103 protein-coding genes, 2 pseudogenes and 1 riboswitch (2 of these 106 running past the window's edge) are annotated in these 113,521 nt (G+C 64.0%); of the genes and pseudogenes, 44 read left to right on the top strand and 61 right to left on the bottom strand.

All coding sequences use genetic code 11. The annotated features are described in order from the left end of the window. The 8 genes from MIC97_RS20070 to MIC97_RS20035 form a co-directional block, all read left to right on the top strand. Window positions 1-830, top strand: partial view of an ABC transporter substrate-binding protein gene (locus MIC97_RS20070; protein WP_239801747.1) — the 3' portion only. The gene continues 319 nt to the left of window position 1, outside the view; the window shows 830 of its 1,149 coding nt (coding positions 320-1,149); its start codon lies off the left edge, out of view; it ends in the stop codon at window positions 828-830. A 108-nt stretch (window positions 831-938) separates the two neighbouring features. Then, window positions 939-1,838 (top strand): branched-chain amino acid ABC transporter permease, encoded by a 900-nt coding sequence (locus tag MIC97_RS20065; protein WP_239801746.1) that lies wholly within the window; start codon window positions 939-941, stop codon window positions 1,836-1,838. Next, window positions 1,838-2,752 (top strand): branched-chain amino acid ABC transporter permease, encoded by a 915-nt coding sequence (locus MIC97_RS20060; RefSeq protein WP_239801745.1) that lies wholly within the window; start codon window positions 1,838-1,840, stop codon window positions 2,750-2,752. The genes MIC97_RS20065 and MIC97_RS20060 overlap by 1 nt, the downstream gene beginning before the upstream one ends. Then, the gene (locus MIC97_RS20055; protein ID WP_183832076.1) at window positions 2,727-3,509 is read left to right on the top strand and encodes an ABC transporter ATP-binding protein; all 783 of its coding nucleotides are present in this window, start codon (window positions 2,727-2,729) and stop codon (window positions 3,507-3,509) included. Before MIC97_RS20060 ends, MIC97_RS20055 begins: the two co-directional genes overlap by 26 nt. Further along, on the top strand, window positions 3,493-4,242 hold the full coding sequence (locus MIC97_RS20050; protein WP_239801744.1) for an ABC transporter ATP-binding protein: 750 nt from the start codon (window positions 3,493-3,495) through the stop codon (window positions 4,240-4,242). Before MIC97_RS20055 ends, MIC97_RS20050 begins: the two co-directional genes overlap by 17 nt. Next, window positions 4,229-4,609, top strand: a complete 381-nt coding sequence (locus MIC97_RS20045) for a Rid family hydrolase (RefSeq protein WP_239801743.1) — start codon at window positions 4,229-4,231, stop codon at window positions 4,607-4,609. Before MIC97_RS20050 ends, MIC97_RS20045 begins: the two co-directional genes overlap by 14 nt. Window positions 4,610-4,620: 11 nt before the next feature. Next, complete coding sequence (locus MIC97_RS20040; RefSeq protein ID WP_239801742.1) at window positions 4,621-5,340, top strand: GntR family transcriptional regulator; 720 nt, start codon at window positions 4,621-4,623, stop codon at window positions 5,338-5,340. A 204-nt stretch (window positions 5,341-5,544) separates the two neighbouring features. After that, window positions 5,545-7,416: a ChuX/HutX family heme-like substrate-binding protein gene (locus tag MIC97_RS20035; RefSeq protein WP_239801741.1), complete on the top strand. Its 1,872-nt coding sequence runs from the start codon at window positions 5,545-5,547 to the stop codon at window positions 7,414-7,416. A 38-nt stretch (window positions 7,417-7,454) separates the two neighbouring features. Here the strand turns inward: MIC97_RS20035 and MIC97_RS20030 are convergent, their stop codons facing one another. From MIC97_RS20030 to MIC97_RS19990, 9 genes are all read right to left on the bottom strand, one after another. Then, window positions 7,455-9,224, bottom strand: a complete 1,770-nt coding sequence (locus tag MIC97_RS20030; protein ID WP_239801740.1) for an ABC transporter ATP-binding protein/permease — start codon at window positions 9,222-9,224, stop codon at window positions 7,455-7,457. A gap of 79 nt (window positions 9,225-9,303) precedes the next feature. After that, complete coding sequence (locus MIC97_RS20025; RefSeq protein WP_239801739.1) at window positions 9,304-11,634, bottom strand: TonB-dependent receptor; 2,331 nt, start codon at window positions 11,632-11,634, stop codon at window positions 9,304-9,306. A 95-nt stretch (window positions 11,635-11,729) separates the two neighbouring features. Further along, window positions 11,730-11,926: riboswitch (cobalamin riboswitch) on the bottom strand. 330 nt (window positions 11,927-12,256) lie between these two features. Then, window positions 12,257-12,994, bottom strand: coding sequence for an enoyl-CoA hydratase-related protein (locus MIC97_RS20020; protein ID WP_239801738.1), 738 nt, complete (start codon window positions 12,992-12,994; stop codon window positions 12,257-12,259). A gap of 52 nt (window positions 12,995-13,046) precedes the next feature. Then, window positions 13,047-15,182 (bottom strand): acetate--CoA ligase family protein, encoded by a 2,136-nt coding sequence (locus MIC97_RS20015; protein ID WP_239801737.1) that lies wholly within the window; start codon window positions 15,180-15,182, stop codon window positions 13,047-13,049. A 28-nt stretch (window positions 15,183-15,210) separates the two neighbouring features. Beyond that, entirely contained in the window at window positions 15,211-15,948 is a 738-nt protein-coding gene (locus MIC97_RS20010) for an enoyl-CoA hydratase/isomerase family protein (protein WP_239801736.1), read from the bottom strand. A gap of 34 nt (window positions 15,949-15,982) precedes the next feature. Next, on the bottom strand, window positions 15,983-16,567 hold the full coding sequence (locus MIC97_RS20005) for a cysteine dioxygenase (protein WP_239801735.1): 585 nt from the start codon (window positions 16,565-16,567) through the stop codon (window positions 15,983-15,985). Between the two features lie 23 nt (window positions 16,568-16,590). Then, a complete protein-coding gene (locus MIC97_RS20000) occupies window positions 16,591-17,760 on the bottom strand; it encodes a CoA transferase (protein WP_183832065.1) in 1,170 nt (389 codons plus the stop codon). Between the two features lie 113 nt (window positions 17,761-17,873). Beyond that, window positions 17,874-19,301 carry an NAD-dependent succinate-semialdehyde dehydrogenase gene (locus MIC97_RS19995; protein WP_239801734.1) on the bottom strand — a complete coding sequence of 476 codons (1,428 nt, stop codon included), beginning with the start codon at window positions 19,299-19,301 and terminating at the stop codon, window positions 17,874-17,876. Between the two features lie 19 nt (window positions 19,302-19,320). Further along, window positions 19,321-20,694 carry an aspartate aminotransferase family protein gene (locus tag MIC97_RS19990; protein WP_239801733.1) on the bottom strand — a complete coding sequence of 458 codons (1,374 nt, stop codon included), beginning with the start codon at window positions 20,692-20,694 and terminating at the stop codon, window positions 19,321-19,323. Window positions 20,695-20,885: 191 nt separating this feature from the next. On the opposite strand from MIC97_RS19990, the gene MIC97_RS19985 reads away from it, so the two are divergent. From MIC97_RS19985 to MIC97_RS19950, 8 genes are all read left to right on the top strand, one after another. Beyond that, entirely contained in the window at window positions 20,886-21,668 is a 783-nt protein-coding gene (locus tag MIC97_RS19985) for an IclR family transcriptional regulator (protein WP_239801732.1), read from the top strand. 239 nt (window positions 21,669-21,907) lie between these two features. After that, a complete protein-coding gene (locus MIC97_RS19980; protein ID WP_239801731.1) occupies window positions 21,908-23,503 on the top strand; it encodes an ABC transporter substrate-binding protein in 1,596 nt (531 codons plus the stop codon). Then, a complete protein-coding gene (locus MIC97_RS19975; RefSeq protein WP_239801730.1) occupies window positions 23,500-24,564 on the top strand; it encodes an ABC transporter permease in 1,065 nt (354 codons plus the stop codon). The genes MIC97_RS19980 and MIC97_RS19975 overlap by 4 nt, the downstream gene beginning before the upstream one ends. Further along, entirely contained in the window at window positions 24,564-25,469 is a 906-nt protein-coding gene (gene nikC, locus MIC97_RS19970) for a nickel transporter permease (protein ID WP_239801729.1), read from the top strand. Before MIC97_RS19975 ends, nikC begins: the two co-directional genes overlap by 1 nt. Continuing rightward, window positions 25,469-26,329 (top strand): ABC transporter ATP-binding protein, encoded by an 861-nt coding sequence (locus tag MIC97_RS19965; protein ID WP_183832058.1) that lies wholly within the window; start codon window positions 25,469-25,471, stop codon window positions 26,327-26,329. The genes nikC and MIC97_RS19965 overlap by 1 nt, the downstream gene beginning before the upstream one ends. Next, a complete protein-coding gene (locus tag MIC97_RS19960) occupies window positions 26,326-27,123 on the top strand; it encodes an ABC transporter ATP-binding protein (RefSeq protein WP_239801728.1) in 798 nt (265 codons plus the stop codon). The genes MIC97_RS19965 and MIC97_RS19960 overlap by 4 nt, the downstream gene beginning before the upstream one ends. Before the next feature lie 316 nt (window positions 27,124-27,439). Next, window positions 27,440-28,354, top strand: a complete 915-nt coding sequence (ppk2, locus tag MIC97_RS19955) for a polyphosphate kinase 2 (protein WP_239801727.1) — start codon at window positions 27,440-27,442, stop codon at window positions 28,352-28,354. 146 nt (window positions 28,355-28,500) lie between these two features. Then, window positions 28,501-29,946: a CHAD domain-containing protein gene (locus MIC97_RS19950; protein WP_239801726.1), complete on the top strand. Its 1,446-nt coding sequence runs from the start codon at window positions 28,501-28,503 to the stop codon at window positions 29,944-29,946. Between the two features lie 34 nt (window positions 29,947-29,980). Here the strand turns inward: MIC97_RS19950 and opgC are convergent, their stop codons facing one another. Next, window positions 29,981-31,150 carry an OpgC domain-containing protein gene (gene opgC, locus MIC97_RS19945; RefSeq protein ID WP_239801725.1) on the bottom strand — a complete coding sequence of 390 codons (1,170 nt, stop codon included), beginning with the start codon at window positions 31,148-31,150 and terminating at the stop codon, window positions 29,981-29,983. A 173-nt stretch (window positions 31,151-31,323) separates the two neighbouring features. Between opgC and MIC97_RS19940 the strand changes: the two genes are divergently transcribed. The 9 genes from MIC97_RS19940 to MIC97_RS19900 all read left to right on the top strand — a co-directional run bounded on the left by MIC97_RS19940 (window position 31,324) and on the right by MIC97_RS19900 (window position 41,068). Beyond that, window positions 31,324-31,956 (top strand): alpha/beta hydrolase, encoded by a 633-nt coding sequence (locus MIC97_RS19940; RefSeq protein WP_239801724.1) that lies wholly within the window; start codon window positions 31,324-31,326, stop codon window positions 31,954-31,956. A gap of 167 nt (window positions 31,957-32,123) precedes the next feature. Further along, window positions 32,124-32,888 (top strand): enoyl-ACP reductase FabI, encoded by a 765-nt coding sequence (gene fabI, locus MIC97_RS19935; RefSeq protein ID WP_239801723.1) that lies wholly within the window; start codon window positions 32,124-32,126, stop codon window positions 32,886-32,888. A 13-nt stretch (window positions 32,889-32,901) separates the two neighbouring features. After that, window positions 32,902-35,403 carry a DUF3141 domain-containing protein gene (locus tag MIC97_RS19930; RefSeq protein ID WP_239801722.1) on the top strand — a complete coding sequence of 834 codons (2,502 nt, stop codon included), beginning with the start codon at window positions 32,902-32,904 and terminating at the stop codon, window positions 35,401-35,403. Between the two features lies 1 nt (window position 35,404). Continuing rightward, on the top strand, window positions 35,405-36,802 hold the full coding sequence (locus tag MIC97_RS19925; protein ID WP_239801721.1) for a bifunctional enoyl-CoA hydratase/phosphate acetyltransferase: 1,398 nt from the start codon (window positions 35,405-35,407) through the stop codon (window positions 36,800-36,802). Continuing rightward, window positions 36,799-38,001, top strand: coding sequence for an acetate/propionate family kinase (locus MIC97_RS19920; RefSeq protein WP_239801720.1), 1,203 nt, complete (start codon window positions 36,799-36,801; stop codon window positions 37,999-38,001). Before MIC97_RS19925 ends, MIC97_RS19920 begins: the two co-directional genes overlap by 4 nt. Further along, the gene (locus MIC97_RS19915; RefSeq protein ID WP_183832049.1) at window positions 37,998-38,648 is read left to right on the top strand and encodes a 3-oxoacid CoA-transferase subunit A; all 651 of its coding nucleotides are present in this window, start codon (window positions 37,998-38,000) and stop codon (window positions 38,646-38,648) included. Before MIC97_RS19920 ends, MIC97_RS19915 begins: the two co-directional genes overlap by 4 nt. Window positions 38,649-38,659: 11 nt before the next feature. Then, window positions 38,660-39,313, top strand: coding sequence for a 3-oxoacid CoA-transferase subunit B (locus tag MIC97_RS19910; RefSeq protein ID WP_239801719.1), 654 nt, complete (start codon window positions 38,660-38,662; stop codon window positions 39,311-39,313). Window positions 39,314-39,341: 28 nt separating this feature from the next. Further along, entirely contained in the window at window positions 39,342-40,196 is an 855-nt protein-coding gene (locus MIC97_RS19905; protein ID WP_239801718.1) for a 3-hydroxybutyryl-CoA dehydrogenase, read from the top strand. 17 nt (window positions 40,197-40,213) lie between these two features. Further along, a complete protein-coding gene (locus MIC97_RS19900) occupies window positions 40,214-41,068 on the top strand; it encodes an alpha/beta hydrolase (protein WP_239801717.1) in 855 nt (284 codons plus the stop codon). A 247-nt stretch (window positions 41,069-41,315) separates the two neighbouring features. On the opposite strand, the gene msuE is transcribed toward MIC97_RS19900, so the two are convergent. From msuE to MIC97_RS19885, 3 genes are read right to left on the bottom strand one after another with little or no spacing between them, the layout of a single operon-like run. Continuing rightward, complete coding sequence (gene msuE / locus MIC97_RS19895) at window positions 41,316-41,915, bottom strand: FMN reductase (RefSeq protein ID WP_239801716.1); 600 nt, start codon at window positions 41,913-41,915, stop codon at window positions 41,316-41,318. 21 nt (window positions 41,916-41,936) lie between these two features. Further along, a complete protein-coding gene (locus MIC97_RS19890) occupies window positions 41,937-42,731 on the bottom strand; it encodes an ABC transporter ATP-binding protein (protein ID WP_239801715.1) in 795 nt (264 codons plus the stop codon). Window positions 42,732-42,733: 2 nt separating this feature from the next. Beyond that, window positions 42,734-43,558 carry an ABC transporter permease gene (locus MIC97_RS19885; RefSeq protein WP_239801714.1) on the bottom strand — a complete coding sequence of 275 codons (825 nt, stop codon included), beginning with the start codon at window positions 43,556-43,558 and terminating at the stop codon, window positions 42,734-42,736. Between the two features lie 195 nt (window positions 43,559-43,753). Here MIC97_RS19885 and MIC97_RS19880 point away from each other — a divergent pair, with 195 nt between their 5' ends. Genes MIC97_RS19880 through MIC97_RS19865 form a run of 4 tightly spaced genes read left to right on the top strand, consistent with a single transcriptional unit; the run spans window position 43,754 to window position 48,117 of the window. After that, window positions 43,754-44,719, top strand: a complete 966-nt coding sequence (locus MIC97_RS19880) for an ABC transporter substrate-binding protein (RefSeq protein ID WP_239801713.1) — start codon at window positions 43,754-43,756, stop codon at window positions 44,717-44,719. 59 nt (window positions 44,720-44,778) lie between these two features. Then, window positions 44,779-45,900 carry an LLM class flavin-dependent oxidoreductase gene (locus MIC97_RS19875; RefSeq protein ID WP_239801712.1) on the top strand — a complete coding sequence of 374 codons (1,122 nt, stop codon included), beginning with the start codon at window positions 44,779-44,781 and terminating at the stop codon, window positions 45,898-45,900. 36 nt (window positions 45,901-45,936) lie between these two features. Further along, window positions 45,937-47,157, top strand: a complete 1,221-nt coding sequence (locus MIC97_RS19870; protein WP_239801711.1) for an SfnB family sulfur acquisition oxidoreductase — start codon at window positions 45,937-45,939, stop codon at window positions 47,155-47,157. 9 nt (window positions 47,158-47,166) lie between these two features. Beyond that, window positions 47,167-48,117 (top strand): amidohydrolase family protein, encoded by a 951-nt coding sequence (locus MIC97_RS19865; protein ID WP_239801710.1) that lies wholly within the window; start codon window positions 47,167-47,169, stop codon window positions 48,115-48,117. 122 nt (window positions 48,118-48,239) lie between these two features. Here the strand turns inward: MIC97_RS19865 and MIC97_RS19860 are convergent, their stop codons facing one another. From MIC97_RS19860 to MIC97_RS19800, 13 genes are all read right to left on the bottom strand, one after another. Beyond that, entirely contained in the window at window positions 48,240-48,839 is a 600-nt protein-coding gene (locus MIC97_RS19860; RefSeq protein WP_239801709.1) for a TetR/AcrR family transcriptional regulator, read from the bottom strand. A 52-nt stretch (window positions 48,840-48,891) separates the two neighbouring features. Beyond that, window positions 48,892-50,430 (bottom strand): AMP-binding protein, encoded by a 1,539-nt coding sequence (locus tag MIC97_RS19855; RefSeq protein WP_239801708.1) that lies wholly within the window; start codon window positions 50,428-50,430, stop codon window positions 48,892-48,894. An 18-nt stretch (window positions 50,431-50,448) separates the two neighbouring features. Beyond that, window positions 50,449-51,621: an acyl-CoA dehydrogenase family protein gene (locus tag MIC97_RS19850; protein ID WP_239801707.1), complete on the bottom strand. Its 1,173-nt coding sequence runs from the start codon at window positions 51,619-51,621 to the stop codon at window positions 50,449-50,451. Window positions 51,622-51,624: 3 nt separating this feature from the next. Continuing rightward, window positions 51,625-52,887: a dihydrolipoamide acetyltransferase family protein gene (locus tag MIC97_RS19845; RefSeq protein WP_239801706.1), complete on the bottom strand. Its 1,263-nt coding sequence runs from the start codon at window positions 52,885-52,887 to the stop codon at window positions 51,625-51,627. Window position 52,888: 1 nt separating this feature from the next. Next, window positions 52,889-53,683 (bottom strand): enoyl-CoA hydratase-related protein, encoded by a 795-nt coding sequence (locus MIC97_RS19840; protein WP_239801705.1) that lies wholly within the window; start codon window positions 53,681-53,683, stop codon window positions 52,889-52,891. An 11-nt stretch (window positions 53,684-53,694) separates the two neighbouring features. Beyond that, window positions 53,695-54,669 (bottom strand): alpha-ketoacid dehydrogenase subunit beta, encoded by a 975-nt coding sequence (locus MIC97_RS19835; RefSeq protein ID WP_239801704.1) that lies wholly within the window; start codon window positions 54,667-54,669, stop codon window positions 53,695-53,697. Then, window positions 54,662-55,654, bottom strand: coding sequence for a thiamine pyrophosphate-dependent dehydrogenase E1 component subunit alpha (locus MIC97_RS19830; protein ID WP_239801703.1), 993 nt, complete (start codon window positions 55,652-55,654; stop codon window positions 54,662-54,664). Before MIC97_RS19830 ends, MIC97_RS19835 begins: the two co-directional genes overlap by 8 nt. A gap of 41 nt (window positions 55,655-55,695) precedes the next feature. Further along, a complete protein-coding gene (locus MIC97_RS19825) occupies window positions 55,696-56,409 on the bottom strand; it encodes an ABC transporter ATP-binding protein (protein ID WP_239801702.1) in 714 nt (237 codons plus the stop codon). After that, window positions 56,406-57,161, bottom strand: a complete 756-nt coding sequence (locus tag MIC97_RS19820) for an ABC transporter ATP-binding protein (protein ID WP_239801701.1) — start codon at window positions 57,159-57,161, stop codon at window positions 56,406-56,408. The genes MIC97_RS19825 and MIC97_RS19820 overlap by 4 nt, the downstream gene beginning before the upstream one ends. Then, the gene (locus MIC97_RS19815; RefSeq protein ID WP_239801700.1) at window positions 57,148-58,173 is read right to left on the bottom strand and encodes a branched-chain amino acid ABC transporter permease; all 1,026 of its coding nucleotides are present in this window, start codon (window positions 58,171-58,173) and stop codon (window positions 57,148-57,150) included. Before MIC97_RS19815 ends, MIC97_RS19820 begins: the two co-directional genes overlap by 14 nt. Next, window positions 58,170-59,078, bottom strand: a complete 909-nt coding sequence (locus MIC97_RS19810) for a branched-chain amino acid ABC transporter permease (protein WP_239801699.1) — start codon at window positions 59,076-59,078, stop codon at window positions 58,170-58,172. The genes MIC97_RS19815 and MIC97_RS19810 overlap by 4 nt, the downstream gene beginning before the upstream one ends. Before the next feature lie 62 nt (window positions 59,079-59,140). Beyond that, the gene (locus MIC97_RS19805; protein WP_239801698.1) at window positions 59,141-60,400 is read right to left on the bottom strand and encodes an ABC transporter substrate-binding protein; all 1,260 of its coding nucleotides are present in this window, start codon (window positions 60,398-60,400) and stop codon (window positions 59,141-59,143) included. A 61-nt stretch (window positions 60,401-60,461) separates the two neighbouring features. Beyond that, window positions 60,462-61,247 carry an SDR family oxidoreductase gene (locus MIC97_RS19800; protein WP_239801697.1) on the bottom strand — a complete coding sequence of 262 codons (786 nt, stop codon included), beginning with the start codon at window positions 61,245-61,247 and terminating at the stop codon, window positions 60,462-60,464. Window positions 61,248-61,369: 122 nt separating this feature from the next. On the opposite strand from MIC97_RS19800, the gene MIC97_RS19795 reads away from it, so the two are divergent. Next, on the top strand, window positions 61,370-62,722 hold the full coding sequence (locus MIC97_RS19795; RefSeq protein ID WP_239801696.1) for an MmgE/PrpD family protein: 1,353 nt from the start codon (window positions 61,370-61,372) through the stop codon (window positions 62,720-62,722). A gap of 68 nt (window positions 62,723-62,790) precedes the next feature. Here the strand turns inward: MIC97_RS19795 and MIC97_RS19790 are convergent, their stop codons facing one another. The 10 genes from MIC97_RS19790 to MIC97_RS19745 all read right to left on the bottom strand — a co-directional run bounded on the left by MIC97_RS19790 (window position 62,791) and on the right by MIC97_RS19745 (window position 75,832). Then, on the bottom strand, window positions 62,791-64,284 hold the full coding sequence (locus tag MIC97_RS19790) for a sugar ABC transporter ATP-binding protein (protein ID WP_239801695.1): 1,494 nt from the start codon (window positions 64,282-64,284) through the stop codon (window positions 62,791-62,793). Then, window positions 64,281-65,387, bottom strand: a complete 1,107-nt coding sequence (locus tag MIC97_RS19785; RefSeq protein ID WP_239801694.1) for a strictosidine synthase family protein — start codon at window positions 65,385-65,387, stop codon at window positions 64,281-64,283. Before MIC97_RS19785 ends, MIC97_RS19790 begins: the two co-directional genes overlap by 4 nt. Continuing rightward, window positions 65,380-67,485, bottom strand: coding sequence for an SMP-30/gluconolactonase/LRE family protein (locus MIC97_RS19780; RefSeq protein ID WP_239801693.1), 2,106 nt, complete (start codon window positions 67,483-67,485; stop codon window positions 65,380-65,382). The genes MIC97_RS19785 and MIC97_RS19780 overlap by 8 nt, the downstream gene beginning before the upstream one ends. A gap of 94 nt (window positions 67,486-67,579) precedes the next feature. Beyond that, entirely contained in the window at window positions 67,580-68,596 is a 1,017-nt protein-coding gene (locus tag MIC97_RS19775) for a sugar ABC transporter substrate-binding protein (RefSeq protein ID WP_239801692.1), read from the bottom strand. 60 nt (window positions 68,597-68,656) lie between these two features. Beyond that, window positions 68,657-69,694, bottom strand: a complete 1,038-nt coding sequence (locus tag MIC97_RS19770) for an ABC transporter permease (protein WP_239801691.1) — start codon at window positions 69,692-69,694, stop codon at window positions 68,657-68,659. A 173-nt stretch (window positions 69,695-69,867) separates the two neighbouring features. After that, a complete protein-coding gene (locus tag MIC97_RS19765; protein ID WP_239801690.1) occupies window positions 69,868-71,055 on the bottom strand; it encodes a zinc-dependent alcohol dehydrogenase family protein in 1,188 nt (395 codons plus the stop codon). A gap of 55 nt (window positions 71,056-71,110) precedes the next feature. Continuing rightward, window positions 71,111-71,875, bottom strand: a complete 765-nt coding sequence (locus MIC97_RS19760; RefSeq protein ID WP_239801689.1) for an SDR family oxidoreductase — start codon at window positions 71,873-71,875, stop codon at window positions 71,111-71,113. Window positions 71,876-71,886: 11 nt separating this feature from the next. Further along, the gene (locus MIC97_RS19755) at window positions 71,887-73,362 is read right to left on the bottom strand and encodes an aldehyde dehydrogenase family protein (RefSeq protein WP_239801688.1); all 1,476 of its coding nucleotides are present in this window, start codon (window positions 73,360-73,362) and stop codon (window positions 71,887-71,889) included. Window positions 73,363-73,588: 226 nt separating this feature from the next. After that, the gene (locus MIC97_RS19750; protein ID WP_239801687.1) at window positions 73,589-74,566 is read right to left on the bottom strand and encodes a LysR substrate-binding domain-containing protein; all 978 of its coding nucleotides are present in this window, start codon (window positions 74,564-74,566) and stop codon (window positions 73,589-73,591) included. Between the two features lie 123 nt (window positions 74,567-74,689). After that, window positions 74,690-75,832 carry a CaiB/BaiF CoA-transferase family protein gene (locus tag MIC97_RS19745; protein WP_239801686.1) on the bottom strand — a complete coding sequence of 381 codons (1,143 nt, stop codon included), beginning with the start codon at window positions 75,830-75,832 and terminating at the stop codon, window positions 74,690-74,692. A gap of 249 nt (window positions 75,833-76,081) precedes the next feature. On the opposite strand from MIC97_RS19745, the gene MIC97_RS19740 reads away from it, so the two are divergent. Genes MIC97_RS19740 through MIC97_RS19725 form a run of 4 tightly spaced genes read left to right on the top strand, consistent with a single transcriptional unit; the run spans window position 76,082 to window position 80,362 of the window. After that, entirely contained in the window at window positions 76,082-76,915 is an 834-nt protein-coding gene (locus MIC97_RS19740; protein WP_239801685.1) for a CoA ester lyase, read from the top strand. Continuing rightward, entirely contained in the window at window positions 76,906-78,261 is a 1,356-nt protein-coding gene (locus MIC97_RS19735; protein WP_239801684.1) for an MmgE/PrpD family protein, read from the top strand. The genes MIC97_RS19740 and MIC97_RS19735 overlap by 10 nt, the downstream gene beginning before the upstream one ends. 46 nt (window positions 78,262-78,307) lie before the next feature. Continuing rightward, a complete protein-coding gene (locus tag MIC97_RS19730) occupies window positions 78,308-79,468 on the top strand; it encodes an acyl-CoA dehydrogenase family protein (protein WP_239801760.1) in 1,161 nt (386 codons plus the stop codon). Between the two features lie 45 nt (window positions 79,469-79,513). After that, window positions 79,514-80,362 carry a MaoC family dehydratase N-terminal domain-containing protein gene (locus tag MIC97_RS19725; protein ID WP_239801683.1) on the top strand — a complete coding sequence of 283 codons (849 nt, stop codon included), beginning with the start codon at window positions 79,514-79,516 and terminating at the stop codon, window positions 80,360-80,362. 83 nt (window positions 80,363-80,445) lie between these two features. Here MIC97_RS19725 and MIC97_RS19720 read toward each other — a convergent pair whose 3' ends face one another. The 5 genes from MIC97_RS19720 to MIC97_RS19700 are packed head-to-tail and all read right to left on the bottom strand — an operon-like array spanning window position 80,446 to window position 85,162. Further along, a complete protein-coding gene (locus MIC97_RS19720; protein WP_239801682.1) occupies window positions 80,446-81,285 on the bottom strand; it encodes a TIM barrel protein in 840 nt (279 codons plus the stop codon). Next, window positions 81,282-82,439, bottom strand: a complete 1,158-nt coding sequence (locus tag MIC97_RS19715; RefSeq protein ID WP_239801681.1) for a LacI family DNA-binding transcriptional regulator — start codon at window positions 82,437-82,439, stop codon at window positions 81,282-81,284. The genes MIC97_RS19720 and MIC97_RS19715 overlap by 4 nt, the downstream gene beginning before the upstream one ends. A 39-nt stretch (window positions 82,440-82,478) precedes the next feature. Next, window positions 82,479-83,414, bottom strand: a complete 936-nt coding sequence (locus tag MIC97_RS19710) for an ornithine cyclodeaminase (RefSeq protein WP_239801680.1) — start codon at window positions 83,412-83,414, stop codon at window positions 82,479-82,481. A gap of 31 nt (window positions 83,415-83,445) precedes the next feature. Further along, window positions 83,446-84,153, bottom strand: coding sequence for a GntR family transcriptional regulator (locus MIC97_RS19705; protein WP_239801679.1), 708 nt, complete (start codon window positions 84,151-84,153; stop codon window positions 83,446-83,448). 4 nt (window positions 84,154-84,157) lie between these two features. Continuing rightward, a complete protein-coding gene (locus MIC97_RS19700; RefSeq protein ID WP_239801678.1) occupies window positions 84,158-85,162 on the bottom strand; it encodes an SIS domain-containing protein in 1,005 nt (334 codons plus the stop codon). A gap of 126 nt (window positions 85,163-85,288) precedes the next feature. Between MIC97_RS19700 and MIC97_RS19695 the strand changes: the two genes are divergently transcribed. The 4 genes from MIC97_RS19695 to MIC97_RS19680 all read left to right on the top strand — a co-directional run bounded on the left by MIC97_RS19695 (window position 85,289) and on the right by MIC97_RS19680 (window position 89,072). Beyond that, complete coding sequence (locus MIC97_RS19695; protein ID WP_345773568.1) at window positions 85,289-86,200, top strand: PfkB family carbohydrate kinase; 912 nt, start codon at window positions 85,289-85,291, stop codon at window positions 86,198-86,200. A 63-nt stretch (window positions 86,201-86,263) separates the two neighbouring features. Further along, window positions 86,264-87,262: a TRAP transporter substrate-binding protein DctP gene (dctP, locus tag MIC97_RS19690; RefSeq protein WP_239801677.1), complete on the top strand. Its 999-nt coding sequence runs from the start codon at window positions 86,264-86,266 to the stop codon at window positions 87,260-87,262. Window positions 87,263-87,324: 62 nt separating this feature from the next. Continuing rightward, the gene (locus MIC97_RS19685; protein ID WP_239801676.1) at window positions 87,325-87,801 is read left to right on the top strand and encodes a TRAP transporter small permease subunit; all 477 of its coding nucleotides are present in this window, start codon (window positions 87,325-87,327) and stop codon (window positions 87,799-87,801) included. Then, window positions 87,798-89,072 carry a TRAP transporter large permease gene (locus MIC97_RS19680; RefSeq protein ID WP_239801675.1) on the top strand — a complete coding sequence of 425 codons (1,275 nt, stop codon included), beginning with the start codon at window positions 87,798-87,800 and terminating at the stop codon, window positions 89,070-89,072. The genes MIC97_RS19685 and MIC97_RS19680 overlap by 4 nt, the downstream gene beginning before the upstream one ends. A gap of 236 nt (window positions 89,073-89,308) precedes the next feature. Here MIC97_RS19680 and MIC97_RS19675 read toward each other — a convergent pair whose 3' ends face one another. Further along, on the bottom strand, window positions 89,309-90,460 hold the full coding sequence (locus MIC97_RS19675) for an LLM class flavin-dependent oxidoreductase (RefSeq protein WP_239801674.1): 1,152 nt from the start codon (window positions 90,458-90,460) through the stop codon (window positions 89,309-89,311). A 248-nt stretch (window positions 90,461-90,708) separates the two neighbouring features. Here MIC97_RS19675 and MIC97_RS19670 point away from each other — a divergent pair, with 248 nt between their 5' ends. From MIC97_RS19670 to tauC, 4 genes are all read left to right on the top strand, one after another. Beyond that, entirely contained in the window at window positions 90,709-91,824 is a 1,116-nt protein-coding gene (locus tag MIC97_RS19670; protein ID WP_239801673.1) for an alkene reductase, read from the top strand. Window positions 91,825-92,027: 203 nt separating this feature from the next. Further along, window positions 92,028-93,056 (top strand): taurine ABC transporter substrate-binding protein, encoded by a 1,029-nt coding sequence (tauA, locus tag MIC97_RS19665; protein WP_239801672.1) that lies wholly within the window; start codon window positions 92,028-92,030, stop codon window positions 93,054-93,056. A gap of 99 nt (window positions 93,057-93,155) precedes the next feature. Beyond that, the gene (locus MIC97_RS19660; RefSeq protein WP_239801671.1) at window positions 93,156-93,929 is read left to right on the top strand and encodes a taurine ABC transporter ATP-binding protein; all 774 of its coding nucleotides are present in this window, start codon (window positions 93,156-93,158) and stop codon (window positions 93,927-93,929) included. Continuing rightward, complete coding sequence (tauC, locus tag MIC97_RS19655; protein ID WP_239801670.1) at window positions 93,926-94,783, top strand: taurine ABC transporter permease TauC; 858 nt, start codon at window positions 93,926-93,928, stop codon at window positions 94,781-94,783. The genes MIC97_RS19660 and tauC overlap by 4 nt, the downstream gene beginning before the upstream one ends. 102 nt (window positions 94,784-94,885) lie before the next feature. Here tauC and MIC97_RS19650 read toward each other — a convergent pair whose 3' ends face one another. After that, window positions 94,886-95,326 (bottom strand): pseudoazurin, encoded by a 441-nt coding sequence (locus MIC97_RS19650; protein WP_239801669.1) that lies wholly within the window; start codon window positions 95,324-95,326, stop codon window positions 94,886-94,888. 207 nt (window positions 95,327-95,533) lie between these two features. On the opposite strand from MIC97_RS19650, the gene MIC97_RS19645 reads away from it, so the two are divergent. Continuing rightward, window positions 95,534-96,238: a Crp/Fnr family transcriptional regulator gene (locus MIC97_RS19645; protein WP_239801668.1), complete on the top strand. Its 705-nt coding sequence runs from the start codon at window positions 95,534-95,536 to the stop codon at window positions 96,236-96,238. A gap of 2 nt (window positions 96,239-96,240) precedes the next feature. Here the strand turns inward: MIC97_RS19645 and MIC97_RS19640 are convergent, their stop codons facing one another. The 10 genes and pseudogenes from MIC97_RS19640 to MIC97_RS19595 all read right to left on the bottom strand — a co-directional run bounded on the left by MIC97_RS19640 (window position 96,241) and on the right by MIC97_RS19595 (window position 103,529). Further along, the gene (locus MIC97_RS19640; RefSeq protein ID WP_239801667.1) at window positions 96,241-96,462 is read right to left on the bottom strand and encodes a DUF1858 domain-containing protein; all 222 of its coding nucleotides are present in this window, start codon (window positions 96,460-96,462) and stop codon (window positions 96,241-96,243) included. A gap of 189 nt (window positions 96,463-96,651) precedes the next feature. Then, the gene (gene nirK, locus MIC97_RS19635; RefSeq protein ID WP_239801666.1) at window positions 96,652-98,154 is read right to left on the bottom strand and encodes a copper-containing nitrite reductase; all 1,503 of its coding nucleotides are present in this window, start codon (window positions 98,152-98,154) and stop codon (window positions 96,652-96,654) included. 278 nt (window positions 98,155-98,432) lie between these two features. Next, window positions 98,433-98,576, bottom strand: a pseudogene (gene ccoS, locus MIC97_RS19630) (cbb3-type cytochrome oxidase assembly protein CcoS); the annotation flags it as partial. Window positions 98,577-98,610: 34 nt separating this feature from the next. Then, a complete protein-coding gene (locus MIC97_RS19625) occupies window positions 98,611-99,387 on the bottom strand; it encodes a DUF2189 domain-containing protein (protein ID WP_239801665.1) in 777 nt (258 codons plus the stop codon). Between the two features lie 11 nt (window positions 99,388-99,398). Next, window positions 99,399-99,605 carry a hypothetical protein gene (locus tag MIC97_RS19620; protein ID WP_239801664.1) on the bottom strand — a complete coding sequence of 69 codons (207 nt, stop codon included), beginning with the start codon at window positions 99,603-99,605 and terminating at the stop codon, window positions 99,399-99,401. Beyond that, window positions 99,602-100,486: a cytochrome-c oxidase, cbb3-type subunit III gene (ccoP, locus tag MIC97_RS19615; protein ID WP_239801663.1), complete on the bottom strand. Its 885-nt coding sequence runs from the start codon at window positions 100,484-100,486 to the stop codon at window positions 99,602-99,604. Before ccoP ends, MIC97_RS19620 begins: the two co-directional genes overlap by 4 nt. 4 nt (window positions 100,487-100,490) lie before the next feature. After that, window positions 100,491-100,661: a cbb3-type cytochrome c oxidase subunit 3 gene (locus tag MIC97_RS19610; protein ID WP_239801662.1), complete on the bottom strand. Its 171-nt coding sequence runs from the start codon at window positions 100,659-100,661 to the stop codon at window positions 100,491-100,493. Between the two features lie 4 nt (window positions 100,662-100,665). Further along, window positions 100,666-101,397, bottom strand: coding sequence for a cytochrome-c oxidase, cbb3-type subunit II (gene ccoO, locus MIC97_RS19605; RefSeq protein ID WP_239801661.1), 732 nt, complete (start codon window positions 101,395-101,397; stop codon window positions 100,666-100,668). 2 nt (window positions 101,398-101,399) lie between these two features. Beyond that, on the bottom strand, window positions 101,400-103,055 hold the full coding sequence (gene ccoN / locus MIC97_RS19600) for a cytochrome-c oxidase, cbb3-type subunit I (protein ID WP_239801660.1): 1,656 nt from the start codon (window positions 103,053-103,055) through the stop codon (window positions 101,400-101,402). Window positions 103,056-103,082: 27 nt separating this feature from the next. Then, window positions 103,083-103,529 carry an Rrf2 family transcriptional regulator gene (locus MIC97_RS19595; RefSeq protein ID WP_239801659.1) on the bottom strand — a complete coding sequence of 149 codons (447 nt, stop codon included), beginning with the start codon at window positions 103,527-103,529 and terminating at the stop codon, window positions 103,083-103,085. A 36-nt stretch (window positions 103,530-103,565) separates the two neighbouring features. On the opposite strand from MIC97_RS19595, the gene MIC97_RS19590 reads away from it, so the two are divergent. After that, window positions 103,566-103,913: a hypothetical protein gene (locus MIC97_RS19590; protein WP_239801658.1), complete on the top strand. Its 348-nt coding sequence runs from the start codon at window positions 103,566-103,568 to the stop codon at window positions 103,911-103,913. Here the strand turns inward: MIC97_RS19590 and MIC97_RS19585 are convergent. From MIC97_RS19585 to MIC97_RS19550, 8 genes and pseudogenes are all read right to left on the bottom strand, one after another. Next, window positions 103,903-104,019, bottom strand: a pseudogene (locus tag MIC97_RS19585) (5-formyltetrahydrofolate cyclo-ligase); the annotation flags it as partial. The gene MIC97_RS19590 and the pseudogene MIC97_RS19585 overlap by 11 nt on opposite strands. Before the next feature lie 133 nt (window positions 104,020-104,152). After that, window positions 104,153-104,605, bottom strand: coding sequence for a TetR/AcrR family transcriptional regulator (locus MIC97_RS19580; protein WP_239801657.1), 453 nt, complete (start codon window positions 104,603-104,605; stop codon window positions 104,153-104,155). Window positions 104,606-104,739: 134 nt separating this feature from the next. Further along, window positions 104,740-107,889 carry an efflux RND transporter permease subunit gene (locus tag MIC97_RS19575; protein ID WP_239801656.1) on the bottom strand — a complete coding sequence of 1,050 codons (3,150 nt, stop codon included), beginning with the start codon at window positions 107,887-107,889 and terminating at the stop codon, window positions 104,740-104,742. A 3-nt stretch (window positions 107,890-107,892) separates the two neighbouring features. Then, a complete protein-coding gene (locus MIC97_RS19570) occupies window positions 107,893-109,038 on the bottom strand; it encodes an efflux RND transporter periplasmic adaptor subunit (RefSeq protein WP_239801655.1) in 1,146 nt (381 codons plus the stop codon). Window positions 109,039-109,159: 121 nt separating this feature from the next. After that, window positions 109,160-109,765 carry a TetR family transcriptional regulator gene (locus tag MIC97_RS19565; protein WP_239801654.1) on the bottom strand — a complete coding sequence of 202 codons (606 nt, stop codon included), beginning with the start codon at window positions 109,763-109,765 and terminating at the stop codon, window positions 109,160-109,162. A 696-nt stretch (window positions 109,766-110,461) separates the two neighbouring features. After that, complete coding sequence (locus MIC97_RS19560; RefSeq protein WP_239801653.1) at window positions 110,462-110,854, bottom strand: zinc ribbon domain-containing protein; 393 nt, start codon at window positions 110,852-110,854, stop codon at window positions 110,462-110,464. Window positions 110,855-110,858: 4 nt separating this feature from the next. Then, window positions 110,859-112,010: a thiolase domain-containing protein gene (locus MIC97_RS19555; RefSeq protein WP_239801652.1), complete on the bottom strand. Its 1,152-nt coding sequence runs from the start codon at window positions 112,008-112,010 to the stop codon at window positions 110,859-110,861. 2 nt (window positions 112,011-112,012) lie between these two features. Then, window positions 112,013-113,521, bottom strand: the 3' portion of a protein-coding gene (locus tag MIC97_RS19550; RefSeq protein ID WP_239801651.1) for an ABC transporter permease subunit. Its footprint extends 246 nt past the window's final position; 1,509 of the gene's 1,755 nt are visible here — the last part of the coding sequence; its start codon lies beyond the right edge, outside the window — the gene reads right to left on this strand; its stop codon occupies window positions 112,013-112,015.

The raw sequence follows: 113,521 nt of genomic DNA, 5'->3' as shown, positions 1-113,521 counted from the left end.
TCGGCAGCGCCACCACCATTCCGACCGCGTCCTACTCGCTGTCGAAGAACATTCCGCATGTCGGCCTCACCGCCTCGTCGCCGGATGTGCGTTCGCTCGGCAAAGGCTACTTCTCGATCATCGCCACGGACGAGGTGATGGGCGCGGCCCTTGCCAAATTCGCCATGGAAGACACCGGCAAGAAAAAGGTCGGCATCATCGTGGCCAACGACGCCTATGGCGTCGGCCTTGCCAGGCGCATGCAGGAAGCGGTCGCCGCCAATGGCGGCGAGGTGGTCTCCGAAGTCCGCTACGAGGCGGGCCAGCCGGACTACCGCGCCGAGCTGCAGCGCCTGTTCTCGCCCAAGCCCGAGATCGTGCTTGCGGTGAGCTGGGGCGACAATGCCCGCCTGCTGACCAAGCAGGCCTATGAAATGGGCCTCATGCAGACCGTGCAGGGCGCATGGTATCAGCCCTATCCGGCCGAGATCGTGAACGCCTGCATCGCCGAGGCCTGCGAGGACGTGAAGGGGCTCGATATCGCGGCCGATCGCGGCGAGCGCTTCCAGCAGCTCAAGACCTCGCTTGAGACCCGTGTGGGCTCCGATGTGGTCATCGACTGGTTCATCGGCGTGGGCTACGATGCCGTATGGGTGACCGCGCTTGCCGTGGATCTGGCGAATTCCGCCGAACCCGCGGCCATTTCCGCCGCGCTGCCGAAGGCTTTCGAGATCTATCGCGGCGTCTCGGATGCGGACATGTCCGTCGATGCGGACGGTATCCAGCACAATCAGGAGTATGGCAGCTTCGTCATCAAGGCCGGCAAGCTCGAACCCTATACGGCCAACTGAACGGTTGCGGGCGGTCTTGCACGAAAGCCGCCCGCCCGGAACCTGCTGCACCTAACCTGCTGCACGGGGCCGGACGCAGGGAAGACGTAACGGGAAAATGACGTCGACATGAATCTCACCCAGATACTCATCAATTCGCTGGTGCGCGCCAGCGAACTCGGGCTGATCGCCATGGGCGTCACCCTGGTGTTCTCGCTGTTGCGGTTCGCCAATTTCGCGCATGGCGAGCTGGCCCTCATCGGCGCCTATCTCGCCTATGCGCTGTCCGCTGCGGGGCTCGACCTGTGGCTGGCCATTCCGCTCAGCGCGGTGGCCACCGGCTTCATCGCGGTCGCCATCGACAAGGCGCTGTTCGCCCGCGTGCGCACCGCGCCGGGCCTTGTGCTGCTGGTTGCATCCATGGGGCTTTCGCTGTTTCTCAAGAACATCGTCGGCGCGATCTGGGGCACGAAATCCTATTCTTTCGAGGGCTCGCTGGCGCGCAGCTTCTCCTTCGCCGGCGGCTTCATCACCTCCACGCAGGTCACCATCCTCGTCGTCAGCGTCATCGCCATGCTGTGCTTCCACCTGCTGCTTTCCCATACGCGGCTTGGCCGGGCGATGCGCGCGCTGGCCGACGACAGCGAGCTGGCGCGGGCGCGGGGCATCCGCGTCGAGGCGATCATCTCCAGGGTCTGGTTCATCGTCGGCAGCTATGCAGCCCTCGGCGGCGCGCTGATCGGGCTGGAAACGGTGATTTCGCTGGAGCTGGGCTACAGCGTCATCCTGCCCGCCTTCGCGGCCGCCGTTCTGGGCGGCATCGGCTCGGTGCATGGCGCGATGCTGGGCGCGCTGATCATCGGGCTGGCCGAGAACATCGTGCTGGCCATCGACTGGTCGTTCCTGCCCTTCGCATCCGGACCGCTCTACATCGATACCGGATACAAGCTGGCCGTCGCCTTCCTCGTGATGGTGGCGGTGCTCATCCTGCGGCCGCGCGGCCTCTTCCAGGGAACGAGTGGCGACTGATGACCGATATAGTTCTTTATTTCGCGACCATGATCGGCATCTACACGATTGCCGCCATCGGCCTCAATTTCCAGTACGGCATCGCCGGGCTGATAAATTTCGGCGTCGTCGGCTTCTTCGCCATCGGCGCCTACACGTCCGGCCTGCTCACCCTTGCCGGCGCGCCGGTCTGGGCGGGCCTGCTCGCCGGCGCACTGATGGCGGGGCTGGTTTCGGCGCTGATCGCGCTGCCGACGCAGCGGCTCAACGTCCACTACTGGGCGATCACCACCGTGGGGCTGGCCGAGGTCATCCGCCTCATCCTGCTTAACGAGGACTGGCTGACGCGCGGCTCGTTCGGGCTGGTCGGCATACCGCGTCCGCTCGATGCCATCGTGCCGGCCGGATATCAGACGGCGGCCTTCTGCGGACTGGTCTGGCTGCTGGCGATCGCATGCTATCTGGCGCTGCGCCTTCTCGTATCCTCGCCGTTCGGGCGCGTGCTCAAGGCGGTGCGCGAGGAGAACGATCTGGCCCTGTCCCTCGGCAAGCCCGTGTTCTCCATCAAGGTGCGGGCGCTCGCCATCGGCGGCCTGCTGATCGGGCTCGCAGGTGCGCTTTATGCGCATTACCTGACCTTCATTTCGCCGGCCGACTTCCTGCCCACCGTCACCATCATCATCTGGGCCATGGTCATGATCGGGGGTCGCGGCAACCTCGCGGCCTCGGTCGTCGGCGTCGCGGTCGTCACCGTGTTCCTCAACAGCACGCGCTTCCTCAAGGACGTCATCGCGCTCGACCCGCAGATGATCGCCAGCCTGCGCATGGTGGTGATCGGCCTGCTGATCATGGCGATCGTGGTCTACCGCCCCGACGGCCTGTTCCCCGAACGCAAGAAGGAGTTCGCAGATGGCGACACCCCTGCTGGCCGTTGAGCGCCTGTCCAAGAGCTTTTCCGGCTTCCACGCGCTCCAGGACGTTTCGCTGGAAGTGGCGGAGCGCAGCATCGTGGGGCTGGTCGGCCCCAATGGCTGCGGCAAGTCCACGCTGTTCAACTGCGTCAGCGGCTTCCTGCCGTTCGACAGCGGGCAGGTCCGTTTCAGGGGCGAGCAGATCGGCGGCATGGCTCCGCACCGGATCGCGCGGCTCGGGCTGGTGCGCACCTTCCAGAACGGCCATGCCACCAAACGCATGACGGTTCTGGAAAACATGCTGATGGCGGCGGCCGGCCAGACCGGCGAGCTGCCGTTGCAGGCGCTGTTGCGCCGCGCCGCGATCAGGACGCAGCAGACTGCTCAGCTTGGCCGGGCGCGCGAAATCCTCGAAACGCTGAAGCTGACGCGGGTCGCCAACGAATATGCCGGCAATCTGTCCGGCGGCCAGCAGAAGCTTCTGGCGCTCGGCCGCGCGGTGATGTGCGACGCGGATCTCATCATGCTGGACGAGCCGGCGGCCGGCGTGAACCCGACGCTGGTGCGCGAATTCGTCTCCATGGTGCGCGATCTGCGCGACCGGTCGGCCAAGACCTTCCTGATCATCGAGCACGACATGAAGTTCATCAGCGGGGCCTGCGATCATGTGTTCGTGCTGAGCGCCGGCCGCAATCTTTCCTCCGGCACGCCGGCGCAGATGCAGCGCGATCCGCGCGTGCTGGAGGTCTATCTGGGGAAGCGCCATGCAGCCGTTGCTTGAAGTCGCGAACCTGCGCGCCGGCTACGGTCCGGCACAGGTGCTGCACGGGGTGGATCTGTCGGTTTCTGCCGGCGAGATCGTGTCGATCATCGGGCCGAACGGCTGCGGCAAGTCCACCCTGCTCAAATCGATCATGGGCTACGTGCCGTGGTCGAAGGGGGAAATGCGCCTCGAAGGCCACAGCATCCTCGGCAGGCAGACGGAAGAACTGGTCGGGCTCGGGCTCGGGTTCGTTCCGCAGCTTGCCAACACGTTCAAAGGCATGACCGTTCGCGAGAATCTGGAGCTGGGCGGCTATACGCTCGACCGCGCGGCGGTGTCGCGGCGCATCGAGGAACTGGTCGGCATTTTCCCGATACTGGCTCCGCGCATGCGCCAGAAGGCCGGCACCATGAGCGGCGGCGAACGCCAGACCGTGGCGCTCGCTTCGGCGCTGATGGCCGGCCCCCGCCTGCTGCTGCTCGACGAGCCGTCCGCCGGGCTGTCGCCCTCCGCCACTGCCGACATGTTCGCCAGCGTGAAGGAACTGCCCGCGAAGCTCGGCATCACCGTGCTGATGGTGGAGCAGGATGTCTATGGCGCGCTCGAAATCTCCGATCGCGGCTATGTGCTGGCCATGGGCCAGAACGAATTTTCCGGCTCCGCGGCCGATATCCTCAACGACCGCCGCATAGGCATCGCCTATCTCGGCATGGATCCCGACGAACAGGAAGCTGGCCATGACGCGTCGTAACATCTCCTCCGGCTCGCACTTCGAGGCGGCCTATGGATATTCCAGAGCCGTGGTGACCGGGAGCCAGGCCTTCGTTTCCGGCACGGTGGGCATGAATTACGCCACCGGCACGATCGATCCCTACGCGGCCATGCAGGTGCGCCAGATCGTAATCAATATCGAGGCCGCCCTTGCACAGGCGGATTTCAGGCGGGCTGACATCGTCCAGCTCACCACCTATATTGCCGGCGCAGAGTTGATGCCGGCCGTGGGGAAGGCGCTCGGCGAGGCATTCGGGGACATCCGGCCGGCCAATACGGTTGTGGTCGTGGGTTTTCCGGTGCCCGGTGTTCTGGTTGAAATCAGCGCGGTCGCGGTGAGGGGCTGACGGAGAATGCAGTGTCCGGCTTGAAGGCTATCGATCCGATTGACCGGCAGGAAACGCTGGGCGGCATGGCGCATCGCAGCCTGCGCAGCGCGCTGATGGCCGGCAATTTCCGTCCCGGCGAGAAGATCACCATCCGGGCCGTCGCCGCCGTGCTTAATGTCAGCATGACCCCGGCGCGCGAGGCGCTCTTCAACCTCGTGGCCGAGGGCATCCTCGAACTCGACCAGAACCGCACGGTGCGCATTCCCGCCCTGACGCCGGAGCGCGTGGCAGAGATCACGGCTATCCGCCTGTCGCTGGAAAAGCTCGCCACCGAGGCCGCAACCGCGATCATCGATGACGAGACCGTCGATCGCATCGAGGCGTTCCATAACGAACTCGTCGTCCATTTCGCCGCCAAGGACTACACGGCCATGATCGAGGCGAACTGGAAGGTGCATTTCACCCTCTATGAAGCGGCGGGAATGCCGACGCTGCTGAAGATGATCGAGAGCCTGTGGCTCACGGTCGGCTCCTACCTCGTCACCATCTATCCGGACTTCGCCACGCCGGCCGACGGCCTGCCTCATCACGAGAAGCTGATCGGGGCCTTGCGGACACGCAATGCCTCGGTGGCCGCTGAGGCCATCGCAACCGATATCCAGTTCTCGGCAGAAGCGCTCACGCGCGCAGTCGCTCATCATGAGGAGCAGCGGCTGGACGGGACATTTCCCATATCCAGAAAGCCCTAGATAGCGGAGCCTGACACCTTTGGACGGTCTGCGCTTCCCTCATGACATGGGGGCTGCGCAGCGCCGCAAACCGAAGGCGAAGGCAGCTCCCGCAATCGCCCCGTATTACGACCCTTCATCCCGGGGGATTTTCACCGAGCTTTCAACTGCGGGCGGAATATTGTACTCGCCACAGGCAGGCTTCGGTGTTCGGGAGAGGACTGGATGGGGACCGCAGACGAGCGCCCGTTGCGCATCATGAAGGTATGCCGGTGGGTGGATCTGACGCCCACCATGCGGCGAGTGACGCTTGCCGGAACCGACGTCGGGCCGCTGGCAGGCAGCGGATTGCACGCAAGACTGCTGTTTCCCGAAGACGACCAGCCACAATGGCCGCATGTCAGCGCCGATGGCCGCCCGGTCTGGAACCGGGGACAGGCGCGGATGCCGATACGGGCTTACACCCTGCGCAACATTCGTGCCGATGCCGGTGAAGTCGACATCGACTTCTTCCTGCATGACGGGGACGGGGTCGCCGCTTCATGGGCGAAAAACGTGAAGGCGGACGCTCTTCTCGGCATCATCGGCCCCATTGGCCGCCCTGTCGATGAAGCCGACTGGTATCTGTTTGCCGGCGATGAATCCTCCCTGCCGCCGATCGCGCGCATGCTGGAAAACCTGCCTCATGATGCCCGCGGGCTTGTGCTGATCGAGGTCGCCGATGCGCAGGAGCGGCAGGTTCTGAAAGCGCCGGCCGGCGTGGAGATAAGATGGCTTCAGCGCGATGGCGAACCCGGACTGCCGCATGGCCGGCTGCTGGCGCAAGCGGTGGTGGAAACGCCCGTTCCCGAAACGGGCCGCGTCGCCTGCTGGCTCGGCGCTGAGCTCACCGCCTTCCAGATTGCGCGCGCTCACTGGCGCAAGCTCGGACACATCGATGAAAGTCGCATCCACGTAGCGCCCTACTGGAACGCCGCCAAACAGACGCGCACCGAAGTAAAGCTGCTCGCCCGCCCCGCTGCGGCTGAACTTTTCGAGCCGGTCGACACCGAACGTCTGGCCGCGCTGTGGCGACAGAACCTGGCGGATCAAAACCAGCCTGGCGTACCCGATTTCGCAGCCGCGCACGCTGTCACCGAAGCGCACCTGATGGCGGCTCTGGTCGGAGAAAGCGTCATACGGCTGGATACTGACTGGGAAGGCATTGTCCAGGCCCTGCCGGAAGCGGGGGAGGTTACCGTCGTGACCCGCAATCCTGCCGCAACCCATCGCAAGCATGGCGTCTTCGACCGGATCATGTGGAATGAGGAACGCCCGGTCGTTCTCGACCGCAACATCAATCTGCGCATCAGACTGGAAAGCTGGACGCATGGCTTCTTTGCCGGCGCACAGATAGCCGGATATGGCGCTGACGGCCTGCACATATTCGATTCCTGCGGGCGGTCTGTCCTGCATGTTCTGGCGCGCACGCCGGCCGGCGGTGAAAAGCTGCGCGAGCTTGCGCAGCTTTTCAGGGACAGCGATCAGAGCCCCCGGATCGGTGTGCACCGCCCTTCCCCGCCCCCGCCTGCACCCGACGACGCCGAAATCGATGTGGCGGCATTGGCGGCGCAGTGGCGCTCCATGCTTGATACGCATGATATTTTCGCGCTGGCCCGCCGCCACGGCGCGCAGCGCACCCAAAGCTACCGGCTGGTGCCGGACGATCTGGCCTCGCAGGTCGATACCGACCTGTTCTTCGAAGTGCTGAAGGAAGCAGCCAGACAGGGCGAAGGTGTCATGATCTTCGTCGGTTCGCCGGGCAACGTGCAGATCCATATCGGACAGGTGAACACTGTCAGCGTAACGGCGGAGCGTCTTTCGGTGGAAGACGAGACGTTCGGGCTTGAGATCGCCAGATCCCTGGCAGCAAGCTGCTGGCTCGTGTCCAAGCCGACCATCGATGGCGAAATCAGGTCCATCGAGCTGTTTGACGATCAGGGCGATCAGATCGCATGGGTGTTCGGAGAGCGCCGCCCCGGCAGCGCGCAGGCGCACTCCTGGCATGCCTTGCTGGACCGGATTTGCGGAAGAACGCCCGTGGCAGTCCCGGCCTGACCCGGTTCATCAGGACGACATTCCGCCGATAAAAAGCGCTATGCGTTTGCCTCCTGCAAGTGCGGGAGGCCGGACTGCGGGTCGGATTTCAGGCTGTGCAGGGAAAGGTCGACTTCGCTGACAGGCCTCAACCCCTCCGGCCGGCGATGCGAGATGACGATGAACCCGGTGTCTGCCAGCTTCCGGCTCAGGCGGAGGAAGATCTTTTCTTCCGCCGCCCGGTCCAGCGCGCTCGTCGCCTCGTCCATGATGACCCATTGCGGCCTGTGCAGGAAGAGCCGGGCCAGAACCAGCCTTTGAAGTTCGCCGCCTGAAAGCGTGGTCAGATCCTCGGGTCGCAGGGCCCGGATGATTTCAGGTTTCAGCCCGACATCCTCCAGTGCGGCGTCGATCTCCTGATCGCTGAAGGCCGAAACAGGCAGGGGATAGCAGACCGCTTCCACCGCATCGCCCAGCGGCAGATAGGGGTGCTGGGGAATGACGAAGAAGCCGGACGCCGGGAAGAGCACCTCACCGCGTCCATGTGGCCACAAACCGGCGATGGCCTTGCCCAGCGTTGTCTTTCCGACCCCGGAAGGCCCGCTCAGCCAGATGGATTCGCCCCGGTTGAGACGAAGTTCCGGCAGAGCCAGAAAGGGTTTCGTGCCGGGAGCGGCCAGTTCCAGCGCCTGCGCGCGAAAAGCTCCGTCGGGCGATGACCCTGCCGAAATGGCGGGTGCGACCGCTTGCGGAGGCCTGTCCAGAAATTCGATCAGCCCACCCAGACGCTTCGCGGCGGCGGCCAGTTCCGAAAGCGGACGATAGGAGAAGATGAACCATGACAGGGTCGTCACCACCTTCGCGAAGGCCGAGCTGATCTGCATCATGCCGCCGAAGGTGAGCGCCCCGGCGAAATAGGCCGGCATGGCAAGGAAGGTGGGGATGCGCAGCGCCGTGTAATAATAGGGATAGGTGAAGGAGCTCAGCCGCAGTTCCTGCCCGATGAGGCGCCGCCAGTTGGCCACGATCCTGCCAAACCGCCTGTCGAGTTCGCGACGTTCCGCAGCGGCGCCGTCGAGCTGCGCGATCTGATCGGCATTGCGGCGAACATGAACGAGCCCGAAGCGATAATCGGCTTCACGCTGCTGCTGCCTGAAATACAGCTCTTTGAGCGGCCGCCCGAGCAGATGGGTAATTGCGATGGCGATAATGACATAGGCAAAGGCGACCCAGACCATGTAGCGCGGCAGCGACCAGTCGATGCCGAGCACGCCAAGATCGAGCGCAAAACCGGAAAGCCCCCACAACACGCTCGCATAGGATATAAGCCCCACCATTCGGGTCACGATGTCGAGCGACAGGGGAACGAAGCCGGAAGCGGTGGTGCTGTCGGCGACATTTCCGGAGATGAAGATCCGGCTGTCTTCCGCGATACGCTGGTCGGGATTGTCCAGAAGGCCACCTTCGGTGAACTCCTGTATGCGGTGGTAGTGGCCCCCTTGCAGCCATTTGTCGAGCAGGCGCGCCGTCAGCGCCTCGCGCCAGCGTATTTCCAGCATCTTGCGGAAATAGATGGAACCGAGGTTCCTCGACGCCTCCGCCACCACGATGGCCGCGAAGATCCACGTCTGGTGCAGCGCTTCGGCCGCGTTCATCTGCTGGAGCGCGTCATAGAAATCCTTGGTCCAGTCGATGACCCGCAGGGCAACGACGATGGAAGCCAGTTCCAGAACAAGAACCAGACCATAGATCAGCAGCGTAATCCTGCCGCCCCTGCCGCTGGTACACAGCTTCAGGATCCGCGAGACATGGCGCAGTATCTCAATCATCGTCAGGTTCCGTTCTCGACACGACCATCGGACAGAGCAGACAAGCCGTCACGCGTGACGGCTTGTCTGCTGCTGTTTGCTAGAAACGCAGCGTGGCTCCCAGCTTGAAGGTGCGCCCCGGCGCAACCTGCGCTTCAAGCGGGCGCGCTCCCGCCGTGGCCGCGGAGGCAGGGGTGACATCGTAACCGTAGAGGCTGTTTCGGAAGTAGCGTGTGTCGAACATGTTCTGGATGCCCGCGTTGAGCTCCAGATTGTTGCGCGGCTTCCAGTTCAGATAGGCATCGAACACCGCATAGCCACCCGGCAGGAAGGCGTTCGGGCTGGCGCGGCGGGTCACCGCTGCGCCAAAGGTGCCCAGAACCTCCGCTTCCAGATTCCAGTCGGCGATGAAATGGCGCAGGCCAAGCACCGCCGTCAGCGGCACGGCTCCGTCGAAGGGCGTCTTCTTTCCGCCCGCCACTCTTTGCGTGCCATGCTGGTAGGAGATCGCCGCAGATGCCCACCAGTCGGCCTGGAACTCATATTCGCCGGCGATCTCGATGCCCCACAGTCTGACGTCCTCGACATTGTCATAGGTCCAGACATTGGGCCGCGTGGGATCGAGATTCATCGGCCCGCGAATGAAGTCCTGATAATCGGCATAGAAGATACCGGCGCTGAAGCTTCCGCGATCAAGCAGCCCTCTGAGGCCGATCTCGTAGTTCCTGACCGATTCCGGCTTCAGACCGGGATTGGGCAGAACGATGCCATTGATGAACGGGTCTCTGGCCGAAACGAACATCTGCTGCGACGTCGGCATCTTGAAGCCTTCGCCATAGGAGGCATAGGCTGAATAGCTGTCGTCCAGCTCGTAGATCAGGCCGAGCTTCTTGATGAGCCTGGTGTTGCTCGTCACCTCGGGCTCGTTGCCGGGAAGCGGCTTGTATCCCGTGTCCCCGGTGGGATCGATCCTGTAGGTCGCAAAGCGAACGCCGGGCGTGATCCTGAGCCGCCCGTCCAGCAATTCCATCTCATCCTGGATGTAGAAGTCCGCGCGGCGGGTCTTCACTTCGGGGAAGTTGTAGCCCTGATTGGTCTGGATCGTCGTCACGCCGGTGTCGGATCGGTGGACGATATTATAGCCGTCATAGGAGGAATCCGTCAGATCGCCGTCGAAACCGTAGATCAGCTTGTGGGCGATGCCGCCGGTGGCGAAACGGCTGGTCAGCTGCACATCCGCCTCAAGGAAGGTTTCGCCATAATTGCGCACCGGCGTGTAGGTGTCCGTACGCGTGGCGAAGATGCGTGTCTGCGTGCCCGACGTGTCGCGCTTCTGGGGTGAATAGGACAGCTGCCACTTGATTTCGTCGAGCAGCGGCGTGTTGAGCGTCCATTTGTGCTCCAGCGCCAGACGCGTCCTCTGCATGTCCAGCTCGCGCGGATAGCTGGCGCTGGCATAGCCGCTGGAGCCGGCAAAAGCGTCCCACACCTGATCCACTTCGGTATGGCGCCTGAAGAACTCCCCGGTCAACCTGAACTCGTGATCTTCGGGGGTCCAGACCAGCTTGCCGAGCGCGTTCCATGCGTAGGCGTCGGCATCGAACAGCTTGTCACAGCCGAAAGAGGCCGGACGCGGACATCCCCAGATGCCGCCGTCGGCGCGCGCATTCCTGAGCCGTGGCTCATGGGCGGACAGGTGGCCGAAACTCGCCAGCATCTGGAAATCGCCCTGCGAGGCCGCCGCCGTGAACTGCTTGCGGAAGCTGCCGTCGAAGCTGTCATAGGCGCTCTTGATTTCACCCGCCCATGGCTTGTCGGAACCATCCAGCAAATCCTGCGGATCGCGGGTGCGAAACGAAACGACGCCGCCCAGTGCATCCGCCCCCCAAAGCACGGAAGACGGACCGCGAACGATTTCGACCGCCTTCATGTTGAAGGGATCGGCGAAATCGCGGCTGCCGTAGATCGTCTGCTCCTGAACCCGCGCGCCATCGACAAGGATCTGCACCCGGTTGCCGCCGACGCCCCGGATGCTGAACGAACCGAGCTGGCCATAGGGATTGTTGAGAGAGGTTTCGCGGTCGACGCTCAGACCGGGAAGATAACGCACCATGTCGTCGATATCGCGAACGGCCCTGCTGTCGAGTTGTTCGCCGGTCAGGATGGTGACGTTCTGCGCGACATTGAACAGTTCGTTCGGGCCGCGCTGGGCAGTGACGGTTATGCGCTCCAGAAGAATGGTTTCTTCAGGCGTCAAAAGAGGAGCCCGCGCCCCTTCAATGTCCTCCGTGCTCTGCTCGGCTCTCGTTTGCCCGAAAGCATTTCCCGGACCTGCCAGAGCGATCGCCGCCACCCCAAGGCCAAGCCATGCGATAAAGCCCGGCCTGCGGCGACCCGTATTGTTTGTGGTAGAATATGTGAAGACAGCCATTGCTCCCCCTCTCTTTAACAACGGGGTTCGCAAGACGGATGCCGCGTCCGGTTTCCTCTACCGAATGCCGCACATTCCAGTGGTCCACCCCGCCCACCGAACTTCCATGGTCAGGCAGGTCTCCTGGCTCACAGGTCATCATGCACCGGCTGTCTTCCCGGCAAAGCCAGTGACAATGAGCGACGGCGCACTCTCTGCTTACAGTTGCGGGGCAGCCCCGGATTTTCACCGGATTCCCTCTTAGCTTTCGCTCTCCGGAGACAACGAAAGAACCATAACCGCGCTCCCGATAACATGGACGCCCGGCAAGTCAATTGCCGCCGGACAGTTAAAGCATGCCGCTCGAAAGAGGGAACCGGATTCGAGGCAATAACATTCGTGAAAACAATGACTTAAAGCGGAATGAGCAAATCCGAAAGATCGCGACACGCTTCAGGTCCGGTCGCCTGCGCCAAACCTCTCCGCAACGATGCGCCGGCGGCCGTGCGGGGAGGTTCAGATGGCTGCGGCAGCCGCCGGCAAGATGCCCTGTGACAGACACAGCAATTGCGTCGGCCGGCGCGGACACGGCCCCACAGGCAGTCCATGGGCCTGAAGGCGGTCGGCACATGGCGGATCGGTTCTATCTGCCGTTGAACACCGGCTTGCGCTTTTCCCGGAACGCTGCAACGCCTTCCTTCAGGTCTGCGCTGGTGCGGACGACGGCAAGGTCGCGCTGGGCACGCGCAAGCTTTTCCGAAGGTGTCTGGATAAGCGTATGATCGACGACGAAGCGCTTCAGCGTCTTCAGCACCAGCGGCGCCATATCTTCCATCTCGCGCGCCATCGCCAGCGCGGCCTCCAGATGCGTGCCGTCTTCCACCACTTCGTTGGCAAGCCCGATCTCGCAGGCGCGGCGGCCGGAAACGGTTCGGCCAAGCAGCATGATCTCCATGGCCATCTTATGCGGTATGCGCCCTGCCAGCGTGGCAATCATGCCGCCTGTCAGCCCGACCTTGCCTTCCGGATAGGAAAAACGGGTGTTCTCGGTCACCACGCACAGATCCGCCATTGCGGCCATCACCAGCGCCCCGCCGACGCACCAGCCATGGACAGCGCATATGACCGGCTTTTCCGTGACGATGCCGATCGTTGGTATGCAGCGCCAGAGTTCGGGAATGTCCGAGACATCGGCGCCGGAAGAAAACGCCTTTTCCCCTGCGCCCGTGATGATCGCGACGCGCTGATCTGAGCTGTCAAATTCGGCAAAGCGCCGCTGCATCTCATTCGCCACCTCGGCATTGATGGCATTCATCTTCTCCGGGCGATTGATGGTGAAGATGGTCGTCCTGCCATCCTGTCTTACGTCCAGTGCTGACATTAAGTCCTCCAGTGCTGTGCATGTCCGTCCGGGCCGCTCCGGCCGCCGGATATCAGTTGTCGTCGAGCAGAATGCGGGCGTCGACGGCCACGCAACCCTTTCCGGCCTCTGCAACAAGAAGCGGATTCACGTCGAGTTCGCAGAAGCGGGGGCCGATGTCCGATACGATCCAGCTGATCCGCGACACGGCCTGGGCAGCGGCATCGATGTCGAGTTTCGCGCTGCCCCTGAAGCCCTGCATCAGCTTTGCGATCTGCAGGCTTTCGATCATCGATCGTGCCTTCCTCTCGCAGACAGGGGCCATCGCCACCGCCACATCCCTGAGCAGCTCGACCAGAACGCCGCCGGCGCCGACGATGATCATCGGGCCAAACTGCGGATCGTTGCGGGCGCCCACCAGCAGTTCGACCTTGCCGGTGCGCATTTCCTGAACGAGAAAACCCTCGATACGCGCATCGGGAAGCTTCTGCGCGATGGATGCGCCCATCTGCGTTACGGCCCGCGCGACATCGTCCGGCGTTTCGAGGCCGAGCACGACACCGCCGACGTCCGATTTATGCACGATGTCAGGAGAGACCACTTTCACCACGAAGGGGCCGTCCAGCAGCGCCGCCGCTTCGCTCGCCTGCTCGCGAGTGCCGACGATCTGGCCGCGATTGACGGGCACGCCGTTTTCGCCGAGGAACGCTTTTGCCTCTGCCTCACCGACACTTCCGGACAAGCCTTCGGGCAGGCTTACCGGCCCCATGGCTGCCGGGCGCGCCGGCGCCGTGGCAGGCTTCGTATCCGCAAGCCGGCCCCAGGCTTCGGTCGCGCGGATCGCGTCATCGAGACTGTCCGTGTAGATGATCTTCTGCGAGCGAAGGAACGATCTGGCCGCATCGGCCGACTGCCCCTGCTGAAGCACGATGATATGCGGCTTCACATGGCCCTCGTCCCGGGCCGCGACGGTGGCCTCATCAAACCTGCGGCACAGAAGCTCGACATCCGGGGCCGTGGTGATCGCCGACAAGATGAGATCGCTGCCGGTGTCGGTAATGATCGGCTTGAGCGTCGATGCCCCGACAACCAGCGAGCCACCCTGCTTTGCGGAGCCGAGATCGACGGGATTGGAGCCCGCGACATTGGCGGGATAGATTTCGGACAGTTCACGGGCCGTCTCGGCGCTGAATTGCGCCAGCGCTATGCCGTGATCGGTGAGGCGGTCGGCCGTAACGGCACCACCGCCACCGGAAGTCGTGACAATGGCCACGCGCTTCGGCCGGGCCTGCGGGAAGCGTGCCAGCGATGCAGCCAGCAGCACCATTGCATCCGGGTCGTCCATCGTCAGCACGCCGCAATCACGGCAGGCGGCCTCGAAGGCCTGATAGCTGCCGGCCAGACTGGCGGTGTGCGAGAAGGCCGCGGCTGCGCCGAAGGCCGTGCGGCCGGCCTTGACGGCGAGCCATGGCTTGCCGGCGGCATGGGCGCGCCGGGCCGTCTCGATGAAGCGCGCCGGATCCCTGATGCCTTCGATATAGCTGCATATGACGCGCGTGCGCTCGTCCTCGATCAGATAGTCGACGAAATCGCACATATCCATGTCGGCCTGATTGCCGATGGAGAAACAGTGCGAAAAGCCCAGCCCACGGGCCATGGCCTTGTCGAATATGGTGGCCATCAAGGCACCGCTCTGGCTCACCAGACCGATGTCGCCCTTCGGCATTTCATCCACGAACAGGGCTGGCGAAGCGCACAGGACGAGATCGTTCGCCGGGCTGATGATGCCAAGGCAGTTGGGACCGATGATGCGCATGTTGTGGCGGTTGGCCGCCGCGACGACCTGACGCTCCAGTTCCGCGCCTTCCGGGCCCGCATCGGAAAACTTGGCGGTGATGACGATCGCCGCCCGCGTGCCGGCCGCACCACAGGCCTCCACCGCATCCTTGACGGCATCCCGCGGCACCGCCATCACGGCCATATCCGGCGGGGTTGGCGTATCCGCGATGGAGGGATAGCACCTGATGCCAAGCAACTGCTCCCGCTTCGGGTTTATCGGATAGATGGCGCCCGAAAAGCGATGGTGGACCAGATTCTTGTAGATGCGGCCACCGAATTTGGTCAGGTCTTCCGAGGCACCGATGACGGCGACTGATCGCGGCGCGAGTATTCCCCGTGGCTGCGCTGCGCCACCAGAAAGCGTAGTCATCCTGTTTGCTCCGTATGCTTGGCTTGTTTCAATGAGCGGACGAAGGCCGTGCGGACTTATCCTGCATGTGTCTGCGTTTCATGGCTGCGCGATAGTCGCGGATACGCTGCGCCAGACCGGGCCGCACCGCGGAGCGCACCAGCGCCGCCAGATCCCGGTCGAGAAGGGCCGGGTCATCGCCTGCCGCACAGCGAATTGCGGCGAAGGTTTGGGGATCGAGCCGGACAGCGGCGGCCGTGGCCTTCTCCACCATCATTTCCAGCCCGGTTTCCGTCACGTGGCCGGTCGCAAGCCCGGTTTCCAGCGCCTTCTCTGCATCGACAGTCTCACCGGAGGCAATGATTGAAAGTGCTTCGTCTTCCCCGATCCGCGCCGCCAGCCGGCGGGTTCCCAGAACGAGCCCGAAGGCAGCCCCCGGAAAGCTGAAGGACGCATCGGGAAGCGCAAGCCGCGTGGAACAGGCGGCGAAAAGATCCGCTCCGGCGCCAAAGCAGCGGCCTCCGGCGATTGCCAGCGTGGCGAAGGGCGCCGACCACAGGCGCGCCAGAAGCTGCTCGATCCTGATGAAGCGCATCAGCAGGTCAGCATCGGGCGCCTCCTCGATGCCGGCAAGATCAAAGCCGGTGCAGAAGTTGCGCCCTTCCCCTTCGATGACCAGCATTCTCGTTCCGTTGCCGAGGGCCTCATCAAGCCCGCGATGCAGAGCTTCGACAAGATCATGCGACAGGGCATTGCCCTGTTCCGGCCGCGAAAGCGTCAGCGTCATGCGGACATCTGCTTTGTGGATGGTCAGTGGCATTTCAGGCCTGAGTGCCCCAGATGTTTGGCATGACCGAGTTGGAATAGCCTGAGATGAACGACTTCATGCCGCCTTCGGGCGGAAACACATTGCGCTCGATCGCTCCGATATCGCCGCCATAGACATGAATGCTGATCGAGACGCGATCGTCGCACGCATTCCAGACCTTGTGGATGTCGCCGACATCGGGCGACACCATCACGACCTGACCGGGGTCAAGACGTTCGGTTTCACCAGCCACCGGCTTGCCATCCTGCATCTCGTAAGCTTCCGAGATTTCCGCTCCCCGCAGCATTCCCACCAGCCCCCAGGTCGTGTGGTTGTGGATGGGCGTCTGCTGCCCCGGTCCCCAGACAAAGCTGACCACGCAGAAGCGGTCCTGCGGATCGCAGTAAAGCAGGTGCTGCTGGTAGCGGTCCGGATTGGCCGCGGCCCATTCTTCCGGGAGCCAGTCATCATGCGCCACCAGCGCTTCCAGATAGGTCTTGCCCCTTTCCAGAAGGACAGGCTCGTTGCCATCGGCCTCTTCAACCAGCCTGCTCATCTGGGAGAGGAATGTCCGAAGCCTTTTGGTGTTGGTCGTCATCTTGTTCTCCTCACGAACTCGTTTCATATCGCCGGGGTCAGCAGGGACCGGCGAATGCTTTCCCCGTGCTCATCGAGAGCAGGAGGCGCCTTGTAAATGGGCGGCGACTGACCATCGATCCTCACCGGGCTTGCAAAGGTGCGTGTATGCACACCATTTGGCAGAGCCATTTCCCGGACCCATCCCATGTGCTCGACCTGAATGTCCGACAGGGCCTGGGAATAGCTGTTGATGGAACTGCACGGCACCCCTGCACGCCTCAGATCTTCCAGCAGTTCGGCAACTGTACGGCGCGCGAACTCGCCGTTCAAAATCCGGGCAAGTTCCTTCTGGTTCCGCGCGCGGTCGATCGTGGTCACAAAACGCTCGTCTTCAAACAGGTCCGGGCGGCCGACGACTTCGCACACGCTGCGCCACAGCCGGTCGTTGCCGGCCGCAAGAACGAAGCTGCCATCGGAAGCGGTGAAGGCTTCATAGGGCGCATTGCGGGGATGTGCAGCGCCCAGCGCGCGCGGGTCCCGGCCGCTGGCGAAATATTCGCTGGTTTGAAGAGCGGCTATGGCGAGGCTGGCCCCCAGCATGGACACGTCGATATAGCCCCCCTTGCAGCCCTGCCTGACCCGCGTCAGCAGTGAGGCGATGGAAAACGCTGCATAAAGCCCGGTTGCGAAGTCCGAGATCGGAATGCCGCATTTGACAGGTTCGCCTCCCTCATTGCCGGTCACGCTCATGATGCCCGACATCGCCTGCACGGTAAGATCGAAACCGCCTTCGCCAGCACGGGGCCCGTCCTGCCCGTAAGCTGACAGGGAGCAGTATATCAGGCTGGGCATCTCCTGCGCGAACCTGTCATAGCTGAGCCCCAGACGCTGCATCGCGCCCGGCCGGTTGTTTTCCACAACGACATCCGCCTCCCCGATCAGCCGCACGGCAATGGCATTGTCGGCAGGGTTCTTGAGATCGAGAGCGATCGAACGCTTGTTGCGGTTGAGGGAAGCGAAATTCTCGCTGAATCCGTCGCTGTGAGGTGGCCATTGACGCATTGTATCACCATCGGGCGATTCCACCTTGATGACGTCGGCCCCCATGTCGGCAAGCAGCATGGAGCAGAAAGGCCCGGCGGCGACATGGCAGAACTCGACGACCTTGACCCCGGCTAGCGGCGCTGTGGCGCTGGACTTGGTTTCCGACACTTGAACTCTCCCGAATTGGTTCTGCTTCGCACCTGATCGCCGTAAGGCCGTGGCAGCATGGTGGTTTGCGCATCCCGATTTCGCGGGCTGCGCGGAATGTGTGGTCGATCCGGTCAGGCCGACAGCTGGCTCACGAATTTCGTATCCAGATAGGCGTCCAGCCCTTCGCTGCCGCCTTCGCGGCCATGGCCGCTGTCGCCCACCCCGCCAAACGGTGTTTCGATAGGCCCCAGACCGAAATGATTGATCGACAGCATGCCGACCTTCACGCCCCTTGCAGCCAGTGCGGCACGCCGCGACGATTGCGTGAACGCGTAGCCGGCCAGCCCGTAAACGGTAGCATTGGCAAGCCCGATGGCCTCGTCATCATCCCCGAAACGATTGATCAGAGCGACCGGCCCGAACGGCTCTTCCTTCATGATGCGGCTCGTCTGCGGAACATCCCCGAGCACGGTGGGCGCGTAAAAATATCCGGCATTGCCCAGCTTGCGGCCGCCTGCATGAAGGGTCGCGCCATCGGCTACCGCCTCGTTCACCAGTGCAGATACCGCATCGGCGCGCCGGCTGGTCGCAAGCGGGCCCATATCCGCATTGTCCGCACCGGCGCCCACTTTCAGGGAATTCGCCTTGCGCACGAACGCATCGAGAAACGCCTCGTAAGACCCCGACTGGACGAAGAAGCGCGTCGGCGAAATACAGACCTGCCCCGCATTCCTGTACTTGAACGCAGCAAGCTGGGTGGCCGCGGCCACAGCATCCGCATCATCGAAAACGATCACCGGCGCATGGCCGCCAAGCTCCATGGTCGTGCGCTTCATGTGAGCGCCGGCCAGGGATGCCAGATGCTTGCCCACCGCCACCGAACCGGTGAACGAGATCTTGCGGATTTCCGGCGCTGCGATCAGGTGAGCCGAGATTGCCGGCGGATCTCCGAATACCAGATTGAGAACCCCGTCGGGCAAGCCGGCCTGCGCCAGGCAGCGTGCGACCTCGCACACGGCACCGGGCGCTTCCTCCGGACCTTTGATGATGATCGTACAGCCGGCAGCCAGTGCTGCCGCAATCTTGCGCACCGCCTGAGAGACGGGAAAATTCCACGGGCTGAAAGCGGCGACGGGACCGACGGGCTCCAACATGACCTGCTGGCTGACGCCCGGCAGCCGGGCAGGAATGATGCGGCCATAGGCCCTGCGCCCTTCTTCCGCATACCATTCCATGATGTCGGCCGCATTGTCGACTTCGGCAACGGCCTCCCGCAGCGGCTTGCCCTGTTCCCCCGTCAGCAGCAGCGCAATCGCATCGCGCCGCTCACGGATGAGGCGGGCGGCCTCGCGCAGCATTTTCCCGCGCTCGGGAGCCGGGCGGGCAGCCCACACCGGAAAGCTCCGCGAAGCAGCCTGCACAGCCTCTTCGAGGTCGGCAATTCCGGCAACCGGAACCGTCGCGACGACGGCTTCCGTCGCAGGGTCGACCACATCGATCAGATTACCGCCGCTGCCGGCGCGCCAGCGACCATCGATGAACAAACCATGTTCGATCATAGGCTGTACTCCCGGCCGTTCAGTTCGCCTGCATCGACGGTTCCATGGCGTCCAGCGCCTTCTCGACGCCGTCGAACATCATGTCGATCTGCTGACGGTCGATGATGAGCGGCGGACAGAACGCGATGACATCGCGCAGGGCACGCACGATAACGCCGTTTTCCATCGCCTTCGCCTGTATGCCGGGCCCGATGCCGAGAGCCGGCGCGAACGGCGTCCTGCTTGCCTTGTCAGTAACCAGCTCAACCGCGCCGATGAGGCCGACACCACGCGCCTCGCCGATATAGGGGCGCTCCGCCAAAGCATGCAGCCGTTCGAGGAAGCGCGTCGAAACCTCCTGCACATGGCCGATAATGTTGCGATCCTCGTAGATCTTCAGCGTTTCGACGGCCACGGCCGCGCAGACCGGATGTCCCGAATAGGTGACGCCATGGGCGAAGCCGCCATGCTTGCGGCTCTGCTCCATCATCGCCTCGTGAATATCATCGCTGACGATGGTCGCGGAAATGGGCAGGTATGACGCCGACAACGCCTTGGCCACCGTCATGATGTCCGGCTTCAGGTCATATGTATCGCAGCCGAACATATTGCCGGTGCGGCCAAAGCCGCAGATCACTTCGTCAGCGATGAAAAGGATGTCATATTTGCGGAGCACGGCCTGAATGCCGGCGAAATAGCCTTCCGGAGGAACGATGACGCCGCCGGATCCACACACGGGCTCGGCGATGAACGCGGCTATGGTGTCAGGCCCTTCCCTGAGAATGAGCTGTTCGAGATTGTCCACCATGCGCCGCGTGAAATCAGCCACGCTTTCACCCGGCTTCGCATTGTGGAAATGGCTCGGCATGTCGGTGTGCAGGATATTCGCGATCGGCAGGTCGAAATCCGCATGGTTGGCCGGAAGCCCGGTCAGACTTCCTGAAGCGATGGTCACGCCGTGGTAGCCCCGCCACCGCGAAATGATCTTCTTCTTTTCCGGCCGGCCGCGCGCATTGTTGTAATACCAGACGAGCTTGATCGCCTGGTCATTGGCCTCCGAACCGGAGTTCGCGAAGAGAACCTTGCCGAGCCCGGCCGGCGCGATGTCGAGGAGCCGTTCCGCCAGCTCGATCGACGGCTCCACCGAGCGGTGATTGAACAGGTGGTAGTAGGGCAGCGTTTCCAGCTGCCTTGTCGCAGCTTCCACCAGCCGCTTCTCGCTGAAGCCAAGCGAGGCGCACCACAAGCCGGACATGCCTTCGATGTAGCGCCGGCCATGCTCATCCTCGACATAGACGCCGTCGCCCCGGGTCATCACCACAGGCCCCGTCTCCGGGTGCCGCGCCAGATTGGTATAGGGATGGATCAGGCTGGCTACATCGTTGGCGGCGTTGGAATTGCTGCGCGCATTCATAGTGAAATCCTTGGGCACGGCATTTTCATGCAGGCGGTGGAAAAACCTCTTTCATTCGGTCGAGAAGCAATGTATTCTAATATTTAGAACTCTGTACCGAATAGTGATACGAATGTGATCACCAGCGGCACATCATGTCAAGTGTCGCCGTCAAGAATTCATGCGCATGCCGGGAGAGGGCCTGAAAACAAATGGACAAAACATTGCTCAAGGGGCTGCAGGTGCTGGAATTTGTGGCCGAAGCGGATGGGCCGTCACGGATCACGGACATCGCCGCCGCGCTCGGCATCACCAAAAGCAACGCGCATCGCGTGCTCAAGACCCTGGAATATGCCGGCTATCTGCGTCAGGATCCCAGGTCGCGGGAGTACGCCGCCAGCTTCAAGCTATGGGAACTCGGCTCCGGACTGGTCGGGCGCCTCGACATCCGCACGCATGCGGCAGACATCCTGCGCCGCCTTGCCAACGAGGCCCGGGAGGCCGTGCACCTTTCCCTGCTTGAAGGGGGGCAGGTCATCTACATCGACAAGATCGACAGTCCCGAGCCCGTGGGCGCCTACACGCGCATTGGCGGCAGGGCTCCTGCCTATTGCGTGGCCACGGGCAAGGCGCTTCTGTGCCATCTGAGCGAGGAGGAGCTTGCCCCGATACTCGCCCGGCTTGAACCTCATTCGCGCAACACCATCACCGATCCTCAGCAGATGCGCGAAGAGCTGGAACTGTCCCGTCAGCGCGGCTACACGATCAACAGGGGCGAATGGCGCGAAAGCGTCTGGGGCATAGCCACGGCAGTCTACGGGCCGTCCTCGCAGGTTGTTGCCGCCATCGGCGTTTCGGGACCGGAATATCATCTGAATCAACAGGGGCGCTGCGAGAGCCTTGCCGAAATGGTCATGCGCGCGGCCGATGAGATCTCCCGCAGCATAGGCTACCGCGGCGACGCCCGCAAAGCAGTCCCGAGCCGCCCTGCATGACGTGACTTTTTTGGACCGGTCGGGTTGACATCCGCCAGCCATGCTGATGTTATCGATATGTGGAACATAGTTTCATTATTTAGAACAATTAAGTACCCTGCCCTTTCATGGTGACGCCGGCGAAGGCAGGGATGAAGGACACGCCGCCGGGACGAGGCCCCGGCCCTGAGAGATGGGCCGAAATTCGCGGCCCGGCATGGAAGCGGCTTGTTCTGTCGACAATCAACGGGAGGAAAAACATGGGACTGAAATCGGTTCTGCGCATGACCACGGCAGTCGTCATGCTGAGTTTTGCAAGCATGGCCCCCTCATATGCCGACACACCCCCCGACACGCTTGTCATGGCGACGTCCATCGACGGCGTTACGAGCTTCGATCCGGCGGAGGTGTTTGAGTTTGTCGGCGGCGAGATCAGCAACAATGTGTATCTGCGCCTGCTTGTGCGCAACGAGGCGGATTTCTCCGAGGTCATCGGCGGGGCGGCCGAGAGCTGGGAGATTTCCGAAGACGGCCTGACCTATACGTTCAGGATGCGCGATGGCCTGACTTTCGCCTCGGGAGCCCCGGTCACGGCGCAGGATGCGGCTTTTTCGCTGCAGCGCGTCGTCAAGCTCGGCAAGAGCCCGGCCTTTATCCTCACCCAGTTCGGCTGGACCCCGGAGAATGTCGAGCAAAACGTGACGGCGCAGGATGACAGGACGCTCGTTCTGCGCATTTCCGAAGCTTTCGCCCCGACCCTCGTTCTCAACGCTCTGTCGTCGGGCGTCGGCTCCGTGGTGGAAAAGGCAGTGGCCTTGTCCCACGAAAAGGACGGCGATCTCGGATATGACTGGCTCCGCTCGAATTCGGCCGGCGCGGGCGCATTCGTGCTGCGGGCGTGGCAGCCAAACGAGGCGATCGTTCTGGAGGCCAACGAATCCTTCTATCTCGGGAAGCCGAAGCTCAACCGCGTCATCTACCGCCATGTCCCGGAAGCCACCGCCCAGCGCCTGATGCTTGAGCGCGGCGATGTCGACATGGCGCGATCGCTGGGAGCCGAGCAGATCGATTCCCTTGCGTCCAATTCGGACGTAAAGGTCGAGATCGATGAGAAAGCCACGGTTCTCTATATCGGCCTGAACGAAAAGAAGCCCGAGCTGCAGAACCCCAAGGTGCAGGAGGCGATACGCCTGCTTGTCGACTATGACGGGATCGGCGGAACGATGCTCAGGCATCAGTACCGGGTCCATCAGTCGGTTCTGGCCAAGGGTGGTTTCGCCGCGCTTGAGGAACTGCCCTACAAGCAGGATCTGGAAAAGGCGAAGGCGCTGCTGGCCGAGGCAGGTTATCCTGACGGCTTCACCCTTGAGCTCGACGTCTTCGCCGGTGCGCCATACCGCGATATCGGCGAGGCGCTGCAGGCCAACTTCGCGCAGGCCGGCATCAAAGTTTCGGTCGTAGCCTCCGATCGCCGGCAGGTTCTGACCAAGTATCGAGCGCGCAACCATCAGGCTGTTCTGATGGTGTGGTCGCCGGATTACGGCGATCCGCATTCGACCATGGATTTCTTCCTCAGCAATCCGGACAATTCGGATGCGGGCACCGCCAAAACGGCTGCCTGGCGCAATTCCTGGTTCGACCCGGAACTGAAGGAACTGGCAGACAAGGCCATTCATGAAAGCGACACGGAAAAGCGCAAGGCGATCTACGCCGATATCCAGCGTTCCCTGCAAACGGACAGCCCGTTCGTCGTCATGTTCCAGCAGACCGAGCCGGTTGCCATGCGCAGCAATGTCGAGAACTGGATTTCCGGCCCTGCCTTCGACACCTACGTCTTCCGTGGCATAACGAAATGAGTTCAGCCTCGCCCACCGGTGCGAACGGTCCTTTGCAAAACCAGGCGCTGGGAACGTTTGCGAAAAACACCTTCGGGTTTGCGGTCAGCCTTGCGCTGACCCTGCTCGGCCTTGTGCTCGTGACGTTCCTGATAGCGCGGGTCGTACCGATTGATCCCGTTCTGGTGATGGTGGGCGACCGCGCTTCTCCCGAAGCATATGAGCAGGCCCGCCGGGCCATGGGCCTCGATCAGCCCGTGTACCGGCAATTCCTCGACTATCTCGGACAAGTGATGGTCGGCGATCTCGGACGCTCAGTGATGACCGGACGCGACGTGCTTTCCGATACGCTGCGGGCCTTTCCCGCGACCCTTGAGCTGGCGCTGGCCGCTACGCTCATCGGGGCGGCGCTCGGCGTACCGGCCGGCGTGCTTGCCGCCGTGCGCCGGGGGCGCGCCAGCGATCACCTCGTGCGCATCATCTCCCTGATCGGCTATTCCCTGCCGGTGTTCTGGCTGGGCATGGTGGCACTGCTCGTCTTCTATGCGCGGCTCGGCTGGGTCGAGGGGCCGGGGCGGATCGGAATTGCCTATCAGTACAGCGTCCCCGGCAGAACCGGTTTCGTTCTGCTGGACGCCTTGCTGGCCGGCGAATGGGCTGCGGCCCGCAATGCATTTTCCCATCTCATCCTGCCGGCCTGCATTCTCGGATATGTCTCCATGGCGTTCATTGCCCGCATGACGCGGTCCCTGATGATCGAGCAGATGTCGCAGGAATATGTGCTGGCCGCGCGCGCCAAGGGCGTTCCGGCCTCCACGGTGATCTGGAGGCACGCTTTCGGCAATGTCATCGTTCAGGTGATCACCGTCATCACGCTGACCTTCGCCTATCTGCTGGAGGGTGCCGTGCTGACCGAAACGGTGTTCGCATGGCCCGGAATCGGCCTCTACATCACGCAGGCGCTCTTTTCCGCCGACCTGAATGCCGTCGTTGGAGGCACCATCGTCATCGGCATCAGCTTCGTGTTCCTGAACAGAGGCGCCGATCTTCTCTATCGTATCTTCGACCCGAGGATCCGTTGATGCGTATCGTTTCGACATGGCTGGACTGGCTGACCACCGATGCACCCGAAAGCCGACTGCAGGGAAGGCTCGCCCAGTCCTATCAGACGTTCTACCGCTTCGTGCGCAATCCTCTTGCCGTGTGCGGACTGGTTATCGTGGCCGTTCTTGTCGGCCTTGCGATCTTCGCGCCGCTGCTTGTGCCATACGATCCGCTGGCGACCGATCTGGGCAGCCGCCTCCTGCCGCCTTCGGCCAGTCACTGGTTCGGTACGGATCATCTTGGCAGGGACATCTTCTCGCGCGTCATTTCCGGCAGCCGGGTCACGCTGACCATCGTCCTGCTCGTGGCCATTCTGATCGGCCCCATTGGCATGGCCATCGGCATTGTGGCCGGCTACTTCGGCGGAACGACGGATCGCTTTCTCATGGGCGTCACCGATGTCGTCATGGCGTTCCCGCGTCTCATCCTTGCACTGGCTTTCGTTGCGGTGCTGGGGCCGGGGCTGGAAAACGCCGTCATCGCCATCGCCATCACCGGCTGGCCGGCCTATGCGCGGCTGGCGCGTGCGGAAACCCTTTCGCTGCGGCAGCGTGAATTCGTGGTGGCAGCAAGGTTGCAGGGTGCGTCGGTGGTGCGCATCCTGATCCGCTACATTGCCCCTTTCTGCATACCATCCGTCATCATCCGCCTGACCCTCGACATGGCCGGCATCATCCTGATTGCCGCCGGACTGGGCTTCCTCGGCCTTGGCGCCCAGCCGCCGGCGGCCGAATGGGGAGCCATGGTGGCGGCGGGCCGCGACTATCTCATCGACAAGTGGTGGGTCGCCACATTGCCGGGCGCCGCCATTTTCGTGGTCAGCCTCGGCTTCAACCTGCTCGGCGATGGTCTGCGCGATGTGTTCGACCGGAGGGTGAACTGATGAGCCACCGCGAAACACCTGCTGCCGCGGAACCTCTGGTCGCGGTCGAAAATCTCTGGATACGCTTTCCGGGCCGTCGCGGGCCGGTGGCCGCGGTGGCCGGCGTCAGCTTTTCCATGGGGCGCGAAAAGCTCGCCATCGTCGGCGAAAGCGGTTCGGGCAAGTCACTGACGGCGCGCACCATCATGGGCCTGCTGCCCGAAGCCGCAGAGGTGACGGCCGACCGGCTCAGCCTTCAGGGCGACGATCTGCGCGGCCTCAGGGAAAAGGATTTCGCCAGGCTGCGCGGCAAGCGCATGGCGATGATCCTTCAGGATCCCAAGCAATCCCTCAATCCGATCATGACCGCCGGCCAGCAGATCGTCGAAAGCTGCCGGCTGCATCTGGGAGATTCCCGCCGCGCCGCGCGCGAGCGGGCACTGGAACTCCTGCACAAGGTTCGCATCGATAATCCGCAGCGCGTCTTCGGTCTCTATCCGCACGAGGTTTCGGGCGGAATGGGCCAGCGCATCATGATCGCCATGATGCTCGCCGCCGAGCCCGACCTGCTGGTGGCCGACGAGCCGACTTCGGCGCTCGACGTTTCGGTGCGCGCCGAAGTGCTGGATCTGATCGAAAGCCTCGTCGTCGAACGGGGAATGGGGCTCATTCTGATCAGCCATGACCTCGATCTGGTCAGCGCCTACAGCGACAGGGTCGTCGTGATGTATTCCGGCCGGGTGATGGAAACCCTGCCGGCCTCCGAACTGGCAAAGGCTTCCCACCCCTATACGCGCGGCCTCATCGGCTGCCGGCCACCGCTCGACCACAGGGTGGAAACCCTGCCTGTCCTGAAACGCGATCCCGCATGGCTGTCATGAAACACGCAAGTCCAGTCCCTGTAAACGCGCCGGCGAACGCGCTCGACGTGAAGAACCTCTGCGTCACCTATGGCTCGGCACGCGTCGTGAACGATGTCAGCTTCTCGGTCGCACACGGAGAATGCCTGGGCCTCATCGGAGAATCCGGCTCCGGCAAGAGCACGATCCTGAAAGCCCTCACCGGAACCGCTCCGGCCGCCGGCATGATGGAAATCCTCGGCATGCCGGCCTCCGCAAGGGCCAGAGACAAGCGGCACACGCGCAGTGTGCAGATGGTCTTTCAGGACCCTTATGCGGCGCTGCATCCGCGCCATTCTGTCGAACGGATTCTGGAGGAGCCGCTGGCGATACAGGGCATCGGCGACCGCGAGGCGAAGATCCGCGCCAGCCTGGCCTCCGTCGGCCTGCCGCTCGGCTTCCGCTTCCGATATCCGCATCAGCTGTCAGGCGGGCAGCGTCAGCGCGTCGCCATTGCGCGCGCCCTCATTGTCGAACCCGAAGTGCTGCTGCTCGACGAGCCGACTTCGGCGCTTGACGTATCGGTGCAGGCCGAAGTTTTGAATCTGCTTGCAAAGCTCCACCGTGAACGCGGCCTGACGATGCTGTTTGTCGGACACGATCTCGGGGTCATCGCCCATATGTGCGCCCGCGTCATCGTGCTCAACAAGGGCGAGCTGGTGGAAACCCTGATGCGCGACCAGATCTATTCCGGTCAGGCCACCCAGCCCTACACGCAGCAACTGCTGCGCGCCACGAAGCTGGAGCAGCGTTCCGCAAACCGGAACATGGCGTAGAGCATCCTGCAGCCGGATGGAGACATCCGGCGTCGCATGAATGCATGCCCGAACAAAGAGACAGAGCATTTCTGAGAGAAGCAGAAACGCTTCACGCAGCCGCGAGGGCCTTTCTCTCCGCAATGCGGCCGCAGCGATGTTCGCCGCACCCCTCATCCAGAACCGTGCTCGCAGCGATGCGGGCGGCCGCAGCCGTCATATGCATGTAACCAGCTGATGATAGTCGGCCCGGAACGGTAGGTGCGAGATTCCGACATCCGGCGCAGGGTGGAGCTTCACGCACGGATCGCGTTCCAATCCGGACCTGGAGAGTTTCATGGATTTCGACAACAGCAGCGCGGCATCCTGGCTGAGAGCCGAGATGGAGGACGCCCTCGACGAGGATTACGAACTCGAACTGTCCGAACCGGCGCTTTCGGCCGAACTGGCGAAGATCTACAGGAAGGCGCACCCCGACTCCCTCAATCGCCAGACCTATTTCCTGGAGCTGATCCGGCTTCAGTCCGAGCTCATCAAGCTGCAGGACTGGGTATCGCACTCCGGGGAGAAGATCGTCGTGCTGTTCGAGGGGCGCGATTCCGCCGGAAAGGGCGGCGTCATCAAGCGCATCACCCAGCGGCTCAACCCGCGCATCGTGCGGGTGGCGGCCCTGCCGGCGCCGAGCGACCGCGAGAAGACGCAGTGGTATTTCCAGCGCTATGTGCCGCACCTCCCCGCCGGCGGCGAAATCGTGCTCTTCGACCGCTCCTGGTACAACAGGGCCGGCGTCGAGCGGGTGATGGGGTTTGCCACGCCGGAACAGGTCGAGGACTTCTTCAACGACGTTCCCGAATTCGAGCGCATGTTGCTGCGCTCGGGCATCCGGCTGGTCAAATACTGGTTCTCGATCACCGACGAAGAGCAGCAGATGCGTTTCATGATGCGCATCCACGATCCGATGAAGCAGTGGAAGCTGTCGCCGATGGATCTGCAGTCGCGCGTGCGCTGGGAACAGTACACCAAGGCCAAGGAAGAGATGTTCGAGCGCACCAGCATTCCCGAGGCGCCCTGGTACATCGTGGAAGGCAATGACAAGAAGCGGGCCCGGCTGAACTGCATCGATCATCTGCTCACCCAGATCCCCTATCAGCCGGTGCCGCACGAGGAGATCAGCCTGCCGGAGCGCGTGTTCAATCCCGAATATGAACGCGCCACGCTGCCGGGCGAACTCTACGTTCCGCAGAAGTACTGAACAGGGGGGCGGGGTCAGGGCCGGGAGGACGACGCCTGTTGACGCCCTGCCCCGGGCGCTGTCCATAATGCGGCAGCCCCGCCTGAAGGGTGCAAACAGTGCCTGTCGTCCGGGCGATATTGCAAGTCAAGCAAGGCGCAGCTCGCATGATGCCGGAAACTGAACTCAAGCTCGCACTGACGCCGGACGATGCCGACGCTTTACTGGCCTGCAATCCGTTCGCACAGGAGGCATCCCTGCTGCGGCAGCGGGCCATCTACTTCGACACGCCGCGCAACGACCTTGCAGTGGCCGGCTTCACGCTCAGGGTCAGGGAGGCGAACGGCACGCGTACCCAGACGGTGAAGGCCGGAGGCCCGGCGGCAGGCATGTTTGTTCGCCGGGAATGGGAGCGGCCTGTAACGGATGATCTGCCGGTCTTCGATGACACCCTGCCGTTCGTCTCCATGCTGGGCGCGAAGGTGCAGGACATTCGCCCGGTTTTCGAAGTCCATGTCGGGCGCATGATCTGGAACGTCGTTCAGGATGACGCGACGATCGAGGTCGCGCTGGATCGCGGCGAGGTCATGGCCGGGGACCGCCGTTCCTCGCTGTGCGAGATCGAGCTTGAGCTTAAAACGGGGAACCCGGCCGCGCTGTTTGCCCTTGCCCGGCGGCTGGGAGATCTGGTGCCACTGCGGCCGGGCGTCCTCAACAAGGCCGCGCGCGGCTACAGGCTGCTTGCCGAGGCGCCACGGGCGATAAAGGCCGAAGCCGTGACGCTGCACGCAGGGATGAGCGCCGAGGATGCCTTCCAGGAGATCGCCGCTTCCTGCCTGCGTCATTTCCTCCTGAACGAGCCGCTGTTGTCGCCCGGCAATCCCGAAGCGCTGCATCAGGCGCGCGTGGCCCTGCGCCGACTGCGCTCGGCATTGTCGATTTACAGGGAGATGCTGGAGGATAGCCGGTTCGCCCGTTTGCGGGACGAGTTGCGCTGGCAGGCAGGCAGTACGGGCGACGCCCGCGATCTCGACGTGCTGGCTGCACGCGGTGCCGAAGACGGGTTGCGCGCCCGGATCGAGGTGGCGCGGACCAGCGCTTATGAGCGGGCCATGGAGGCGCTGAACTCACCGCGCGCACGGCTGCTGATGCTTGATCTTGTCGAATGGCTGGCGTTCGGCGGATGGCGGACCGCGGAAGCCGCCGCGGCAATCCGCGCACAACCGGTGCGCGACTTCGCGGCCTCCGCGCTCGACCGGTTTCGCCGCAAGGTCAAAAAGGGCGGCAGGGACCTTGCCGAACTTGACGACGAGACGCGGCACGAAGTGCGCAAGGATGCCAAGAAGCTGCGCTATGCGGCCGGCTTCTTCGGCTCCCTGTTCGACACCCGCCGCCAGCAGCGCCGCTTTCGGCGTTTCGTCGACGCTCTGGAGGTGATGCAGGACCGGCTGGGCACCCTGAACGACCTTGCCGTCCTGCCCCGGCTGCTGGAACGGCTGGACCTCGCGCCGGACGAGGTGGCCGGCATGCTGGCCCCGGCCGGGAGGGAAGGCCTGACCGAAGCGGCGGAAGCCCACGATGCCTTCGTCGATGCAAAGCGCTTCTGGCGGTAGCTCTTCGGGATCGACGGGAAGAAAGAGCTAGTCCCTACGCGCCATGCCCCGCAAGCACCCGCCCTGCGCTCAGGGCCGGGGCTCTGTGGCGGACCGGGGAATCGCTTCTGGCAGCGGCTTTCACCCTGTCGACCCAGTCGAGATAATATGCCAGCCCGAACTGGGCCGCGATGCCGAGCACGAGCAGGCAAAGATCGTAGCCGACGCCACCGGCATGGACGATGCGCAGCATCTGCGCGGCCAGCGCCAGCACGGTCCCGGCGATGAAAACCGCCAGTGAACGGCGGCCAAGGACGGCCAGAGGATTGTCGGCCCGGAACCGCACGCGAACCGCCGAACACAGGGCAAGCACAAGATAGGTCACCGCCAGGATATGCAGCAGGCGCGCCAGCGACAGATAGGTCTTGTCGAAACCGCCGAGGACCGGCGAAAGGCCGAACCATGTCACCTGACCCCACAGGGGCGAGTGAACCCACGCCAGCGCCGCGATCACATAGGCGCCTGCCAGTGCAACGCCCCAGCGACTTACGGGAAATGCACCCGTCCTGCGCACATGGATCGCGCCGGTGATGCCGATCGCGAACAGAAACTGCCACGACAGCGGATTGAGAAACCACTGGCCGGCTTCCGGATAATTGCGCGGCGCGATCTGCCACAGGCCGGCGGCCAGCCACAGCACGCCGCAGGCACCGAGCGTCGTGCCCGGCCAGCGCAGCGCGCCATGGATGATCAGCGGCGCCGCCAGCAAAAGCAGCGCATAGACGGGCAGGATATTGTTGTAGCCGATCTGATGGCCGAGCGTGATGATGCCGATCATCGCCTCCGGCGTACGCTCCATCACCGGCCCGATATTGATCTGCGAAAGCAGTTCAGGGCGCTTTGCGTACACTGCGCCGAGGCAGAAAAGCGCGATGCCGGCCATGGTGACGACGATATGCGACACATAGAGCACGCCTGCCCGTCGCCACATTCTCAGCGTCAGAGTGGCGCGCTGCCCGGGCACGAATCGCGTTCCATAGGCAAGCGCGATCGAAATGCCGGACACCAGCATGAAGATCTCGGTCGCGTCCGAGAAACCGAAATTCTTGTAGGTAAAGCGCTCCAGAATGTTGCCGGGAACGTGGTTGATGAAGATGGTCAGCAAAGCCAGCGCCCGCACCATGTCTATGCGCGCATCCCTCTGCGCCGTCATGCCGGTCTTCATGAGCTGTCCTTCCGATATGTTCGACGGCGCTATGCCACACTGCTTGCAGGCATCCATGACAAACCGGAGAAATCGGACCTAAAACAGGACCGGCATCGTTCAACTTTGGACAGCCTTGAAAACATTTCGTTTTGAAGCCGGCAAACCCGCCGAAGCCCACGCAGGACCGTCACATGCCGAGAACCTCGGAACTTCATGAAGAGCTAGCCTTCGGCTACCGGCTGCATGAACCGGACGCGCCGGATGGTTCATGGGCCATTCTTCTCCACGGCTCCGGCACGGACGAGACCGTGCTTGTGCCCTTCGCCGCGCAGGTTTTTCGGCAGGCGCGGCTGATGGCTGTGCGCGGGCGCATCGTGCAGGAGGAAAGCCGGCGCTGGTTTGCCCGCCTCACGCCGGTCGCGTTCGATCAGCACAGCATCCGCAGCGAGGCGCAGGCTTTCGCACGCTTCCTTGCGCAGGCGGGCCGCGAACATGGGTTCGATCCTGCCGATGCGGTGTTTCTGGGCTATTCCAACGGCGCCAATCTGGTGTCCAGCGTGCTGTTCCTGCATCCGGGGCTGGTCCGCCGGGCCGTGCTGATGCGCGCCATGCCGGTGCTGGACGCACCGCCCCAGGCCGATCTTTCCGCCGTGTCGGCGCTGGTGCTTTCGGGCAAGAGGGACGCGACCTACGGCCCCTATGCCGCGCCGCTGGCGCAGCAGCTGCGCCGCGCCGGCGCGCGGGTCGAAGCTCATGCGGTCGACTGCGGCCATGAGTTTTCCGATCCGGACGCAGCGCTCATCCGCAGCTGGCTTGAGCCGTGACGGTGGCGGGGACGCGCGTCGCGCATGCAAGGCGCATCGCTCATGCCCCGTTCGCGCTGAGATCCCGCCCGCAGCCCCGGCGGCGAAAATGTCAGCAAACCATTATCGCTCCGTCATCAAAAGGAATCGCAAGAGTGCCTGAATAGCGATGAAACCGGAGGGGCATCGTGTTTTCACTCGAAGGCCGCAAGGCGCTCATCGTCGGCATAGCGAACCGTGAATCGATTGCGTGGGGCTGCGCCCGGGCCTTTCGCGCGCAGGGCGCCGATCTCGCCGTGACATGGCTGAACGAGAAGGCCGAAAGGTTCGTCCGGCCCCTCGCCGAAGAGCTGGAAGCCGAAATTCTCATGCCGCTCGACGTGACGGTGCCGGGCTCTGACGAGGCGGTCTTCGCGGAAATCGCCGGACGGTGGGGGCGGCTCGACATCCTGCTGCATTCCATCGCCTTCGCGCCGAAGGCCGATCTTCACGGGCGGGTGGTGGATTGCTCGGCCGAGGGTTTCAGTCTGGCGATGGACATTTCGGTCCATTCCTTCCTGCGCATGATCCGGCTGGCGGAACCTTTGATGGAGGGGGGCGGATGCTGCCTTTCCGTCTCCTTCCTCGGCTCGCGGCGGGTGGTGGAGCACTACAATGTCATGGGGCCCGTCAAGGCCGCACTGGAAAGCGCCGCCCGCTATGCCGCCGCCGAACTCGGCGGCAAAGGCATTCGCGTCCATGTCCTGTCGCCCGGACCGCTGGCAACCCGCGCCGCCTCCGGCATCGACCATTTCGACGCGCTCCTCGATCAGGCCGCCACCCGCGCACCGACACGCCGGCTGGCCACCGTCGACGATGTCGGCGCGATGGCCGTCTATCTCGCCTCGGACGAGGCCCGCAACCTGACCGGCGGTGTCCATGACATCGACGGCGGCTTCTCGATTGTCGCCTGAAGGATCAATCACCATGGCAAGCGTCTTCGAAATATTCGACCCGAAGCTTCAGCCCGGCGTTCCCCGCGCCCAGAGCGATGCGCTCCACATCATGGAGGCCGGCATGGCCAGCGCGCGCGCCGAGGTCGGCGCCGCCTCGCAAACCGGAGAAATCCAGACCATGGCGGCCGCCAGCCATGCGCACCGCATCCTTGAAAGCCACTCGGCCCGCACCCGCCGCCTGATGGACGCCGGCGCCGACCTGATCTCCGGGCTGCACAGGTCGCAGGCGCAGCACGGCCTGATCGGCAGCCTGCTCGAATATCAGCGGGATGCGGCTGAACGGGCCGTGCTGACCGCCGACACGCTGCGCAAGCGCGGCGACATCTTTCTGGAGCACGAGGCGGCCGATTGCCCGCCGGTGCTGATCTACGATTACGAAGTGGTGATGGACGGGCGCGACCTGCCCTATCCCAGCAACTACATGCTGCTGAAGATCCTGCCGCCCGAAGGCGTCGTCATCAACGATACCCGCCGCCCCTACATCATCATCGACCCGCGCGCCGGCCATGGCCCCGGCATCGGCGGTTTCAAGTCCGACAGCCAGGTCGGCGTCGCGCTGCGCGAGGGCCATCCGGTCTATTTCGTCGCCTTCCGCTCGCGCCCGGAGCCCGGCCAGTATCTGTCCTACGTCACCCGCGCCGAGGCCGCCTTCGTGCGCGAGGTGATGCGCCGCCATCCGCAGGCGTCGAACCCGGTCGTCACCGGCAACTGTCAGGGCGGCTGGGCCACCCTGCTGCTGGCCGCCACCAACACCGACCTGACCGGCCCCATCGTCGTCAACGGCGCGCCGGTCGCGCCATGGTCGGGCCGCGTGGGCGAGAACCCGATGCGCTACAATGCCGGCGTGCTCGGCGGAACGTGGATACCCATGATGCTGTCGGATCTCGGCGGCGGCATCTTCGACGGCGCGCATCTGGTGCTGAATTTCGAGCTGCTCAATCCGGGCCGCACCCTGTTCCGCAAATACACCGATCTCTATCGCGACATCGACAAGGGCGACCGGACCTTCCTCGAATTCGAGAAGTGGTGGGGCGGCTTCTTCATGCTGACCGAGCCGGAAATCCGCTGGATCGTCGAGCAGCTGTTCGTCGGCAACCGGCTGGCGAAGAACGAGGCCCGGCTGGAGCCCGGCCGCCCGGTCGACCTGAAGGCGATCCGCGCCCCGATCATCGTCTTCGCCAGCCATGGCGACAACATCACCCCGCCGCAGCAGGCGCTGAACTGGATCGCCGAGACCTATGCCGACGTGCAGGAAATCCGCATCCGCGGCCAGCGCATCGTCTACATGGTCCACGATCAGGTCGGGCATCTGGGAATCTTCGTGTCCTCGCAGATCGCGCGCAAGGAACATGCCGAGGTGACCTCGACGCTGAAGACCATCGAGGCGCTCGCCCCCGGCCTCTACGAGATGCGCATCGAGGACATCGAGGAGTGCGACGGCCGCAAGCATTTCACCGTCGGCTTCGCCGAACGCACGCTGGACGACATCCGCGCGCTGGACGACGGCTTTGCCGACGAGCAGCCCTTCGCGGCGGTGGCGCGTGCCTCCGAGGTGCAGGCGCAGGTCTATGACACGCTGCTGCGCCCCTTCGTGCGGGCGACGGTGACGGGAACCAGCGCCGAGCTGTCGCGCGCGCTGCATCCCAAGCGGCTGGAACGGGCGCTGGCTTCGTCGAAGAACCCGCTGATGGAGGCGGTTTCCGGCATGGCCGCCAATGTGCGGGAAAACCGCACCCGGGCGGCGGCGGACAATCCCTTCCTCGCCATGGAAGCGCTGTGGGTGGAGGGCGTCGAGCAGATGATCGACTTCACCCGCGACACCCGCGACATGCTCTACGAGCTGACCTTCTTCAACGTCTGGTCGAACCCGTGGATGCGCGTCTTCGGCCGCACGCATGAGGCGCGCCGCACGCTGAAGAACACCGACGAGCTGCGCGGCCTGCCGGAAGTCGCGGCGGCACTGCACAACATCGAGCGCGGCGGCTTTCCCGAGGCGGTGATCCGCATGCTGGTGCTGCTGGCCGAGAACCGCAAGGGCGTGCGCCGCGACCGGCTGGAGCGATCCTCGAAAGTCCTGACGCAGGACGAGCCGTTCCGCTCGCTGGGGGCGGAGCGCCGGGCGCTGATCATCCACGAGCAGACGCTGATCGCCACCTACGAGCCTGATCTGGCGATCCGCACCCTGCCGGCGCTGCTTCCCGATCCCGCCGAGCGCGAGCTGGCGCTGCGCGTGGTGCGCTACGTGCCCGGTTCCACGGAAGAGATGCTGCCCGAAACCATCCAGCTTCTGCAAAGGTTCCACGAGGTGCTCGAGCTGCCGCATTTCCTCGGCGACATGCCGGACGACCCGCTGGAGGAAGCACAGGTGCAGGAAGAGCAGGCCGCAGCGGCGGCCGCCAATGCCGAGATCGCCCATGCGGCGGCCGTGGCGCGGCGGCAAAGGGCAACCGCCCGGACGAAGTCGGAGAGCTGACATGCATCTCGTCAACCGCACCTTCGCCGAACTCAGCGTCGGCGAGACGGCAGAACTGCGCCGTCTCGTCACCCCGGACGACCTCTACGTCTTCGCCGCGGCTTCCGGCAATTACAATCCCATGCACCTGCCATCGGCCGATGTGGACGGCGATGGCCGGCCCGAAAACATCGCCCCCGGCATGTTCGTGGCCTCGCTGATCTCGGCCGTCCTCGGCACGCTGCTGCCCGGGCCGGGCACGCTCTATCTGCGGCAGGTGACCGATTTCCATGACCGCGCCCGCGCCGGCGACGAGCTTCTGTGCCGGGTGCGGATGGTGGAGAAATCCGAAGACGGCACGGTCACGCTGGATACCGAGGTGACGCGGCCCGCCGATGGCGCGCTGATCGTCTCGGGCACGGCGCGGGTGCTCGCCCCGCAAGAAAAATACGATCGCGACGACATCGAGATTCCGGGCCTGCTGGTGCAGCGCCATCGGCATTTCGAAGCGCTGGTCGAGCGGGCGAAGGCACTGGCCCCGCTGCCGGTGGCGGTCGTCTGCCCCGATGACGGCAATTCGCTGGGCGGCGCGCTGCGGGCGGCGAAGGAAGGGCTGATCGTTCCCCTGCTCGTCGGCGACGAGACGGCGATCCGCGCGGCAGGTGCCGCACTCGGTTCCGATCTTTCCGGCTTCGAGATCATCGGCATGCCCCGTGATCAGGGCGGCGATCAGGCTGCTGCCGCCGCGGCCTGCCGGCTCGTGCACGAAGGCCGCGCCGGGGCAGTGATGAAGGGCCACCTCCACACCGACGACCTGCTGAAGCCGATGCTCGACAAGGCGGGCGGGCTGCGGGTCGGGCGCCGCTTCACCCATATCTTCGTCATGGACGTGCCGGGCCGGCCGGAGCCGGTCATGGTGACGGATGCCGCGATCAACATCGCACCCGACCTCGCCACCAAGGTCGACATCACCCAGAACGCCATCGACCTCGCGCTTTCGCTGGGCATCGAGCCGCGCGTCGGCGTGCTGTCGGCGGTGGAGACGGTCAATCCCGCCATCCAGTCCTCCATCGATGCCGCGCTGCTGTCCAAGATGGCCGAGCGCGGGCAGATTTCGGGCGGGCTGGTCGACGGTCCGCTGGCCATGGACAATGCCGTCGATCTGTCGGCCGCGCGCACCAAGGGGCTGAAGGGCGGCGTCGCCGGCCATGCCAACATTCTGGTGGTGCCGGGCATCGATGCCGGCAACATGCTTGCCAAGCAACTGTCCTTCGTCAGCCATGCCGAGGGCGCGGGGCTGGTTCTGGGCGCAAGGGTTCCGGTCATCCTGAACTCACGCTCCGACAGTCCGATGTCGCGGCTGGCGTCCTGCGCGGTCGCCTCGCTGCATCACGCATTCGCAGGGGAACGCAACCGATGACGTCCGCAGACCGCAACACCGGCATTCTGGCGCTCAATGCGGGATCGTCCTCGCTTAAGGTCGCGCTGTTCCCCGCAGAGGGCGACGAGCCGCTGGTTACCGGGCAGGCCGACCGCATCGGGCCGGAAGGCACGCTGAAGCTGAAGGATGCATCGGGCGCCGAACTGACCGTGGCCGGGGGCGACCTCACCAGCCACGCGGGCGCGCTGGCGGCGATCATCGCCACCGTCAAGCAGGCCTTTCCCGGCCTGCGCATGGCCGCCGTCGGCCACCGCGTGGTGCATGGCGGGCTCGACTATGCCGAACCGGTCACGGTGACGGAGGCGGTGCTGGCGAAGCTCGCCGAACTGGAGCCCTTCGCGCCGCTTCACCAGCCCCACAACATAGCCGGCATCCGTGCGGCGATGGCGGCGTTTCCGGGCGTGCCGCAGGTCGCCTGCTTCGACACCGCCTTCCACCGCGGCCAGCCCTTCGTCAACGACACCTTCGCCATCCCGCACCGCTATTACGAGAAAGGCGTGCGCCGCTATGGCTTCCACGGGCTCAGCTACGATTACGTGACGAGCGAGCTGGAGCGCATCGCGCCGCATCTGATGGCGGGGCGCGTGGTGGTGGCGCATCTGGGCAACGGCGCTTCCATGTGCGCCATCTACAAGGGCCGCTCCGTTGCCTCTTCCATGGGCTTTTCGGCGCTGGACGGCCTGCCGATGGGCACGCGCTGCGGCCAGATCGATCCGGGCGTGCTGCTCTACATGCTCGACCGGGAACATCTCGATACGGCGCAGATCCGGCAGATCCTCTACAATGAATCGGGGCTTCTGGGCCTGTCCGGCGGGCTGTCCAACGACATGCGCACGCTGGAGGAGGCCGACAGCGCGCAGTCCCACCGGGCCATAGACTATTTCGTCTTCCGCGTGCAGCGCGAGCTTGGCGCGATGGCGGCGGTGATGGGCGGTATTGACGCGCTTGTCTTCTGCGGCGGCATAGGTGAAAACTCGCGTGTCATCCGTCGTCGCGTGTGCGAACGTCTCGGCTGGATGGGGATAGAGATCGACCACGGCCGAAACGCCGCCAACGCGACTGTTCTGTCTTCCGAGTTTTCGCGGACCACGGTGATGATCGTGACAACGCGTGAGGATCTGGTCATTGCCCGGGCAGCCCGTGCCGCCGCTGGCATCAATGAGGGGGTTGCGGCATGAAGAGCACATTGAGGGCGGAGGCTGCCGCCGCCCTGATACCCGACGGTGCGAGCCTGCTGATCGGCGGCTTCATGGGCGTCGGCACGCCGGAGCGTCTGGTCGACGCCCTCGTCGCCCGCAATGCCCGCGACCTCACCGTCATCGCCAATGACACCGCCCTGCCCGGACGCGGCATCGGCAAGCTGATCAGCGCCGGCGCGGTCAGCCGTGTGGTCGCCTCCCATATCGGGCTCAATCCCGAAACGCAGGCGAAGATGATCTCCGGCGAGATCGATTGCGAACTCGTGCCGCAGGGCACGCTGATCGAGCGCATCCGCGCGGGCGGCATGGGGCTCGGCGGCATCCTCACCCCGACCGGCCTCGGCACCGAGGTCGAGGACGGCAAGCAGACCATAGAGGTCGAAGGCAGGACCTTCCTCGTCGAAACGCCGATCAGGGCGGATTTCGCGCTGATCGGCGCCTGGCAGGCCGATTACGTGGGCAATCTGTTCTATCTGCTGACGGCGCGAAACTTCAATCCGGTGATGGCGCTGGCGGGGCGCACGGTGATTGCCGAGCCGGATTCGATCGTGCCTGTCGGCGTGATCGCGCCCGATGCGGTGCATACGCCCGGCGCGCTCGTCGATCATCTTCTGGTTCACCGCTGAGGGAGGCACTGATGGACGCCAAGGAACTGATTGCCCGGCGCGTGGCGCTGGAAATTAGGCCCGGCACGCTGGTCAATCTCGGCATCGGCCTGCCCAGCCTTGTGGCCAATTACGTGCCCGCCGATGCCGGCGTGTATTTTCAGGCGGAAAACGGCATCATCGGGCTCGGCGCCCGCCCGCCCGAAGGGATGGAACATGCCGACCTGACCGACGCCGGCGGCGGCTACGTCAGCGCCGTGCCGGGCGCGGCCACCATCGACAGCGCCATGAGCTTCGGCCTGATCCGGGGCGGCCATCTCGACGTCACGGTTCTGGGCGGCCTTCAGGTGGACGAAGCCGGCCACCTCGCCAACTGGAAGGTGCCGGGCAAGATGGTGCCGGGCATGGGCGGGGCGATGGATCTGGTGACGGGCGCTGCCCGCGTCGTCGTCGCCATGCAGCATGCGGCGAAAGGCGTCTCCAAGATCGTGCCGGAATGCACGCTGCCGCTGACATCGGCGCGCCGCGTCGACCTGGTCATCACCGAACTGGCCGTGATCGAGCCCACCGAAGACGGCCTGGTTCTGCGCGAGCATGCGCCGGGCGTATCGGTGGACGACATACGCGCGGCGACCGCCGCAACCCTGATCGTCGCCGACGATCTGGCCGAAATGCGCTTTGCCTGAGCGCTTCCATCCTGAAAGCGGAGAGATCATGAAAATAGAGAAGATCGGCGTGATCGGCGCCGGCACCATGGGCAACGGCATCGCGCAATGTTTTGCCGTGGCGGGTTTTGCGGTGGTGATGCAGGACCTGTCCGCAGCCGCGCTCGAACGCGGGCGTGCCGCCATCGAAACCAGCCTTGCCCGGCAGGTGAAGAAGGGCGCGCTGACGGAGGCGGAAGCCGCCGATGCGCTGTCGCGGATCACCACCGCGACGGAGCTCACCGCCATGGCCGACCGCGACCTCGTGGTCGAGGCGATCGTGGAGCGGCTGGAGGTCAAGACGCAGGTGCTGAAGCAGCTCGATGCGATCTGCGGTGCGCAGACCATTCTTGCTTCCAACACCTCCTCGATCTCGCTGACCCAGATCGCGGCGGCCTCGGCCCATCCGGGCCGCGTCATCGGCATGCACTTCTTCAATCCCGTCGCGATGATGCAGCTGATCGAGATCATCCGCGCGCTGCAGACCACCGACGAGGTGGCACAGGCCGTCACCGAAGTCGCCCGCGCCATCGGCAAGAGCCCGCACGCCTCCAGCGACAGCTATGGCTTCGTCGTCAACCGCCTGCTCGTCCCCTTCATCAACGAGGCGATCAACTGCGTCCATGAAGGCGTCGCCACGCCGCAGGATGTCGACGCCATGATGAAGCTCGGCGCCAATCACCCGATGGGACCGCTGGCGCTGGGCGACCTCATCGGGCTGGACGTGGTGCTGAACATCATGGAAACTCTCTGTCAGGGGTTCGACGATCCGAAATACCGGCCAAGCCCGCTGCTGAAGCAGATGGTCCACGCCGGCTGGCTGGGCCGCAAGACCGGCAAGGGGTTCTTCGACTATCCGGGCTGAAGAGGAGCGGCCGGACCATGACAAAGGGAAGCTTCCGCGCGGAAGACGGCACGCAGCTTGCCTATAGCGACGAGGGCAGCGGCCTGCCCGTGCTGTGCCTTGCCGGGCTGACGCGGGACGGGCGCGACTTCGACTATCTGGCACGCCATATCAGGGACAGCGTGCGCCTGATCCGGCTGGACAGCCGCGGGCGCGGCGCTTCCGGCCGGGCCGATCCCGAAACCTATACCGTCGCGCAGGAAGCGCAGGATGCGCTGGCGCTTCTCGATCATCTGGGCATCGTGCGGGCGGCCATCATCGGCTCGTCACGCGGCGGGCTGCTGGCCATGGTGATGGCCGCCATCGCGCCCACGCGCATAGCCGGCATCTGCTTCAACGATGTCGGGCCTGCTCTGGAAAAAGAGGGGCTGGCGCGGATCGGCACCTATCTGGGCGTGAAGCCTGCCGTTCGCACGCTGGAGGAGGTGGTCGACCGCAGCCCGGCCGCCAATCCCGGCTTCCGCAACGTTCCCGCCCTCAGATGGGAGGAAGAGACGGTCCGCCACTTCATCCAGACCGAAGACGGCCTCGACCTGCCCTACGATCCGGCCCTGCGCATCGGCTTCGACCGGGCGATGACCGGCCCGCTGGCCGATGCCTGGCCCCTGTTCGAGGGATGTGCGGGGATGTCGCTGGCACTGATCCGCGGCGCGAATTCGGACTTGCTGACGCTGGAGACCGCGCGCGAAATGCAGCGCCGCAGCCCCGGCCTGATCCGCGCCGAGGTGCCGGATCGCGGCCATATTCCATTTCTCGATGAGCCGGAAGCGCTGGAGGCCATCCACATGTGGCTGGCGAAATGCGCGGCAGCGCAGGAGAAAGACCCCGCCTGACAGGGCATCGGCAGGGTCTGGGAGCGCGCAAAGTGCAGCACAGGTATGATGCCGCTTTCCGTTCGCCACACCGGGCTGCCCCTGAAGCGTGTCGCGATCTTTCAGATGAGCTGCCTGCGCTTCAGGTCCTTGTTCTGACCGCATTCATGCGACGCCAGATGTTTCCATCCGGCTGCAAAATGCTCTATCTCTTTGTTTTAGCCGCATTTATGCGACGCCAAATGTTTCCATCTGGCTGCAAAATGCTCTAGGCAGCCGTGGCGCTTTTCGCGGTCACTTCCTCCGGCGCCGGCTCCTGCCTGCCGCTATAGGCGAAAAGCAGGTGGGCAAGCTGGTTGCCGGCCTGCTCGATACGTTCACGAACCGTCAGATCGATGACCTTGCCGTCGAGGAATTCATTGTCGCTGGCATAGACGGAGGTGGGCACCGTCAGGGCGGAGAAGAAACCGAAAAGCGGGCGCAGCTGGTGCTCCACGACAAGGCCATGCCTGTGACCGCCGCCCGTGGCCCCGACGACGACGGGCTTGTTGGCGAGCCCCTCCGGCGAAACGAAATCGAACAGGTGCTTGAACAGCCCCGCATAGGACCCCTTGTAGACCGGAGAGACGGCAATGAGGGCATCTGCACTTTCGACGGCTTCGATCACCGCCAGCGCCTCCTCCGAAAGCGCATCACGCGTGAAGGCCGCACCGAGGCCTGGGCCGGCATCGATCAGATCGTAGCTCGTGACAACGACGTCGAGCTTCTGGCTGGCAACCTGCGCCACCGCTTCACCGAGCGCCAGCGACCTTGAAGGGCGCCGGGTGCTGCCGGAGAGAACCACGATATGGGGAATTCTGTCACTCATGATGGAAACCTTCGTTCTGCGTTATTCTGCTGCGACGGCAACTTCGAGGGGGCGGGTCTGGCGGGGTTGTTCCGGAGGCTGTGCTGCGGCCGCGAAACCGTCTTCTTCGCTGACGCCCAGCCCTTCCAGCAGTTCACGCCTCAGACTGATGAAACCGGCATCCGCCCGGTTGCGGGGACGGTTCAGGCCAACATCGAAGGTTCTGGCGATCCGCCCCGCCTCCACCAGCAGGATGCGATCTGCCAGCAAAAGGGCCTCATCCACGTCATGCGTGACGAAAAGCGTCGTCAGCCGGTGCTGTTCGACCAGCGCCGCCACCTGCTGCTGCATCTTCAGGCGCGTCAGCGCATCAAGCGCGGCGAAGGGCTCGTCCAGCAGCAGCAGCTTCGGCGTTCGCACCAGAGCGCGCGCGATGGCGACACGCTGCGCCTCGCCGCCGGAAAGCGTCAGCGGCCAGGCATCGGCGCGGGCCAGCAGATTGACCTCATCCAGTGCCGCCAGGGCACGACGGCGCAGTTCCGCCCGGTTGCCGCGCAGGCCGAGCACGACATTTTCCCAGACAAGCTTCCATGGCAGCAGGCGCGGATCCTGAAACACGATCGAGCGGTTTTCCTCGATCCGGATTTCGCCCTCGGCGCCGCGATCGAGCCCGGCGATGATCTTGAGCAATGTGGATTTCCCGCAACCGCTGGCGCCCACGATGACGAGGAATTCACCTTCGCCGATCTCAAGATCGATGTCGGACAGAACCCTGCGGGTCCCGAAGGTGCGGCTGACACTTCTGAGCGCGACACCCGAAGAGGCGAGGTTTGGCATGATCAGGCTCCCTGGAACGACCGCTGCCAGCGCAGCGCCCGGGTTTCGATGAGACGAACGATGGCGTCGGCGAGAATGCCGATAAGGGCGTAGACGGCCAGCACCATCATGATGACGGAGGTCTGGGCCAGCTCGCTCGCCTTGATGATCAGCCAGCCGAGGCCCGAGGTGGCGTTGATCTGCTCGGCGATCACCAGCACCAGCCAGGCGATGCCGAGCGAATAGCGCAGGCCCACCAGCGCATTCGGCAGGGCCGCCGGCAGGATGATGTCGCGGATCAGTTCCCAGCGGTTGAGGCCATAGCTGCGGCCAAGCTCGATCAGCCGTTCCTCGACGCCGCGTATTCCCTTGAAGACGTTGAGATAGATCGGAAAGAAGGTGCCGAGCGCCACCAGCAATATGCGCGGCGTTTCCCCCAGCCCGAACCACAGGATGAACAAGGGCACCAGCCCCAGAAAGGGCAGCGTGCGTATAGCCTGAATGGTGGAATCCAGCGCATCCTCGCCAAGCCGGGACAGCCCAGCGACAAGGCCCGCCAGCAGGCCGAGCGAGCCGCCCAGCGCAAGGCCGAGAAAGGCGCGCACCAGGGAAATCCAGAGGCTGTCGAAGAGCTGCCCGTTGACGGCCAGCTTCCACAGGGCCACGAGGATATCGACCGGAGACGAGCTGAAGCGCCGGTTGATGATGCCGTAGCTGGCAAGAACCTGCCAGATCACCAGAAGAGACACCGGAACGATCAGGCGGCGCACGAAGCGCGGCACCTGCCATGTGCCGGCGGCACCTTGATCGGCGGCCGATGATGAGGTGGAAACAGTTGCGAGGGACATGCGGCTCACGTTCATTGAATGATGCCGGCAAGCCTAAGGGGGTCTGCGCCATGCCTGAAGGGCGGCTGGCCTTTCCTTTCACCGCTTTAGTAGAGTATTTTTATAGACATTAGGTTTTTTTGGAAAACCAGTGCCTCCCAAGCCCGCGCACTGCCATGGCTTAATCCGGCTCCAAATCACACGGAGCAGATTTCCATGAGACTTCCCAGGCTGCTGAGCAGCGCCACCGCCGCTGTCGTTCTTGCCCTGTCGCTTTCCCTTCCGGTGCCGGCATCCGCCGACGATGCGAAGACGCTTCGCGTCGGAACCATCAATCTTTTCGGCGTTGCATCCACCTTCGAGCAGGCGGGCCATGACAAGGCCGGCGACATAACGTTCCAGATCATTCCCTTCACGTCGGGGGTCGTGGGTCTCATTGCCGCAATCAATGCGGGCGAGATCGACGTTGCCGAAATGGGCGAGGTCGGCCCTGTGGTGGCGCAGTCGGCCGATGTCGAGGCGCAGATCATCGCGGCAACGGAACCATGGCGCATCGGAGAAGCGCTGGTTGTTGCCGGCGACTCCCCCATCCGCACGCTGGAGGATCTGAAGGGCAAGAAGATTTCCTATGCCCGCGCCACCAATGGCCAGTGGGTCGTCAACAAGGCGCTCCAGAAGGCCGGCCTCGACATCACCGATGTCGAATCCGTGTTCCTGCCCGCGGGAACCAACACGCTTTCCGTGCTTGAGGCCGGCCAGATCGATGTCGCGGTGGCGATCGATGCCACCTTGTCGGCCTATGAGGCGCAGGGCGCGCGCCGTCTCGTCAATGCCGGCGATGTCGATGTCGACAACGCCCTGTTCTTCATCGCCTCCAACAAGGCGATCACGGAGAAGAAGGACGCCATCGGCGCCTTCGTCAACCAGCTCGGCAAGCATCTGGCATGGGCCAGCGAGAACCAGGAAAAGCATGCCGGCTTCGTGGCGGAGCTGCTCGGGATCGAGCCGGAAGTCACGCTCTCCGTCGAGCGCAACCGGCCCAAGAAGCTTCAGGAGATCCGGCCGGAACTGATCCCCAGCAATCAGGCGATCGCCGATGAGCTGTTTCGCCAGAAGGTGATCGAAAAAGAGATCAGGGTCGATTCCAGCTTCAACTACGAATTCAACAAATACATCCCGTGACAGGCGCCGTCGCGGATGGGAGCCCCCGTCCGCGACCGCTGTCCCTATGGAGAATACAGATGTCCGATTCCAGTACATTTTCGCGGCGGCCTGTGCAGAGCGGCCATCCGCTGCGCTTCGGCATATGGGCCCCGTATCGCGGCCAGTGGGTTGTCGGCGAGAATGACCACCTCGTTGCCGACTTCGACTTCAATCGCGAGGTCATCCAGAGTGCGGAGCGGGTCGGCTTCGACACCGTCCTGATCGCCCAGCACACCATCAATCCGATCGATCAGGCCGAGGAAATACTCGAAGCGTGGACGGCAGCGGCGGCGGCGGCTGCCCTTACCGAGCGCATCGAGATCATCGCGGCGATCAAGCCAAGGCTCTACCATCCCGCTGTTCTCGCCAAGATGGCGCTCGGCATCGAGGACATCAGCCACGGCCGCTTTGCCATCAACTTCGTCAACGCATGGTTCAAACCCGAACTGGAACGCTCCGGCATCGGCTTTCCCGAGCATGACGAGCGCTATGCCTATGGCGGCGAATGGCTGCGCATCGTCCGGGCGCTGATCGCAGGCGAAGAGGTAACGGCCGACGGGCCCAACTTCAGGCTCGACCGCTTCCGGCTGTCGCCACGCTCGCGTTACCGCGACCGTCCCATCATCTATGCCGGCGGTGAATCCGAGCCCGGCCTGCAACTGGTCGACGAACTGGCCGATCACTGGCTGATCAACGGCCGCCCGCTGGAGGATGTGGTGCCGCTGGTCGACAACATCCTGTCGCGGCGCGCGCCCGGCCGGCCACCGCTCGGTATCGGCGTCACCGGCTTCGTTCTGGCGCGCGAGACCGATGCGGAGGCGGTGGCCGAGGTCCAGCGGCTGCTGGACATTCAGGAACCGTTCTTCGCCGCCCGGCGCGAAAAGATGAAAGGCAATATCGACGAGAAGGCCGAGGCGCTGAAGGTCGGTTTCAAATATCCCGACAAGCCGATGATCGGCGCCAATGGCGGGACGCTCCCCGGCTTCGTCGGCAGCTACGACACCGTGGCGAAGCGCCTCGCCGAATTCCACGGCATCGGCATCTCGACCTTCATGCTCTCCTTCTTCCCGCTGATCGCCGAGCAGGAACGCTTTGCCGAACACGTCATTCCAAGGGCCCGCGCGCTGGTGGCGAGCCAGGCGCTTGCCAAAGCCAGCTGAAGACCGCCAGCCCCTTTTCAGGAACAGGAGATTTCGTTGACATCCACAACAGCCGTGCGGGCCGCCGCGCCTGCCGACACATCCGTCCACATCGTCCGCTCCGATGCCGAGGCGCTGGAGATCGTAACCCGCCTTGCGGCAGAGTTCCGCAAGGGCGCGCAGGCGCGCGACCAGAACCGCATCCTGCCTGCCGACGAGATCGGGGAGCTTACCCGCAACGGCATCTTCGGGGTTGCCGTGCCGAAGGAATTCGGCGGCGCCGGGGTTTCCGCCCGCACCATCGCCGATATCTTCAGGATCCTGTCCGATGCCGATCCCAGCATCGGCCAGATCCCCCAGAACCATTTCTGCTGGCTGCCCCTGTTCTCCAACGGCACGCCGGAACAGGAAGCCTTCTTCTATGGCCGCATCCTTGCCGGCGACCGGATCGGCAATGCCCATTCGGAGGACACCCGCAAGCGGCCCGGCGATTACGAGCACCAGCTCACCCGCGTGCCCGGCGGATGGCGCATCACCGGGCGCAAATATTACTCGACCGGCGCGATATTCGCCCAGTGGATTCCCTTCATCGGTCAGGACGAGCAGAACAACCAGCTGATGTTCTTTGTCGATGCATCCAGCGACGGCGTGACCGTGGTGGACGACTGGCGCGGCATGGGCCAGCGCACCACGGCCAGCGGCACCACCATTTTCGACGACGTGTTCGTGCCCGACGCCAATGTCTTTCCCTTTGCCTCGGACAAGCCCGGCAATCGCGGGCGGATGCTGCTGGCCAGCCTCATCCATGCAGCCATCGATCAGGGCATCGCCGAAGCGACGCTGGCCGACGCCCGGCACTACATTCTCAACCACAACCGCCCGTGGATCGACAATCCGTATGACGAGCACGCGAAGGAGCCCTTCGTCATCAAGGAATTCGGCGAGCTGGCCGTCGCCATACGCACGGCCGGCCTGTCGTTGCGGCATGCGGCCGATCTGGTCGACATCGCGCATTCCACCCGCACGGAAAACGACGTGCTGGAAGCACGGCTGGCCATCGCCGATGCCCGGCTGAACTGCGGCGCCGCCGCCACGAAGGTTGCCGACGAGTTCTTCCTTTTGACCGGCGCGCGCGCAACCCTCGACAAATACGGTCTCGACCGCCACTGGCGCAACGCCCGCACCCATTCGCTGCACGACCCCTTCCGCTGGAAGCTCTACCACCTCGGAAACTATCACCTGAACGGCGTGGTGCCCGGCCCGCGCACTTACATCTGAGATCGTCACATGGCCCAACGTCATCCCGTCATCGACTTTCACACGCACTACCTGCCGCCGGGTTTCACCATCGGCGCCATCGGGCAGGGATCGCCGCAGAACCGGGCCCGCTGGGAAGCGATCGCCAGCCGTATTTCAGACCGGCAGGCATTGCTTGAAGACATTGAATCCGGGGATCTCGCCGGCCGGGTCGTCAACAGCCCGACGGCCCTTCTGGAAGGAGGAACGGCACCGCTTGCCGATGGCATTCACGAAAGGCTGAACGAGGGACTGGCCGAACTGGTCTCATCCCATCCGGGCAGGCTCTATGGTCTGGCCAGCGTCGACACCTTCGGCGGTGAAGCAGGCGCCCGCCAGCTCGAGCATGCCGTGCGCCAGCTCGGCCTGCAAGGCGTGTTCGTCGACAGCGCCAGGGGCGATCTGCTGCTCGACGCGCCACAGGTACGCCCCGTGCTGGAGGCGGCGGCAGAGCTGGGCGTTCCCGTGTTCGTCCATCCCGTCAATCCGCCCGGGCTGACGGCGCAGCTTGCCAGATATCCGCGTCTCGGCATCCTCCAGGCGCGCGGCACCATCAACGGCGCCAGCCTGATCGCCCTGATAGAAGGCGGCGTGCTGGAAGCGCTGCCGCGCCTCAATGTCGTGGTGACGGCGCTGGCGGTCGGCGGCATCCTGTTGTCCTCGACATTCGACAAGGGTGAAGAGGGACGCCCCAGGGCCCGCGAACTGCTGAAACGTCAGGTCTATGCCGAAACCATGGGGCTGGATGCGGTGCTGTTGCGCGCCCTTGCCGATACGCTGGGGCCCGACCACCTCGTTGCCGGCAGCGACTGGCCGATCGTCAGCACCGGCCCGATCGCAGGCCGCCTGTTCGCGGCGCTGGATGAAGCCGGCTTCACCGATGACGAGAGCGCAAAAATAGCCTCCCGAACCGTTCTGAAACTGCTGAAGGCGCAGGTCTGACTCCCGCCCCTCGTGCTTATCGAAGGATACAGGGAGAAGCGCGCGCGATCACATTGCCTGAAACGCGTCCTGAGAGCCCGGTCGCTCCCGGCGCCCTGAGGGCGGCCGGCATCAGAATCGGTTCAGGTTTGCAGAAGGCTTTGGCCGAAGAACAGGCTGTACATCTCGACGGAACAGTCCCGGATCCTGAGCTTCTCGGACTGGTCCGCCGCATAATGGATCTGCATGGCTGCATAGGCGCGCATGCCAAGGATCTGATAGATAAGACAGTGCAGCTGCTGATCGTCGAAGCGCCGTATCCGGTTTTCAGCCATGGCCCGCCGGAACGTGCCCAGATAGCCGTTGACGATATTGTCCATGTGCTCCCGGTGGGCTTCCGGGGCGAATATTTCCGCCTCGTAGAGAATGCGGTAGAAACCCTCGTTCTCGATCACGTAGTTGAGGAACGCCTCGAAGCGGACGATCTCACGCTGAACGCCCGGAGGGGCCGTGCGCGCTATCTGTTCGATCTTCTCGCGCATCCGCAGCCCTTCATACGGCAGAAGCGCGTTGAACAGAGCCTTCCGGTCTTCGAAATAATTGTAGAAAGTGCCATGGGCGACACCGGCCAGATCGGCGATCTTGGCCACTGAAGCATCCGAATATCCCTCAGCTGCAACGACCGCGCAGCCGGCATTGAGCAGACTGTCCAGCGTCGCGCGGGCCTTTTCTTCCCGGCTCATGCGCCGACGGGGTGCTCTGCGGATACCGGCTGAAGGACTTTCGACAGACACTCTAGTCCATCCTCTCTGGTGACGCCTGCAAACGGGCGGCGTCGATGTCACGAAGCGTGCGCTTGAGTACCTTCCCTGAAGGGTTGCGCGGCAGGCTTTCTACAACAACCATATCCTTCGGACATTTGAAACCTGCCAGTCTTGCGCGGCAATGGTCCAGAAGTTCCTGATAGGTCATCGTCTGGCCGTCCGCAAGCACGATAGCTGCGATCGCCACCTCCCCCCAGCGCGGATGCGGGCGGGCATAAACGGCCACTTCCCGCACGGCAGGATGATCGTAGATCACGCGCTCCACCTCTGAAGAGGCTATGTTCTCGCCGCCGGAAATGATCATGTCCTTCTGGCGGTCGGTGATGAACAGGAACCCGTCTTCATCGAGATAACCTGCATCTCCGGACCGCAAAAATCCATCGGGAAAGAAAGCTTCCGCCGTTTTCTGCGGATCACGCCAGTATTCCCGCATGACCTTGGGGCCACGCATGCAGATCTCGCCGACCTCGCCTGCGGCAAGGCGCTGGCCGCTGTCATCGCGTATCTCGATTTCGACAAAGCGCAGGGGCCGCCCCACGGAACCGATCTTGTCGAATTCGCGCCCCTCTTCCATCAGCGTGTCGCCCGAAACGGTTTCCGTCATGCCATATGCATCGACATAGCGCGCATTCGCAAAGCGGTCGAAAAAGGCGCGGATACGCGTTTCCGGGGTCCGCTCGCCACCGGCTATGCACCAGCGCAGCGAGGAGACGTCCGGCAATCCTTGCGCCGGAAGGTTGAGGATTTCATTGGCCATGACCGGAGCAAGCCATATCCCGTCTGTCTTCTCGCGTTCGATCGTTTCGAGCACGGCGCGCGGCTCGTAGTCGCGCAACAGCACCAGCGCGCCGCCGGCCAGATGCACGCCGAGACCAGGCAGGTCACAGGCGCCGACGTGATAGAGAGGGCCGACGACCAGAAGCCGGGTGTTTTCGTTCAGACCCAGCGAAAGGGCGTGATCGAAGCACTTCCAGTAAAAATTGTCATAGCTGTGCACCACGCCCTTGGGCCGGGACGTGGTTCCGGATGTGTACATCAGGCGAAAGATATCGTCGCCGCCGCGCGGCACGGCCGCTGCCTGCCGCCGCCCGCCGGATGCATCGAGAAGCGTCGCCCCGATGTCCATCTGGCCATCCGTGCCGAGCAGAACAGTCGGCAGGCCGGCGCCGGCCGCCTGCGCCTCGAACACATCGTCGGCGACGATCATGACGGCTCCGGCGTGGCCCGTGATATACGCCACTTCCTCGCCTGACAGGCGGAAGTTCAGCGGCAGGATCACCGCGCCCAGATGGCTGACCGCATAGATCAGCTCGATGAAAGCGGGACTGTTCTTCATCATCAGGGCGACGATGCTGCCTTCCCCTATGCCGCGCGCTGAAAGCGCGGCGGCAAGGTGATGCACGCGCATTTCGAGCGTGCGCCAATCGAGGCGCAGGTCTGCGTAGATCAGCGCCTCACCGGCTGGCTTGCGGCCTGCATTGACCGCCAGATATCGGGACAGATTGAACATCGGCTCTCCTCCCCGGTCTCAGTAGGATCTTGGCAGACCGAGATTCACCGTCGAGATGTAATTGAGGATCATTTCTTCAGAAACCGGGGCAAAGCGGAAAAGGCGGGCATCGCGCCACAATCTTTCGGCATGGAACTCCCTGGAATAACCCATGCCGCCCATCACCTGCATCGACTGCTCCGCCGCCGCGGAAGCTGCCTGCGACGCAATCAGCTTTGCTGCATTGCTTTCCGATCCGAAGGGCAGGTTGCGGTCGAAATTCGAGGCCGCCTTGAGGTTGAGCAGGCGCGCTGCCTCCAGTTCCGCCCATTGCTGCGCCAGAGGGAACTGCAGCCCCTGATAGCTGCCGATCGGCCGTCCGTTGAAGACCTTGCGCTCCCGCGCGTAGTCCACCGCCAGCCTGAGCGCCAGCGCACCGGCGCCGACCAGACCGGCAGTCGTGACGATCCGCTCGCAATTGAGGATGTCGAGCAATTCCGGCCAGCCGCCATCCACCGTGCCGATAACCTCGTCATCAGATGCGAACGCGCGATCGAGATAGACGACCGAGGACGGCAGGGTGTTGGTGCCCAGCTTGTCGATCTCGGTATGGCTGACCCCTTCGCGATCCGTGTCGATCATGAACAGGCTGATGCCGTGGGTTTTCTTCACACCATCCTGAAGCGGCGTGGTGCGCGCGACCACCAGCATCTTCTTCGAGGCCGCGACCCCGGTGATCCAGATCTTCTGGCCCGAGATCGACCAGCCGCCATCGACCCGTGTCGCCTGGGTTTTCATGCCGAGAGAGTTTGTGCCGGCATCCGGTTCCGTCAGCGCCATGCTGAACGTCATGCTGCCGTTGCAAAGGCCGGGCAGCAGCTCGCGCTTCATGGTGTCGCTTCCGTAGAGAGCCAGAGCGACACCGCCGAAGACCGGATTCAGCATGAACATCTGGGACAGCGTGGAGCCCGCCCCGCCCTTGCAGAGCTCTTCGATGCACAGCGCCAGGTCGATCAGCCCCAGACCAAGGCCGCCATGAACCTCGGGCACCATCATGCCCGCGATCCCCGCATCGCAGATCGCCTGCCACACCTCATGCGGATATTCCTTGGCTCCGTCCTTCTGCCGCCAGTATTCGAGACCGAACCGCTCGCCGATCTGGCGCGCGGTTTCCATCATCATCTTCTGTTCTTCGGTAATGTCGAAGTTCATCTGCTAATCCTCAGTATCAGTGGACGGCCGGGAGGGTGCGCGCAGCAGCGCCAGCGGTGCTTCGAGCAGGCTGGAAAGAGTGGCGATGAACCGCGCAGCCTCCGCGCCGTCGATCAGGCGGTGATCGGCGGCAAGGGTGAGGATGATCTCCTGCACGGCTTCCGGCCGCCCTTCGGCGTCAGGACGGAAAAGGGTCTGCTCGGCGCCAACGCCGAGGATCATGGCCTGCGGCGGGCTGATGATCGGAGTGAGTGAATCCGCTCCGAACATCCCGACATTGGAAATCGAAATGGCTCCTCCCGAGACATCCTGCGTGGTGAGCGACCCCGCCCGGGCGCGAGCAAACAGGCCGGCGCAGTGGTCGGCCAGTTCATCGAGCGGCAGCTGGTCGGCGCGATCGGCAACAGGAATGCGCAGGCCATGCGGCGTTTCGGTCACGATGCCGACACCGATGCTGCCCAGCTCCAGAATGCCGTCCGGCAACCATACGCGGTTGAGGTGTGGATGCGCGGCCAGCGCCAGGCCGGTTGCCTTGACCAGCAGATGGGTGACCGAAAGCCGTGCGTGTCCGGAAGCGGCTGCGTTGAGATCGGCGCGCAGGCGGCTGAGCGCGCGTATGTCGACCCGACGGGTCACGTAGAAATGGGGAATGTCACGCTTGGCCGCCTGCACGCGCCGGGCCGTCGCCGCGCGAACCGCATCCGGCTGGACCAGCCCGCTGGCGGGAAGCACCGGCATCGTGCCTGTGCCTGTCCCTGTGCCTTTGGCAGCCGCGACATCGGCCGCCTTGATCCTGCCGTTCGGACCTGATCCCGTCACGCCTGAAAGATCCACTCCGTCCTGACGCGCGATCCGGCGTGCCAGAGGGGTTGCCACGACGCGCAGCACATCCTCCTTCATCACCCGCCCGCCGCGGCCCGTTCCCGTCACGCTTTCGCGATCGAGGCCGTGCTCGGCCATGAGCTTGCGGGCTGAAGGGGCATCGGCACCGGCCGGAACCGAAGGGGCCGGCGAAACACCGGTTGCCCCGCCGCCCCCCGAAAGACGCGCGATCGGCTGGCCGACGGGCACCACGGAGCCTTCGGCAAACAGGATCTCCTCCAGAACGCCGTCAGCGGAAGCCGGCACCTCGTTGGTGACCTTTTCCGTCTCGACCTCGAACAGCAGTTCGCCGGCCTTCACCGCCTCGCCCACCTTGCGATGCCATACCGTGATCAGGCCTTCGGTCATCGTCAGCCCGAACTTGGGCATCACGATCTCGGACATCTCATTCTCCCCGGAAATCGGCCTGACGCTTCTCGATGAAAGCAGCGCAGCCCTCATGCGCGTCGTGGCTGTCGAGAACGAGCCCGATCACAGCCTGCTCATGGCGCAACGCAGCCGAAAGCGGCATATCGGCGCCGTCGATCAGCGTCCGCTTCAGAAGCTTCAGGATCAGCGGAGATTTCGCCGCCAGCTTCGCCGCCATGGCGCGCGCTTCCTCCATCAGGCGCTCGTGAGGCACGACGCGGTTGGCGAGGCCGATCCGCACGGCCTCATCCGGCGCAATCATCTCGCCGAGATACATGATCTCGCGCGCACGGCAGGAGGGAACCTGCCGAAGGATGCGCTGGGTGCCCCCGGCGCCGGGAAAAAGCCCCAGATTGATCTCGGGCAGACCGAGCCTGGCCTTGTCCGACAGGAGCCTGAGGTCGAATGTCAGAAGCAGTTCCGTGCCACCCCCCAGCGCAAAACCGTTGATCGCGCCGATGGTAGGCTTGTCCAGCATCTCGATGCGGCGCAGCGTGCGGTGGATCGTTTCGGCGAATTCATTGTAATGCGCCAGAGCATCCCGCGAACCGAGATCGGCGATATCGCCGCCGGCCACGAAGGCGCGGCCCTCGCCTGTAAAGATCACGGCGCGAATGGCCTTGTCGCTCTCGATCCGGTCGAGAATGCCGTCGAGTTCAGCCAGAACGCCCATGTCCAGAGCGTTCAGTTTCTCGGGACGATCGAAGGTCACGATCGCCACCGCGTCCTCGATTTCCAGACGCACGCAGGCGGTTTTCTGTTCGGTGCTCATGAAATGCTCCCTCAGGCCATCAGGCGACGCAACGCCGCCATAATCTTGGTTTCGTTCACCCGCCATTCGCCCTCCAGCGCCGGGCTGAACGGCACCGGCGAGAAGGGCGCCGCGACCCGCAGGATCGGCGCATCCAGCTCATCGAAACCGATGTCGGCCATGCGCGCTGCGATTTCGGCGCCAACGCCGAAGGCTTCGACAGCCTCGTGGGCGATGAGCAGACGGTGCGTCCGGCAAAGGCTTGCCAGCACCGCCGCCTCGTCCCACGGCTGGATCGATCGCAGGTCGATCACTTCGACCGAGATGCCTTCCGCCTGCGCGATTTCGGCAGCCTTCAGTGCCGTCCACAGCGTCGCGCCATAGGTGACCAGCGTCACGTCCGTCCCCTCGCGGCGCACCAGCGCCTCACCGATACGGGCTGGCGCCGGCGCATCCGGCAGCTCTCCCTTGAGTGCGTAGAGCGCCTTGTTTTCCACGATGATCACCGGATCGGGATCATCGATGGCGGCGCGCAGAAGACTGTAGGCGTCTTCCACGGTCGCCGGCACCACGACCTTCAGGCCGGGGATATGCGCAAACCAGGCTTCGAGGCATTGCGAATGCTGTGGCCCTGCGGAGAGCCCGCCGCCATGAGGCGTCCGCAACACCATGGGCACCGAGCCCTGCCCGCCAAACATGTAACGGGCCTTGGCCGCCTGATTGACCAGCATGTCCATGGACAGCGTGACAAAGTCCATGAACATGATTTCGGCGATGGGGCGCATGCCTGAAAGGGCGGCCCCCACCGCCATGCCCGCAATCGCGGCTTCAGCAATGGGCGCATCATAGACGCGCTGCGGCCCGAACTCTTCCAGCAACCCGCGCGTGGCCTTGAACGAACCGCCCGCGGCGGCGACGTCCTCCCCGATCAGGATGACGGAAGCGTCGGCGGCCATCGCATCCTGCATGGCGCGGGTGACGGCCCGGACATAGCGGCTTTCAGCCATGACGGAGACCCCCTTCGGTATAGACATCGGCAAGCAGGGTGGCGGCATCAGGCAACGGCGCTGCCAGCGCCGCCTCAAGCGCTGCCGCATTGGCGGCTTTCACTTCGGCGTCGGTGGTTTCTGTCCAGCCGTCCTCCACGCCGGCTTCGGCGAGGCGGCGGCGGCCGATGGCGACAGGATCGCGGGCCGACATTTCGTCTGCCTCGCCCTCCGGGCGATAGTCCTGCCTGTCGCCCTCATAATGACCGCGAACCCGGGTGGTGTGGCATTCCAGAATGTGGGGAATACACTCCACCCGCATACGCCCGATCGCATCGCGCGCCACATCATGCATGGCCAGCATGTCGTTGCCATCCGCTTCGGCATAGGCGATGCCAAAGGCCGCCGCCAGATCCTTCAGCTTCACCGCAAGCTGCTTTTCCGTCGGGCTGAATTCGGACCAGCCATTGTTCTCGCAGCAGAACAGAACCGGCAGCGACCAGAGGCTGGCGATGTTCAGGCATTCGTGCACCAGCCCCTCGGCCAGCGCGCCATCGCCGAAATAGACGACCGCGATTTCGCCTTTTCCGCGCCCTTTCAGGGCCAGCGCGGATCCGGTCGTGATCGGCAATCCGGCGGCCACGATGCCGTTGGCGCCGAGCATGCCCAGCCGCAGGTCGGCGACATGCATCGACCCGCCCCTGCCACCGCAGATGCCCGTGGCGCGGCCGAGGATTTCCGCGAAGAAGCCGGTCAGGTCCACGCCCTTGGCAAGCGTGTGCCCATGGCCACGGTGATTGGAGGAAACCGTGTCGCCGGGTGTCAGGAATTCCGAGATCGCGGAAGCGACCGCCTCCTGTCCGATGGACAGGTGCAGGAACCCCGGAACCTTGCCGTCGACGAACAGCTGCTGAAGCGTCTTTTCCGCCTCGCGAATGATCATGGCGCGGCGATAGATGCTCTTCAGCGCCTCCGCCGGGTTGTTGGGGGCGGTCTTGCGACTCATGGCACGGCCCTCTTCATGTTGGTGCTGGTCATGATTTGCGTTCAGATGGCCAGGTAGCGGCCGGTGATGTCCTTGTCGGCTTTCAAGGTTTCGATGGTGCCGCGATAGACGATCTGGCCCTTGTCGATGACGACGGCGTCGTCCGAGATGCCGAGGCAGAAATGCATGTTCTGCTCGGCCAGAACGATCGTCACGCCGGTGCTGCGCAGGCTCCGGATGAGACGGCCGATCTCCTGCACGATAATCGGCGCAAGCCCCTCCGACGGTTCATCGAGCAGGATGAGATCCGGGTTCCCCATCAGGCAGCGCGCCATGGACAGAAGCTGCTGCTCGCCGCCCGACATCATGCCCGCTGCACGGCCGCGCATTTTCGCCAGAATGGGGAATGCATCGTAGATGTTGTCCATCGTCCATCTGGTCTGGCCATCTGCACCCGGCTTGGCGGCGATGCGCAGATTGTCGTCGACCGAATGCCGGGAGAAGACCTGCCTGTCTTCCGGCACAAGTCCGATGCCGTGCCGGGCGATGGCGTGCGGCGCCTGTCCGTCGATGCGGCTTCCCGCATAGTGAATTTCGCCTGACCGGGCGGGCGCGACCCCCATGATCGTCTTCATGGTTGTCGACTTGCCGGCACCGTTGCGGCCAAGCAGAGCGAGCGTGCGTCCCCTGCGCGCCTGGAACCCCATGTCGAAGAGGATGTGGGAGGCGCCGTAGAAGACGTTGACCCCGCGAAGATCGAGCACCACGTCGCTCATGCCGTTTCCTCCCCGGTTTCGCTGCCGAGATAAGCTTCGATCACATCGGGATGCCCGCGGATCTCGTCCGGCGTGCCGGACGCGAGCACGGCTCCGTAGCGCAGGACGTGGATGACTTCGGCGGTGCGGAACACCAGTTCGATGTCGTGCTCGATGAAGATGAGCGTCATGTTGGCGCTCTTCCAGAGGCGCTGCACCGTCGCCATCATCTGCCAGCGCTCTTCAGGCCCCATGCCGGCGGCCGGTTCGTCCAGAAGAAGCACCTTCGGTTCAAGCGCCAGGGCAAGGCCGACGTCCAGCAGCTTCTGATCGCCGTGCGAAATCTGGCCGGATATGCGCTCCGCGACGTCTTCCATGCCCAGAAGGCCGAGAAGCTCGTCCGTACGATCTGCGACATCGCGACGGGGAAAGGCGCTTCCCAGACTGAAGGTGGCGCGGCGATGTGCCGTCACCGCGGCGGCAAGCGCCTCCCTGACGGTCATCGAAGGAAAGATGCTGGCGATCTGGAATGCGCGGCCTATCCCCTTGCGCACGATGGCTGCGGGTTTGAGGCCGGTGATATCCTCATTTTCAAGCCGGATCCTGCCGCTGGTCGGAACGAGGTGGCCGGTGATCTGGTTGAACAGCGTGGTCTTGCCCGCGCCATTCGGCCCGATGATGGCCGAGAGCGAACCGGCGGGGAAGTTCAGCGAAACGTCGTCCGTTGCCGTCAGCCCACCAAAGCGTTTCACGAGATGCTCAATGCGCAGCATGGTCTTGCTCCTTTGCGGAAGGGGCGGCGTGGCGCGCCTTTCGCCAGTCGGCCAGCCAGTCGAGAATGCCGCGCTTGAGAACCAGAACGACGAACAGGATCGCCAGCCCTTTCGCCATTTCGGTATGGGTCGTGTAGAGCAGCGTCAGGTCGTTGATGATCCGCATGGCCACCACACCCACCAGCGGCCCCCAGAAGCTGTGCAGGCCACCGAGCATGATCATGAAGATCGCTTCGCCCGAAACCGACCAGCTTGCCCATTCGGGATAGGCGGCCGAGGTGAAGACGGCGAGGACGACGCCACCCAGCGAGGCGATCGACCCGGCCGCCGTGAAAGCCAGAACCTTCACGAGATAGGTGTTCACGCCGAGGAAGGCGGCGCGGCGTTCATTGTCGCGCACCATGCGCAGGCTCGCGCCGAAAGATGACAGCGTGATCAGGCGCACGGCCAGCACGCCGGCGACGAACAGGAAGGCTGAGAACGCATAGCGATCCCGCGCCTGCACCAGATCGAGCCCGAGGAAAGCCGGGCGCGGAATGCCGCCCATCAGCCCCTGATCGCCTCCGGTATAGTGCACCAGACCCTGGATGATGGACACGAACAGCATCTGGAACGCGAGTGTCAGGAAGGCAAAGTAGATTTCCGACAGCCGCGCGCAGATTGATCCGACGACCAGCGCGAAGAGCCCCGTTCCGCAAAAGGCAAGCAGCGTGGCAAGAGGCACCGACCACGGACCGCAGGCGGCCACGAAGGCGGGTGTCTGCAGAACCATCCCGAAGATGTAGCCGCCGCTGGCATAGTAAGCCGCATGGCCGAACGATATCAGCCCGGTGTAGCCGATCAGCAGATGCAGCGACATGACAAGCAGCCCCGCCGCGAACAGGCCTGTCAGCGTATCGAGCAGCCATGTGCCGGGGCTGATCGCTCCGACGAGAAGGAAACCGCAAAAGGCGGCGAATGCCAGCAGCGCGGCGCGGGCGAATGGATGGGCGAATGGATGAAAGCGGGTCATCGGGGCGCCCTTTCACCCAGCAGCCCCTGCGGGCGGAAGACGAGAATGGCGACCATCATGATGAACATCACGCCGTCGACGAAGAGCGGAAAGCCGAGACTGCCGAACGACCGCGTGACCCCGAGCAGGATGGCTGCGAGCAATGCGCCGGGGATGGACCCCATGCCGCCGATGACGGTGACGATGAAGCTGTCGATGAGGATCGAAAGCCCCATTCCCGGCGTCATGGAGCGGACCGGCGCGGCCAGAGCGCCCGCCATGCCGGCAAGCGCGCAGCCAAGGCCGAACAGCGCCGCGAAATAGACCGGCACGCGAATGCCCAGCACCGAAACCATGGAGGCATTCTGGGCCGCCGCCCGCACGATCTTACCGAACCGGCTGTAACGGATCAGCAGCAGGCAGGCTATCGCCACCGCCAGCGATGTCGCGACGAGGAACACATAGAAGGGCGGCACCACGCCGCCGGCGAACCGGTATGGCGGCACTCGGAATTCCGCCGGAATCCCCATGGCGAGATATTCCGCGCCCCAGATCATCTTCACGGCGTCGTCCGCGACCAGCACGAAGGCGTAGCAGACCAGAAGCTGCATCAGCAGGTTTTCCTTGTAGACCCTGCTGATGGCCAGCCGCTCGAACACGATGCCGATCACCGCGGCGGAAAGCGCGCCGGCCAGAACCGCAAGATAGTAGCTGCCGGTCGCATTGTAGGCCGACCATGCGGTGTAGGCGCCAATCATGTAGAAGGCGCCGTGGGCGAAGTTCACGACATGCAGAACACCGAAGATCAGCGTCACACCTGAGGCGACGAGAAACAGCAGCATCCCGATGATGATGCCGGTGGAGGTCTGCGTGACCAGACAGGACGTCGCGCTGAAACAGTTCAGCAATGCATCGAGATCGAGCATCTGCGGCGGCTTTCCTTAGAGATGGGGCCGCGCGGGCACTGGCGCCGCGCGGCGGGTGAGGATCAGATGAAGCCCTTGCGCTTCTTCCACTCGGTCTCGTGTTCGACGATCACGTCCCAGGCCATGGGCTGGAAGTCCGTGAGATACGGCGCTTCGGAAATCGTCTTGCCATAGCCGAGCGCATAGTCGACCAGCGTGTTGTCGCTTTCGCGCATGGTGACGGTGCCGCTCACGCCAAGCGGGCTGTCGATGGTGCGGCCCCTGGTTGCCTCCGCCAGCTTGTCGCGGTCAATGTCGCCGCCGGTCGCCCTGAGGGCCTCGATGACGAAGCAGGCGCCGGTATAGGCCTGCCAGCCCCAGTTGGTCGGCAGCTTGCCGGATTTGCGGAACGCCTCATTCCAGTTCTCGTTCGCCTCGCTGTCGGGAATGTCCTTGTGGTAGCGGTTGCCGGAATGGATGCCCGCCGGCAGGTTCTTGATCGCTTCCAGAACCGGTGCGTCGCCCATGTTGACGGCCACGGTCTGGAACTGGTCGAAAAGACCGTAGAGGCTGGCCTGATCGAAGAACGCCACCAGATCGCCGCCCCACAGGCAGGTGTAGAGCGCTTCCGGAGCGAGGTTCAGGAGATTGGTGATGTTTTCGGTGTAGTCCGGCTGGAAGGATTTCGGCCACGTCTCGCCGACAAGCTTTACATCCGGCGCGAAGATGGTCAGGAACTCCATGAACTCCGCCGTGGTGTCGCGGCCATAGGCGTAATCCGGCGAGCAGGTCGCCCAGCGCCTGACGCCCCCCTTTGCCAGTTCCGAGGCATAAAGACCGCCGGCAATCGCGTCATGGATGCCCTGCCGGCCAGACCGGAAGATCCAGTGCGCCGCATTGGCGGGATCGGCGGTCAGGGACGAGGTTTCGGAGATGGAGTGGACGCAATAGGTGCCCGTATCGCGCACGACCTCATGCACCGCGAAGGCCCCTCCCGAGGCTTCCGCGTCGAGAATGATCTGACAGCCGTCGGTGCTGATCAGCTCGCGGGTGATGCGGGCGGCCTCGTCGGGTTTGCCCTTCGTGTCCCGGATGACCAGCTCGATCATGCGCCCGTCGATGCCGCCGGCGGCATTGACCGCATCGACCGCCATTTTCGCGCCGATGGAGGCGGTTTCACCGAGGATGGCGACGCGGCCGGACAGGATGGTCGGAACACCGACCCGGATGGTGGAACCCTGCGCCCGCAGGATGGACGGCGCGGCGAGCGTCGCCGCACCAAGGGCGCCTGCCGCTGACAAAAAGCTACGCCGGGACAATCCGGTCCGATGGGATACGGTCATTCATTCCTCCATTGTTGAAAGCCGCCCTCTCCCGGAGCGGCAGGCCGGCCGATGCCGGACGTCAGTATTCCCTGACGCCCCCATACGGCGCCCAGGAGCCCACCTGGTAAAAGCCCGCATCGACCGCCATCGAAACGCCGGTGACGGCCGAGGCGTCATCCGACAGCAGGAAGGCGGCGACCGTGCCGATTTCCGACGGCTCGACCATGCGGCCAAGCGTCGAATTCGCATTCATCAGGGATATGTCGCGATGGCCGAGATCGATCTGGGCCTGAAGTGCCGGCGTGCGCGTATAGCCCGGCTCGATGGCATTGATGCGGATGCCGGCCCGGCCCCACTCGCCCGAAAGCCCCTCCACCAGATTGGTGACGGCCGCCTTGCCGGGGCCATAGGCATGAAGCGGGGTGGAGCGGCGCGCGGTGATCGAGCTGAGCGCCACAAGGCTGCCGGAACGGCGCGGGATCATGTGGCGCGCCATCTCCCTGAGAGACAGGAAGGTGCCGCGGAAATTGATCTCATAGATGCGGTCGAAAACCTCCATGTCCAGCTCGGCCGGCGGCTTCGGGGTCTGGACGATGCCCGCGGACGTGATGCCGCCCGAGATGGCGCCCATCTCGCGCTCCACGGCGGAAACGGCATCGATGACGCTCTGCTCCTCAGCGACATCGAGCTCAAAAGCTTTTCCGCCGATCCGCTCCGCGACGCTGCGGGCCTGGTCCATGTTGCGATCCAGTATGGCCACCTGTGCGCCGCGTGAGGCTGCAACCTCCGCGCATGCTGCACCAATGCCGCTGGCGCCGCCGGTGATGGCAATGATGCGGTCTGCAAGCTGAGCCTGCTGCGACATGGTTTCCTCCCTTGAATATGGCGGCAACGTAACATAAATGAATTATGAGTCAATTATCATTTTGTTGACATGACAGGCGCGGCGGCTCTAGCCTGCGGGCAGCAATTCGGTGGAGGAAAGCCATGACGATCGCGCAGGAGCTCGCGCAATTCACTTCAGCGCTGACGCGGGAAAACATTCCCGAAGACGTCCGGGAGAAGGCCCATGCGTGCCTTCTCAACGGCTATGGCATCGCCATGGCCGGCCTCGCAACGCCCTACGAGCCCGTAGCCCGTCAGGCAGCCCTTGCCATGTATGGCGGGCCGGGAGAGGCGACGCTGCTTGGCAGCGGCGAAATGAGCAGCGTAACCGGGGCGGCCATGGCCAATGGCGCGCTTTTCCATGGCCGTGGGCAGGAAGATACCTGCGGTGCGGCGCATCTGGGAGCGGTGATGATCCCGCTTCTGATGGCCCTCATTGAAAGCGGGCGGGCCAGCATCACCGATCTGATACCGGCGATGGTCGCCGGTTACGAAGTGGGCGGGCTGTTCGAGGAACTGCTGGCCGGCGACACCACGCCAAAGGGTTTTCGCGCCACCACCCTTTACGGAACAGGTGCGGCGGCAGCGGCGGTCGCGCGGCTTTTGCGGATGGATGCCGAACGGACATGCGCGGCCCTTGGAAATGCCGTTTCCTTTTCTGGCGGGCTTCTCCAGACCTTTGCGGAGGGAACCGACGAATGGCGCTATCAGGTTGGCGTGACCGCGCAGGCCGGCTGGACCGCGGCGGAGCTTGCAAAGGCGGGCTCCGTCAGCCTGCGTGAGGCATATGAGGGAGCCAAGGGTCTGGCCCGGGCCTTCGCGGGGCGGCCGCTGGATACCGAAGATACGATCGCAAGGATCGGCCGCGACTGGCAGACCTTGCGCGTTGCCTTCAAGCCGTTCCCGGTCTGCGCGTTCAACCAGACGCCGGTAACAGCGGCCTTGTCCCTGCGTGAGAAACTGGCGGGGCAGTCCATCGAAAACGTCGTGGTGCGCATGAACCCCTATGAATGCGGCTATGCGGGAATGGACAGCAAGGGCCCCTTCTCGACGATCGGCGGCACGTTGATGAGCATCCCCTTCTGCATCGCCCAGACCCTTCTGCGCGGTGCGCCCTCGATGGCCATGATGACCAGATATGATGACGCCGAAATCAATGCGCTGGTCGAAAAAGTGCATCTGGTTGCGGACGCCGAAGTGCCCGTTCTTTGCTGCCGCATCGAATTGCAACTCGCAGGTGGCGCAATCCTGTCCGAGGTTTGCAACATGACCCCTGCCGACTACGCCTGGAGCTTCGGCGAATTGCAGGAACGCCTGACGCTGACCGCAGCGCAGGAAGGACTGCCAGCCTCATGCATCGCCGGTCTCAGCACTTTTTGCCGGGACCCGGAGGCTGCAGGCATTGCCTTCCTGAATGACGTTTTTGCGCGTGCGCGCCCACTGATCCGCCGCTGACGGTCGCCTGACAAGAAGCCCCCGCATCTTCCGATCCGGGGGCTTCTTGTTTCGTGGTGGCCCGAAATTCAGTGAACGGCTGCGTACATCAGATTTTCTTCCGTCGCGTCGAGCGGCGAAAACTCCTCGACCACCCTGCCCTGCCGGGCGACCAGCAGCCGGTCGGACAGCTGCATGACCTCCGGCAGGTAGGAGGAGATGACCACCACCGCCTTGCCTTCATCGGCCAGCCTGTTGATCATCTGATGGATCTCGGCGATCGCCCCCACATCGACGCCGCGGGTGGGTTCATCGAAGATGATGAGTTCGGGCTCCTGAATCAGCGACTTGGCTATCACCACTTTCTGCTGGTTGCCGCCTGAAAGCTCGATGACCTTTGCATCCTTGCTGACAGCGCGGATGTGCAGCGACTTGCCCCACTCTTCGCCGATGCGGTTCATTTCCGACCGGCGCAGCCAGAACTTTCGCCATCCCGCCTTGGCGAGCTTGCCCATGAAGATGTTGGCCTTGATCGACATGGTCTCGAAAAAACCTTCGATCTTGCGGTCCTCGGTGATGTAGGCGACCCTCTCGCGCAGGCTTTGCGCCGGCACGCGGTAGCGCACGCGCTTGCCGCGGATGAACACCTCACCGCCGTTGAGATAGTTGCGCTTGATCGCGCCGGACACGACCTTGAAGGTTTCCGTCCGGCCCGAGCCGACAAGGCCGAACACACCCGTCACCTGTCCCGCGAACACCGACAGCGAATTGTTGCGGACCATGTTGCCGACACGCAGGTTGGAGACCTGGAGAATTCGTTCGCCCGGCGGGCGGACGAAATCCTTGCGCTTGCCATAAAGCTCTTCCGACAGGCTTCGTCCCACCATCGACTGCACGATGCGCGCCCGGTCGAAACTGGCGGTGTCGTCGGTAACGACATGCTGCCCGTCCCGCAGGATGGTGATGCGGTCGGAGATCGCCAGAGCTTCTTCCAGCGCATGGCTGATGAAGATGATGGCGACGCCCCTGCTCCGCAGAGTGCGCACGAGGTCGAAAAAGTGCTTCTTTTCCTCCGGCGTCAGCGTTGCGGTCGGCTCGTCGAAGACGATGACCCTTGCATTCGACAGCATGGCGCGGGCGATTTCGATCATCTGCTTCTTCGCCGCGCCCAGCGTCTGGACCATGGCGGTCGGGTCAACCTGAAAGTTCAGAGCCTGCATGAATTGCTGCGCGGCGATATTGATGCCGCGCAGGCGATTGAAGAACTGCTCGTTGCCCATGAACAGGTTCTGCGCCACGGTCATCGAGGGAACGAGGCTCGTCTCCTGAAACACCATCGCAATGCCGGCTTCAAGGGCGGCCGCCGGGGTGCGCAGATGAACGGCCTTTCCGTCGAGCAGAATCTCTCCGGAGGTGGGATCGACAACCCCGGCGATCATCTTCGTGAGGGTCGATTTTCCGGCGCCGTTTTCGCCGAGAAGGGCATGGACCTCACCCGGCATCAGGGTGAAAGTGATGTTCTCCACCGCGGGCACGCGGGCATAGAGCTTGGTGAGGCCTCGCAGTTCCAGAACAGGGGTCATGCCACACCTCCGGTCACGCCGTTTGCCGCGCGGATTTCCTGAAGCTTCATGCGCAGCAGGCGCCCCGCTCCCTTCGAAAGGGCCAGAACTTCGTCGCCGCGTTCGAGCGTGGTCACGATGCCGTGGTTCATGCCGCCGACCCGGCTGTGAACGGACATCAGCGGATTGCGGCTGGCGTCGCAGCGCACGGCAAGGCCGTAGGAGCGCGGCGGCGCCCACGGCTTCAGTATGCCCATGTGCTTGACGCCACCGCTTTGCAGGGGCTCCAGAAAATCCTCTCCCGACGAAAGCGCCGGGGAAATCCAGTATTTCGGGTCGATGGTTTCCATCATCTCGCGGCGGAACGCGTTCTCCTGCAGCACGAATTCCACGATCTGCGCGCGCCCCGAAAACAGCGACAGCCAGAAGCCGCCATCGGCTGTCGGCGTGATGCGGGCGGGATAGCCGGGAAGCTCGCCGGTGGCATCGCCCTTGCCGGCACGGCGCAGGCGGTGGCGCCAGCTTTCGGAAATCAGGATGCCGTCGTCGCTCTCCATCGCGCCGAAGGCCCAGGCCAGATCGCTCTGGAGCAGTTCAGCCTTGCCGGTGGCCGGCTCAAGCGCCACGAGACGCCCGGACTTTCCGCGGGTCATCAGGTCATATTGCCACTTCGCGCCTTCGTAGCGCGCGGAAGCATCGCAAACCAGAATGCGCCCGTCGGTCATGACCGAAAGAGCGGTGATCGCCCTGAAGCGCCGCCCGCATGCTTCGGCGATCGGGGCAGCCCCGCCTCCGATCACGATGCGGTCTCCCAGTGCGACAACCCGGCGGCCATCGGCAAGGACGGTCAGGGCGGTGATCGTGCCGTCATGGCGCTCCGCCATTCGCAATCCGTCGCACCCAGCCCCCAGAATTCCGGCCACCAGAACTTCGCTGCCTGCCGCCAGCAGCAAGGTGCCGTCGGGGGCAACGGCCATGTCTTCGAGGCCGGGACGTTCAAACAGCACCTCGGCTTCTTCAAGAAGGTTGTTCGGCCTGAAGGCGCCGTCGAGGATCGGCACTGAAAGGCCTGAACCGCTGCGGCCGAAAAGACCGCCGATCATCTGTCCGACAAACTCAAGCATGAGACACCTTCAGGTCGACGAAATCGGGGGCGACATTGTCCAGCTTCAGCCGCCCGATGCGGTTGTTGTGGATGCCTCCGATGTAAAGATGGCCGCGATGTTCGCGCATGGAGGTGATCATCGGATGGTTCTCGCCCCCGAGGTCCCACATGACATCGAGAATCTCGCCGGTTTCACTGATCTTGACGATGCAGCCGGTGTTGAGATTGGGCGCCAGCCATTCGTCGCCCGGCAGCTTCTTGGACATGCGCCGGCGGAAGGCCGGCCGCTTCATCGCCAGATCGAAGACTGGACTGCGCACCCCCATGATGGCCAGCCAGTAATGGCCGTCGGAAGCCCGGTTGAGGTTGTCGGGATAGCCGGGAAGATCATCGATGATGACTTCGACCGTGCCCTTCTTCGGTCCATCGAACCAGTACCGGCTGATCCGGCAGGCCCAGCTTTCCGCGAAAAGCAGCGACTGCCCGTCCGAAGCCATGACGATGCCGTTCGGAAAGACGAGGTTGCGCAGCACCGTCGTCGTTTTCCCGGTTGCGGGGTCGTAGCAGATGATGCGGCCGTTGCCCCGCGCCTCAAGGCTGTCGGTGGGCCATTCATGCATCTCGTAGCGAACGGTGGCCTCGGAGAAGAAGATGCGGCCGTCAGGTGCGATGTCGAGATCGTCGGCAAGGCGCAGACGGCTGTCATCGATGATCGACAGCAGCGAGCGGTTCGTTTCGTCCGTTACCTTCGAGACGCTTCTGTCTGGCCCCACCTTGTAGAGCCCCATGCCGCCGACACACACAAACAGCGTCCCGTCCTCCGTCATCGCCATGCCGAGAGGCTGTCCGCCGATATGCGCATACACTTCCTGCCGCTTATAGTCGGGCGCGAAGAAGCGGATGATGTCGCCGTGGCGGTTGCCGCAGTAGAGATTGTTGTCGGTGTCCAGCACCACGTCCTCGGGCGCTTCGACTTCGCCCAGACCAATGGTCTCCACGCCGCGCAGCTTGTCGTTCAGCGCATAGGGGGAGCCGCTGTCGCGCCCGGTGGTTTGCGGCGGCGGCAGTTCCATGTAGCCCGGGCTCACATACAGTTCCTGCACAGCCTTGTGGCGGTTCTTGAACCAGCGGATGTCGAGCAGCGCGGCCAGAAGCAGAATGGAGGCAAGGATAACGCGCGACGTGCCTGCCGACATCGCCATCCGCAACATGCCATTGGTCAGCAGAAGGACGATCAGCGTGCCGAGGATCGCCTTCATCACCGAACCCTTGCCGCCGCCGAGGCGAATGCCGCCGAGGATCGCCGCCGTCAGCACGACGATTTCCAGGCCTTTGCCCGTATCGGCACCCGGCGAAGCCAGGCGCGAGGCATAGAAGATCGCGGCCAGTGCGGCGAAGGCGCCTGAAGCGACATAGGAAAGCGCCACCACCCGCTTCACGGGCAGGCCGGTATTGTAGGCGGAACGGCGATTGCCGCCGATCGCAAGCACATGCCAGCCGGCTCTGAGGCGTGTCAGGAAGATGTGTCCGGCAATGGCCACGACACCGAACACCCAGACGATGACGGGAATGTTGAGGAACGTGCCCGTGCCGAGATAATCCCAGGCCGGGGCATCGGGAAAATTAGCCGAGATTTCAACGCCGATTCTGGCGTTCAGCATATCGTTCGCTGCCTTGTAGACGATCAGCGTGACCATTGTGGTCAGGAAGGCGCGCATGCGGAAATAGCCGATCAGCACGCCGTTGACACCGCCCAGAAGCCCGCCCGCCACAAGGGTGATCGCAACCGTGGGCACCATGCCAAGGCCAAGCACGTTGACGCAGTAGAGCGCCAGGAGATTGCACAGCGCATAGATGGAGCCGACGCTCAGGTCGATGCCGCCGACGATCAGGACGATGGACATTCCAAGAACGACAAAGCCGAGTTCGCAGGCCTGCCGCAGCGTATCCGACATGCTGGCGACGGAAATGAAATTGTCGATCCGCGCGCTGAAGAAGGCAACGACGCCCAGCAGAACCAGAAGCGGCACCGCCGTTTCCATCCATGGCTTCTGCAGCAGTTCGCCAAAAATCTTGTCCGGCCAGAAGCGGTAGCGCAGTTTTACGAGTGTATTCATGATCCGTTGCCTCTGACGCTGACAGTTGCGCGACCTGGGCCGCGCTTCCCCCTCCCTGTGGCGGGAGGGGGAAGTCTTTCCCGGGAAGGTGGCTTTAACGCAGGGTATCCAGCGTCCAGCACCGCTCGTCCCCAAGCGTTTCGGGGGTATAGGTCACCAGCGGGGTGTAGATGACGGTTCGCGTCGAGCCGACCTCGTTCTTGTCCTGAAGCGCGGCGAGGATCAGCGCGTTGAGGTCGCGGCCCTGCCCGGGAACGTCGTAGCTGACGTAATACTGCCAGAGGCCTTCACGCAGTCCCCGGCAGGCCAGTTCGCCGCCACCGCCGGAGGTTGTCACGAGAATATCGCCGGGCTTCTTGCCGGCTTCCTGCAGCGCCGCTGCGGTGCCGACATCGGCATTGTCCCAGACACCGAGAATGGCGCAAAGATCGGGATGCTGCTGCAGCACCACCTGGGTGATCGACTTGGCCTTGGAGGATTCATAATCGCCGGTGGACTGCACCGAAACGATCTGGATCTTGGCATTGTCGTTCAGCACATTCTCGTAGCCCTTGAGCATATATGCCGAGAAGGGGCTGGTCGGAGGACCTGCCAGCACCAGAACCTTGCCGGGCTGATCGCCGCCGCCGCATTTGGCCACCGCGGCTTCTGCCTGCTTCTCACCGATCAGCTCGACATCGGCGCCGACAAACCCGGTGGTCTGGTAGTTGGTCTTCATGTTCAGCTGAATGACGTGAATGCCGGCCTTCTCGGCCTGCTGGAGAAGCTTGGCATAGGACTGAACGTCGGGGTTCTGCACGACGATGACGTCGGGCTTCTCGCTGATGAGCGAGGTGATGGTCTGCGCGCCGGCCGCCGTGTTGAAGTTCGAATTGCGCACTTCATAGCTGTAGCTAAGCTCACTGGCCTGGCGGGACATGATCTTGGACCAGCCCTCGGTCAGGTCCAGCCCCATGAACACGGGTACGAACACGACCTTCCGGTCCTTGAGGTTGGTGTAATAGCTTTCCCGCAAGGGATCGCCCATGCTGGTCTGGGCGACGGCGCCGGTTGCGCCGCCGAGCATGGCCGCCATGGCGAGGCCGCAGGCAAATCTGGAAAGTATGTTCATTCTAATCCTCCCGATGATTACGTTGTCCGTCATGCCGACCTGCCGCCGGCGGTGACGGGTTCAGATATCGCCCTGCTGTGAGGTCTCCTCGTTGCGGGGGTTGATGATGCTGTCGGCGAGAACCGCCAGCAACAGCACGAGACCGCGCACCAGATTCTGCATCTCGAAAGACACGTTCATGATGGTGAGCCCGTTCATGATGGTGCCGATCAGCAGGGTGCCGATGATGACGTTGACGACGCCGCCGCGTCCGCCCGAAAGGCCGATGCCGCCAAGCACGACGACCAGAATGACGTCGTAAATCCAGGTGAGATTGAAGATGCGCGTATCCATGCTGGCCGATGAGGCGGCGAGAACCATGCCGGCGAAAAAGGCCACACAGGAAGCGATGATGTATTGCATGACGAGCACCGGGCGGAGCGAAATTCCGGTCAGCCGCGTCGCGCCCGGATTGTCGCCCGAGGCATAAACGAACATTCCGGGCCGAGTGCGGTTCAGGAAAATCCCGACCAATATCGCGACCACGGCGAAAGCCAGCACGGAATATGGAATTCCCAATACGCTGCCCCGTCCGATCCAGGCGATCACATCAAGCTGGGCCGGCCATGAAACGATTTCATAGTCAAAGAGCCCGATCTGCCCGATACCGGCCACGCCAATGCCCACGGCAAGCGTCGTGAACAGCGAGGGGATTTCGGCGTAAGCCACCAGAACGCCGTTGAGAGCGCCGATGGCGACCGCCATCAACAGACCGGCAGCGAGTGCGGGAGCCACGCCATATCCCTTGGATGCCAGCATCAGAACCAGCGCCGAAGGCACGGCCAGCGAGGCGATCATCGACAGGTCGATTCCGCGCCCGATCACCACGATGGCCATGCCAAGGCCAAGAATGCCGAGCACGGCGACCGTGCGCATCAGCGTCAGCAGGTTGCCAAGGCTGAAGAAGCCGGGCAGCACCATCGAATAGATCACGAAGATGACGATGAACAGCAGGGTGACGATCTTCAGCTGGTCGAAACCGATCTTGCCCGATCCGCTGAGAAGAGCGGTAACCGAAGCCGGCCGGCCAGCTGTCTGACCCTCGACAGGGGTTTTCATGGACTTCCCTCCCTAAAGGCCTGGAGACCGCACTGGTGACACAGTCGCTTCTTTATGCGCTTTCACGCGCCCGGCCTGCTTGCATGTTACAGGTGCCACCAACTCCGCCCCGATGGTCGCGCACCGCAATCTCCCACGCAGAGAAGACACTTTAATGATTCTTGAGTCAATAATCATTTTATGACGCGTCCGCCCTTGTTGTTCCGCCACGCCGTGATCTCCTGCGGGTCGAACAGGACGACCTGACGGATGGCTTCTCCGCGATCCAGCCGGTCGAAACCTTCGTTGATGTCATCCAGGGAAAGCACGTCGGTCAGCAGGCGGTCGACGGGCAGCTTCTCGGCCCGGTAGAGGCTGATGAAGCGCGGAATATCGCGCTGCGGCACGCAGGAACCCATGTAGCTGCCTTTTACCGTGCGTTCGTCGGCCACGACATTCACGGCCGGAATCCTGAATTCGGCGGTCGGGGAGGCCAGTCCGGCAGAAACGGTCTGTCCGCCGCGGCGTGTGATGCGATAGGCGAGATCGAAGGCGGGCGCTGCTCCGGCAACCTCCACGGCGTGGTCGACGCCACCTCCTGTGTCCTTGCGCACCTGTTCGATCACGTTCTCGCCGGACGCGTTGTAGGTTCTTGTCGCGCCGAGGCTGCGCGCGATTGCCAGCTTTTCATGAGACAGATCGATGGCGATGATCTCGGTCGCTCCGGCCGCCACCGCGCCCAGCAGGGCCGCAAGGCCAACCCCGCCCAGCCCGACGATTGCAACGCTCTGGCCGGGCTGAACGCGACAGGTGTTGATGATCGCGCCGACGCCCGTCTGCACGGCACATCCAAAAAGCGCAAGCTCGGCGAACGGCACGTCCGGAGCATCGACCCTGACCACCGAATGGCGGGAAACCACCGCGTGATCGGCATATCCGGAGATGCCGCAATGATGGTGGATGTCATGGCGGTCGTGCTCATCATGCAGGCGGACCCCGCCAGCCATCATGACGCCTTTGCCGTTGGCCTCGGCACCGGGAATGCAGAGCGCCGGGCGCCCCTCCGCACAGGGCAGGCAATGGCCGCAGCTCGGCTGGAAGGTCATCACCACCCGGTCTCCGGGCGCCAGGTCGCGGATGGCAGCTCCCACCTCGACGACCGTGCCGGCAGCCTCATGGCCAAGCACCATCGGCGTCTGCCGGGGACGGTTGCCGTTGATCACCGACAGATCGGAGTGACACAGCCCGGCCGCGCCGATCCGCACCAGCAGCTCTTCCGGACCGGGCGGATCGAGTTCGATCTCCTCGATCGACAACGGCCGGCTTTGCGCAAAGGGCGCAGCAGCCGGCGATTGCTTCAGAATAGCAGCGCGAATCTTCATGGATACGGGTTCCGGAGAAAGAAAGGGGCCGCCCCGGAGAGGCGGCCGGGAGAATTCAGACGGTTCGCCCACCGTCTACGGGCAGCAGCACGCCCGTAATGAACTCGGCGTCGTCGGAGGCCAGATATAGCGTTGCCCGCGCAATATCTTCAGGGCGCGACATGCGTCCCATCGGAATCGTCGCCACGAAGCGGGCGCGGTTTTCCGGCGTGTCGGGAACGCCCATGAAGGCTTCCAGAAGCCCCGTCTCGCCCATGACCGGGCAGATGGCATTGACGCGGATCTTGTCGGGCGCAAGCTCCACGGCCATCGACTGCGACAGGATGTTCACGGCGCCCTTGGTGGAGTTATACCAGGTCAGGCCCGGCCGTGGCCGGATGCCGGCAACCGAGCCGATATTGACGATCGAGCCGCCGCCGATGCTGCGCATCAGGGGCACGATGATGTTGGTGATGTGATAGATCGACTTCACGTTGATCGCATAGACGCGGTCGAACTCCTCCTCGCTCACCTCCAGCATCGGCTTGTTGCGATGCGTCCAGCCGGCATTGTTCACGAAAACGCTGGGGATGCCGAACGTGTCGACCACCTTCTGCACTGCTTCTTCCATCTGCGTGCGGGAGGTGACGTCCGCGGTTAGCGCAATGGCGTTGGCGCCGATGTCGGCGGCCACTCTTTCCGCTGCCTCGCCTCTGAGATCGAGCACCCCGACCTTTGCGCCTTCGGCAGCGAAAAGCCTTGCGATTCCCTCACCGAAACCGCCTCCGGCTCCGGTTATGACGGCGATTTTCCCCGCCAGACGGCCCTGTTCTGCTGCCATGGCTTTCTCTCCTAGTCGTGTTTGATGACAATGGTCTTGAGCGCGGAGAACTCGTAGAGAGCCTCAAACCCTTTTTCGCGCCCATGGCCGGATTTCCGGGTGCCGCCGAAGGGCAGCTCTATGCCGCCGCCGGCGCCGTAGGCATTCACATAGACCTGACCGCCCCGCAGTTGCCGTGCAACGCGCAGCGCGCGGCTGCCGTCGCGGGTCCACACGCCGGCGATCAGCCCGTATTCCGTGCCATTGGCGAGCGCCACGGCATCGGCTTCATCCTCGAAGGGGATCGCCGCGAGAACCGGACCGAAGACTTCATCGAAAGCCAGCGCATTGTCACGCGGCACCGGTCCGAACACGACGGGGGGCACATAGAAGCCGCCGGCGGGCGCCTTCGGATCAATGCCGCCTTCCGCGATGACAGGAACGCCCTGTTCCTTCGCGCGGGCGATGAAGCCTTCGACACGCTCTTTCTGCCGGGCGCTGATGATCGACCCGAGATCGGGCTCGTCGTCCGGCAGGCCTGCCTTCAGCGCCGAGAATTTTGCGGCGATGAGCGAAACCGCCCTGTCCCAGATCGGGCGCTGGATGAGCACGCGCGCGCCGGCCGAGCAGGTTTGCCCGGCGTTCTGGATGATGGCCGCGACGACGACCGGGACAGCGGCATCGAGATCGGCATCATCGAAGAGGATCTGAGGGCTTTTTCCGCCCAGTTCGAGCACGCAGCCGATATGGTTACGTGCAGCAGCGGTCTGGATCAGCGTGCCGACCTGCGGCGAGCCGGTAAAGGAAATGAAATCGATGCCGGGATGCTCCGCCAGCGCCGCGCCCGCTTCGTGGCCGAGGCCCGGCACCACATTGACGGCCCCCTCCGGGAAGCCCGCCCCGGCGGCGAGTTCGGCAATGCGCAGCACCGTCAGGCAGGCGTCTTCGGCCGGCTTCAGCACCGTGGCATTGCCCATGGCAAGTGCGGGACCCAGCGTGCGCCCGGTCATCTGCGCCGGATAGTTCCAGGGAATGACATGGCCGGTAACGCCCAGCGGCTCGCGCTCGCCGGTCACGTAGTAGCCGTTCATGAACGGGATCTGCTCGCCGTGGAACTTGTCCGCAGCGCCGCCGTAGAACTCGAAGTAGCGGGCCGTCGCCTGAATATCGGCACGGGCGGCGCGCAAAGGCTTGCCGCAGTCCCGGGCTTCGATGGCGGCCAGTTCCTCAAGGTTGTCGGTGACAAGCTGCGAGAGCCGCATCAGCAGGCGTCCGCGCTCGGTGGCGGTCAGGCGCGACCACGGCCCCCCCTCGAAGGCAGCGCGGGCCGCAGCCACGGCACGGTTCACATCCTGTGCATTGCCGGCGGCGATTTCCGCGAAAATGACGCCCTCGGCAGGCGCGATGACGGGCAGGGCCGCACCCGAAGAGGACGGCTCCCAGCGATTGTTGATGAAGCAGCCCTGTGCGGGCCGCAGTCCGGCCTCACGCGGATAGTTTTCAGCCACGCGGCTGCCCTCCCTGACATGCCCGCCGCCATCCCGCCCAATGCGGCGGGACGGAAACCTGACAGGCCAAAACCTCCTCGGCGCCTTCGCGACGGTCTGCCGTAGCGGGGCGGTTGAGGCGATAGTGGCAGCTAAGCCGGCAGGAGGACAAATTCAGAAATTCGTCACCCCCCATATGTAAATGTTCTGACATCGGCGCGGGCGTGCCGCGTCAAATTATATGGGGCTACACGACGCGCTTGCTGTCGGAACGGCTTTCCCGAACGGCCGTGGCGCCGGCCCAACGGCCGTTTTCCGACAGTTCGTGCAGCAGTTCGCGCACCAGATCGCGTATGGCCGCGACGGCGTTCGTCATCGGCCGTTCGACCGACGAGGCCAGATGAACAGAGCGGCGGATCGGCGGGTCGGTGATGCTCCAGCTGCGCAGGCTGCCTGCCTGAACCTCCCGTGAAACGGCGTTCAGAGGCAGTACGGAGCAGCCGAAGCCCGCCGCCACCAGTTCCTTGATGTTCGAGTAGGAATCGACCTCGATGCTGACGTTCATCTGAACGCCGGCGGCCCGGGCATGCTGATCCAGAAGCGAGCGCAGACCGTGGTCCTCTCCCGGCAGGATCATCGGCAGCCCCGCCACATCGGCAAGGCGGAGAGGCTTGCCCGACGGCGGCAGAGCGATCTCTTCCCCAAGACCGCGGCGCGGCGCGAAAAATACAAGTTCCTCTTCGAGCAGTTCGACCGTCGCCAGTCCCGCATCCGACACCTTGCGGTAGATGACCGCCAGATCGATGCGCGCATCACGCATCCATTCCAGCACGAACCCACTCATGGCCTCGGCGATGCGAAGCTGGATTTTCGGATAGCGCCGCCGCGCTTCGGTGATCAGCGGCACGGAGAGGATTTCGCTGACGGTCCCCGGCAATCCCAGACGCACCACGCCGGAAGGATCGTTCTTATGGCCACGGATTTCTTCTTCGGCGACTACGAGCTGATCGAGAATGATGCGCGCATTCCGCAGCAGGATCTCGCCGGCCTCGGTCGGCACCACGCCCTGCGGGCTGCGAAACAGCAATTGCGTGCCGAGATCCGCCTCGATGTTGCGCACATGCAGCGACAGCGCCGGTTGCGCTATGTGCAGAATCTGTGCCGCCCGCGAAAACGAGCCCTGCTCAACGATGGCGATGAAGTATCGAAGCTGGCGAATGTCCATGCCGGATGACTACAACAACGGGTGCGGTTTCGCATCCTGATAGTGCGTTCTGCCCTCAGCCATGGATCATGTGGCCCGGCGCCCGATGTGCCTGTCAGCTCAGCCCGGTATCGGCAGCGCCCCTCATTCAGCAGCTTTGGCCTCCCCGAACTCGTCGAGTATTTCGGCCGTATGCGCGCCGAGCGCCGGGACCGGCCCCAGCTCGGTCGTCATGCCGTCGACCACCGTGCCCGGCGCCAGCATGCGTACCGGTCCGGTGGGGGTTTCGACCTGCACATAGCGGTTCTGCGGATGAGCGGCGAGATCCTGCAGCGTGGACACCCGTCCATAGGCAATCCGCGCCTTTTCCAGCCTTGCGACGATCTCGTCCCGGTCGAGCCTGCCGAACTCGCTTTCGATGATGGCATTGAGGGCCGGGCGGTTGGCCACCCGCGCGGAATTGTCGTGGAAACGCGGATCAGAGGCCAGATCGGGCAGAAGCAGGACTTCGGCGCAGAATTGCCCCCATTCCCGCTCGTTCTGAATGGAGAACAGCACTTCCCGCCCCGAGCGGTCGGCATAGGCGCCATAGGGAGCGATGGTGGGATGCGTCAGGCCGTTGCGTGGCAGAACCTGACCGCCATAGACATACTGCAGGTAGGGGACGTTCATCCAGTCGGTCAGCGCATGGAAAAGCGAAATGGCGATGTGCCGGCCCTCCCCCGTGCGCTCCCTTGCATAAAGCGCCTGAAGCACCGCCTGATGGGCCGTTGCCCCGGCAGCTATGTCGCAGATCGAGATGCCGACGCGGGTCATGCCCTCAGGTGTGCCGGTGATGGAGGAAAGACCGCTTTCAGCCTGCACCAGCAGATCATAGGCCTTGAGGTTCCTGTACGGACCGTCCTCGCCATAGCCGGAGATCGAAACCGTGATCAGGCGCGGATGGCGCTTGCGCAGCACTTCGGGCGCGAAGCCCAGCCTGTCGATCGCCCCCGGTGCGAGGTTCTGAATGAAGACATCCGCACGTGCGATCATCCTTTGCAGCGCTGCCCGCGCAGTTTCCTCGCGCAGGTCGAGGCAGACGGATTGCTTGCCCCGGTTCAGCCACACGAAATATGCGCTCTCACCATGCACCAGCCGGTCATAGTTGCGGGCGAAGTCGCCTTCCGGTCGCTCGACCTTGATGACGCGCGCGCCGGCCTCCGCCAGCCAGGAAGAAACCAGCGGAGCGGCAACGGCCTGTTCGACCGACACCACGAGCAGGCCGGCAAGGTCGGTTTTGGTCATGTCTGCTCCCGTCAGAAGTTTCGGATGCCCCCCCGGGTTGGGTTGGAGGCATCCTCGTACCGGCGGCAGAATTGACGAAAGCAGCCATCACATCAAATAACGGCTTTCTCCATCGGGCATAACGAAAACAGATGGCACCAGTGAGCGTCGAGATACATTTGCGTTATGGAATTGAGATAAAAAATATATTTCCCTTTATACCCCTCTGTCCCCATCATTCCCCGGGCCAGAGGGGAGCCGGAAAATCCGATGCCAGGGGAAATCGCCAGTCTGACATTGCCGCTTTTCGTGCCGGCCGACCGGCCGGAACGGTTCCTCAAGGCTGCCGCCGCCGGCGCCGACGCGGTGATCGTCGATCTGGAAGACGCCGTAGCGCCAGAGGCCAAAGCCGCGTCGCGCGACCTGCTCGTCAAAGGGCTGGCCGCCATGCCGCAGGCGATGCCCGTCCTGTTGCGCATCAATGGCACGGACACGGAATGGCACGAAGCGGACATCGAAGCTGCCCGTCGCCTGCCTCTTGCCGCAGTGATGGTGCCGAAAGCCGAAGAACCCGCCGATCTCCATCGGGTCGCAGATCGCTGCGGCTGTCCGGTGATCGCTCTGATCGAATCGGCTGCCGGCCTGCACCGCGCGGTGGGGATTGCGGGGGCCTCGGAACGCATGGCCTTCGGCTCCATCGATTTCGCCGCCGACCTTGCCATAGCCCATACGCGCCAGTCGCTGCTGATGGCCCGCTCAACCCTTGTCATGGCAGCGCGCATCGCCGGGAAGGCCGCCCCACTGGACGGCGTCACCACAGCCATCCAGGATGCCGGCCTCATCGCAGAGGATTGCGCGCATGCGGTGGAGCTGGGTTTTTCCGGGAAGCTGCTGATCCATCCCGCCCAGATCGCCCCCGCCCGACGAGGCTTTGAGCCATCGCAGGATGAGGTTGGCTGGGCAAAGCGCGTGCTTGCGGCCCAGGCGGACGGCGCTGCCGTTCGGGTCGACGGGGCGATGGTGGATGCGCCTGTGGTGCAACGGGCCCGGCAGATCATGGCCCGCCATGCGATGCCGGCTGGGAGGAGCGACCTATGTCAGTGACCAGAACCATAGCCGATTTCGCAGCGGGGTTCGCTGCGAACGAGATTCCAGCTGAAGTCACGGCGCGCGCGCTTGCACTAGTGACGGACCTGACAGGGTCGGTCTTGCGGGCGGCGCATGAAGCGGATTCAACGCCGGCGGTTCTTGCCATGCTTGGGCGGCTTGGCATGGACAGCGAAGGCCCCTGCACGGTTTTCGGCCTCAACCGCCATTATGGCGCGGCGGCTGCCGCCTTGCTCAACGGAACCCTCGGGCACAGTCTCGATTTCGACGACACCCACGCCGACAGTTCCCTGCACCCAAGCGCGCCGGTGGTCCCGGCAGCTCTGGCGGCGGCTGAGACGACGGGCGCATCGGGCGCGGAATTTCTTGCCGCGGTGGTCGTCGGTTTCGAGGTGTGCTGCCGGCTCGGAATGGCGCTGGATCCGACCGCGCATTACGCACGCGGCTTTCATCCCACCGCAACCGCCGGAACATTCGGCGCGGCAGCAGCCGCCGGGCGTCTGCTCGGCCTCGATGGAGACGCCATGGCCTCCGCCTTCGGGGTCGCCGCCAGCCAGGCCTCCGGATCGCTTCAGTTCCTCGTCAATGGCGCGTGGAACAAGCGATATCAGGTGGGTGAAGCGGCCATGAAGGGGCTGATGGCCGCCACCCTTGCGGATTCCGGGTTTGTCGGCGCCGAAGACGCGATTGACGGCAAGCACGGGTTTCTCGGTGGCTACAGCGACGGCGCGGAGCCGTCCCGCGTTGTTGCGGACCTTGGCAGCGTCTGGGAAACCATGCGGATCGGCGTCAAGCCTTACCCGGCCTGCCGCTATACCCACGCCGCCGTGGACGGCATTCTCGCCCTGAGGGCGGAACTGGGCCCTGCACCGGCGGATGTGCAGAAAATCACCGTGGGGCTGCACCGCAACGGCATTACCCTTGTCGGCGCTCCGCTTGAGGAAAAGCGGCGGGCCCGCAGCGTGGTCGAAGGCCAGTTCTCGATGCCGTTCGCCGCAGCCGTCGCCCTGTTGCGCGGGCGCTTTGGCTGGGATGATTACGACCTGCTCGGAAAACCGGAGGTCGAAGCGCTGGCCGATCGCGTCGATGTGGTGCGCGACGAAACGCTCGAAGGGCTGCGCCATCCATTCGGTGCGACCCTGACGCTGCGCACAGGCGATGTCGATCACCGTCTTCGCATTGCCGACCCATCCGGCGAGCCGGACAGTTTCCCGGACCACGAAGCGATGGCAACGAAGTTCAGGACACTTGCCGGCCCCGTGCTCAACCATGGCGCCGACGCCCTGCTGGCCCGCCTCGGCGAAGTGCCGCAAGCCCCTTCGCTGCGCGGCTGGTTTGGCTGATCGCACAAGCCGCCCGCATTTCCACCGGAGACCTGCCTTGAAAGACATAAACAGTCAGCACGAAACCCATGCCGAACTGCGTGAAGGCATCCGCGCGTTGTGCGCCAGTTTCCCGGCCGAGTATCACCGGAAGGTGGATGAGGCACGTGCCTACCCTGAAGAATTCGTCGACGCGCTCACGAAGGAAGGCTGGATGTCGGCGCTGATCCCCGAAGCCTATGGCGGCTCGGGTCTCGGCCTGACCGAAGCGGCGATCATCATGGAGGAGATCAACCGCGCCGGCGGCAATTCGGGCGCCTGCCATGGCCAGATGTACAATATGAACACGCTGGTCCGGCATGGTTCGGACGAGCAGCGGCGGAAATACCTGCCAAGGATCGCGAGCGGCGAGTTGCGCCTGCAAAGCATGGGCGTCACCGAACCGACCACCGGAACCGACACCACGCAACTGAAGACGGCGGCGGTCAGGAAGGGCGACCGCTGGGTCATCAACGGGCAGAAAACATGGATCAGCCGGGTACAGCATTCCGATCTGATGATCCTGCTTGCCCGCACCACGCCGCTGGATCAGGTGAAGAAGAAATCAGAGGGACTTTCGATCTTCCTGGTCGACGTGAAGGAGGCGATGAAGAAGGGGATGCAGGTGCGCCCCATCCTGAACATGGTCAATCACGAGACCAACGAGCTGTTCTTCGATGACCTTGAAATTCCCGCAGAAAACCTGATTGGCGAAGAGGGACAGGGCTTCAGATATATCCTGACCGGCCTCAATGCCGAGCGGGCGCTGATCGCCGCCGAATGCATCGGCGACGGCTACTGGTTTACCGACAGGATCGTCGCTTACGCATCGGATCGCGTGGTGTTCGGCCGCCCGATCGGCCAGAACCAGGGCGTGCAGTTCCCGATTGCCGAGGCCTATATCGAAATCGAGGCGGCCAACCTCATGCGCAACGAGGCCTGCCGCAAGTTCGACGCCGGCCTGCCCTGTGGAGCCGAAGCGAATATGGCCAAGTATCTGGCGGCAAAGGCAAGCTGGGAGGCCGCCAATGCCTGCCTGCAATTCCACGGCGGTTTTGGCTTCGCCTGCGAATATGATGTGGAGCGTAAATTCCGCGAGACCCGCCTTTATCAGGTGGCTCCGATTTCGACCAATCTCATTCTGTCCTATGTGGCAGAGCATATTCTTGGCCTTCCCCGCTCTTTCTGAAGCCGGCGCATTGTCACGGCTCAGGCGAAAAAAGAGGATCCTGCATTGCTCGATTTGGACCATCTGAAAAGCTGGATCGGCACCACCCGCGAAAGCCGGGACGTGATCTCGCCGCGTCTCGCAAACGGCCTCGCCGCCGTGCTGGACGAGGCGCCGCTTCTCGGGGAAGGTGATCCGGCGCCCGCCGGCATCCACTGGTGCCTGTCACCGGATATCGTGCCGATGTCGGGCCTCGGGCCGGACGGCCATCCTGCACGCGGCGATTTCCTGCCGCCGGTCGCCCTGCCCCGCCGCATGTGGGCGGGCGGGGAGCTGGTGTTTTCGGGGGAGTTCCGGGTCGGCGACGCCATGACCCGGCGCTCCCGCATAGCTGACGTGGTGCTGAAGACCGGCCGCACGGGCATGCTATGCTTCGTCACGGTCACTCACGACTATTCCGGTCCCCGTGGTCAGGTGCTGAGCGAGCGTCAGGATATCGTCTACCGGCCGGTCCGGACGGCATCGGCCGGAGCCACGCAGGACATTCCGCAGCCGTCGCCCGACGCCTCGCATGAGGTCGGGGCGAGCCCGGTTCTTCTGGCCCGCTATTCGGCGGTCACGTTCAACGGACACAGGATCCATTACGATCGTGACTATTGCCAGCGGGAGGAAGGGTATCCGGGCCTCGTGGTGCACGGCCCGCTTCAGGCAACCTATCTTCTGCGGCTTGTCTGCCGCATGAATGAAGGCCGCATGCCTGCCCGCTTCGCGTTTCGCAGCATTGCGCCCTTGTTTGACGGCGGCAGTTTCACCGTGAACGCCGCAGCCAGCGCACAGGATCACACGCTCTGGGTCCGCTCGCATACCGGAAGCGTCACCATGCAGGCTACAGCCAGCAAAGAACTGGCAGCGTAACCGCCCGGCCAGCCGGCCGGCATCTGTGAAGTACAGCCGCAAAAGCCCTGTCCTTACAGCTGGCCCGGAAACGCTCCGGCGTCTCAGCCTTCCGGCAGCACGCTGCGGAGCGCGGCCACGGAGCGCGCCATCGCGGTTTTCGGATCGAGATAATAGCGGGGACTGGTGATCTCGATCGACAGGGCGCCGCCATATCCGGCGCCCTGCAGTTCAGAGACGATCGCCTGTGCCGAAAGCACGCCATCGCCCCATGACAGATGGCTGCCGGCGGGATCGGAATCGATCATGTGCACATGCGCCAGCCTGTCACCCAGAGCGTTGACATAGTCGGTCACGGTTTCGCCGGTGCCGAGGGCTCCGGCCGTGTCCAGCATGCCGAAGAGTGCGTTCGAGCCCACGGCGTCCAGGAGGGTGCGAAGCTCCGTTGCGGTTACCGCAATGTTGGACCAGGCCGGCGGCAGCGCTTCGAGGAACAGCTTCTGGCCGAGCTTGCCGGCGCGACCGGCAAGAAGCTGAAGTCCCGCCACGCAACGCTCGAAGGCCTCGCCGCGGGACTGGTCAGCAAAGCCCGATCCCGGTGTGACGAGCAGCGCGGGGCTGCCCATTTCCACGGACATTTCAAGACTTTCGAGAAAATACCGGATCGATCGGTCGCGCAATTCGGCCTGCGGCGAGCCGAGGTTGATCGGATACACGCATTGCTCCGGGGTAAAGCAGCTGATCGCCATTCCCCGCGCCCGGATGTTTGCGCCCAGCACGCGGGCATCGGCAAGCGTCCTGTCGCCCAGATAGAAGTGAGGCGCCGCGCCCCAGATCTCCACCAGTGGCAGGCCAAGCGCTTCAGCGTCGTCCAGAAAGCGATCGAGGCCGTGCCGGAAGTAATGAAAGTTCATGCCGCAAATATGGGTCTGGGCGAGCGTCATGGCTTTTCCCCGCTGGTCTGGCCCCCGATGATCTGGCCGAGGGTGGAAATGGACCCTCGCGAGATGAACTCCGCCTGCATCTCGATCGCTCTGGCGGGGTGGTCCGAACCATCGATGCGTTCCAGCAGCATGATTGCAGCCGCCTCCCCCATCGCCAGCCTGGGCTGGGCCATGGTCGATATGCCGGGCGCGACGAAATCCATCCAGTCGAGATCATCAAAGCAAACGATGGAGAGGTCCCCGGGCACCCGAAGCGCGGACTGCGCGATTGCCCGCACGACCCCCTCCGACATCGTGCCGTCGGTGGCGAAAACCGCGGTCGGCCGATCGGCCCGGCTGATCAGCGGCAATGCCGCGGCGCCGGCCTGTGCTGCCGAATAGGCCCCCACACGGCATATGAGGGACAGATCGACATCGAGCCCCGCCCTTTGGTGGGCGCGCAAATATCCGAGCAGCCGCTGCCAGCTTGGATAGAGCGTGTCGGTTGAAAGGACATTGCCGGAAAGCGCGCGGCGGACGAATGCCTCAAGGTCGTCGCCGGCCCCTTCAAGCAGCTCTCCGACGAGGCCGATGCGTCTGTGACCGGCTCCAATCAGGGCGGCGACCGCACGCTCGGCAGCGTCGATATTGTTGATGGCGACCCGATCCACATCCAGCCCCGCCACGGTGCGGTCGAGAAGCACCAGCGGCAGGCCTTCTGCATGAAGATCGCGAAGATGGCGGGAATTGCGCGTGTCGCATGGCGAAACGATGATCCCGTCCACCTGCTTTTCCCTCAGCAGATCGACCGCGCGGATTTCCTTTTCGAGGCTCTCATCGGAGTTGATGATCAAAAGGCCGAATTCCCGGTTTTCGACGACATCGGCGATGCCGCGCAGGATCGAGGCGTAGAACGGGTTCTGGATGTCACCGGCAACGACGCCGATCGTGCGGGTCTTGCCGGTGATGAGACTGCGCGCCAGAGCGTTGGTGCGATAACCAAGCTTGCGTGCCGCCTCCAGCACATGGCTGCGGGTTTCTTCCTTTGTGTAGCCGTAACGGCCGAGCACGCGTCCGGCCGTGGCGGTCGAAACGCCGGCAAGCCGCGCCACATCGGCAATCGTCGCCTTCGGGTTCTTCGCCACTGTACGTCCCTCCACCAGATCCCTGTTCACCGCCGCGCCGCCGGCCGGTCTTCCCGGCCGGTCCGGATTTCAGCCGGCTTCAAAAAGCGCGATTGCCGTGAATACGTCGAGATGCGCACCGCCGACATTCTTGAAGATGGTGATTTCCTCAGAGGACTGGCGGGCCTGAACTCTGCCCTGCGCGAGATCGAAATGATCACCGGCGATTGCGTCGGGCGATATGAGCCCCGAGGCGAGCGCCTGTCCGAGATCGCCGGTGTTTTCCATGCCGCGACGCGTGTCGACGAAGATCCGGCTTCTGACCAGAGCGTCGTCGTCGGTCTCGCGCAACTCCGTCATATAGGCCCCAACGAGATCCAGATGCGTTCCGGGCTTCAGGAGCGCGCCCTTCACCAGCGGACGGTCGGACATGGTCACGCAGCTGATGACGTCGGCCTGGCGAACCGCCGCATCGAGGTCGCTCACCGCCCCGGCATCGATGCCGCCGGCGCGAAGCTGTGCGGCCACGGCCACGGCCTTGTGCGCGGTGCGGTTCCAGATCATGACGCGTCTGAGGGAGGGACGCGCAGCCATGTGCGCCTCGGCGAAATGCGGCGCCAGCGCGCCGGCACCGACGATCAGCAGCATTTCAGCATCGTCGCGCGCCAGAAGCGAAGCGCCAAGGGCGGAATCGCCGGCGGTCTTGCGTTCGGTCATGGCGGCCCCGTCAGCGACGAGAAGCGGTGCGCCGGTCGAGCCGTCGAACATCGCAACCAGCCCCTGAACATTGGGCTGGGGCGGTGTCAGCTTCTCGTTTGCGGGAAATACGCCCACCATCTTGACGGCAACCGGCCCGCCGGCAAGCCAGCCGGGCAGGGTGATGAACTGGTTACCGCTGCCGGCGGGATCGCCTTGCACCACGACGTTCGAGGCCGGAACTGGCCCGCGATGCGCCTCCGACAAGGCCCTGATGAGAACGGGCCACGGCAAAGCTGCACGAACCGCGGCAGCATCATAAACCTTCATCGCATTTCCTTATGACATCGCATCCGCCCGCTCAGTTCTTCACGGCAAGCGTGACGAAGCGGCAGGGCGTGATTGTATGGGACAGGGCTATCGGGGCACCGCCAGCGCCAAGAACCAGTTTCTCGATCTGGTAGACGGGTTCAGTGGTGGAGACCCCCAGCGACTGAGCCTCGGAAGCGCGGGCGAACCCGACATCGATGACACGTTCGGCATGTTCCGGCTCGACGCCATAACATGCGCGCAGGGTCGCGAAGAAGCTCTCGCCGGTTCCGACCGGCCCGACAGCATCGGCAAAACGTTCCTCGTCGAAGAACAGGGTCTCCAGCGTCATGGGCCGGTCATCGATTTCGAGAAGGCGCACAAACCGCACGACCCGCTCCGCGCGCAGACGGCTGGCAGCGGCAGGCGCATCGGCGCCATCCTCGCGCCCGAGAATGCGATGGCCGGCCTTGTGCCCCCTGCCTTCCACCACATCCGCGAATCCCGACAGCGAGATCGATTGCTGCAGCTTGCGGGGCGCGATCACCGTGCCCCGGCCCTGCTGGCGGATCAGCACGCCTTCGTCGCAAAGTTCACCAACAGCCCGCCGCAACGTTATGCGGCTGACGCCGTAGGTCGCGCACAGCTCGAACTCCGGCGGCAGGAAACTGCCTTCGGCAAGACGGCCCGTCTCGATCTCCGACAGGAGCCTGCGTCGCACCTGTTCGTAGAGGGGGAGCAAGCCGTCCTGCGTCATCATTGCCTCAATAGTCGGTGAGCTTCTTCATGTAGCGGCGTCCGTCCAGCATGACCTGCTGGCGGAAGTCGGCAACCTTATAAATGAAGCGCCAGAGCGTGTCGAAAAAGATCAGCGGCACGACATTGCCCCGGAAACGCTCGTCGATCCCCGACAGGTCGAGCTTTGCCGCGTCGAGAACGAGAATGTTCTCAGCCTTGCCGAAGCGATGCAGGAATTCATCGGCCCGCTCGTCGAGCGGACGGGTGGAGTCCAGACCCTTCATCAGCACGAAGCAGCGCGTCTCGTCCAGAACCTCGAACGGTCCGTGGAAGAACTCGTTGGAGTGGATTGCCTGGCTATTGATCCACTGCATCTCCATCAGCACGCAGATGGCGAAGGAATAGGCCGCGCCGTAACTGGCGCCGGAGGCCATGGTGTAGATCACATCCTGCGCGGCGAAGTGCCTTGCATAGCGGTCCCACAGCGGCGCATAGGTTTCCTGCGCCTTGCCGATCGCCGCCTGAAGGTTGCACAGGCTGTCAATCAGCGGTGCGGTGAGGTTTTCTCCGCCGGTTGCAGCCACAAGCCCCATGACGATCTGGTAGATGATCGAGTAGTTGCTGTCGCGCGCATCGATCGGCACGCCGGTAGTGTAAGGGGCCTCGAATTTCACAGCAAAATCAACCGCTTTGCCCAGCGGCGATTCCGGCTCCACGGTGAGGCCGATTGTGGTCGCCCCTTTTTCGCGCGCGAACTTCGCGGCGGCGGCGGTCTCCTTCGTCGTCCCGGTCATGGAGCAGAGAACGACAAGCGCGCCGGGACCGAGCCGCTTCGGCGCGCGCGCCACGAATTCGGCTGCGTTGTAGACATCGGAAGCCACCGTTCCATGCTGGTCGAGCATGAACTTGGCCGGATGCATGATCGACAGAGAGCCGCCGCAGGCTACGAAGAACACATGGCGCAGACCATCGGCATCGATGGCCGACAGGGCGGCCGAAACAGCCGGATGGAAGCGATCTGGGAGTGTCATCTGCTATCACCTTTCGATAAGATGACATAAGACATATTAATTTCATCGTGAGAGTGTCAAGCAGCCATTGACAAGCCGGACGATTTATTGCGAACGTTCTCACATTGATGAGGAGACGACATATCCGTGTCACGAAAGGCCCCCAGAATCATCGCCTTTGGCGACAATGTCGTGGACTGTTACCGCGACCAGCAGCGCATGTTTCCGGGTGGGAACTGCGTCAATCACGCCGTGTTTGCCCGGCGCTTTGGCGCAGAGGCCGCCTATGCCGGGGCGGTCTGCGACGATGCGGCGGGCCGGGCCATCCGCGATGCCTGCCTCGCCGAGGGGGTGGATGTATCGCTGCTGCGTTTCATGCCGGGGCAGACGGCCTATTGCGTCATCGCCAATGAGAATGGCGAGCGGGTTTTCCTGGGCGCAAATCTCGGCGTGTCGATCATTGCGCCTTCGCAGGGCGATCTCGACCGGATGAGCAGGGCGGACGCCGTGCATACGGGCCGCTCAAGCCACATCGATGCCTGGCTGCCCCGTTTCGCCTCACTGACCCGCGTGTCCTATGATTTCGCCACCATCCGCGATGAAGCACATATTGCCCGCCTCGCGCCACACTGCTTTCTCGCCGGGTTTTCCGGTGGCGGCCTGAGCCGTGAAGAAGCCCTCGCCCTTGGCGAAGCGGCGCTGCGCAACGGCGCTCAATGGGCGATCACGACACGTGGCGAGGATGGCGCCATGCTGGTCGGTCATGGCCGGATATATGAAGTGCCTGCGGCCCCCGTCGTGCCTGTCGACACGCTTGGCGCCGGCGACACGTTCATCGCCCGCACGCTGGTCGGGCTGCTGCGCGACGAAGCGCCGGATGTGCTGCTGAGCGAAGCCGCCACGGCCGCCGCGGAAACCTGCCTCTCGCCGGGCGCCTTCGGGCATGGCGCAGCGATGGACATCGATCTGACCACGATGCTCACGCTCGATGAAATTTACCGGAACACGAAGCCTGTCGCCGGGCCGGCAGACATGAAGGAAATCGTTCTCACAAAGTGATGCCCGTATGACGGTGCCGCTGCGTGCGAACGTGGGTTAGGCATAGATCTCAGGAGGAACTCAATGACACGCCACTATTCATCTCCCGGCATGTTCGCCGTTGTCGCATCCCTGTCTGTTCTGCTGGCCGGAACGGCGCTGGCGCAGGACGTGACCATCCGCATTGCATCGGTCAATTCGCCAACCAGCGAATCCTGGAAGGGCGTGATGGAAACCGCGAAGCGGGTTACGGAGCGCACCGACGGACGGGTGAAGTTTGAAGGGTTCCCTTCCGGCCAGCTCGGCACGACCACGGATTCCATCGAGCAGGCGAGCCAAGGCCTGCCCATGATGACCTTCACCTCGGCTTCGTTCCTGGCGTCCTTCGGCGTTCCCGAACTGTCGATTCTGGAAGGCCCGTTCATCGTCTCCGATACGGATGAAGCCGATAAGCTGGCCTTCTCGCCGCTGATGCAGGGCTATTACGACAAGCTCGCCGGGACGGCCGGCATTCGCGTCGTCGCCATCAACTGGTTCGACGGACCCCGCCACATGATCGGGACCGCCAGCTATTCATCGCCGGCGGACCTGAAGGGCGTGCGCATGCGGGTTCCGCCGGTGGAGACGTGGCTGAAAACCTTCCAGCCTCTCGGTGTCGTGGCCACCACGGTTGAAGCGGCTGAAGTTTACTCGGCCCTTTCGCAGGGCGTTGTTACGGCTGCCGAAAGCCCGCTGACCGGCTTGCGGGCCTCGGGCTGGCAGGAAGCCGCCAAGGAGATAACCCTGACCGGCCATTTCAATCTTTTCACCGGCTGGGTGATGAGTGAGGCCGTGTTTCGGCAGATGAGCGATGAGGATCGTGGCATTCTCCTTGAGGAATTCCGTCAGGGCGGCCGCGACCTGACGAAAGTGTCCGCCGACCTCGAAAAAGAAATCCGTGAGGAATTCGAGAAACAGGGCGTGACGTTCCACGAAGCCGATATCGAGGCTTATCGTCAGGCAACCGCAAGCTTCTACACCAGCTTCCCGAACTGGCCGGAGGGCCTTTATGACCAGGTGCGGGCGGCAGCCACAGGAAACTGATCAGCGCGAGGGACCGGGCTGACCCCTGATCAGCCCGGTCCTCCGCCCACAGGGAGGAGACGATGGCGATGAAGGCGCTGCGCTCAATTATCGAATTTCTGGGCGTGACCGTGCCCGCGCTGCTGCTTGCGGCGCTGGTCGTCATTGTCCTGTCCGACGTCATAGCACGCAACTTTTTTGCGACCTCGATCATGTGGGCGCAGGAACTCGCGGTCGTGCTGATGGCCGCCACGGTCTGGCTGGGTCTGGTCGGCGCTTCCATGAACGGGCAGCTGTTCGGCATTTCCCTGTTCGTCGACAGGTTGCCGGAGCGATATGCGCCTTTCGCGCGGCTGCTGGCGAACATCCTCGTGCTTCTCATCTGCGCGCAGGTGATCCGCGCCGCATTTGCGCAGATCGCCACGGCAAGGTTCACGACCTTTCTCACGCTCGGGTGGCCGAAATGGATCGTCGCGGCCTTTCTGGCCACAGGCATGATCCTGGTGATGGCCGGTCTTCTTCTCAACATGGCTGAGGATTTCAGGAAGGAACGTCCGTGACCGTCGTTGCCATTGTTTTCGTCCTCCTTCTTGTACTCGGGCTGCCGGTCGGCTTCGTCATGCTGGGCGCTTCCATGGCCTATTTCGCCATGAACCCCATGATGACCAGCCTCGTCGCTCAGCGCATGTCTTCCGGGCTGGAATCCTTTCCGCTGCTGGCGATACCGCTTTTCGTGGTTGCCGGCGGGGCCATGGCGCGGGGCGGCATCGCGGATCGCCTCTATGCCTTCTGCGAAACGCTGGTCGGCCACTGGCGCGGCGGACTTGCCCAGATCGCGGTGCTGAATTCCGTATTCATGGGCGCCATGTCGGGATCGGCCAATGCCGATGCAGCCATCGATGCCCGCACCATCGTGCCGGTCATGCGCAAGCGCGGCTATTCCAACGCCTATGGCTCGGCCGTCAGCGCGGCCTCGTCGCTGATCGCTCCGATCATGCCGCCAAGCATCGCGCTGATCATCTATGGCCTGCTGACCGACACCTCGATTGGAAAGCTGTTTCTTGGCGGCGTCATTCCCGCACTGGTCATCGCCGTTGCACTGATGCTCACGGTGCGCTGGACGGCAGTGCGCATGAACCTCGCACCGGCCCGTGAAAGCCGGGCGGGACCTGCCGAGATCCTGAGCAATGGCCGTGCGGCCCTGTGGGCTCTGGCCATGCCGGTGATGCTGTTGCTGGGATTGCGCAGCGGCTGGTTCACGCCCACCGAGCTTGGCGCGGTGGCGGCGGTCTATGCGTTTCTCGTCGGCATCATCGTCTATCGCGGCCTGACTGCCGGAGAAACCATGTCGCTGCTGACGGAGTCAGCGCTCACCGCCGCCGGCGTCATGTTCATTGTCGCGTCGGCCTCGGTGTTCTCGCTGATCCTGAGCCTTGAACAGGTTCCCCAGCACCTGATCACCACGCTGCTTTCCGTATCGGACAACAAGTATGTCGTGCTGCTGATCATCAACATCGCATTGCTGATCCTCGGAACGGTGTTCGAAGGGCTGGCGATCATCGTGATCCTCGGGCCGCTGCTCATGCAGGTTTCGCAGGGCCTGGGTGTCGATCCCGTCCATCTCGGAGTGGTGCTTGTGTTTAACACGGCCATTGGTTCGATGACCCCGCCTGTCGGTACGGTGATGTTCACCGTCTGCTCGATCACCCGGTGTTCGGTGGAGGATTTTACGAAGGCGTCCCTGCCCTTTCTGGTCGCGTCCTTTGGCGTGCTGATGCTTCTGACCTATGTGCCGGCGCTGGTGACGTTCCTTCCCGACCTGATGTTCTGACGAACCCGAAACCCGCAGCTTCGTGGCTGCGGGTTTCCCCGATGGCCATCGCGCCCTCTGATCATGCTTCTGGTATCCGGCCCGGTCGGGCAAAACCTGCCGTGCCGGCGGGTGTGGTTCGCGGCAACGATACCAGTCCCGCCGATTGCTCAGCGATCCCGGCCGCGCTTGTGTTGCGCCCGGAGCATTTCTGCATTTGTGCGACGCCAGATGTTTCCATCCGGCTGCAAAATGCACTAGCCGGGGGTCTGCGCGATCAGCTTGCGCGCGCGCAGTACGGCGGCGGCACCCTCGGCGAAATGATAGGCCTCCTCCACATGCGGCTGGCCGGACAGGATGAAGTGGTCGAAGCCGAGCTCATGATATTCGCCGATGAGATCGGCGACCTGCTCGTGGCTGCCGACAAGTGCTGTGCCGGCCCCGCCGCGCACCAGCCCGTATCCGGCCCACAGGCCGGGCGACACTTCCAGCGCCCGCGCATTGCGCGACGTCACGGCCGCGATGCCGGACCCCTCCTGCAATTGCGTCATGCGCTGCTGCCCGGTCGACTCCGTGCGCGCGAAGACGGCCTGCGCCTTTGCGACGCGCTCGGGCGTTATCCGCTCGATCAGCCTGTCGGCCTCGGCCCAGGCCTGCGCTTCCGTATCGCGGCTGATGACGTGGAGGCGGATGCCGAAGGAAACGGTGCGGCCATGCGAGGCGGCTAGGTCGCGCACGCGGCGCACCCGCTCTTCCACCACCGAGGGCGGCTCGCCCCATGTCAGGTAGGTGTCGACATGGCGGGCGGCGACCTGCTCGGCCGCCGCACTCGCCCCGCCAAAGAATATCTGCGGCAGCTCATAGCCGCCGAAATCGATGCGCGCCGCTTCGATGCGGTAGTGGCGGCCGGCATAGTCGAATTCGCCGGGCTCGTGCGCCGGCTTCGAGACGCCGCGCAGCACTTCCAGAAATTCGCCGGTGCGCGCATAGCGCTGGTCGTGATCGAGGAAATCGCCGAAGCGCCGCTGCTCCACCGGATCGCCGCCGGTCACGATGTTGAGAAGCAGGCGTCCGCCAGATATGCGCTGGAAGGTTGCGGCCTGATGGGCAGCGAGCGTCGGGGTCACGAGACCCGGCCGGAAAGCGACGAGGAACTTCAGCCGCGCGGTCGCCTGCGTCAGCGCCGCGGTGGTGATCCACGCATCCTCGCACCAAGTGCCGGTCGGCGTCAGCACCGCCTCATAGCCCAGCCGCTCCGCCGTGCGGGCGACGTCGGCGAGATAGCCGATGCTCGGCTCGCGAAAGCTCGGCCGGCTGACCCCTTCAATGACATGGGAATCGTCGCCCGAGCCCACGATCTCGCGGCTGTCGCCATTGGTGGGCAGATACCAGTGAATGTGAATGCTCATGGGGCTGTGCTGTCCGTGCCTTTTGCGGATGGGAATGGTCGCGCAAACATTGCCGGAAGCAGCGGCCGGCGCGAGAAAGAGCGTTCCAATAATGCGCACGATCCCGGAACAGGCTTGCGCGCCGCCGGTCCGCCGCGAAGGCGAAACCGCTTCGCGAACGCCTGCAAAAGTGGAATCATTTGCCTTGTTTCGCGAGCCGCGAGAGCCGATCTATCACCACGGTTCCACACTCGAGAAAGGCTTCCGCAATGACGACGCTCTTCGACCCGATCAAGGTCGGCGCCCTCGATCTTCCCAACCGCATCGTGATGGCCCCGCTGACGCGCAACCGCTCTCCGGGTGCGGTTCCCGGCGAACTGGCAGTGACCTATTACAGCCAGCGCGCCAGCGCCGGGCTGCTCATCACCGAGGCCACGGCGATCAGCCATCAGGGGCAGGGCTATGCCAATGTGCCCGGCCTCTACGCACCCGACCAGCTCGCCGGCTGGAAGAAGGTGACGGATGCCGTTCACGCCGCCGGCGGGCGCATCGTGGTGCAGCTGTGGCATGTGGGGCGCATCTCGCATGTGCGGCTCCAGCCGGGCGGCGGCAAGCCCGTGGCGCCGTCGGCCATCCGCGCGGCGGCCAAGACCTATCTGGTCAACGAGGACGGCAGCGGCGCCTTCGACGAGACGTCTGAGCCCCGCGCGCTCGACATCGACGAGATCCCCGCCATCGTGGAGGATTATCGCCGCGCCGCAAAGGCGGCGGTCGAGGAAGCCGGGTTCGACGGCGTCGAGATCCACGCCGCCAACGGCTATCTGATCGACCAGTTCCTGCGTGCCGGCTCCAACCATCGCACCGACGCCTATGGCGGCTCCATAGAAAACCGGGCGCGCTTCCTGTTCGAGGTGACGAAGGCCGTCACCGCTGCGGTGGGCGGCGAGCGCACCGGCATCCGGCTCTCGCCCGTGACCCCCGCCAACGACGCCTCCGATCCCGATCCGCAGCCGCTGTTCGAACATGTCGCCGCGCATCTGGCGCCCTACGGCCTTGCCTATGTGCATGTGATCGAAGGCGCGACCGGCGGCGACCGGGACTTCCGGCAGGGCGGCCAGCCCTTCGATTACGCTGCCTTCAAGACCGCTTATCGCGATGCCGGCGGCAAGGCCGCGTGGCTGGTCAACAATGGCTATGACGCAGAACTAGCCGAAAAGGCGGTGGCGAACGGCACCGCCGACCTCGTCGCCTTCGGACGGCTGTTCATCTCGAACCCCGATCTGGTCGAGAGGCTGAGGAAGGGCGCCGAGCTGGCGACGCCCGACAATGCGACCTTCTACGGCGGCGGGGCCAAAGGCTATATCGACTATCCGTCGGCTGCCTGATCATCGCCTGTCTGACTATATCGGCTGTCTGACGCACAGCCGGGTTGCCGCCGCCGGCCGAACGCGCACGACGGCGGCAACCGGAGAATGAAATGAAATTTCCCCTGCCTCCGGAAAACTTGGCATGGGTTGGCTCTACAGCAAAGGCGGGATTCTGCATCGTAAACGGGCACTCAGGTTCAACACGAACGGGAACGAGCCCCATGTCCAGGATTTTCCGGCCAACGATCACCCGCCGCGCCGTCATCGCGGCTTCGACCGCCCTGCTTGCCGCTTCGCTGGCATGGCCGGCCGCCGCGCAGGACCTCAAGCTGACCATCGGCTACCAGACCGTGGTGGAGCCCTCCAAGGTTCCGCAGGCGAATGGCGACTATGAAAAGGCGCTGGGCGCGACCATCGACTGGCGCAAGTTCGATTCCGGCGCCGACGTGATCGCCGCCATCGCCTCCGGCGCGATCGACATCGGCTATGTCGGGTCGAGCCCGCTGGCGGCCGCGGCAAGCCGCGAGCTGCCGATCGAGACCATCTTCGTGGTCGGCCTGATCGGCAAGTCGGAAGCGCTGGTGGCCCGCAACGGCTCCGGCATCGCCTCGGTCAAAGACCTTGCCGGCAAGAAGGTGGCGGTGCCCTTCGTCTCCACCACGCATTATTCCCTGCTCGCCGCACTCAAGCACGAGGGCGTCGACCCGAAGAGCGTGCAGATCCTGAACCTGCGTCCGCCGGAAATCGCGGCGGCATGGGAGCGCGGCGACATCGACGCCGCCTATGTGTGGGACCCCGCGCTCGGCCAGATCAGGACCTCGGGCGAGATCATCGTCGATTCCGCGAAGGTCGCGGAATGGGGCGCGCCCACCTTCGACGCGTGGATCGTGCGCACCGAATTCGCGGAGAAGAACCCGGACGCGGTGACCGGCTTCGCGCGGGTGACGGGAGCCGCCTACGACGATTTCCTGAAGAACCCCTCCGCCTGGAACAATGCTTCCGAGAACGCTGCCCGGATCAGCAGGCTGACCGGCGCGAAGCAGGAAGACACCGAGCTTCTCCTCGGCGGCTACGTATTTCCGTCGCTGGCGGATCAGGCCTCAGATAAGTTCCTTGGCGGCGCCATCACGCAGGCGCTCACCGCGACGTCGCAGTTCCTGAAAGAACAGGAGCGCATCGACGCGGTGCTGCCCGACTACGGCAAATACGTCTCCGCCAGATATGTCGAACAGGCTGCCCTGTCCAACTGACGCGTCATCCTCCCCTGACGCCCACACCGGACGCGATCACCGGCCCGCTCCACCGCCTCCGCGGCGTGGGGCGGGCTTCGTGGCAAAAGGATCTCCGACATGCCGCAACTGTCGCTCGACGACATCACCATCCATTATGACGGCCAGCCGCATGTGGCGGTGGCGCAAACCTCGCTCGCAGTGGCCACGGGCGAGTTCGTGGTGCTTACCGGCCGCTCCGGCTGCGGCAAGACCAGCCTGCTCAATGTCGCGGCCGGGCTGGTCGAGCCGCTGTCCGGCTCGGCGACCATCGACGGCCGGCCGATCACCGCGCCCGGCGCCGACAGGGCGGTGGTCTTCCAGAACGATGCCCTGTTTCCGTGGCTGAGCGTGCGCGAGAACGTCGCCTTCGCGCTGCGCATGCGCGGCGTGGCACCCGGGCGCAGGCAGGCGCAGGCCGATGCGCTGCTGCGGAAAGTGCGTCTCGACAACAGCGGCGACAAGCGCATCTGGGAGCTTTCCGGCGGCATGCGCCAGCGGGTCGGGCTGGCGCGCGCGCTGGCCGCTGAACCCGACTTCCTGCTGATGGACGAACCGCTCGGCGCGCTGGACGCGCTGACGCGCGAGCGCATGCAGAGCCTTTTGCTCGACATCTGGGCCTCGGCGGAGGCCGGGGTGCTGATGGTCACGCACGGCATCGAGGAAGCCCTGCTGCTCGGCACTCGCATCGTGGTGATGGCGCCGGGGCCCGGCCGCATCGTATGGAGCCGGGAGGCAGCATTCGGCCGGCGCTACGCCGATGGCGAGCCGATCGCCTCGATCAAGGCCGACCCTGAATTCATCGCCGCCCGGGCCGAGCTGTCGGCCGCGATCTTCGAGGGAGAAACAGCATGAGCACCGTATCCGGCACGCTTGCCAAACCGGCGCCCGCCGCGCCGCGAGCCGCCGCTGCACGACAGGCCCCGCCGACGCGCAGGAAGCGGTTCTGGACCTCGCAGCGCATCAGCCTCGCGACGCTTGCCGTGCTCATCGCGCTTTGGGCGCTGGCCGCGGAACTGCGGCTGGTGTCGCCGGTCTTCCTGCCCTCGCCCGCCGCGGTGGCAGGAAAATTCGTCACCGTATCCTCCAATGGTTTCGCCGACGCCTCGCTGTGGACCCATCTGGGCGCCAGCCTCGGGCGCGTCTTCGCCGCACTGGCGGCCGCGCTGGCCGTCGGCGTTCCGGTCGGCCTCGCCATCGGGCTGAGCACCGTCGGGCGCGGCATCTTCGATCCCCTGCTGGAGTTCCTGCGGCCGATCCCGCCCCTCGCCTATCTGCCGCTGATCATCATCTGGTTCGGCATCGGCGAACCGTCCAAGGTGCTGGTGATCGCCATCGCCATGCTGGCGCCGATCGCGCTGTCGACGGCTTCGGGGGTGAAGAGCGCCAGCCGCGACCGCGTCAACGCGGCGCGCACGCTCGGCGCCTCGCGCGCGCAGGTGATCCGCCATGTGGTGCTGCCGGACGCCCTGCCCTCGATCCTGACCGGCTTGCGCATCGCGCTCGGAACGGGATGGACCACGCTGGTCGCCGCCGAACTGATCGCCGCGACCGAGGGGCTTGGCTTCATGATCCAGTCGGCGGCGCAGTTTCTGGTCACCGACGTGGTGATCATGGGCATATTCGTCATCGCGGCCATCGCCTTCCTGCTGGAATTCGCCATCCGCAATCTTGAGCGCAGGCTGGTGCCATGGGCCGGGCGGGAATGAAACGCCGACGGCAGGTGACAGGCTGAAGGCTTGCCGTCAGCGCCGCGGGGGCCGGCTGCATCGCAGCTAGCCCCCGGTAAACCGCCTGACTTCGTTCCGATGTCAGTTCGCCGCAGCCTGTTCCAGAAGTTCGGCGAACACTTTCTTGGCCTTGCCGGGATGCTTGACGGCTTTGGCCTCTTCCAGATTGACCGGATTGCCCACGACGATCAGCGCCACCATGCCCATTCCGTAGTGAGGCGTGCATTTGATGCCGTAGACGCCCTCCTTGTCGAACGTAACGGTGATCTGCTCATTCACCTTTCCCTTGAAGGGCGTCGCCCCTTCCGGGAGCATGCCCTTGACGCTTTCGGCATCATGCGACTTGTCGGTCGGCAGGAAGGTCACCGTGTCTCCGGGAGCCGCCGCGATAAAGTCGGGCTGGAACACCATCGCGCCCTTGTCGCCCTTGTTGAGCATCTGCACCTGATGGTCCGCAGCCTGCGCGCCGCCACCCAGCAGCAAGCCTGCAAGTGCTGCCGCGATCGTGAGCGTCCATTTCATTTTTCTTGCCTTTCACTCTGTTTCCAACGTCTGACGTTGTGCTGTTTCTAGGCGCGCGCGCTCAGCGTGACTTTGCAAAAACGCAAACAGAACAGGAAAAGCAGAGATCATCATGCCGCGGGACAAGCTTGCCCGACATATCGCGTTCATGTGAAAGTCGCTAAGGATGAATCCGCCCGTACGCATACAATCCAGGGACCGATGAATGTGAGCAGACTTGACCGTTCCCTGATTTCAGGTCTGCCTCCGTTCGAGGGTCTGGATGCCGCCGATCTGGACGCCGTTCTCCGAAGCGCCCGGTCGCTGCGGGTGGAGAAGGATGCCGCGATCTTCGGGCAGGATGGCGAGGCACATTCCTTCTTCGTGCTGCTCGATGGAAAAGTGCGGGTGGTGAAATCCACCGTCGACGGCCAGCAGATCATCGTGCGCTACATCGTTCCCGGCGAGCTGCTGGGCATCGCGCAGGCTCTGGCGCGCAGCACCTATCCGGCCAGCGCGATAGCCGTCGTCGATTGCGTGCTGCTGAGCTGGCCGGGCAAGCTCTGGTCCGAGTTCGCCGCCGCTTTTCCCACCTTCGGCACGACCACGTACAGGACGGTGGGCGCCCGCCTCAGTGACATGCAGACGCAGGTCATGGAACTGGCCACAGAGCAGGTGGAGCGCCGCGTCGCCCATGCCCTGTTGCGGCTCGCCCATCAGTCGGGGCGCAAGACGGACAAGGGCATTCTGATCGACTTTCCGCTGTCGCGGCAGGATATCGCCGAAATGACCGGCACCACGCTGCACACGGTAAGCAGGCTGCTGACCGCATGGGAGGAAAAGGGGCTGGTCGGCTCCGGCCGCATGCAGGTGTGCATCACCGATCCGCACGGATTGCTTCTGCTGGCCGATGGCAGGACCGGCCGGCCCTGAACTCAGCCCTGCCGGCTGCCGCCTATGGCCTTCATCAGGGCGTTGCGGAAATCGTCGCCGTCGATCTTGTGGGCGCGTATCGCGTCCTCCACGGTATGAAAGGGTGCAATCGGACAGCCGACGCACAGCAGGCGATGGTCGAGCACGACGCGGATGGTCGCCGGCCACAGCCGCATGATCTCATCCATGCTCATGTCGTCCCGATACTGCCTGTTGGTGGGCATGGCGCAGCGCTGGCCCTTCCAGCCAGAGAACTTAAAGCGTGCCGCAATCTTTCAGATGCGCTCCTTACGCCTTAAGCCGTTGTTTTTACGCATGTCGTAGTCCCGAAACCGGTCCTCACCTTCGGGCGGCATGCTTTAATGGAAAGAAGAACGGGCGCATCGCAGACGCGCCCGTTCCTGCCCCCCGGTTTATTTGCCGAGGCTTCCGGCCGGGCCGGAATGCATGATCTCGTCATCCACCGGGCCGTCCACGATCAGGTAGCCGGCCAGCCCGCGCTCGGCGCGCGACAGGGCGTGATCGACCAGCACATAGTGTCCGCCACGATCGATCCTGAAGTCGACGATGGTGGCGCCGCCGGGCGGCACGGTGACCGTCTGGACCCCGGTGACGGGCGGCGAGGTCACGCTGCCCAGCGTGTAGACATGGTCGAAGATCTCGCCGATGACATGGAAGGACGAGGTGTAGTTCGGCCCGCCGACGCCGAAGAATATCCGCACCGTCTCGCCGGCCGTCGCATAGAGCGGATGCGATTTGGTGAGCGCCCCGACGGAGCCGTTGAACAGGAAGTATTCCGCCCGCTCGGAGATCAGCTTGTCATAGTCCATCTCCATCTCGCCCTGCGTGCCGAACGGCTCGACGGTGTAGAGTTCCCCCTGCATCACGTAGAATTCGCGATCGACCTGGGGCAATCCGCCTTCCGGCTCCACGAGGATGAGGCCGTACATGCCGCTGGTGATGTGGTGGGCGACGCTCGGCGTGGCGCAATGATAGACATAGATCCCCGGCTTGAGGGCCTTGAATGTCACCACCGCCTCCTCGCCCGGCGCGATCTGGGTGAAGTCGGCGCCGCCGCCGGGACCCGTCGCGGCATGGAAATCGACCGAATGCGGCATCACGCTGTCGGACGCGTTTTTGAGGTGAACCTCCACGGTATCGCCCACGCGCACGCGGATGAACGGCCCCGGAACCTTCCGGTTGAAGGTCCAGTAGACATAGCTCGTTCCGTCGTCGAGCTTGCCCTTCAGCTCCACCGTCTCCATCTCGACCTTGACCACCTGAGGGGCGCGCTGGCCGATGGGGCCGGGCAGATCCGCCGGATCATGCACGATGTCCGCCGCGTCCGTGTCCATGGCCTCGCGCGGTCCGGGCATGACCTGGATCAGCCCTTCCATGCCGGCTTCGCGATGCCCGGCGATCGAGCAGAAATAGGTAAATTCGCCGACCTTGTTGGCGATGAAGGAGAAGGTCGAGGATGCGTTGATGCCCACGACGATGGAGGAGCGGGCGGGATACTGATCGATGACCACATCATGCTCGGCGCCCTCGCCGTTGATGAGGTTGATCTGCACGAGTTCGCCCTCATGCACCATCAGCGTCGGATTGGTCTGGCCGTCTATATCGCCGCCGACGCCGATATAGACCATGCGCCCGCCTGCGATGCCCGTCTTCAGGGTGAAGATGGTGGCGTTGTGGTAGCTGACGGCCGGCGAGGCGGCCGTGCTGGTGCCGTCGGCGGGCGTTGCCACAGGCTGCGCAGTGGTCGCCTGCGACGAATCAGTGCCCGTGGCGTGATTGTGCTCCTGCGCCACCGCGGGAGCCATGGCCAGCATCAATGCACCCGTCATCGCCGCCAGCCACCGCGCCGGGTGCCTGCGAACCATGTCCGGCCCGGCCCTGCTTCCTCTGTTCATCGGGAAAACTCCTTTGTCGATGATTTCAGACGGAATCTATCCGGCCCGCGCGGAACGGACTTTGCGCAATCACAAACAGTTGCGATGCGGATGTCCCAGAGCAATTCCAGCAAAGGCGCGTCGCGATCTTTGCGTCCGGAAATGCTCCATCGCTTTGTTTCAGCCGCATTTATGCGCCGCCCGATGTTTCCATCTGGCTGCAAAATGCTCTAGCCGCGCTTCTCGTGCGGTTGGGTGGCCTCGCCGGACGAAGGTTCCGGATCGCCGTCGATACGGTCGCTTTCGGCATCGATGAGGATGCGCTGCGCGGCCCCGTCGAGGTCCTCATACTGGCCGCTCTTCAGCGACCACAGGAAAGCGCCGAGCGCGACTGCGCCGAGCATCAGCGCCAGCGGAACGAGATAGAGCAGGCTGCCCGTCATCCGCAGGCCCGATGCCGCCATGGGGTGCGGCACCTCATCTGATCGCCCTGTAGCTGTGCCACGTCGCATGGCCGAGCAGCGGGAAGATGACGACGAGACCGACAAGGCCGGTGACGATGCAGATCAGGAACAGCGCAAGCACGATGGCGCCCCAGAGCAGCATCACCGGCAGGTTCCTGAACACCATGGAGATGGAGGTGCCCATGGCGGTGAAGGCATCGACCTTCTCGGCCAGCAGCATGGGTATGGAGAAGGTGCTGATGGCGAAGGAGAAGGCGGCGAACAGCCCGCCCACCGCGGTGCCCACCACCAGCATGGCCCAGCCTTCGGGCGTGGTGAACAGCATGGCGACGATGTGGTCGAGGCCGGGGAAAGGCCGAAGGCCGAAGAACAGCGCATAGATGATGACGGCGGCGCGCATCCACACCAGCATCAGCAGGCACAGGATGGCGCCGGTGAACCACACCTGCGCGCCCGATTCCGCCCGGACGAAGATCATGCGGGCAAGGCTCAACGGCCTGCCCTCCTCCAGATCGCGGCTTTTCTGGTAGAGGCCGATGGCGACCAGTGGCCCGACCACCATGAAGCCGGCCAGCGCCGGGAACAATATGTAGTCGAGCTCCAGCCTGAACAGGCAGATCACCACCGCCAGCGACAGCACGAACACCACCAGCCCATAGGCGAGACTGGGCAGGGGATTGCGCCACAGGTCGCGCCAGCCGGCCGCCAGCCAGCCGAAGGCGGCGCTTGCCGGCAGATTGCGCCGGCGCTGCCCGGCCAGCGGAAGAGGCGTGCTTTCGGTGCGTCCCATGAACTTCCTCCTCAGCAGGACGATCTGGCGGCGCGGTAGGTTCCCGCGCCCTCGGCCGTCTTTTCATGCGGCACGCAATCGGGCTGCGAGCCGATTGCGACATAGACGAGATGGGCATTGGCGCCGGCAAACAGCAGCACGCCGCCGGCGACGATCAGCGCCGAGATGAGGCGCCAGTTGAGCCGGCCGGGGCGCGTGGCGGGAGGCGCGGCGCTCATTGCGTGCCTCCGTCGGTCGCGAGCGTACCGACATAAAGGGCGAGGATCCTGATATCGACCGGCGACAGCCGGTCCTGCCAGTGCGGCATGTGTCCCTGCCGGCCCGAATAGATGGTGGTGAACACCGACTGGGCGTCGCCGCCATAGATCCAGTTCTCGTCGGTGAGATCTGGCGCGCCGGCCTCGACCATGCCTTTGCCCTCCTCGCCATGACAGGCGGCGCAGTTCGCGGCGAACACCTCCTGCCCTTCCGGCAGCCGGGCCTGATCGGTTTCGCCCAGCTGCTGGCCGGACAGCGAGCGCACATAGGCCGCCACCGCCCTGACCTGCCCGATTTCGAGCACGCCGTCGCGGCCGAAGGCCATCATCTGCGAGATGCGCGTATCGTCATCGGTGGAATTGATGCCGACGCTGATGGTTTCGGCGATGGTCTCGGGGTCGCCGCCCCACAGCCATGCGCCAGCCGCCAGATTGGGGAAACCCGGACCGCCGGTGCCGCGCACGCCATGGCACACGGCGCAATTGTCGACGAACAGCGTGCGGCCGGTGTCGCGCACATGGCGCATCAGCTCCTCGTCGGCGGCAATGGTGGCAAAGTCCTCGCTGGCGATGCGGTCGGCCCAGACGGCGCGTGAGACGGCGGCCTGCTCCACCTGCCGCGTCACCACGGTGCGCTGGTCGATGCCGAGCAGGCCCTTCGTGTAGGTCCAGCCGAGCGGCCATGCCGGCATCAGCAGCCAGTAGCCGATCGCAAACAGCGTGCCGGCGATCAGGAAGAAGAACACCACGCGCGGGACCGGCGTTTCCAGTTCCTCGATGCCGTTCCATTCGTGGCCGGTGGTCGGGCGCCCGGTGATGGGGTCGTGTCGTTCGGTTGCCATGCGCCTACTCCCCCTCCCCCGGCCGGTCGTCATCGTCGAGAATGCTTTTCTTGGCCCGGTCGAACCGCTTCCTGTTGGCCGGCCAGAAGGCGTAGACCAGCACCCCGATGGCGAAGATGATCAGGTAGAAGAGGCCCCAGCTCTTGGAGAAGGCGACGAGCGTCTCGTGGTCCATGGCCTCACTCCTCCACGGCCGCGCTCTGGTGCGCGGCATCCGTCAGCCTGCCGAGGATCTGCAGATAGGCGACCAGCGCGTCCATCTCGGTGATGCGGGCGGGATCGCCGTCGAACACCCTTATGATGGTGGCCTCGCCATAGCGCTCGGCCACGCCCTGCGCCTGATTGCTGTCAGGGTTGGCCTGCCCGTAGGCGTCCCATTGCGCATTGGCGATCATCTCGTCGGTATAGGGCACGCCCACCTTGCGCTGGGCCGCCAGATGCAGCCCAAGATCGTCGTATTTCAGCTCGTTGCGCATCAGCCAGCCATATTTGGGCATCACCGATTCCGGCACCACGTCACGCGGGTTGATGAGGTGGGCGACATGCCAGGCGTCGGAATATTTTTCGCCGAGGCGGGCGAGGTCCGGCCCGGTGCGCTTCGACCCCCACAGCATGGGGTGGTCGTATTGTGACTCCACCGCCAGCGAGAACGGCCCGTAGCGCTCGACCTCGTCGCGCAAAGTGCGGATCATCTGCGAGTGGCAGGCATAGCAGCCCTCGCGGATGTAGATGTTGCGCCCCGCCAGTTCGAGCGGCGTGTAGAGGCGCATGTCGGGCGCGTCCTCGACCGTCTCGCTGATGGTGAACAGCGGTGCGATCTCCACGATGCCGCCGATGGAGGCGACGCCGACGATCGCCAGGACGAAGCCGATGGCGTTGCGTTCGATCTTGCGGTGGAAGAATTCCTTCATCGCTATTCTCCTGCCTGCACGGCGTCGGCCCTGCCGTAAAGCGGCACGTCGGCGCCGCTCTCCTGATGCTGGCCGGTGCGGGCCATGCGGATCGTCATCCACACGTTCCAGGAGGCCACGATGGCGCCGGCAAGGAAGAACAGGCCGCCGACGGTGCGCGCGATATAGTAGGGATGCATGGCGACGAGGCTGTCGATGAAGGAATAGGCCAGCGTGCCGCTGTCATTGTAGGTGCGCCACATCAGGCCCTGAATGATGCCCGAGTTCCACATGGCGAAGACGTAGATGATGGTGCCTGTGAGCGCGAGCCAGAAGTGCACCTCGACCAGCTTCGGCGAATACATGCGCTGCTGCTTCCACATCCACGGCACCAGCGCGTAGAGCGAGCCGAAGGTGATCATCGCCACCCAGCCGAGCGCGCCCGCATGGACATGGCCGACGGTCCAGTCGGTATAGTGCGACAGCGAGTTGACGGCGCGGATGGCCATGAACGAGCCCTCGAAGGTGGACAGGCCATAGAACACGGCCGCCACCATCATGAAGCGCAGCGTTGCGTCGGTGCGCACCTTGTCCCATGCGCCGTTCAGCGTCGCCAGCGCATTGCCGGCGGAGGCCCATGACGGCACCAGCAGCACCAGCGAGAAGGTCATGCCCAGCGTCTGCACCCATTGCGGCAGCGCCGTATAGTGCAGGTGATGCGAGCCCGCCCACATATACATGAAGGTGATGCCCCAGAAGCTGATGATGGAAAGCCGGTAGGAGAAGATCGGCCGTTCGGCGCGCTTGGGCAGATAGTAATACATCATGCCGAGGAAGCCGGAGGTGAGGAAGAAGGCGACCGCGTTGTGGCCGTACCACCATTGCGTCATCGCATCCTGCACGCCGGAGAACAGCGAGTAGCTCTTGGCATGGCCGAAGGAGACCGGCACGGCGAGATTGTTGACGATGTGCAGCACCGCCACGACCAGGATGAAGGCCATGTAGTACCAGTTGGCGACGTAGATATGCGGTTCCTTCCGCCGCTGGAGCGTGCGGATGTAGATGAGGAAATACACCACCCACACGATCACCAGCCAGATGTCGGCATACCATTCGGGCTCGGCATATTCCTTCGACTGGGTCAGCCCCATCAGATAGCCGCTGGCAGCCAGCACGCAGAACAGATTGTAGCCGATCAGCACGAACCACGGGCTGAACTGGTCGGGCAGGCGCGCCCGCGACGTGCGCTGGAGAACGTGGAAGGAGGTGGCGATCAGCGCATTGCCGCCGAAGCCGAAGATCACGCCGGAGGTATGCACCGGCCGCAGGCGGCCGAAGCTTGCCCAGCCGGCGTCGAAGGTCAGGTCAGGCCACGCCAGCAGCGCGGCCACCCACACGCCGAAGAACATGCCGACCACGGCCCAGATCATGGTCAGCACGATGCCGACCCTCGTCGGGTCGTCGTAATAGTGCGCCAGCCGCTCCGCCGGCGGTTCGGGGTCGTTGTAGCGCGAGATCACCAGGAAGATCAGCCCAAGGCTGAAGGCAAGCACGATGAAGCCGTGAATGCCCAGCGCATCGGCCCGGCCGGCAGCGGCCATGGCAAGCCCGCACAGTGACAGCAGCGTGAGCACGGCCAGCGAAAGCTGGCGTTCGGAGACCGTCAATCCTGAAACCATCTGGCTTTCCCCTTGCTTGTTTGCCGGCTATGCCGCGATGCCTTCGATGCCGAGCAGGATGCCGAGCTGCCTCCTGTTGCGCACGATATCGGCGAGCGTGTACTTATCGAGGACGGCAAGCCAGGCGGCGAGCGCCTCGGAAAACATGTTCCGGAGCTCACAGCAGGGCGAGATCACGCAGTGCCCGCCACGCTTCTGCATGCATTCCACGAGAGAAAGATCTTCCTCGATCGTGCGCACCAGCGCGCCGATGCCGATGCTCGCGGGTTCCCGCTTCAGCCTTATGCCGCCGGAACGCCCCCGCACCGTCTCGATGAAGTCATGCTCGCGCAGCGTCTGCGCCACCTTCAGCAGGTGATTGCGCGACAACCCGTAGGCTTCGGCCACATCGCTCACCGTGCACGCCCGGTCGGGCCGTGTCGCGGCGTAGATCAGCATGCGCAGCGCATAGTCGGTATGCAGCGTCAGGCGCATGGCAGCGCCCATGCAATACGGAAACGGGAGACTGTGGTGAAAACGGGCCTGACAAGGGCTGTCAGGCGCAAACCGGAAACGGATGGCATCGGGCTCTCCTGCACGAAATTCGTGCTCCTCCTAAAAGAGGTATCTCAGATAATCTTTTTGCGCAAACTTCCCCGACAACAAATGTGCGATATGGTCGCAGCAGGCGCCGGCTCATTCTCCGACACCCCGGCAAGCCCCCATTTCAGGGGCGCCGTTCATGAAACTCGTGCGGAAATGCATCCGAAGGTGACGGCAAGCACCTCTGCCTATGCGCGCAAGCAGCAGTCACGGAAGGGTCGGCGTCACGCGGTCGCGGTCGGGATCAAGGCCCATGTCTCCGCGGTCAGTCGGTGACGATGACGTCCATCGGGATGTCGTGCGGCTGCGGATATATGGTCCTTACCCGGCTCAGGGCATAACCGACGCCGATCGTCAGGGGCTTGCGCGGCATGGCAGGAAGGCAAACGGAATTGAATGCGGTCAGCGATCCCTTTGCCCGTGCAGCGTCACGAAACCAGCCTGCATCACGGCCACGCTCGGCCAGCAGCCATTTGCTCAATAATGGCCGTCACTCAAAGCACTCGGTCCCGACCCTAAAGCCGGTTGGCGAGGAGATGGCAGAAAAGACGCCATCTTGCCGCAAATGCAGCCTTGTCGTCGCCGGTGGCCTCCTGGCCGGGGCAATCGGCAGCACAGGCGAGCAAGGAGGGATCTTCGGCGGCGGCGACCAGAACGGCAACGGCGAAAGGGTCGATGCCGCCTGCGCTGCCGCCCTTGTCCGGATTGCATTGCGGGGTGTTTTCCCAGCCTGAATATCTGGCGAGCATCGCCTGGATCAGTTCAGCCTTGTTGGGAAAGTAGTAGAGCAGGCCACCCTTGCTCAGCTTTGCCTGCCTTGCCACCGCATCCATGGTGACATGGCCAAACCCCTGATCGAGCGCAACCGCGACGACGGCACAAAAAACGCGGTCGCGCTGCCGCTTCTGCGCCGCGGGAATGACGGAAACGCCTTCCTTCGGGCGTTTCGGATTTTCCGTCTTGCTCATCGCTTCGGTGTCCCTTCCAACCGTTCCTGATGATCAGGAATGCGCAAGCCCTGCTTCAAAAAAGCCCTGCCGCCGGTTTTGACACGGGCGGCAGGGCCGTTACGCGGTACGAGTTTACTCAGCTACGCACGCAATCAGGCGGTGACCGCCCGATCTTCTGTCCGGCGGCGGGAAAACAGCCGGTTGATGACGACGAAGAACACCGGCACGAACACCAGAGCCAGAAGCGTTCCGGTGATGGTTCCGAAGAAGGTGGCGAAGCCGATGGCCTGCCGCGCGCCCGCGCCGGCGCCCGACGACACCACCAGCGGCAGAACGCCGAGGCCGAAGGCCAGCGAGGTCATCAGGATCGGGCGGAAGCGCAGTTTCGATGCTTCGCGCGCCGCTTCGACCGCGCTCTCGCCGAGCTTGGCCATGCGGTCGCGGGCGAATTCCACGATCATGATGCCGTTCTTGCCGGTCAGGCCGACGACGGTCAGCAGGCCCACCTGAAAATAGACGCCGTTGGACTGGCCGCCGATCCAGGCGCCGATCAGCGCGCCCAGAATGCCGACGGGCATCGCCAGCAGCACGGCGATCGGAATGGTCCAGCTTTCGTAGAGGGCTGCAAGACACAGGAACATGGTGGCCAGCGCCAGACCATACAGGATCATGGCACCCGCACCGGCTTCCTTTTCTTCAAGCGACATGCCCGTCCAGCGCAGATTGTAGCCGGGGGGCAGCTTTTCGGCGAGCTGCTCCATGGCGGAAATTGCCTCGCCCGAGGTGAAGCCTTCGCGGGCCGAACCTTCAAGCTCCATGGCCGGCAGCGCGTTGTAGCGCGTCACCTGCTGCGGCCCGAACACCCATTGCTGCTCGGAGAAGGTCGTCAGGTCCACGAAATCGCCATTGACGTTGGGAATGCGCCACAGCGCCATGTCTTCAGGCTTGGTCCGTGCCGAAGGCTCTCCCTGCACATAGACGCGCTTGACGCGGCCTTCGTAGAGGAAGTCGTTGACATAGGCGCCCGACCAGATGGTGTTCAGGAAGGTGCCGACATCCGCCGCCGTCACCCCCACGGCGCCGGCCTTCTTCCAGTCGATGTTCAGGCGGAACTGGGTGGCGTCCTCCACCCCGTTCGGCCGCACCGCCGTCAGCATCGGATCGTCGGACGCCATGCCGATCAGCATGTTGCGGGCGTTCAGCAGTTCCTCATGGCTCTGGCCCGCCGAGGCCTGAAGGAAGGCGGTGAAACCGTTCGACGTGCCAAGCTCCATGACAGCAGGCGGCACGAAAGGCACCACAATGGCCTCGCGGATGCCGCCGAACAGCGGGCCGAAGGCGCGTCCGGCAATGGCCGATGCCGAGGCATCGGGAGAGGTGCGCTGTGACCAGTCCTTCAGCTTGACGAACATCATGCCCATGTTCTGGCCCTGACCGGAAAACGAGAAGCCGCGAACGGAAAACACCGACGCCACATTCTCCGGTTCGGCGCTGATGAAGTACTGTTCCACCTTGTGCAGCACCTCTTCCGTCTGTCCGGCGGTGGCCCCGGAAGGAAGCTGGACGATGGCCATCAGCACGCCCTGATCCTCATCGGGAAGGAAGGAAGGAGGCGTGCGCTGGTAGAGCATGACCATGCCGCCGACGATCAGGGCATAGACCACCAGCATGCGCAGCGGCCCGCGGGTCGCGAAGCGGACGATGCCGGAATAGCCCGACGTCACCTGCGAGAAGCGCCGCTCGAAACCATCGCTGAACGCGCCACCCATGCGGGCCAGCATTCCCTTGCGCGGCGCATGCGAATGCGGCTTGAGCATCGTGGCGCACAGGGCCGGCGTGAACACGATCGCCACCAGCACCGACAATCCCATGGCCGAGACGATGGTGACGGCGAACTGCTTGTACATCTCGCCGGTGGAACCGCCGAAGAATGCCATCGGCACGAACACCGCGGACACGACCATGGCGATACCGACCAGGGCGCCGGTGATTTCGTCCATGGATTTCCGCGTGGCTTCGACCGGCCCCAGATGTTCGTCGCGCATGATGCGCTCGACGTTCTCCACCACCACGATGGCATCGTCCACCAGAAGGCCGATGGCGAGCACCATGGCCAGCATGGTCAGCGTGTTGATGGTGAAGCCCAGCGCCGCCATGATGCCGAAGGTTCCCAGCAGCACAACCGGAACGGCGAGCGTTGGAATGAGCGTGGCCCTGAAATTGTGCAGGAACAGCAGCATCACGAAGAAGACGAGAATGATCGCCTCACCCAGCGTGTGCAGCACCGCCTCGATCGAGATCAGAACGAAGGGCGTCGTGTCGTAGGGAATGACGTAGCTGACGCCCGCCGGCAGCGAAGCGGCAAGCTCCTCCATCCTGGCCTTGACCAGTTCGGCCGTATCCAGCGCGTTCGCGCCGGAAGCGAGCTGGATCGCCATGCCGGAGGAAGGCTTGCCGTTATAGAAACCGGTGATCTCGTAATTCTCGGTGCCCAGCTCGGCGCGCGCCACGTCGCGCAGCAGCACGAGGCCGCCATCGGCATCGGCACGCAGCACGATGCCCTCGAAATCCTCGGGCGTTTTCAGGAGCGACTGGGCGGTGATGGTGGCGTTGAGCAGCTGGCCTTCCGGCGCCGGCATGGCGCCGAAGGAGCCCGCCGAAATCTGCGCGTTCTGGGCGTTGATGGCCGCAACCACCGTCGAAGGCGCCAGATTGTAATATTTGAGCTTCTGCGGATCGAGCCAGATGCGCATTGCATATTCGGAGCCGAACACCTGCACCTTGCCGACGCCGGTGAGACGGGCGATCGGCTCGACCATGTAGGAGTTCAGATAGTCGGCGAGATCAACGTCGCGGCGCGCGCCGTCGTCGGAGATCAGGGCAATCACCATCAGGAAGCCGGTCGCCGACTTCTCCACCGTAACACCCTGGCGCACCACGGCTTCGGGCAGGTTGGCTTGCGCCTGGGCGAGCTTGTTCTGCACCTGAACCTGCGCGATGTCGGGATCGGTGCCGATGTTGAAGGTCAGCGTGATCGAGGCGGTGCCGGTCGAGGTGGTGCTCGATTTGATGTAGCGCAGCCCGTCGAGGCCGGTCATTTCCTTTTCGACGATCTGGACGACCGTATCGGCGACGGTCTCCGCCGAGGCGCCGGGATAGACCGCGCTGATGACGATCGAGGGGCCGGCAATCGATGGATATTGCGACACCGCAAGCCGCGATACCGACAGCAGGCCAAGGCCCATGATGATGATGGCTATGACCCATGCAAAGATGGGCCGGTCGATGAAGAAGCGGGCCATGGATCAGTTTCCTTTGGCCGGCTGCACGGCCGCTTCAATCTTCTCGCGCACGATTTCCACGGGCGCGCCGGGGCCAATCTTCTGGAAGCCGGAAGTTATGATCTCATCGCCCTCCTTCAGGCCGCCGGTGATGACCCAGCGGTTTTCTGAAGCCGTCAGCACCGTGAGATTGCGCACGGCGACCTTTCCGTCCTCGACCACCCAGGCATGGGCGGCGCCGGTCGTGTCGCGCATCACGGCGTTCTGGGGCACCAGATAGGCACCTTCGGCGACAGCCTGCGGCAGCTCCACCTCCACATAGAGGCCGGGCAGCAGCGTGTGTTCGGGATTGTCGAAGGTGACGCGCAGGGTGATCATGCCCGTCATCGGCTCCACCTGCGGTTCGGCCGCCCTGAGCTTTCCCTGGTGCTGGAACGCGCCGCCGGTCGGCAGGATCAAGGTTGCGGCATCCGCGCCGGGCTCTTCAGACTTGCGCGACCCCTGCCAGCGCATGAGGTCGTTGGCCGACTGGGTGACGTCGACATAGATCGGGTCGAGCGTGCGGATGGTGGCCAGCGCAGTCGCCTGCTGGGCGCCGACAAGTGCGCCGGTGGTCGTCTGCGAAAGCCCGATAACGCCGGAAACCGGCGCGCGCACATTGGTGCGTTCGAGTTCGATCTCGGCGCTCATCAGCTGCGCCTTCGCGAGCTGCAGCGCGGCGTCGGCGGCATCGCGCGCAGCATTGGCGCTGTCGCGGCGCTGTTCCGAGCCGGTCTTTGCCTGAAACAGTTCGTCGGCGCGGCGGGCTTCACGCACGGCCAGATCATAATTAGCCTGGGCCTGCGCGACAGTCGCCTTCGCCGCGGCTACGGCGGCAACATAGGTGTCGTCCTCGATCTTGTAGAGCTGCTGGCCAGCCTCGACCCGCGCACCTTCGTCGAACAGCCGCTCGCGGATGATGCCTGACACCTGCGGGCGCACCTCCGCGACCGTGGATGCCTTGACGCGGCCGGGCAGCCGCGCGGTCACCGTGAAATCCTGCGGTTCGGCTTTCATGACCGTTACCGTCGCCGGCGGTTGCTCCTGCGCCATGGATGCAAGCGGGGCAAGCCCGCTCAGAACCAAGGCGAAGACACCCGTTGCAGCGCTTCCTGTGAGCCTGTTTCGCATGGGAACTCTCTGATGAAACCGTTTTTGGGAGAATGTATTTGCGCTGGCGACAGCGCCTTTTGTTCCGGCTAGCCGGGCAGATCCGGCGTCGGCGGAGGAGGCAGCGAAAAGATCAGCGCGATCATTCGGATGCCCTCAGCATGGCCAGCTGCCCGCGCAACAGCTTGGAGCCAAGCTCCTTCAGCGGGAAGACTTTCTTGGCCCGCAGCCATTCGCCCAGAAGCCCGTTCATGCTGGCCATGAGCACGCCTGCCGCCTCGTCCGGCGTGAAATGGGGCCCGAGCTTGCCCTGATCCGCTGCGATGCGCGTCAGGCGCGAAATCAGCCTGAACAGGCGGCAGTTGGCATCGTCCAGCCAGTCGGCGCTCTGCCCCCGGCCGGTATGGCTGGAGAGAATGCTGAACAGGCGCTGGCAGCTTTCATCTTCTTCGAAGACGGTCAGGGCCTTGATGCCGGCAGCTTCCAGAAACTCGAACGGATCGTCGGTGCTGTTGGTCTCGTCATAAGCAAGCAGTTCTTCCTGCGGCAGCGAACTGCGCGCCTGCAACGCGCTCAGAAGATCGGTCTTGTCCTTGAAATGCCAGTAGAAGGCGCCACGCGTGACGCCGGCAGCGCGCGAGATGCCGTCCAGCGTCGCGGCATCTATGCCGCGCTCCATGAAGACGCGCTCGGCCGCATCGAGGATGGCCGTTCGGGTCTGTTCCGCGTCTTCCTTGGTCCTGCGCATGACGACACCTTTCGGGCGCTCTTATATACAAACAAGAATGTATGTAAAGTTTCATTTTTTAAAAGGCGTGATTTTGCTCCTGTTTCCGATGATCGGCCGCAACACGGATCACCGTCGCGCGATGCCCGCGCGGCGCTGGTGTCCCGCCCGTTGCGAGTAACGATCGCCAGCTCCGCCAGCCGCTGCATGGACTGCACATCTCGTGTGTGCCGGTCCTCATGCGGAGCGCTTCCGTCCCGGCCCACCCTTTCAGCTGGCGGCGGGGTTGCGGCGCTGAGACAAAAAAGTGCTGCATAGAAAGCACCGCCTCCCGGCAACAGATGCCGGGTCCCTCAGCCATGAACGACAGCCTCCGGAAACGGCCGTCCGGCACGCTGGCGATGGCCCGGCTTCGGCTGCCGGTCATCCCTTCGCTGGCGATGAAGGTATCACCAATACAGGGGAGGCTCACTGCAACCGGACACCGGCGGCGTGCCGCCCGGATGGCGCGTGGCACAGTCGGGAACGGCCCGGCAGGATCACTGAAGGGTCAGACCCGCGGCCCTTTTCCTCCGGACCATCACCGGATCTCCCTGCCACGGCGCCGGCATTCCAAACGGTGCGACAGAGCGGCTTCGACACCATTGCGTGTGGGCCACGGAAAGGCTGGTTCAAACCGGTCTTTCGCCAGGAAGTGGAGCGATGCTGCGTTCAGGGTCACGTCGGGAGCCTGAAGACAAGCGCGCTGGAGGCAGATGAAACCGGCTCGAAGCTGGCCAGAACCCTGTCGCCAATGGCTGCTGTTTCATCTTCGCCGAGCCTGATCTGCGTGTAGATGCAGATGCCTTCATCGAGCTGCACGATGGCTGTGGCCTCAGGCGGAGAAGCCCGGTGCATAACCGCGATGCTGTGGATGGTCCCATGGCCGGCGGACTGTTTCCAGCGCAAATTCCGCCCATGACAGTGCGGGCAGATGGCGCGGGGATACCAATGGTGCCGGCCGCAATCCTCGCAAAAGGGCAGGACCAGCCGGTTTTCGGCAGCCGCTTTCCAGAACGGCAGGGTTTCGGGCGTGCGCGCAATGAGCGCGGAATGTTCGGTCTTGCTCATCGGATCACCTCCGCTCCAGTATGGCAACGCTGCTGGCATGGCGCGAGCCGAGATAGCCGCCAATGCCGCTCACCAGCGCGAGTTTGCAGTCCGACACCTGCACCTGCGGTGCCGCCTCTCCGCGCAATTGCCTGACGGCCTCGATCACCTTGGTCATGCCGCCCCGGAACGCGGGATGGTTGCTGCACAGCCCGCCGCCGTCGGTATTGACCGGCAGCCTGCCGGACCCTGCTATCAGCCCGCCATCCGCAACCATGCGCCCTCCCTGCCCTTTCGGGCAAAAGCCGAGGTCTTCCAGCTGCAGCAGCACGGTGATGGTGAAGCTGTCATAGATGGAGGCATAATCGATGTCGGCGGATGTGACGGCTGCCGTCGCGAACGCCCTCTGGCCCGCTTCCGCCGCAGCGGTGGAAGTGAGGTCATAGCCCAGCGGCGGATGATAGCGGATGGCCTCGCCATGCCCTCTCAGCGTGATGAGCGGCCGGGCAAGCGATCTGGCGATCTCGGGCCTGGTCAGGACGAGCGCGCCGCCGCCATCACTGATCACGCAGCAATCCAGCCGATGCAGCGGACCCGCCACCAGCGGCGAGTTGACGACATCTTCAACGGTGACCGGTTTGCGCAGCATGGCGTTCGGATTGTGCTGCGCGTGATGGGATGCAGCCACTTTCACCCAGGCCAGCTGTTCGCTGGTGGTCCCGAAGTCATGCATGTGCCGTGCGGCGGCAAGGCCATAGAGCGACAGAACCGTGGGATTGAAAGGATGCTCGAACTGCAGGGCCGGCGCGGACAGATGTTCCGAGCGGCCATCGCTTTCCGAGCGCGGGCGCCCGGCCAGCGTCACCAGCGCGACGTTGCATTTTCCCGCGGCGATGGCTGCGGCTGCGTGGCCGAGATGGGCAATGTAGGAGGCGCCGCCACCCTCGCTGGAATCGGCATGGGAAAGCTTCAGGTTCATGTATTCGGCCATGGCGAGGGCGCCGCCCGGCGCATCCGAAGCGCAGAAATAGCCATCCACATCGGAAAAACTCAGGCCCGCATCCTCAAGGGCTTTGGCGGCCACCTCCGCGTGCAGGCGGGCCACGGATATGTCGGGCGCGTGGCGGGTGGGGTGCTCATGGATGCCCACGATGCAGGCAGTGTCACGAATGCCCATGGTCAGCTCTCCGGTCCGGACAGGTTGAGTTTGCGTTCGCTTGCACGTCTCAGCAGTTCGGCAGTGATGAGAACGGCAGACAATGTGACAAGGATGACGGTGGACGCAGCCCCCAGGATCGGGCTGGCGGCCAGATACATGCTCGACCACATCTGGTTCGGAAGGGTGTTCTGCAGGCCGCCGCTCACGAACAATGCGATGTTGAGATCATCGAAAGAGGTGATGAAGGCGAACAGACCGGCGGCGAAAAGGCCGGGGCGGATCAGCGGCAGCGTGATGTGCCGGTACACTCTTGCCGGACTGGCGCCGAGGCTGCTTGCGGCCTGATCGAGCCGTCGGTCGTAGCGTTTCAGAACTGCGGAAACGGCGACGACCACATAAGGAATGGCCAGAATGCTGTGGCCGATGACGAGCGCGAAAGGCGTCGAGGCAAGGCCCAGCCTTGCAAGGAAGAAGAACAGGGCGACAGCCACCGCCATGCGCGGCAGGATGAGCGGCGCCATGATGAAGCCGATCAGCAGGCCCTTGCCCGGCACCTGCTCGCGCACGAGAACGAATGCAGCCGCGGTTCCCACCACCACCGCAATGAGGGCCGTCGCCAGCGCGACCAGAAGCGACCGGACGGTCGCCGTCATCCAGATTTCGGATCCGAAGAATTCCGCATACCAGCGCGTGGAAAAGCTGGTCGGCGGGAATTGCAGGAACTGGCTGTCGTTGAAGGATACGGGAATGACGATGAGGGCCGGTGCCGCCAGAAACACGATGCCGGCAAGGCCGATGAACCGCAGGGTCATGCGGCTGCCCGGAAGCCCGCGTGGAATGAGCTTCGCCACGGCGTCGGTGAGATTGGCTGCTCCCGCCAGCAGGCTTCTGCCGGCCCGCGACAGGAGGCTGTCGCCGGCCTTGTCACCGCGTGTGCCCTCGCCGCCCATCGCGACGGACCCGAAGACAAGCTGGAAGACGAGAAAGATCGCCAGCGCGGACAGGAACAGGATCACGGCCAGTGCGCCACCGACGCTCCAGTTCGACATTTCAAGCACCAGCCGCATGATGACCTGCGCGATCATGGTCTCGTTCGGGCTGCCGAGGATGGCGGGGGTGATGAAGAAGCCGAGCGAACTGATGAACACCAGTACGGCGGCGGCGAGAACACCATTGAGCGACAGCGGAAAATAGATGCGCCAGAACGTCTGCGCTGCGCTGCCGCCGAGCGTCGCGCCGGCCTGCACCAGCCGCCGGTCGATATTCTCCATCACCGCGAACATGGTCAGCACCGCGAGCGGCATCAGGGAATGGGTCATGCTGACGACAACGGCCGTCATGTTGTTGATCATCTCGATGGGGCGCTCGACCAGTCCAAGGCTGACCAGAAGCTGGTTCACCGGGCCCTGAAAGCCGAAAATGATGAGCGCGGCGAAGGTCTTGACCAGAAAGCCGCTCCAGAACGGCAGCAGCACCAGAAGCATCAGGATCTGGCGGCTGGAAACGCTCGTCGTGGCCATCAGATAGGC

Source organism: Aquamicrobium sp. NLF2-7 (assembly GCF_022359935.1).
Lineage (GTDB): Bacteria > Pseudomonadota > Alphaproteobacteria > Rhizobiales > Rhizobiaceae > Mesorhizobium > Mesorhizobium lusatiense.
Note: the sequence above shows the minus strand (reverse complement) of the source record. Positions and strands in the feature narration are given on the sequence as shown.

Excerpts from the sequence above, each read along its gene's own strand:
- MIC97_RS19570 (WP_239801655.1), bottom strand. The coding sequence starts at position 109,038 with ATGCGAAACAGGCTCACAGGAAGCGCTGCAACGGGTGTCTTCGCCTTG.
- MIC97_RS19640 (WP_239801667.1), bottom strand. The coding sequence starts at position 96,462 with ATGCCCACCAACAGGCAGTATCGGGACGACATGAGCATGGATGAGATC.
- MIC97_RS19765 (WP_239801690.1), bottom strand. The coding sequence starts at position 71,055 with ATGAAGATTCGCGCTGCTATTCTGAAGCAATCGCCGGCTGCTGCGCCC.
- MIC97_RS20005 (WP_239801735.1), bottom strand. The coding sequence starts at position 16,567 with ATGACGACCAACACCAAAAGGCTTCGGACATTCCTCTCCCAGATGAGC.
- nirK (WP_239801666.1), bottom strand. The coding sequence starts at position 98,154 with ATGAACAGAGGAAGCAGGGCCGGGCCGGACATGGTTCGCAGGCACCCG.
- MIC97_RS19880 (WP_239801713.1), top strand. The coding sequence starts at position 43,754 with ATGAGACTTCCCAGGCTGCTGAGCAGCGCCACCGCCGCTGTCGTTCTT.
- MIC97_RS19905 (WP_239801718.1), top strand. The coding sequence starts at position 39,342 with ATGAAAATAGAGAAGATCGGCGTGATCGGCGCCGGCACCATGGGCAAC.
- MIC97_RS19855 (WP_239801708.1), bottom strand. The coding sequence starts at position 50,430 with ATGTTCAATCTGTCCCGATATCTGGCGGTCAATGCAGGCCGCAAGCCA.
- MIC97_RS19805 (WP_239801698.1), bottom strand. The coding sequence starts at position 60,400 with ATGACCGTATCCCATCGGACCGGATTGTCCCGGCGTAGCTTTTTGTCA.
- MIC97_RS20060 (WP_239801745.1), top strand. The coding sequence starts at position 1,838 with ATGACCGATATAGTTCTTTATTTCGCGACCATGATCGGCATCTACACG.
- MIC97_RS20065 (WP_239801746.1), top strand. The coding sequence starts at position 939 with ATGAATCTCACCCAGATACTCATCAATTCGCTGGTGCGCGCCAGCGAA.
- MIC97_RS20055 (WP_183832076.1), top strand. The coding sequence starts at position 2,727 with ATGGCGACACCCCTGCTGGCCGTTGAGCGCCTGTCCAAGAGCTTTTCC.
- MIC97_RS19780 (WP_239801693.1), bottom strand. The coding sequence starts at position 67,485 with ATGAATACACTCGTAAAACTGCGCTACCGCTTCTGGCCGGACAAGATT.
- MIC97_RS19740 (WP_239801685.1), top strand. The coding sequence starts at position 76,082 with ATGCCAGGGGAAATCGCCAGTCTGACATTGCCGCTTTTCGTGCCGGCC.
- MIC97_RS19675 (WP_239801674.1), bottom strand. The coding sequence starts at position 90,460 with ATGAGCATTCACATTCACTGGTATCTGCCCACCAATGGCGACAGCCGC.
- MIC97_RS19735 (WP_239801684.1), top strand. The coding sequence starts at position 76,906 with ATGTCAGTGACCAGAACCATAGCCGATTTCGCAGCGGGGTTCGCTGCG.
- opgC (WP_239801725.1), bottom strand. The coding sequence starts at position 31,150 with ATGAAGACCGGCATGACGGCGCAGAGGGATGCGCGCATAGACATGGTG.
- MIC97_RS19750 (WP_239801687.1), bottom strand. The coding sequence starts at position 74,566 with ATGGACATTCGCCAGCTTCGATACTTCATCGCCATCGTTGAGCAGGGC.
- MIC97_RS19685 (WP_239801676.1), top strand. The coding sequence starts at position 87,325 with ATGGCGATGAAGGCGCTGCGCTCAATTATCGAATTTCTGGGCGTGACC.
- tauA (WP_239801672.1), top strand. The coding sequence starts at position 92,028 with ATGTCCAGGATTTTCCGGCCAACGATCACCCGCCGCGCCGTCATCGCG.
- MIC97_RS19705 (WP_239801679.1), bottom strand. The coding sequence starts at position 84,153 with ATGATGACGCAGGACGGCTTGCTCCCCCTCTACGAACAGGTGCGACGC.
- MIC97_RS19785 (WP_239801694.1), bottom strand. The coding sequence starts at position 65,387 with ATGCTTGAGTTTGTCGGACAGATGATCGGCGGTCTTTTCGGCCGCAGC.
- MIC97_RS19790 (WP_239801695.1), bottom strand. The coding sequence starts at position 64,284 with ATGACCCCTGTTCTGGAACTGCGAGGCCTCACCAAGCTCTATGCCCGC.
- MIC97_RS19650 (WP_239801669.1), bottom strand. The coding sequence starts at position 95,326 with ATGAAATGGACGCTCACGATCGCGGCAGCACTTGCAGGCTTGCTGCTG.
- MIC97_RS19580 (WP_239801657.1), bottom strand. The coding sequence starts at position 104,605 with ATGAGCAAGACGGAAAATCCGAAACGCCCGAAGGAAGGCGTTTCCGTC.
- MIC97_RS19825 (WP_239801702.1), bottom strand. The coding sequence starts at position 56,409 with ATGAGCGACGTGGTGCTCGATCTTCGCGGGGTCAACGTCTTCTACGGC.
- MIC97_RS19840 (WP_239801705.1), bottom strand. The coding sequence starts at position 53,683 with ATGAGCACCGAACAGAAAACCGCCTGCGTGCGTCTGGAAATCGAGGAC.
- MIC97_RS19950 (WP_239801726.1), top strand. The coding sequence starts at position 28,501 with ATGATGCCGGAAACTGAACTCAAGCTCGCACTGACGCCGGACGATGCC.
- MIC97_RS19930 (WP_239801722.1), top strand. The coding sequence starts at position 32,902 with ATGGCAAGCGTCTTCGAAATATTCGACCCGAAGCTTCAGCCCGGCGTT.
- MIC97_RS19865 (WP_239801710.1), top strand. The coding sequence starts at position 47,167 with ATGGCCCAACGTCATCCCGTCATCGACTTTCACACGCACTACCTGCCG.
- MIC97_RS19925 (WP_239801721.1), top strand. The coding sequence starts at position 35,405 with ATGCATCTCGTCAACCGCACCTTCGCCGAACTCAGCGTCGGCGAGACG.
- MIC97_RS19800 (WP_239801697.1), bottom strand. The coding sequence starts at position 61,247 with ATGTCGCAGCAGGCTCAGCTTGCAGACCGCATCATTGCCATCACCGGC.
- MIC97_RS20015 (WP_239801737.1), bottom strand. The coding sequence starts at position 15,182 with ATGACTACGCTTTCTGGTGGCGCAGCGCAGCCACGGGGAATACTCGCG.
- MIC97_RS19625 (WP_239801665.1), bottom strand. The coding sequence starts at position 99,387 with ATGGGACGCACCGAAAGCACGCCTCTTCCGCTGGCCGGGCAGCGCCGG.
- MIC97_RS19810 (WP_239801699.1), bottom strand. The coding sequence starts at position 59,078 with ATGCTCGATCTCGATGCATTGCTGAACTGTTTCAGCGCGACGTCCTGT.
- MIC97_RS19565 (WP_239801654.1), bottom strand. The coding sequence starts at position 109,765 with ATGCGCAGGACCAAGGAAGACGCGGAACAGACCCGAACGGCCATCCTC.
- MIC97_RS20030 (WP_239801740.1), bottom strand. The coding sequence starts at position 9,224 with ATGATTGAGATACTGCGCCATGTCTCGCGGATCCTGAAGCTGTGTACC.
- MIC97_RS19965 (WP_183832058.1), top strand. The coding sequence starts at position 25,469 with ATGAGCCACCGCGAAACACCTGCTGCCGCGGAACCTCTGGTCGCGGTC.
- MIC97_RS19990 (WP_239801733.1), bottom strand. The coding sequence starts at position 20,694 with ATGAATGCGCGCAGCAATTCCAACGCCGCCAACGATGTAGCCAGCCTG.
- MIC97_RS19610 (WP_239801662.1), bottom strand. The coding sequence starts at position 100,661 with ATGGACCACGAGACGCTCGTCGCCTTCTCCAAGAGCTGGGGCCTCTTC.
- ppk2 (WP_239801727.1), top strand. The coding sequence starts at position 27,440 with ATGGATTTCGACAACAGCAGCGCGGCATCCTGGCTGAGAGCCGAGATG.
- MIC97_RS20035 (WP_239801741.1), top strand. The coding sequence starts at position 5,545 with ATGGGGACCGCAGACGAGCGCCCGTTGCGCATCATGAAGGTATGCCGG.
- MIC97_RS19795 (WP_239801696.1), top strand. The coding sequence starts at position 61,370 with ATGACGATCGCGCAGGAGCTCGCGCAATTCACTTCAGCGCTGACGCGG.
- ccoP (WP_239801663.1), bottom strand. The coding sequence starts at position 100,486 with ATGGCAACCGAACGACACGACCCCATCACCGGGCGCCCGACCACCGGC.
- MIC97_RS19820 (WP_239801701.1), bottom strand. The coding sequence starts at position 57,161 with ATGCTGCGCATTGAGCATCTCGTGAAACGCTTTGGTGGGCTGACGGCA.
- dctP (WP_239801677.1), top strand. The coding sequence starts at position 86,264 with ATGACACGCCACTATTCATCTCCCGGCATGTTCGCCGTTGTCGCATCC.
- MIC97_RS19900 (WP_239801717.1), top strand. The coding sequence starts at position 40,214 with ATGACAAAGGGAAGCTTCCGCGCGGAAGACGGCACGCAGCTTGCCTAT.
- MIC97_RS20020 (WP_239801738.1), bottom strand. The coding sequence starts at position 12,994 with ATGTCAGCACTGGACGTAAGACAGGATGGCAGGACGACCATCTTCACC.
- MIC97_RS20025 (WP_239801739.1), bottom strand. The coding sequence starts at position 11,634 with ATGGCTGTCTTCACATATTCTACCACAAACAATACGGGTCGCCGCAGG.
- MIC97_RS19595 (WP_239801659.1), bottom strand. The coding sequence starts at position 103,529 with ATGCGCCTGACGCTGCATACCGACTATGCGCTGCGCATGCTGATCTAC.
- MIC97_RS20010 (WP_239801736.1), bottom strand. The coding sequence starts at position 15,948 with ATGACGCTGACGCTTTCGCGGCCGGAACAGGGCAATGCCCTGTCGCAT.
- msuE (WP_239801716.1), bottom strand. The coding sequence starts at position 41,915 with ATGAGTGACAGAATTCCCCATATCGTGGTTCTCTCCGGCAGCACCCGG.
- MIC97_RS19555 (WP_239801652.1), bottom strand. The coding sequence starts at position 112,010 with ATGGGCATTCGTGACACTGCCTGCATCGTGGGCATCCATGAGCACCCC.
- MIC97_RS19775 (WP_239801692.1), bottom strand. The coding sequence starts at position 68,596 with ATGAACATACTTTCCAGATTTGCCTGCGGCCTCGCCATGGCGGCCATG.
- MIC97_RS19560 (WP_239801653.1), bottom strand. The coding sequence starts at position 110,854 with ATGAGCAAGACCGAACATTCCGCGCTCATTGCGCGCACGCCCGAAACC.
- MIC97_RS19620 (WP_239801664.1), bottom strand. The coding sequence starts at position 99,605 with ATGAGCGCCGCGCCTCCCGCCACGCGCCCCGGCCGGCTCAACTGGCGC.
- MIC97_RS20050 (WP_239801744.1), top strand. The coding sequence starts at position 3,493 with ATGCAGCCGTTGCTTGAAGTCGCGAACCTGCGCGCCGGCTACGGTCCG.
- MIC97_RS20045 (WP_239801743.1), top strand. The coding sequence starts at position 4,229 with ATGACGCGTCGTAACATCTCCTCCGGCTCGCACTTCGAGGCGGCCTAT.
- MIC97_RS19975 (WP_239801730.1), top strand. The coding sequence starts at position 23,500 with ATGAGTTCAGCCTCGCCCACCGGTGCGAACGGTCCTTTGCAAAACCAG.
- MIC97_RS19720 (WP_239801682.1), bottom strand. The coding sequence starts at position 81,285 with ATGACGCTCGCCCAGACCCATATTTGCGGCATGAACTTTCATTACTTC.
- MIC97_RS19875 (WP_239801712.1), top strand. The coding sequence starts at position 44,779 with ATGTCCGATTCCAGTACATTTTCGCGGCGGCCTGTGCAGAGCGGCCAT.
- ccoN (WP_239801660.1), bottom strand. The coding sequence starts at position 103,055 with ATGGTTTCAGGATTGACGGTCTCCGAACGCCAGCTTTCGCTGGCCGTG.
- MIC97_RS19700 (WP_239801678.1), bottom strand. The coding sequence starts at position 85,162 with ATGACACTCCCAGATCGCTTCCATCCGGCTGTTTCGGCCGCCCTGTCG.
- MIC97_RS19835 (WP_239801704.1), bottom strand. The coding sequence starts at position 54,669 with ATGGCTGAAAGCCGCTATGTCCGGGCCGTCACCCGCGCCATGCAGGAT.
- MIC97_RS19760 (WP_239801689.1), bottom strand. The coding sequence starts at position 71,875 with ATGGCAGCAGAACAGGGCCGTCTGGCGGGGAAAATCGCCGTCATAACC.
- MIC97_RS19830 (WP_239801703.1), bottom strand. The coding sequence starts at position 55,654 with ATGAGTCGCAAGACCGCCCCCAACAACCCGGCGGAGGCGCTGAAGAGC.
- MIC97_RS19575 (WP_239801656.1), bottom strand. The coding sequence starts at position 107,889 with ATGGCCCGCTTCTTCATCGACCGGCCCATCTTTGCATGGGTCATAGCC.
- nikC (WP_239801729.1), top strand. The coding sequence starts at position 24,564 with ATGCGTATCGTTTCGACATGGCTGGACTGGCTGACCACCGATGCACCC.
- MIC97_RS19850 (WP_239801707.1), bottom strand. The coding sequence starts at position 51,621 with ATGAACTTCGACATTACCGAAGAACAGAAGATGATGATGGAAACCGCG.
- MIC97_RS19960 (WP_239801728.1), top strand. The coding sequence starts at position 26,326 with ATGAAACACGCAAGTCCAGTCCCTGTAAACGCGCCGGCGAACGCGCTC.
- MIC97_RS19915 (WP_183832049.1), top strand. The coding sequence starts at position 37,998 with ATGAAGAGCACATTGAGGGCGGAGGCTGCCGCCGCCCTGATACCCGAC.
- tauC (WP_239801670.1), top strand. The coding sequence starts at position 93,926 with ATGAGCACCGTATCCGGCACGCTTGCCAAACCGGCGCCCGCCGCGCCG.
- MIC97_RS19815 (WP_239801700.1), bottom strand. The coding sequence starts at position 58,173 with ATGACCCGCTTTCATCCATTCGCCCATCCATTCGCCCGCGCCGCGCTG.
- MIC97_RS19770 (WP_239801691.1), bottom strand. The coding sequence starts at position 69,694 with ATGAAAACCCCTGTCGAGGGTCAGACAGCTGGCCGGCCGGCTTCGGTT.
- MIC97_RS19660 (WP_239801671.1), top strand. The coding sequence starts at position 93,156 with ATGCCGCAACTGTCGCTCGACGACATCACCATCCATTATGACGGCCAG.
- MIC97_RS19940 (WP_239801724.1), top strand. The coding sequence starts at position 31,324 with ATGCCGAGAACCTCGGAACTTCATGAAGAGCTAGCCTTCGGCTACCGG.
- MIC97_RS19845 (WP_239801706.1), bottom strand. The coding sequence starts at position 52,887 with ATGTCCGAGATCGTGATGCCCAAGTTCGGGCTGACGATGACCGAAGGC.
- MIC97_RS19980 (WP_239801731.1), top strand. The coding sequence starts at position 21,908 with ATGGGACTGAAATCGGTTCTGCGCATGACCACGGCAGTCGTCATGCTG.
- MIC97_RS19670 (WP_239801673.1), top strand. The coding sequence starts at position 90,709 with ATGACGACGCTCTTCGACCCGATCAAGGTCGGCGCCCTCGATCTTCCC.
- MIC97_RS19860 (WP_239801709.1), bottom strand. The coding sequence starts at position 48,839 with ATGAGCCGGGAAGAAAAGGCCCGCGCGACGCTGGACAGTCTGCTCAAT.
- MIC97_RS19920 (WP_239801720.1), top strand. The coding sequence starts at position 36,799 with ATGACGTCCGCAGACCGCAACACCGGCATTCTGGCGCTCAATGCGGGA.
- MIC97_RS19995 (WP_239801734.1), bottom strand. The coding sequence starts at position 19,301 with ATGATCGAACATGGTTTGTTCATCGATGGTCGCTGGCGCGCCGGCAGC.
- MIC97_RS19885 (WP_239801714.1), bottom strand. The coding sequence starts at position 43,558 with ATGTCCCTCGCAACTGTTTCCACCTCATCATCGGCCGCCGATCAAGGT.
- MIC97_RS19710 (WP_239801680.1), bottom strand. The coding sequence starts at position 83,414 with ATGAAGGTTTATGATGCTGCCGCGGTTCGTGCAGCTTTGCCGTGGCCC.
- ccoO (WP_239801661.1), bottom strand. The coding sequence starts at position 101,397 with ATGAAGGAATTCTTCCACCGCAAGATCGAACGCAACGCCATCGGCTTC.
- MIC97_RS19910 (WP_239801719.1), top strand. The coding sequence starts at position 38,660 with ATGGACGCCAAGGAACTGATTGCCCGGCGCGTGGCGCTGGAAATTAGG.
- MIC97_RS19890 (WP_239801715.1), bottom strand. The coding sequence starts at position 42,731 with ATGCCAAACCTCGCCTCTTCGGGTGTCGCGCTCAGAAGTGTCAGCCGC.
- MIC97_RS19985 (WP_239801732.1), top strand. The coding sequence starts at position 20,886 with ATGGACAAAACATTGCTCAAGGGGCTGCAGGTGCTGGAATTTGTGGCC.
- MIC97_RS19745 (WP_239801686.1), bottom strand. The coding sequence starts at position 75,832 with ATGACCAAAACCGACCTTGCCGGCCTGCTCGTGGTGTCGGTCGAACAG.